The following is a 114,828-nucleotide window of genomic DNA, read 5'->3' on the forward strand; positions in this document are numbered from 1 at the left end:
CCGTTCTTTGGGGAACGTCGGGTGGTCTGCCTGGACAATCCCGTTTTTCTGACCGGCGAGACCAAGAAAAGCAAGGTCGACCACGATTTGAACAGTCTCGAGCAATACTTAACGGCGCCGATGACCAGTACCGTGTTGGTCTTTTTCGCCCCGTATGCCAAGTTAGACGGGCGCAAGAAGATCGTTAAGCAACTCAAAAAGGTGGCCACCACGGTCGAATTAGGGGACTTTGCGGAACGTGAAGTCCGCCAATTCTTTCAGGCACAGTTAAAGCAGGACGGTTACACCATGGTACCGGCCGCGCTGAACGATTTGATCCAACGAACGGATGCCGACCTGTCACTGATGATGAATGAACGCGAAAAATTGGAACTCTTTACGTTACCCGACCATGAGATCCAACCCGCTGCGGTCCAGGGTCTGGTCCGCCAAACGCTGACTCAAAACGTGTTTGACCTGGTCAACCGGGTCCTGGCCAAGAATACGGCGGGAGCCGTGGCGTTGTATCGCGAACTCCTTCAGGCCAAGGAAGAGCCCTTACGGATCAACGCGATTCTGCAGGGACAGTTTCGTCTGTTGATCCAGACCAAGGTGTTGGCCCAACAGGGGTATAGTCAAGGGAAGCTAGCCAGCACGCTCAAGGTCCATCCGTACCGCATCAAGTTAGCTTTGCAGACGCACCGCCGGTTTCACTTGGACGATCTCAACCGGGCCTACCTGGGCCTGTTCAAGGTGGAACAGCAGATGAAGTCGACATCTTTAGATCCCGAGCTGCTCTTTTCACTTTTCATGACGCAGTTTGCGGGCCAAAAAGCCACGGTCTAAAAAATCGGGAACACAAAAAGGCGCAACCAATAAATTGGTCGCGCCTTTATTACATCATCTCATGAGGTTGATGTGTGATTACTTAGCTAAACGGGCAGCCATCCGTGACTTGTCACGGGAAGCCTTGTTCCGCTTGATTAAGCCCTTGGAAGCAGCCTTGTCTACGGCAGCACTAGCTAAACGGAATAATTCTTCCGCGTTGTCAGCACCGGCAGTCTTAGCTTGTTCGAAACGCTTAACAGCAGTCCGCATCGTGCTTAATTGTGCGGAGTTACGTTCGTTAGCCTTAACGTTAGTCTTGGCCCGTTCGATAGCAGATTTGATAATTGGCATGAAAATTTCACCTCCGAATGAGAAATCCTGGTACCGGAAATCTTAATTTCAACGTATGTCATTATACAGAACCCTGAGGGGGAATGCAATAGCTACGCCAGATTATTGTAAAGCAATTTTACTTGATAGCCACTTTTGGCGAAAGCCTTGCGTTTTGGTAATTTTTCCAGTATGATAAATAACTGTGCGAAAAGCACAAACCTCTGACTTAGTTTGTCGGCGGCCACCGACGACTTACTCAGTTTGGGGCACTTATTTGAAAGGGTGGTAATTTACCATGGCTATCAGTCAAGCACAAAAGAACGAAATCATCAAGCAATACGCACGTCACGAAGGTGACACCGGTTCGACGGAAGTTCAAGTTGCCGTTTTAACCGCTGACATCAACGAAATCAACAAGCATATGCAAGCCCACCGCAAGGACTTCCATTCCCAACGTGGGTTGATGAAGAAGATCGGTCACCGTCGTAACTTATTAGCTTACTTACGGAAGACTGACGTTCAACGTTACCGTGAATTAATCAAGAGCTTGGGCCTGCGTCGTTAATTCGTCGTGGAACCTACGAGTCCATTCCCGTTTTGGGGATGGGCTTTTTTTGTTGGGCGAGCCTCGCATCATAGTTCTGTATTTGGGTAAAGTATGGTAAACTGAAAGAAGTTTAACTACGGACGAAATTCGGTACCCATACCGATAAGCAATCTGCGCAACGTTGCGGGATTGACCAAATTAAAGAAAAGATACTTGAGGTGAACTTATGAGTGCAAAAATTAAAATCATTCCGTTTGGCGGGGTCCGCGAAAACGGAAAGAACATGTACGCCGTGGACGTTAACGGCGGCATCTACATCTTAGACTGTGGGTTAAAATACCCGGAAAATGAACTCCTAGGGATCGACGTGGTGATTCCGGATTGGGATTACCTGCGGGAAAATAAGGACCGGATCGTGGCGGTCTTTCTGACCCACGGCCATGCCGATGCCATCGGCGCGTTACCCTACTTTTTGAGTGAATTTAACGTACCCGTCTTTGGGTCGGAAATGACGGTGGCCTTAGCTAAGATTAGTGTGGCCAACGAGCCGAAGGTCAAAAATTACGATGATTTTCACGTGATCGACGAAAAGACCGAAATCGACTTTGGTGACGTGGTGGTTTCCTTCTTCGCCACGACCCACTCGATTCCCGAATCCTTGGGGATCGTGCTGAAGACCGATGAAGGCCGAATCGTCTACACGGGCGATTTCAAGTTCGACCAGACGGCACAACCAGGGTACCAGACCGACTATGCGCGGCTGGGGGCCATTGGTCAGGCGGGCGTTTTAGCGTTACTCAGTGATTCCGCAAATGCCGAAAACCCTAAGATGAACGCCTCCGAACAAGAATTGGCGGAAGCCATCGAAGAGACCTTCCATTACCGGGATGGCCGTATCGTGGTGGCTTGCGTGGCGTCTAATATCTTACGGATTCAACAAATCTTCGACGCCGCCGTCAAGACGGGCCGGAAGGTTTGTTTGACGGGCCAGGATTTAGAAAAAATCGTCCACACGGCGATGGATCTAGGCAAGTTGTCCTTTGACGACGACCTGCTGATCACACCGGAACAAGTGGAAGCCTTAGACCCGACCGAGACGGTCATTTTGCAGACGGGGAAGATGGGGGAACCTATCAAGGCCCTCCAACGCATGGCTAATAAACAAGAAAAGCAATTAAACATCCAACCCGGGGACCTGGTCTACATCGTCACGACCCCATCACACGCCATGGACACCACGGTGGCCCAGACGCGGGACATGATTTATCGGGCCGGGGGCGAAGTCAAGGCAATCTCCGATGAACTCAATTCGTCGGGGCACGCTTACAAACGCGACCTGCAATTAATGCTGAACCTGATGAAGCCCCAGTACTTGATTCCTATTCAAGGGGAGTACCGGCTGTTAAACGCGCACGCACAAGCGGCGTTAGAATTAGGGATGCCGGCCGACCACATCTTTATTTTGGCTAAGGGCGACGTTTTGACCTATGCCGACGGTAAGATGGGACTCGGTGACGGCATCGACGTCAGTGATACCATGATTGACGGGATCGGTGTGGGTGACATTGGCAACATCGTCCTTCGCGACCGGAAAGTTTTGGCGGACGATGGGATCTTCATCGCCGTAGTGACGATCGATCGCAAGAAAAAGCAAATCGTCGCGGCACCGAAGATTACGTCACGGGGCTTTGTTTACGTGAAGGCGAACAAGGACCTGATGCAGGAGAGTTCGGATATCATCTGCAAGACGGTGCAAAATAATCTGGATAATAAAGAGTTTGACTGGGGCCACCTGAAACAAGATGTCCGTGAACACCTGAGTCATTACCTCTTTGACCAGACCCACCGGCGGCCCGTGATCTTACCCGTCATCATGGAAGTTAACCAGCATCACCGGCGGACGGGAAAGAGCAAAACGGCGAAGGCCGCTCAGTCGGAAGCCAAGCCCGCAACCAAGGGGCACCAGACTAAGGGCCAAAAGGCGCAAAAGGCCAAATCGGCCGATCAGGCACCGTCGGAACACCCGAAGAGTAAAAATCATCGGCGTCGGCGGCGGAACAATCACGCCACCGCAACGGATAAAAAAGATTAAGTGAATTGGGGCCAACTTTCGGTAAGAAAGGGGCCCTTTTCGTTTCCAGTATTAAGGAGGAAATCCATGGATTCAGCACAATTTCAGCGGGCGCTCGCGGCGTTTCAGCAGGAACAGTGGTCCCAGGCCAGTGCGGCGTTTACCACGCTCTATCAGGCCCACCAGACGGCAGAACTGAACCGGTATCTGGCGACTAGTCTCTACCATGATCAACAGTTCTTGGCGGCGGAACAAATTGCCGCGGAAAACGACCGGGCATATTTGATCGATCAACGGTGGTTTACCCAGCGATTGACGATTGCGTTAAAGAATCAACAATTTATCTTTGCTCGCCAGTGGTGTCACTTACCGGAAGCTCAAGCGTGGGCGCAGGCGGGATTGGCCCAGGTCGTTACGGCCGAAGACCAAGCCCGACAAACGCTGGGCGCAACGCAACGGGTCATCGCTAAGCAGTTTTACCATTTGGGGGATACCGACTTAGCCGAGCAACAGCGGCGGATTAAGCGGGCGCAGCAGCTGCCCCTGCGAGAGTTTTTGCGGGGAGTTCAGTATTTATTGGTGGATCCGTTCTTACACCCGCTGCTGCGGGCGACCCTATTAGAGGAACTTTCGCGCTTACAGCTCGATCAGCCGGTGCGGCTCCAATGGCTCGACGACCAGATTTACACCGTTGAGACGGCTAAATTGGGACCGGTGGCGGCCGGTCCGGCAGCGCAAGCCGCGTTGACCTACCTGACCACGCAATTTGCGCAAACTAATCCCGGATTAGTGGCTAACGTTCGGCAAACGCTTAATTTACAATTAATGTTGTTATACCCGTTTGCGGACAAAGTTTTAACTGCGCCGGAAGCGTGGATCGATTATTTAGCGGGTCGCCCCGTGCAAACCGCAATTTCACCGGAACAAGCTAAACAGCTAAAAACTTGGCAAAAACGCTTAGGGAAGCACTTACAGGACCTATTTGCCGCAATAAATAACGAAAAGCCCGAAAATTAGTGATTTTTTAGTTTACAAATAATTGGTGAGCAGATATACTAGTCAAGGATTCTTTTTTAGAGGGTTCCAGCTTTCCCTTTCAAAGAAGAAGTAGTATAATTTTACGCAAAGAGTTGTTAATTTTCGTCTGAAAATTAAGGATTCTTGCGATAAAATACAGGAGGGTTTCATTAATGGCTGAAAAAGAACATTATGAAAGAACTAAACCCCATGTAAATATTGGTACTATTGGCCATATTGACCATGGGAAGACGACGTTAACTGCTGCAATCACTAAGGTATTGGCTGACAAAGGTTTAGCTAAGGCCGAAGATTACGCAGATATCGATGCTGCTCCAGAAGAACGTGAACGTGGTATCACGATCAACACCGCCCACGTTGAATACGAAACGGAAAAGCGTCACTACGCCCACATCGATGCTCCAGGACATGCTGACTACATCAAGAACATGATCACTGGTGCCGCTCAAATGGATGGTGCCATCTTGGTTGTTGCCGCAACCGATGGTCCTATGCCACAAACGCGTGAACACATTCTGTTAGCTCGCCAAGTTGGTGTTAACTACATCGTGGTCTTCTTAAACAAGACCGACTTAGTTGACGACGACGAATTGGTTGACTTAGTTGAAATGGAAGTTCGTGAGTTGTTGTCCGAATACGATTACCCTGGTGATGACATTCCTGTTATCCGTGGTTCTGCCTTGAAGGCTCTTGAAGGCGACCCAGAACAAGAAAAGGTTATCTTACACTTAATGGATGTCGTTGATGACTACATCCCAACGCCAGAACGTGACAACGAAAAGCCATTCTTAATGCCTGTTGAAGACGTCTTCACGATCACTGGTCGTGGGACGGTTGCTTCCGGTCGTATCGACCGTGGGACTGTTAAGATTGGTGACGAAGTCGAAATCGTTGGTTTACACGACGACGTATTGAAGACGACCGTTACTGGTTTGGAAATGTTCCGGAAGACGTTGGACCTTGGTGAAGCCGGGGATAACGTTGGTGCTTTGTTACGTGGGATTAACCGTGAACAAGTTGTTCGTGGCCAAGTTCTGGCAAAGCCAGGTTCGATCCAAACCCACGAAAAGTTCAAGGGTGAAGTTTACATCTTGAGCAAAGAAGAAGGTGGCCGTCATACGCCATTCTTCTCCAACTACCGTCCACAATTCTACTTCCACACCACTGATATCACTGGTGTTATCGAATTGCCTGATGGCGTAGAAATGGTTATGCCTGGTGACAACGTGACGTTCACTGTTGAACTGATCCAACCAGCTGCCATTGAAAAGGGTACGAAGTTCACTGTTCGTGAAGGTGGCCACACCGTTGGTGCCGGTACCGTTACGGAAATTGACGACTAATTAAGTTTTCTTAATTAGCTGTACCGCAAAAAGGAGTGCGAAAAGCTTTGCTTTTCGGCTCCTTTTTTGTATGCAGTCATAAAATGAATAACCCCCGTTGACGATTGTTGGTCAACGGGGGTTTTGGTCGTTTACCGGGAGTCTCACGGTTGAGCCCTTAGGATTCTCGATAACTACTAGCTGAAATGAATGATATGCATTTTATTGTGCATAATCATGCTTTTTAGTATTCTTTTTATGTATATTAAATAAAACTATTGAATATTGAATAATCCGGTGCTAAGATACATTCAACGTTAATTCAAAAACAAGTGCTGGAGGTCATCATCATGAGTGAACAACAAAAAGTCGTTTTAGCCTATTCGGGTGGTTTGGATACATCGGTTGCAATTAGCTGGCTAAAGGATAAGGGATACGCCGTTATTGCCTGCGGCGTGGACGTAGGTGAAGGTAAGGACATGGCCGCCATCAAGGCCAAGGCATTACAGCTAGGGGCGGTGGCCTCGTACATGATTGATGCCAAGGAGGAATTCGCTGAGGATTACGCCTTATTAGCCTTGCAGGGGCACGCGTTGTATGAAGGGGAATATCCATTGGTATCCGCCTTATCCCGGCCCCTGATCGCCAAGAAGTTGGTGGCGATTGCCAAACAAGAACACGCCACGGCCATTGCTCACGGCTGTACCGGGAAGGGCAACGACCAGGTGCGGTTTGAAGTCGCGATTCACGCGTTGGCGCCCGATATTCAGATCGAAGCGCCCGTGCGGGATTGGCACTGGTCACGAGAAGAAGAGATCGACTACGCCAAGCAACACAACATTCCCGTCCCGATTAACCTCGACAGTCCCTATTCGATCGACGAAAATCTGTGGGGCCGGGCGAACGAATGTGGCGTGCTCGAAGATCCCTGGACGGCAGCTCCGGCCGATGCCTTTGACCGGACCAACGCCTTAGCGGATACCCCGGACCAACCCACGACCTTAGAAATCACCTTTGAAGCGGGCGTCCCGGTGGCCTTGGATGGTCAATCCTTGGATCTGGCGACGTTGATCATGAAGCTTGATAAAATTGCCGGTCAACACGGTATTGGCCGGATCGACCACATCGAAAACCGGCTGGTCGGGATCAAGTCACGGGAGGTCTACGAAGCGCCGGCTGCCACGGTGCTCCTGAAGGCCCACAAGGATCTCGAAGACCTGACCTTTGAACGGGAATTGGCACACTTCAAGCCCTTGATCGAACAGAAACTGGCCGATACCATTTATAACGGCCTTTGGTTCTCGCCCTTAATGGACGCCATGGTGGCCTTCTTGAAACAGACCCAGCAGGTGGTCAACGGCGTGGTCCGGGTCCAACTCTTTAAGGGCAACGTGATCACCGAGGGGCGGAAGTCGCCGAACTCCCTCTACAATAAGGAATTAGCGACCTACACGGCGGCCGACGAATTCGACCAACAGGCGGCCGTGGGCTTCATTAAGCTCTGGGGCTTGCCGACGCAGGTCAATGCGCAAGTTCAAGCTAAGGTGGCCGCCCACAACACCACGAAGGAGCCGATGCCATGAGTACGCAAAAGTTATGGGGCGGCCGGTTCACGGCGACCGGGGCCCAATACGTTGACGACTTCGGGGCATCCATTAGTTTCGATCAAGAATTAGCCGCTGAGGACATCGCCGGGTCGCTGGCGCACGTGAAAATGTTAAAAAAGACGGGCATCTTGCCCGCCGCCGACGTCGACCAAATCGTCGCCGGCCTAGAAACCCTCGACCAGCGCCTTCAGGCCGGAAAGTTGGAATTTTCCACGGTCAATGAAGATATCCATATGAACATCGAGGCGCTGCTGACCGCCGAGATTGGCCCGGTGGCGGGTAAACTCCACACGGCGCGCTCCCGGAACGATCAGGTGGCCACCGACTTACACCTGTACCTCAAACACCGCTTACCGCTGATCTTAACGCGGCTTCACCAGTTAGAGACGGTGTTGGTGGATAAGGCATCCCAACACGTGGAGACCGTGATGCCGGGGTACACCCACTTGCAACACGCCCAACCGATTTCTTATGCTCATTATTTATTGGCGTACTATCAAATGTTTCGGCGCGATGCCGAGCGGTTGACCTTTAACCAACAACACACCGACATCTCGCCCCTGGGCGCCGCGGCGTTGGCGGGAACGACCTTTCCCATCGACCGGGAGTACAGCGCCCAGTTACTCGGCTTTGACGCGGTTTACCATAATAGCTTGGACGCCGTGTCGGACAGAGACTTTGTGTTGGAATTTCTGAGCAACGCTGCCATCTTGATGATGCACCTGTCGCGTTTTTGCGAGGAAATCGTGAGCTGGAGTAGCTATGAATTTAACTACATTACCTTAAGCGACCAATTCTCAACGGGCAGTTCGATCATGCCCCAGAAAAAGAACCCCGACATGGCCGAATTGATTCGGGGCAAGTCCGGGCGAGTCTACGGCAACTTATTCAGCCTGCTGACCGTGATGAAGGGTTTGCCGTTGGCCTACAATAAGGACCTCCAGGAGGACAAGGAGGGCGTCTTTGACACGGTGACCACCGTGTTGACCTGCCTACACGTCTTTACGGGAATGCTCGAAACGTTGACGGTCAACGAACAACGGATGGCGCACGCCACGACCAACGATTTTTCGAACGCGACCGAACTGGCCGATTACTTGGCCAATAAGGGGATTCCCTTCCGCCAAGCGCACGCCATCGTGGGAAAGTTGGTGTTGGACGGCCTGAAGAATCACCGAACGCTTCAGGAGATTCCGCTGGCCGAGTATCAACAGATTTCACCCTTGATCCAAGCGGACGTTTACCACGACTTGGAAGCCAAGGTGGCCGTGCAACGCCGGCATTCGTTAGGTGGTACCGGCTTTGACCAGATTCGAGCCGAACTCGCTCGTGCCCGGGAGCAACTGGCGGCAGCCCCAGAAGGACCGGAAGCTTAATTGATGAAAACGCGGACGCGCGTCGTTAGGAGAAAAATCCTGGTGGCGCGCGTTTTAGGCTGCGCTGAGCAGCGTTGGCCGCACAGCTAGGCGACTTGTGGCCGGTTAAAGAAAGTGGTAACCTTTTAAGGCCGTCCAGATTCGTCCCTTGTGACTAGTCAGGGGGGACGAATCCGCGCCGTTCACGGCTTTTAGGCAAAAATCATTTTACAATTGGCAACGGTTAAGGTACACTAAGACAGTATGCAATTGCTAGAATTGTAAATAGTAATATCTTTCATTTCGGAGGGAATACAATGGCTGCAAAGTGGGAAAAAAAGGAAGCAAACAAGGGTGAATTAACCTTTGAAATTGCCCCTGACAAGATCAAGGAAGGTTTAGACAAAGCTTTCCAACGCACCAAGAAGAACCTGGCTGTGCCTGGTTTCCGTAAGGGCCGTGTGCCTCGTCAAATCTTCGACCAAATGTACGGTGAAGAAGCATTGTACCAAGATGCCTTAAACATTGTTTTACCTGATGCTTACGAAGAAGCTATCAAGGAAACGTCCATCGAACCTGTCGACCAACCCCAAGTGGATGTTGAATCCATGGACAAGGGTAAGGCTTGGGTTTTGAAGGCCGTTGTAACGGTTAAGCCAGACGTTAAATTGGGCGACTACAAGGGCCTGAGTGTGACGAAGCAAAACACGCGGGTTTACCAAAAGGACATCGACGCTGAATTAGAAAAGCAACGTCAACAACAAGCCGAATTAGTCTTGAAGGAAGACCAACCAGCCGCTAACGGCGACACGGTAGTCATCGACTTCGACGGTTACGTTGATGGCAAGCAATTCGATGGCGGTAAGGCCGACAACTACTCCTTGGAATTAGGCTCTAACTCCTTCATCCCTGGCTTTGAAGACCAATTAGTTGGTCACAAGGCTGGCGATGACGTGGACGTTAAGGTCACGTTCCCTAAGGATTACCAAGCTAAGGACTTACAAGACAAGGAAGCAACCTTCAAGGTTACGATCCACGAAGTTAAGGAAAAGCAACTTCCTGAATTAGACGACGAATTTGCTAAGGACGTTGACGAAGACGTTGACAGCCTAGATGAATTAAAGGCTAAGACTAAGGACCGTTTGAAGGAAGAAAAGACGCATGCGGCTCACGATGCGATCGAAGACGAAGCCATCAGTGAAGCTGTTGACAACGCCGAAATCGGTGACGTGCCAGCAGCCATGATCAAGGATGACGTTGATCGTCAAGTTGAACAATACCTGGCTAACATGCAACAACAAGGTATCCAGCCTAAGATGTACTTCCAGCTGACCGGGACCACGGAAGAAGACTTGCGGAAGCAATTCTCTGACGGTGCCGAAAAGCGGGTTAAGACCAACTTAGTCTTGGAAGCCGTTGTGGAAGCTGAAAAGATCGAACCAACTGAAGACCAAGTCAAGGCCGAAGTTAAGGATCTTGCCGGCCAATACGGCATGGAAGAAAGCGCCGTTCGCAGTGCTCTGTCCGACGACATGCTCAAGCATGACATCGCCATCAAGAGTGCCGTTGACCTGATTGCTGATTCCGCTAAGCAAGACAAGAAGAAGGACGCAGACAACGACTAAGCCGTTATCAGCGTGAACTAGACCGGGACGACGTTTTCGTTGTTCCGGTTTTTCTTTAGGGGTGACCTGGTCATCCCCGCCGCCAACTGGTTGAGAAGGCGAATTAATTCTCTAACGTTCATATCTGTGGTATAGTACACCAATGACGGGATAATCCGGTAGTTTAGCGGATTAACTGACCGAGAGATGGGCACTAGCCCGGATAGAAAGGGTGAGTTTATTGTTTGAAAACACCGAAACCAATGGCCCAGTGACCTGCTCTTTTTGCGGAAAGACCCAAGATCAAGTTCAAAAGATCGTTGCTGGTCCGGGTGTTTACATCTGTAATGAATGTATCGATTTATGTAAAGAAATCATCGACGAAGAATTCAGTCAAGATAACGCACAAGAAACCTTAGAAGTGCCAACGCCGGCTGAAATCGTGAAGAACCTTGACCAATACGTGATTGGCCAAACCGAAGCCAAACGGACGCTTTCCGTGGCCGTTTACAACCACTATAAGCGGGTCAACGAAATGGCCAAGGATGATGGCGGTCCAGAACTCCAGAAGAGTAACATCGCCGTAATTGGACCGACTGGGTCCGGGAAGACCTACTTAGCGCAAAGCCTCGCCAAGATGCTGAACGTGCCGTTTGCCATTGCGGACGCCACGACCTTGACCGAAGCGGGTTATGTCGGTGAAGACGTGGAAAACATTCTCTTGAAACTCCTGCAAAACGCCGATTACGACGTGGACCGGGCCGAAAAGGGGATTATCTACATCGATGAAATCGATAAGATTGCCAAGAAGGCCGAAAACGTGTCGATTACCCGGGACGTTTCCGGTGAAGGGGTCCAACAAGCCCTCTTGAAGATCTTGGAAGGGACGATTGCTAACGTGCCGCCTCAGGGTGGGCGGAAGCATCCCCAACAAGAATTTATTCAAATCGACACCACCAACATTCTATTTATCGTGGGTGGGGCCTTCGACGGCATCGACAGCATCGTTAAGCGCCGGTTAGGGGACCAAACGATTGGGTTTGGGGCCGATACCAAGGAACAAAAGGTGCTGGCATCTGGCGACAGCCTGATGCAACACGTGATTCCGGAAGACCTGCTGGAATTTGGGCTGATTCCCGAATTTATCGGGCGGCTGCCAATTCTGACGGCACTGGAAAAGCTGGACGAAAACGACTTGGTCCGGATTTTAACGGAACCCAAGAACGCGTTGGTCAAGCAATACGAAAAGCTGTTGTCCTTAGACGATGTGCAGTTGGAATTCCAGCCCGCCGCGTTACGGGAAATGGCGAAGTTAGCGATTGCGCGGAACACCGGGGCCCGGGGCTTACGGTCGATCATCGAAGACGTGATGCGCGACATCATGTTCGACTTACCGAGTCGCCATGACGTGGCCAAGGTGATCATCACGGCCGCAACAGTAACGGATCACGCCCAACCGGAACTCGTTTTACGGGACCAAAAGGCGTCATAATTTAATGTAGCGTTAGGGGACTCGGTCACTGACCGGGTCTCTTTTGCGTTCACCGTGAGTTGAGATTTTATCGGCGGGGACAAACCCGGGCGGTCCGGGGGTTCAACCGCTTACGGGAGCTTTCCAGCTAGAAAGTAACCAGTACGCCGCGCCGTTCTGTGTTAGAATGATGAAAGACAATTTTGGAGAGGATGGCACGAAGCAATGGAAGTGAATCACGTAGAACTAGTTATGAGCGCGGTGCAACCCAGTCAGTATCCCACGACGGGTTATCCGGAGATTGCCCTGGTAGGGCGCTCAAACGTTGGGAAGTCATCACTGACCAACGTGTTGATTAATCGGCGATCCTACGCGCGGACCTCTAGTCAGCCGGGGAAGACCCAGACGTTGAACTTTTACAACGTGGAAGATCAACTGTACTTCGTCGACGTGCCCGGTTACGGCTACGCGAAGGTGTCGAAGGCGGCCAGAGAAAAGTGGGGCCAAATGATTGAAACCTACCTGACACAGCGCGACCAGTTAAAGGGCGTCGTGTCGTTGATCGATGCGCGGCACGCCCCCACCGCGGCGGACGTGCAGATGTATCAGTGGTTGGCGTACTACCAACTCCCAACGCTGATCGTGGCGACCAAGAGCGATAAGATCGCACGGGGCAAGTGGAACCAGACCATCAGTCAGATCAAAAAAACGTTGGGGTTACCCAATGCCGATAACATCATCCTGTTTTCTGCCCCGCAGAAGACGGGGAAGGATGCCGTGTGGCAATGGATCGAACAACAAGCCTTTGGGGAGGAATAACCGTGGAATTTAGTGACTATCAAAAAGCAGCGAACCGGACACTTTACGGCAATGAACAGGTCTTGACCAACTGTGCGTTGGGGCTGGCCGGTGAATCCGGGCAGGTCGTCGAGTTGATCAAGAAGTATACCTTTCACGGTAAGGACCTCGATCACGACGCCTTAGTGAAGGAAATGGGCGACGTCCTGTGGTACTTAAGCCAAATTGCCCAGTGGGCCGACATCGACTTTGATGAAGTGGCACAAAGCAATATTGACCGCTTAAATGCTCGCTATCCTAACGGTTACCAAGCCGAAAAGTAAGCAAAAAGCCCTCACGGAAATGCTTCCGTGAGGGCTTTTCCCAACCTTAGCAGGTGGGATTATTGGTTGTCGTGTTCGATTTTTTCTTGGTCGGTCTTGGTGAGGCCCTTGGCGCGTTTGTTGTCCTTGTGGGCGTCTTCGCGCTTTAAGAACTTATCCCGTTTTTCGTCCTTAGGATCCATTTGGGCGAACTTGCCGAACATGGAGTCTAAATCATCTTGCCGTTTTACCTTAAGTGCCATACTGCCACCTCCTGATGTCTTTTCAGCTATCATAGCAGAACTTCTGCCGTTTGTCATTTTAGAACGCAGGTGGGGGTCGCCGGCGGGTGGATTGCTTGCGCCGAACAGGGATTCGGCTTATAATTTATTAGCAAATTTAAGAAACGGAGGGATCGTCGTGGCATCGGAATACCTCGAACATAAACTGGCCTTGCTCCCGGACCTACCCGGTTGTTATCTGATGAAGAACTTGAATAGTCAGATTATTTACGTGGGGAAGGCCAAAAACCTCAAGAACCGGGTACGCTCCTACTTTAAGAGTAGTCATACGGGCAAGACGGCGCAATTGGTCAGTGAAATCGTGGACTTCGAGACGATCATCACGTCGACCGACAAGGAAGCCTTCCTCCTAGAAATCACCTTGATTCAGAAGCATCAGCCGTACTTTAACATCAAGTTGAAGCGGGGGACCGGGTATCCCTACATCAAGATTACCCACGAACGGGACCCGCAGCTGTTGTTAGTGAACGAGATCAAAAAGGATGGTGGCTATTATTTTGGCCCCTATCCGAACGTTTACGCGGCCGAAGAAACCATCCATTTCCTCCAAAAGGTTTACCCGTTACGCCGGTGTACCGGCTATCAGGGCCGCCCGTGCCTGTACTATCACATGGGTCAGTGCTTAGGTGCGTGCTTTAAAGAGGTCCCGCAGGCCGATTACGACCGCCAGATTCGTAAGATCAAGTCGTTTCTGAACGGGAACGTTGGACGAGCCGAAAAGGAACTGCACGAACGCATGGAAGCCGCTGCGGCCGAAATGGCCTACGAGCGAGCCGCCGATTTGCGCGACCAGATTCGCTACATCGAAGCGACCGTGGAGAAACAAAAGATTATTTCCAACGACCACACGCCCCGGGACATCTTTAACTTCTACCTGGACAAGGGCTGGTTGTCGATTCAGGTCTTCTTCATCCGCCAGGCGCGGTTAATGAAGCGCGAAAAGCGGCTCTTTCCGGTGGTCAACACGGCCGAAGAGGAGTTAGCCAGCTTCATCGTGCAGTTCTACCAACGGAAGAATACGGTGCTTCCCCGCGAGATTCTGGTTCCCGCCAGTATCGATGGCGAGATGATCGAAGCGCTACTGCACGTCCCCGTGCGGACGCCGCAACGGGGAACGAAGCGCGACTTGTTGGAGATGGCCGGCAAGAACGCCCGGCTGGTCCTGGAAGAAAAGTTCCGCCTCTTGGAACTGGACGAAAGTAAGACCACCGGGGCCATGAAGGAAATCACCGACGCATTAGGCATCGCCCCGGGGCACAAGATTGAGGCCTTCGACCACTCCCACATTCAGGGGGCCGATTTGGTCTCGGCGATGGTGGTCTTCGTGGATGGTCAACCCAACAAGAAACTTTATCGGAAGTATAAATTAAAGACCGTGGACCACGCCGACGAAACGGCCAGCACCCTAGAGGTCATCCGGCGCCGCTATACGCGGCTGTTAAAGGAACACGCGCCGTTACCGGATCTGATCTTGATGGACGGGGGCGACATTCAGATGAACGCCGTCAAGGAAGTCTTAGAAGACGAATTAGACCTGCATATTCCGGTGGCCGGGATGGTCAAAAACGATCACCATAAGACCGCCGACCTGTTGTTTGGCCCGGCCGACCAACACGTCCACTTGGACCCGCAAAGCCAGGGCTTTTATCTGGTCCAACGGATTCAAGACGAGGTGCACCGGTTTGCCATCACCTTCCACCGGCAGGTCCATACTAAGCATTCGCTGAGTTCGAAGTTGGACACGATTCCGGGGGTCGGGCCCAAGACGCGTAACAAGCTGTTACGGAAGTTTGGGTCGACCAAGAAGATCGGTGAGGCGAGTGTCGAAGATTTGCAGGCCCTAAGCATCAATAAGACGGTCGCCCAAACCATCTTATTGACCTTAAAGGCCGATACCGCGGAGATCAAGAATCCGCGGACACCAACGAAACTTTGACGCCCCGCCAGTTTGCCGGTATACTGACAAGCGGGTACCGGTGCGGTCAACGTCACTGAACTGATTAAGAAAATGAGGAAATTAATATGTTTGTAGATCAAGTTAAAATTAATGTGAAGGCCGGTAATGGGGGTAACGGAATGGTTGCCTTCCGGCGAGAAAAGTTTGTGCCTAACGGTGGTCCGGCCGGTGGGGATGGCGGTCGCGGCGGTAACGTCGTGTTCGTCGTGGACCAAGGCTTACGGACGCTGATGGACTTCCGGTATCAACGGAAGTTCAAGGCGAAAAACGGGGGCAACGGTGCCATCAAGTCGATGACGGGTCGCGGGGCCGACGATTTGATCGTCCAGGTACCCCAAGGAACCACGGTCATCAACAACCTGACCGGGGCCGTGATCGGGGATCTCGTCGGTGACGACGATTCCGTGATCGTGGCGCACGGTGGCCGGGGTGGTCGGGGCAATATCCACTTTGCCTCGCCCAAGAACCCGGCGCCCGAAATTGCTGAAAACGGGGAGCCCGGTGAAGAATTCGAAGTACGCTTGGAATTAAAGGTTCTGGCCGACGTTGGGTTGGTCGGATTCCCTTCCGTGGGGAAATCGACGCTCCTGGCGACCGTGACCAGTGCCAAGCCTAAGATTGCGGAGTACCACTTTACCACGTTGGTACCGAACTTAGGCATGGTCCGGTTACCCGACGGTCAAGACTTCGTGATGGCCGATTTACCGGGGCTGATCGAAGGGGCCGCTAAGGGGATCGGGTTAGGGTTCCAATTCCTCCGGCACGTCGAACGGACGCGGGTCATCCTGCACGTCATTGATATGAGTGGCGTGGAGGGCCGTGATCCGTACGACGACTTCGAAAAGATCAACCGTGAGTTGCTGGCCTACGATCCGGACATTTTGAAACGACCACAAATCGTGGTAGCTAGCAAGATGGACATGCCGGATGCCGCCGACAACCTGGCGACGTTCAAGCAAAATCTGGCCCAAGACCAGCTGTTAGCCCAGAAACCGGAAGTCTTTGCCATCTCGACGCTCACCCATGACGGGTTAACCCCGCTGTTACAGCGGACCGCCGAGATTTTGGCCCAGACACCGAAGTTCCCGGTCAAGGACGCCACGGTCAAGACGGCCGAGTACAACTTCCAGCAGACGCCGGACTTTACCATTACTCGCGATCCGGACGGGGTCTGGATCTTGAGTGGCGACAAGCTCGAGAAGCTGTTTAAGATGACCGACGTGACCCACGACGAAAGCCTACTGCGCTTTGCCCGGCAAATGCGGGGTATGGGCGTGGACAACGCCTTACGGGATAAGGGCGCCCAAAACGGCGACACGGTTCAAATCGATGACTTTAGTTTTGAATACATGGCTTAAAAGCCAACCAAAAGAGCGCGCATCCGAATTACGGGTGCGCGCCCTTTCAGGTCACGGATTAGTTGATTTTAGTGGTGAGCCAACCGCTAGGGGCGACTACCTGCCGTTGCTTGGCGGTGTAGGCCCCGGCAAAGGCAATCTTGACCCGGTTAAAGGTTGGCGCGGTCTGCTGACTGGCTAGACCGGTCGCATAGGTGTTCAGGCTGCTGTTGGCCGGGACGGTCTTCCCGGCGCTGGCATCGCTGAGTTGCGTGGCTGCCGTCAAGAGCGGGGCCTTGGCGCTGGTGCCCAACCGAATCCCCTTGATCCCGTCGGTCGTTAAGTCCTGATGACGGTGGTTGGTAATGGTAAACTTAACTTGAAGGGTGTAGTAGGGACTCTTGACCGTGCTCAGGTTCAACGCCTGCGCCGCCATCTTCTTGGCATCGGTGGTTTCGGCCACGTTCCGGATTAGGCGGACCGTGGTGAGCCGGTAAGTAAAGGCCCCACTTTTTATCGTGGTTTGCGGGTGGTGGACCTGGGCCAGCGTTAACTTGGTGCCCACGCTGTCGTAAGTGTACTGACCCGTTTGGGTGAGGGCGCCCGTTTTGACGTAGTGGCGACTCTTGGTTTGCGCCTTAGTGGGGTGAAAATTCTGGTTGAATTGGTGAGACGACGATTGGCTGATGGCGGCATCGGGCTTTTTAGCCTGATAGTGGTGACTGGACGCACTCGAATTTTTAAAACTCGTACTGCTTTGCTGCGCTTTTTGCTGGCAGCCGCTGAGGCCGACCAGTAAACAACTGAGACCCAGGCCCATGACCAGGGCGGTTCGTGATAACGACATGGTAAGCACTCCTTTAACCCAATAACAGACATTGGGGAATTAGTCGGTAACCGTAGAGCCGTTGGGGCGGCGGTCCCGCTAAGAAGAGACTGGCGGTGGGCTTGACTTGCTGGGTGCGGGCCCGAAATTGGTCCAGGGTCAACGGCCGTCCCGTTCCCGGGATGAGGTCCAGTTGGCCGTCACGGACCCGCAGGTCGCAAATGGGCCGATTAGGGGGGCCTTCGACGTAAAGCCGCAGTTGGGGCGTTAAATCACCGGTTGACCGGTCAAAATCGATTAAGCGCACGGGGTCCACCTCCTCTTGAATACCCTAATTATACCGAATTTAGGAGGAGAACCCTAATCTTATTCTTTACCCCGGCCTGAAGACAAAAGTTGCGATTTACCCTAAAATCCCCTAAAATAGTGGACGGACTTTAAAACAATTAGATAGGAACGAAAAAAACATGGAAATTGAATTTTTAGGCACGGGTGCTGGATCGCCCGGAAAGTTTCGAAACGTCACGAGTACGGCGCTGCGCCTACTTGATGAACGGAATTCGGTCTGGTTGTTTGACGTGGGGGAAGCGACGCAACATCAAATCTTGCGGACCACGCTAAAACCCCGGAAGATTGATAAAATTTTTATTACCCACCTGCACGGTGACCACATTTTCGGGTTACCGGGACTGTTGAGCAGTCGGTCGTTCCAGGGAGGCAATTCGCCCCTGACCATTTACGGCCCCAAGGGGATTCGCGACTTCGTGGAAGTGAGCATGCGGGTCACCGAAACCAAATTAGCGTACAAGATCCATTACCAAGAAATCAACGGTGACGGGTTGGTCTTTGAAGACGATAAGTTCCAGGTCTTTGCGGCCCACCTGGATCATCGCATTGCGTGTTACGGTTACCGAGTGGTCGAAAAGGACCATCCCGGGGAATTGATGGTGGACCGGTTACGGGCCGACCAGGTCCCATCCGGGCCGCTTTACGGCCAACTCAAGGCCGGGAAGACCGTGACGCTAGACGACGGCCGGGTGATCAACGGTCAAGATTATCTGGGACCCGCGCAACCCGGGCGCATCGTGGCCATCTTGGGCGATACGCGGCAGACGCCGAACGCCGAGAAATTGGCGCGTAACGCCAACGTCTTGGTCCACGAAAGTACCTTTGCGAAGGGCGAAGGTAAGCTGGCCCGGGCGTACTACCATTCCACCAACATTCAGGCGGCGGAATTGGCCAAGCGCGCGCACGTCAAAATGTTATTGTTGAACCATATTTCTGCTCGGTATACAGGAAAGTTGGCGGCGGAATTGCAGCATCAGGCCCGAGAGGTGTTCCCGAATACCCGGGTGGTCAAGGACTTCGATGAGATTCCGGTGGCGTTTCAGAAGAAAACGGAGGCGACCAAGGTTTGAAGAATCAGTGGCGGATTATCGTGACCATCTTATTGGTCATCGTGGTAGCGGTCTTTGCAATTTTAAACGTGGAATCGGTGCCCGTGTCGTTCGGGTTCACCACGGTCCACTGGCCGTTAATCCTTTTATTGTTGGTCTCCATCCTGATTGGCGCGGTCCTGGTGATCCTTTTTTCGACGATCACGACGTTCCAGCACAACCGGGCGTATAAGGAACTGGAGAAGACCAGTCAGCAACGGATCAAGGCCCTGGATGAGGACAATCAACGCTTACAAAAACGGGTCAAGAATTCCGGGAAGCAAGCGGCTGGCCAACAGGAACAACAAATCAAGGACCTCGAGGCGCAGGTCAAGGACCTCCAGGCCAAGCTGGCAGCTAAATAGTCAGAAAAATAACGAAGAGTGGTGCGTGGTCACCACTCTTCATGTCTTTTAGAAAGGATGACAGTGGAATGATTGCGGCCCAATATCAGTGGAACAACCAACACGTGGACCAACCGTCGGCCACGGCACAAGCACTGGCCAAGGAGGCTCAGGTGTCGCCCATCGTCGCGCAGATCCTGCAAAACCGGGGAGTCGATACGGCCGCGGCCGTGCAGGCCTTCTTGAACCCGGGACCAGAACAGCTCCACGACGCCTTCTTACTGCACGACATGCAAAAGGGGATCGACCGGATTGAGGACGCGATTGCCGCGGACCAGCAGATCACGATTTACGGGGATTACGATGCCGATGGGGTGACCAGTACGTCGATCATGTACGAAACGCTCAACGAACTGGGGGCCAAGGTCAACTACTACATTCCCAACCGGTTCACCGACGGGTATGGCCCAAACGTTGCGGCGTTTCAAAAGCTGATTGCGGCGGGAACCCAGTTGTTCGTCACGGTCGATAACGGGGTCGCGGGTAACGCCGCGATTGCGGCCGCTAACGAGGCGGGAGTCGACGTGGTGGTGACCGACCACCACGACTTACCGCAGGAATTGCCGGCGGCCTACGCCATCATTCACCCGCGTTATCCCGGAGCGGAATACCCGTTTGGCGGTCTCTCCGGTGCCGGGGTGGCCTTTAAGGTGGCACAAGCGTTGCGCGAAGAAATTCCGCAAGACTTATTGGACCTGGCGGCTATCGGGACCGTGGCGGACCTAGTCCCCGTGGTCGACGAAAATCGGGTGCTGGTATACTTCGGTTTGGCGCTGCTCAAACAAGACGAACGGCCGGGGTTGCGAGCATTAATGAAAACGGCCGGCATCCAACCGGACGACCTGACCGAACAATCGATTGGGTTTGGCCTCGCGCCACGGTTGAACGCCCTGGGCCGGTTAGGCGATGCGGCTCCGGCCGTAAAGCTGTTAACGACGTTAGACGACGACCTGGCTCAGGACCTGGCAAACCAGACCGAGCAGGAAAATCGTCGGCGCCAAGAGTTGGTGGCCGAGATCAGTACGGCGGCGTTGGCCCAGGCGACCGACGCCAATCACCGCGACCGGCAGGCATTGGTGATCAGCGGGCACGATTGGCACGAGGGGGTCCTAGGAATCGTGGCCAGTAAGGTGGTCGAACGGACCGGAAAACCGACGCTGGTACTAAACGTCAACGCCGAGGGCCGTGCTAAGGGGTCTGGCCGCAGTGTCACGGCCTTTAACCTCTTCGGGGCTCTCGACCAACACCGCGACCTGATGACGGCCTTTGGGGGCCACCACATGGCGGTGGGCCTCACGGTACCGGCCGACCAACTGCCGGCACTAGCGGACGCCTTAGACGCCGCGGCGGTGGCCCAACACCTGGCCGACCAAGGACCCAGCGAGGTGACCGTGGCGGCCACACTAGCGGTCCCCGACGCCACGATGGCGTTGTACCAGGACCTGGCGCGGTTAGCACCGTTTGGGACGGATAACTCGCAACCTCTTTTTGCCTTTGAACCGGAAGCCGTTACGCAGGTCAAGGCGATTGGGAAGACCCACGACCACCTGAAGTTTCAGTTACAGACGGGGAGTAGTCGGTTGAACGCCATTCAGTTCGGCGCGGGTGACCAGGCGCCGGCCCTGGAACAAGCGCAGCGAGTTGCCGTACTCGGGACGTTGGAAGATAACGTCTGGCAGGGGCGGCATTCACTCCAGGTTATGGTCAAAGACTTACAAACTCAGGAACCGGCCGTGGTGGTCGCCCGAACGACCCGCTTGCACCAGGCCATGTTGACGGCCCCGGGGACCTACGTTTTCTTTCACCAAAACGTTTATCAACAATTAGCCGACCGATTGCCCGCCGCGGCCACGGCGGTCCTTTACACGGGCCAACCGTTAACGCCAATCACGGACGACCAACCGGTTTATTTGGTCGATTGTCCTGATTTAACGGCGGACTTAACGACCGCCCTGACCCAACTCAAGCCGACGCAGATTACGGCGTATCTCTATGAGAAAGAAAGTCTTTCGCGTTTAGGGATGCCTTCTCGCTCACAATATGCTAAACTATTTAAGTTCGTTGCAACACACCAACATGTCGACGTGGGTCATCAATTGGCGCAACTCAGCACGTTTATTCAAATCCCCCGCACCCAACTGGTCTTCATGATTCAGGTTTTCTTCGAGTGTGGGTTTATCTCGATTGCGCACGGCATCATGGATGCGGTCGCACAACCGGGACATCAGGATTTGGCGAGTGCCCCGAGTTATCAGTTACGGCAGCAACAGATGCAGACTGAACAAGACCTCTTACTTTGTTCGGATTCGGCGTTAACGCAGCGTCTCCAGAGCCTCATCGACCTAAAATAAAGGAGCTAATTTTAACATGGCCATTGATTTTACTAAATACATTGCAAGTGTTCCCGATTACCCGGAAAAGGGCGTTGTCTTCCGCGACATCTCCCCGTTGATGGCGGACGGTGAGGCGTTTCACGCGGCAACTGATCAAATCGTTCAGTACGCTAAGGATAAGGGCGTTGAAATGATTGTGGGCCCCGAAGCCCGGGGCTTTATCGTGGGTTGCCCGGTCGCCTACGAATTAGGGGTGGGCTTTGCCCCAGCCCGTAAGGAAGGTAAGCTGCCGCGGGCGACCGTCAAGGCGAGCTACGATCTGGAATACGGGACGTCGTCACTGTACCTACACAAGGACGCTATCAAACCCGGTCAACGGGTCTTGGTGACCGATGACTTATTGGCCACTGGGGGCACGATTGGCGCAACGATCAAGTTGGTTGAGGACTTGGGTGGGGTCGTGGTCGGCACGGCCTTCCTGATTGAATTAGACGCCTTACACGGCCGCGATAAGCTGAAGGGCTACGACGTCTTCAGTCTGATGAACTACTAAAATAAGCTGAAATGGGCAGCCGACACTTCGGGAAACCGGGGTGGGGGCTGTTTTTTTAGTGAGTTGAAGGGGTCTGACCCGTCAATTTGCCGGATTTATGCTATCCTCAATAGTGGAAATCATTAGGAGGAAAAACGAATGTCACAACAATATGTAGCGGCCATTCCCACCATTTGGTATTGGCTGTGGGCGGTCCCCATCGGGCTGGGGCTGATTTTCACCTGGCGGTACCAACGCGATAAGTGCCGGTTGAGCAACGGACTGTGGTTCTCGGCCACCCTGTACAGCTTTTTAGCGGTCTTAGCCATGTCGATTCTGGGAACGGAAAATCGAATTCTGATTGTTGTCAGCGTCGGGTTGTTCGTCATCGTGCTCATGGTCATTGGGCTAGTGTTCTTACTGCAGGCCTTCTTACTGCTGTGGAACGCCTGGTTGGTCTGGCGGCGAGAACAGCACACCCTAGCCAACATGTTGACGCTGTGGTTAGGGTTAGCCATCCTGTTGTTGCCCTGGGTCAACCGGCTAGCGGGGCGGTTTTTACCGGCGCAAGTTGACGAGTTCTTGGTGATTTTAGTTAATTTAGGCGTGTTCTATCTGGCGTTTTGGTTTTATAACTACTTGACCATGTTGGTGGTGTACCAATTTAACCATCCACGGTGGCGCCAAGATTTCATTATCGTTCTGGGTGCCGGTTTGTTGAACGGGGATCAGGTGTCGCCGCTGTTACGACAGCGAATCGACCGGGGATTGGCCTTTTATCACAAGCAACACCAGAAGACCGGTCATCCGGTGAAGCTGATCTTCTCGGGTGGTCAGGGCGCCGACGAGACGGTCCCGGAAGGTCAGGCCATGTTGGCCTATGCGTTGACGCAGGGCCTTTCCGCCGCGGACGGCCTTGCCGAGAAACGGTCGACCAGTACATTTGAGAATTTAAAATTTAGTCAAGCCATCATTCAAGCTAGCGGCATCGCCCGGCCGCGGGTGATCTTTGTGACCAACAATTACCATACCTTTCGGGCGGGGATGATTGCCCGGCAGGTGGGGTTAGCGGCCGACGGGATTGGGTCGCGCACGGCGGGCTTCTTTCTGCCCAACGCGGTCCTGCGCGAATACCTGGCCATCTTCGTGCGGAACCGTAAATGGCACGCGGTGGCCCTGGTCCTGATGATCCTGTTAAGCGGCCTGTTGGTCTGGTTACCTACTTTAGGGGCTTAGATAGTTCACTGGGCCTACTCGACAAGTTAATTGTGTCTGAGAGGGATTCCTGCTAGGATAGAAGAATCCAGAAGACGAGACCACTCTACCATCCGCGGGGGAGTGGTCTTTTTGTGTGGAACGGGACGAAACGGACGCTCACTTGATGGTCCGCTGTTATCAGCGAAGCCGTTCAAGATTTCACTGCGCGAGCCCTGAGAAGTTTAAAGTAAGGTTGGTCAATAAAGTTTCGTTTAATTAGTATATCCGTATTATCTTAATAAGAAAAACATGTGAGCGTTACATGATTGACTTATTAAGCGCGTATACTAAACTAGAATTAAATGAGACGAAGGGACGACCATCCGATGAGCAAAATAATTGTGAATTATCAAGACACTGATCCGTTAGCCCACTCTTTTCGTGTTCAGCTAAGCGACTGGTCGGCCGCTAGTTGGGATTTTCCCGTGTTCAGTTTTCAAGCGCAGCAACCAGACGTGGCCTTTGATAGTCGGCAGGCCCATCCACTTAAACGCCAACTCCGGCGTGAAATCAAAACTAATCAGGGCGTTTTGGTCGTGATTAGTCGCGAAACCTGGCAGTCCGAATGGGTCAATTGGGAAATTAATACAGTGGTTCAACAGGATAAGCAACTTTTAGCGGCTAAATTAGATGCCACCAATATTACGCCGCTAGCCTTATTTGAAGCGGATCCGCTGTGGATTGACCCGTTCGATCCGCGAGCCTTAGCACAGGATTGTATTTAATTTTCAATCAGGCCTTGCATTTATATTCATTATTGGTAGAATAGATTAAGTAATGGAGAGTTGGCAGAGTGGTAATGCACCGGACTCGAAATCCGGCGAACCGGCTAATACCGGCGCGCAGGTTCAAATCCTGTACTCTCCTTAGGGATTTTCACAGATAGTGACCATCAAACCGCGGTTTGGTGGTTTTTTTCTATTCATTTTTAACTTAAAACTAAAAAAGCGTACTTGTTGAGAGAATAATTCCCAACAAGTACGCTATTTCAGTTGCCTTTAAATGGTGCCGCTGTACTTCCAACCGTTCTTGACGTGCTTGTAGAAGACGGTCTTATTGCCGTGCTTAATGGTCATCCAGACCTTTAATTTGTTGGTCTTGGTGCCGTGAGGGAGAACGGCCTTGCCGGAGAACGGCGTGGTTTGAGACGTGATGGTCGTGGCGTCGAGCTTAGACGAGTTGTACGGGTAGAGGGTGCTGTAAGAGCGCCAGTATTCTTCCGTCGCCACTTTCTTTTGGTACTTGACCGCATAGGCCGTTTCGTGTTCGCCGTTGACCCCGGTCTTCTTGACCTTTAAGGGGGTTAAGCTATTCTTGATCTTGAAGGCGACTTTCTTGCTGGGCTGATTGAGCGCCTGGTTTAATTTATAAAAAGAATAATTCCACTGGCGGTTGGTCAGGTACCCCGTCCGGTAACTCTTGGTAAAGCCGGTATATTTTGCCACGCGGTAGTTTGCCTTGTGGACCTTGGCCGCAGAGGCGTTCTGCGGTGCCGCAAAGACCAAACCGGCCGACAGCGTCGCTAAGGCCACTGCCCATAATTTAGATGATGTCATGAAAATTCCCCCCGTTAAAATGTCAGCTTTTAAGGTCATCGGGTGTGGACCCCGGCAGCCAAACCGGAATAATTAGCTCCATTAAACCATGAGACTGCGGAAAATTAAAGGGGCGCGAACCCAAAAACTAGTGGATTTAGCCGGAAATTCCCGCATGATGCCATTTTTGTAGGCGAACCGCTTTCGGGCTACCCGGCCGCTTAAATCTGAGTGGATTAATCGTTGAACTATTTAGCTTGAATGTCGTAAATTTTGTGATGGCGTCGCTAAGCAACGGGCACTTGCGGTAAACTAAGGCTAAAGCTAGCTTTAATGGAGGACGCTATGGACCTAAAAGAACTGTATTCACCGATTTTTATTCGACACCTGGGGGAAGCGATACAACGAGAATATCCGTTGTTTCAACCCGATCGGCTATTAGCCGATTGTTTACGTGCTGATTGGCCAAAGCTAAAATTAATGGAACGACGTGACCGGCTAGTGAGCAGTCTCCACCGGCAATTACCGGCCGATTTTGAACAGGCGGCTCCCATTTTGCGGGCGATTGCCCCGCAATTTACGGGATTAGTGGCCGTTTGTTTGCCCCAGTATGTGGCCCAGTATGGGTTGGCGCATTGGGCCACTGCCATGGCCCTGTTGAAAGAACTAACGCGTTATTCCAGTAGTGAATTTGCGATTCGCCCGTTTTTGATTCACGCACCGCAGGCCACTGAGACCCAGATGCTGCGGTGGGCGCATGACCAGGATCCGGCCGTCCGGCGTTTGGCCAGTGAGGGGTTACGCCCCAGGCTACCGTGGGGGATTCGGCTAACGCAGTATGTGACCGACCCCGCGCCAATCTGGCCGGTTTTACGGGAACTCATGACTGATGAAAGCGAGTACGTGCAAAAGTCGGTCGCTAATAATCTCAACGATATCAGTAAAGATCATCCCCAAGCCGTGATCGACTGGGCGCAAACTTACTGGGGACAAACGCCACAAACAACTTGGATACTGACCCGGGGATTGCGGACCCTGTTTAAGCAGGGAAATCCCGCGGTCTTGGCCTTAGAAGGGTATGCTTTGAGTGCCGCTGATCACCTGACGGGTTGTTCGTTGACCCCGACCGAGCAGACGGCGAGTTTAGGAACGACAACGACGCTTCAATATACTATGACGGCCGAGACTGGCCGGTCACTACCCGTTTACTTAGGTTACCGGGTGCACTACGTTCGACAACGTCAAGGAACGACCTTTAAGGATTTCTATATTAAACGCACGACTATCCGGCCCGGCGAAACGGTAAGTGGTCAGGTGACGCGTCCTTGGTGGCAGTTAACGACCAGAAAACTATATCCGGGAGACCACGTGATTGAGTTACTCGTGAATACGCGGGTGGTGGCGACCGCTCACGTGAAATTAACGGTGGGGCAGACACGTTAAGGTCGTCTGAAGCAACGAGTGGCTGTGAATCGGTAATTGGCAACAAATGGAGCCTCTAGGTGAGCGCCAGCAGATTGCCTTCGCGGTAGCGGTACCATCCGCGGGAGAATTACGATTGGCCCGCCAATCTTTTTTGCCGGAACGGTCCCCCAGGATTGAAATTATGATAAACTTACCAAGGAGTTCATAAACTAACGCAAAGATTAGGGATGTGGGTAACTGTGAGTGGTTTTATTGGTGAATTTTTTGGAACGTTGATTTTAATTGTTTTGGGAACGGGCTCGTGCGCGAGCGTGAACCTGAAGAAGACCTACGGGACCGGCAGCGATTGGACCTTTATCTCGCTGGCCTGGGGGTTAGCGGTAACTATGGGGGTCTACGTGGCCGGTAACTTGGGATCGGATGGTCACTTGAACCCGGCCGTGACGCTTGGGTTTGCGGCGTTTGGTTTCTTCCCGTGGGACCAGGTATTGCCCTACCTATTAGGCCAATTTCTGGGGGCCTTTGTGGGCGCCGCGCTGGTCATCATCCAATTCCGGCCGCATTTTCAAGCCACGTCGGCGAAAAACGGGAACTCCGTGGGCATCTTCGCTACGCGCCCGGCGATCGCTAACCCGGTCTTTAACTTCCTATCCGAAACCATCGCGACCTGGGCGTTCATCTTCATCCTGTTGAATTTGGGTGACTTTACTCAGGGGATGAAACCCTTCATCGTGGGGACCTTGATTGCCGTAATCGGGATGGGGCTAGGGACCACCACCGGGTTTGCCATCAACCCAGCCCGGGACTGGGGCCCCCGGTTGGCCTATACCATCTTGCCGGTGCCGAACCGCGGTAGTGCCGAATGGTCGTACGCCTGGGTTCCCATGTGTGGTCCCCTGGTAGGGGGCTTATTGGCCGCCGGATTACAAGTCTTGTTGAAATAAACGCAAAACGTCTCGTTACCGCAATTTTACGGTAACGAGACGTTTTCTTTGTATTAACGAGTTAGAGTTGATTGTAGGCGGTGACCTCGGCGTGGAACCCGGCGGCGTTGTCGGCCGTTTGCAGGGTCAGCGTGGTGACACTACCGTTGCCCGGGAATACCGTCAGAGGATCGAACTGCGGCCCGAAGCGTAGCACTAGGGAGCGGATATAGGTCCCGTGGGTGACCACTAAGAGTCGCTGGCCGTCTTGGTTCTGGTCCAGTAACGTGCGGAGTCCCCGGTCGACCCGGGCTTCAAACGTTTGGCCGTCTTCGGAGAGGTGCAGGGGGTCGGCGGCGTGCATCGCGTCGCGGGCCAGCGAGAAGGAGCCGTGAGCGATGATTTCGGCCTGGGTCTTAAAGCCCAGCGGTTTAGCGGCCGTTAACCAGGAAGCGGTGTTATCGGCCCCTTCGAACGAGCCAAAGTAGACTTCGCGGACGTCCTGAAGCTGGGTGGGTTCCGCCTGACTGAATTGGTTGGGCGCAATCACGTGGTGGGCGGTGTCGATGGCCCGTTTGAGATCGGACGAATAGTAATGATCGTAGTGAACGTTTTTGAGACGTTGTCCCGTTTCATCGGCCGTCTGGAGTCCCGCGGTACTCAGCGGGGAATCGGACCACCCCTGAAGGCGGTCGAGAATGTTAAAGAGCGTTTGACCGTGGCGCACCAGGTCAACGGTAAGTGTTTTCATGCAAAAATTCCTCCTCAGCGATTATCGTTACTCATAGTATACCGGTCACCCGGTTATTTTTGAATGGGCCCGCCCAGGAATTCGCCTTAAACCGCGGCAATTCGGTAATTAAATTAAAAATGTAACTTTTTTTCAGTTTTTGGACTTGAAAAGTGTAAAACTTTTTCATATAATAATGCTTGTTTGATAAAAGGTATTAGGACTTTTCACCAAGGAAGGGAATTTAACAATGAAAATTGGATTAGTTGGATTAGGGAAAATGGGGTTAAACTTAGCCCAAAACATGATGGATCACGACCAAGAAGTTGTTGGATTTGACTTAAACCAAGACTTCGTCGACCAAGCTGCTAAGCTGGGTGCCGAAGCCGCAACGTCTTTGGAAGACCTGTTGAGCAAGTTACCATCACCTAAGATCGTTTGGTTGATGCTGCCAGCCGGCAAGCCAACCGAAAGCACGATCGCCACGTTAACGGATACCTTAGCCAAGGGTGACTACATCGTTGACGGTGGGAATTCCTTCTGGAAGAACTCCGTGGAAGACGCCGAAAAGGCCGAAGCCAAGGGCATTAACTTCTTTGACTGTGGGACTTCTGGTGGCCAATCCGGTGCCCGCCACGACGGGAACTTCATGATCGGGGGAACTTCTCAAGAAGCCTTCGACGCTGCCTTGAAGCCCGTCTTTGAAGGAATCGCCCAAAAGAACGGTTACCTGTACACCGGTGCCGCTGGTTCTGGTCACTACCTGAAGATGGTCCACAACGGGATCGAATACGGGATGATGGAAGCCATCGGTGAAGGTTTCGACGTGCTGGAACACAGCCAATTCGACTACGACAACGAAGCCGTTGCGCGTCTGTGGAATGCCGGTTCCGTGGTTCGTTCATGGCTCATGGAATTGGCCGAAGAAGCCTTTGCTAAGGACGCCAAGCTGGACGAAATCCGGGGCACGATGCACAGTTCTGGTGAAGGTAAGTGGACCTTACAAGAATCACTGGACCAACAAGTGCCAACGCCAGTCATTGCCCTTTCCTTGATGATGCGTTACCGTTCCATGGAAGACGACACCTTTACGGGTAAGGTCGTTTCCGCCCTGCGGAATGGTTTCGGTGGCCACGCGGTCGACAAGGCCTAACGCACCCACCTTTTAACTTAAATTAAGATGATTAAAAACGCGCTTAACGGTTAACTTACCGTTGGGCGCGTTTTCGTGTGGTATGCTGAAGGAACGTTGAAAGTAAAGGAGATGGCAACGATGTTAACCTATCAGGTCACACCAGAATTAGCGTTGGCGGTTCCACGGCCCGCTAAGGATGCGCCAGCGTTATTTGCGCTGATTGACCAGGACCGAGAAACCTTAGGCAGGTACTTGCCGTGGGTGGCCACGACCCGAACGGTGGCCGATGAGCTGGCCTTTCTACGGCTGGTCAATCAGCATTTAGGACAGGGCACTTCTTTGAACTTGGTCGTGTGGTTACCCCAGCAACCCGTGGGCATGATCAGCTTTAACCGGTTTGATTCCGTGAACCACAGTGCCGATATTGGCTACTGGTTGGGGGCACCCTTTCGGGGACAAGGGCTCATGACTCAGGCGGTACGGGGGATGTGCGACTTAGCGTTTCGCGACTATGACCTGAATAAGGTCATCATTCGCGCGGCCGTGGATAATCTGGCCAGTAACGCGGTCGCGCGGCGGGCCGGTTTTCAACCCGAGGGGCGGTTGCGACAAAACGAGCGGTTAGCCGACGGGTATCACGATGAGTACCAGTACGGGTTGTTGCGGGAGGAGTGGCGCTAAGATTAAAGATCTTTGGCGTAAATCAAGTCGGTCTGGGGGTCACTGCCCAGCGTAAAGGTGTGTTGGCCAACCTGGTGGAACCCCAGCCGGTGGTAAAAGTTTTGGGCGTTGAGGTTGTGTTCCCAGACGCCCAACCAAATCTGGGCCTTACGTTGGCGTTGGGCTTGTTCGAGCGCCAACTGAAAGAGGCGTTGGCCCAGGCCCTGGTGCTGAAACGCCGTACGGAGGTAGATCCGTTCAATTTCCAGGTCGTTGGGCCCCATGGCTTCCGTCTGGGCGGCCCCGGTGTTGAGTTTCAGGTACCCGGCCACCGTGGTGTCTTGGTAGAGCAGGTAAAATTGCGACTCGGGATCGGTCAGTTCTTGGGTCAGTTGAGCGGAAGAATAGGCCGTATCGAGATAGGCAGCCAGGTCGGCGGGGGTGTTCTGCGCGCCGAACGTGGCGGTGAAGGTTTCGCGACTGACGGCCTGGAGCGTCGCTAAATCATCGAGGGTGCAGGGTTTAAGTTGACTAGTCATTAAAAAGACTCCTTTAGGATTAATAGTGGCGAGTTTGGCCCCGTTGAACGGCTTCCCAGTCGGCGGCCACGTTCCGCCGAGCACGTTGCAGTAAGTGCCCCAGTTGGGCCTGTTCGGTGGGGGTGAGGTCTTGCAAGGCGACCTGCGTAGAATGGGTGTTTTCGGCGATGACCCGGGCATAAATCGGTTGAGCCTGGGGGGTCGCAAAAAGGTGACGAATTTTATGGTTGGTGGCATCGGGGCGTTTTTCGACGAGTCCCTGGGCCACCAATTTTTGTACGGCGCGAATAACGGTGGAACGTTCCACCATGATCAGTTTACCCAGGTCCTCCTGAATGATGCCGGGGTGTTCGCAGATACGTACTAGGTACAGGTACTGACCTTTGGTTAACTGGTATTGTTTGAATTCAACGTTACTAATTGAGTCTAACGCGCGAGCAATCATGCCAATCTCGCGTAAAACGTCGGGCATCGGACGCACTTCCTTTCGGGAACGGCCCCAGTGTATCATAATTTTGATGTAAATGCATCAAAAATTCTATAAAAAAACACCGCTCAGGCTCCTGAGCGGCGGTGTAAAGCGGTAATCTAAGCTGGATCGCCCATAATCATCCACAGAATCAGGTAGGCGATGAGGCCCGGAAAGGCGGGGGTGATGGCGAGCAACACGAAGATGATCCGTGCTAGCGTGGGGTTCCAGCCCCAGTGTTCGGCTAACCCGCCGATCACACCAGCGATGACCCGGTTATTGAGGGAACGGTGAATGTTTTTCATCAGGGAACACTCCTTTGAGAAAATTTAGGATTGAAAGTCGACCTTGTTGAAGAAGTCGACGTGGATGTCGTCGTCCGTGATCTCTAACTTGGTAATACTGCCGTTGATGGTGGCGACCCCTAAATCAAGGTCGGGGGCGTAGCGGTCAACGATGGAGCGAATCGTCATGCCGTGAGAGACCACCAGCACCTCATCGCCATCCTGGGAGTTGGCCCGTAATTTATCGAAGCCACGGTCTAAGCGCTTCCAAAACATGTCGTTGTTTTCCGCTTCGCCGTACAGGTCTGCCTGGTGGATCAGGTCGCGGGCCTTTTCCAACCCGTAAGTGCCCAGCACCGCGGATTCGGAGGTCAGCTTGACCTGGGCCCCAACGAATTGCCACATCTGATTGAGGTCGTTGCCTTCGAAGTAACCGTGGCATTGCTCCCGAAATTCGGGGTACTGGTAGCTGACGATGTTCATGTTGGCGGGATTCTGCCGCAGCGCAATGTGCGCCGTTTCGATGGCCCGCCCGGAGTCACTACTGTACGCGGCAACGAAGGGGATGTTTTTTAACTGTTCCCCGGCCCGTTTCGCGTCGGCGCGACCCTTTGCGGTCAATGGTGAGTCGATCCACCCCTGAACCTTGTTATAGTGGTTCAGCATGGTTTGTCCGTGACGCACAAAATAAGCAGTAATTTTTTTCATAATTGAGACTCCTCTTCATCGACATAGGTACAAGTTAAGTATAGCAACTCACCTAACAGAACGCTAAGGTTTTGGTGGCCAAAATCCGGACGTAAGACGTTTTACGAAGACAAAATAACCGCGCTAGGGGGTAAACATGTTATGGTAAACATAAAGCTAGGAGATGAGCGTATGGACTTAACACCATATCGGTATGACGGCAAGCACAACATGGATCTGACGCAGTGGCCAACGCAGGAAATCGCGGCCAACGCGGACGAGATTCGGGAAAGTGATTTGGTTACGTTACAAAAGCTGCAACGGCGACTATTCGCCCAAAAGGAAAACGGCGTCGTGGTCATTTTGCAGGGGATGGACACCGCCGGTAAAGACGGCTTGATCCGCCACGTTTTCAGCGGACTGAATCCGTCCGGAACCCGCGTAGAGAGCTTTAAGCAACCCACGTCGGTGGACCTGCAACACGATTTCTTGTGGCGGATCAACCAGGCGTTACCGGCTAGAGGGGAGATCGCCATCTTTAACCGCTCACAGTACGAAGACGTGCTGATCAGTCGGGTGCACCCCGAAATCTTGGTGGGCCAACACCTCCCCGACGTGCAGACGGCCGCCGACGTGACCGACAAATTCTTCAAGCGCCGGTATCACGACCTGCGGCATTACGAACAATACCTGCGTCATCAGGGGATTGTGACCTACAAGTTCTTTTTGCACCTGTCCTACGACGAACAGACGGCGCGCCTGGCCAAACGCTTGGCGTTACCCGAAAAAAACTGGAAGTTCGACCCCAGTGACCTGAAGAAACTAGAAGCGGGGAAACTCTAGTCGAATTGTAGCCTACAAAAAGCCATTTAATCCCGAATTAACGGGATGGTTACCGTTCTAATTGTAGCCTGCAATGATAGGAAAACTTGCCGATAATCCCCGAAAAATGGTAAGGTTAATGCCAGTAATTCATGGCTTTCAAGGAGGACAAGCAACATGACCGTAACGGTGGGAATTGATCGACTGGGGTTTTACACCCCCCAACTGTATTTAGACATGACGGCGTTGGCGTTGGCGCGGGGGGAAGACCCCGCTAAATACCACGTGGGCATTGGCCAGGACAAACAGGCGGTGATTCCGCCGACCCAAGACGTGGTCACCATGGCGGCCAACGCGGCGACCCAGATTCTCACTCCCGCTGATTTGGCGGACGTTAAAATGGTTTTGTTCGGGACCGAATCGGGGATCGACAACTCCAAGGCCACGGCGGTCTATCTGGCCCACCTGTTAGGTTTGGCGCCCGATACCCGGGCCGTCGAGCTTAAACAGGCCTGTTATGGGGCCACGGCTGGCCTACAGTTGGCGGCCGATTACGTGCGGGCCCGGCCCGCGGCGAAGGTGCTGGTGATTGGTGCCGACATCGCTCGTTACGGGTTGCGCACAGCCGGTGAGGTCACTCAGGGCGGGGGAGCCGTGGCTATGTTGGTCACAGCGGACCCACAGATTTTCGCTCTCGACCCGATCAGTACCTACCACACGGCGGACGTGATGGATTTCTGGCGGCCACTGGACCGGACCGAAGCGCTGGTGGATGGGAAATATTCGACCAACGTGTACCTGGATTTCTTCAAGGAGACCTGGACGGCTTATCAGCACCAAACGGGTCGGACGATTGCCGATTTCGCGGCAATGGTGTTCCACTTGCCGTTCACCAAGATGGGGCGTAAGGGCTTGCGTCAGGTCTTACCGGAAGCCACCGCCGCACATCAGCAGGAGTTGACCGCGGCCTTTGAGGCCAGTCAATTGGACAACCGGAATGTGGGGAACTTGTACACCGGCTCGCTGTATTTGAGCTTGTTATCCCTATTACGGCACGGCGCGTTACGGGCGGGCGATCGTCTGGGCTGCTTTAGCTACGGCTCGGGAGCGGAAGGCGAGTTCTACAGTGGTACGGTCCAACCCGATTATCGCCGGGGCTTTGATGATGCAGCTTTGACGGCCATGCTTACGAACCGGCGAGCCGTCAGCGTGGCGGAGTACGAAAGTATCTTCCAGCAACAGCTCCCGAACGACGGGCGCGACGTGCAACTACCGGTGGGGACCGATACGGCGCCCTTTTATCTGGCCGGCCGGCAGCACCAACAGCGGCAGTACCGGCGCCGGTAGGTCGATTGTTTTGGGTTACGGCCCGAACGGTGGAAAAATCGCCCGAATATAACTTGATTAATATAAAATTCCGGACAATTCGTAAAAATATATCGCTAAAAGTTAACTTTTTCGCTATAATAAACGTACTTAAGAGAAAACGAGGAGATTAACGTGACGAATATCTATTTAGCAGGACCCTTTTTTGATGACGAACAGTTGGAACGAATCGGCCGGGCCGAACAGGCCTTAGCCCAAAACCCGCAAGTGGGGCACGTTTTTAGCCCCCGGGCCCATGAAGTCCGCGACTTCGAGATGGGGACGCCGGCCTGGTGTGCCAAGACCTTCAAGATGGATACCGACCAGATTGATGCCGCCGACGTGGTAGTGGCCTTGGCCGATTACGTGGATGACCAAGTAGATTCCGGAACCGCCTTTGAAATCGGGTACGCCTACCACAGCCATACGCCCGTGATCCTGGTTCACGAAAAGGACAACATCGTCAACTTGATGTTAGCCGAAAGCTTACAAGCTTACCTGACCCACACGGACGACCTGGTGACCTACGATTTCGCGCAGTTACCGGCTAACCGGTACGAGGGCGAAGTGATTTAAAGCCCACGAAAAAAGCATTTCCCGTCGCGACGGGAAATGCTTTTTTAATGCTGATTTAGTGAACGTCGTCGCGGAACAGGCCCACGACTTTGCCCAAAATGGTGACTTGATTCAGAATAATGGGGGCCATGGTGTCGTTTTCCGGTTGGAGCCGGTAATGGTCGGCTTCCTTGAAGAACCGCTTGCACGTGGCTTCGTTGTCCTCGGTCATGGCAATCACCACGTCGCCGTTGTCGGCGTTTTGTTGCCGGCGAACGATGACCTGATCACCGTTTAAGATGCCGATGTTGATCATGCTTTCACCGCGGATGGTCAGCATGAACAGCTGATCTTCGCTGCTTTCAAATTCCGGTGGAACCGGGAAATAATCCGTGGCTTCCTGGACGGCTAAGATGGGTTCCCCGGCTGTCACGGTCCCGAGTACCGGGATCTGGGTCTGTTGTTCGTGAACGCCTAATTCTTCCAAACCGGCCGCCGTGACCTCTAAGGCCCGGGGCTTAGTCGGGTCCTTGGTCAGCAAGCCCTTTTTTTCTAGGCGGGCGATGTGGCCGTGAACCGTCGAGGTCGAAGACAGTGAAACGGCTTCCCCAATTTCCCGAACAGTCGGCGGGTAGCCCTTTTCGTTAACCCGTTCCCAGATGAAGCGTAGAACGGCAATTTGTTTACTCTCAGAAGCTTTGGTCATAATATTGCCACCTCGTTCGTCATTCGTAGTATAGTTTAACCCAATTCTAGCATAGGTAGCGAACGTTTTCAAACAGATGTTCGGGTAAATGAGTTGAATTCTGAAATTAACCCTGATATGATTAGGTGTGTTTTGAATCAACGTCATCATTAAAACTAAAAATCAATTAAGGGAGTGTCAGCAGGTTATGGCAGAAACCACGATGGATACGTTACTGGTGCGGATTAACGAATTGGCACACAAGGCCAAGCAAACGGAATTAACGGCCGCCGAAAAGGCCGAACGGGCCGACTTACGGCAACAATACCTCAAGCTCTTTCGGGAAAGCTTTAAAAGCCAGGTCGAAATGATGCAAGTCTACGACAAGAACGGTAAAGAAGTGACCCCCGAAAAGGTGCGGCAGGTCCAACGCGAGAAGGGCTTACGGAACGATTAAGTCTGGAGAGTGGGTCTTTTTGAGATTCGCTCTTTTATTTTGGGTTAAGTTTGTGTAAAATTGTCTAATGAATGCTTTTGTAAGGGAGGGAAACGTCTTGTCAACTGGAATTTGGATCCTCATCGTGATCGTCGTCGGAATTGCCTGCGCTGTCGGGGGCTTCTTCGGTGCGCGTAAATACATGGAAAACTACCTGAGAGACAATCCGCCTATTAATGAAGATCAATTACGAGCCATGATGTTACAGATGGGGCAAAAGCCATCACAACGGAAGCTTCATCAAATGATGAATGCCATGCAACAACAATCCCGTAATACTAAGAAATAACTTCGTTAACGGAAGACTCGTCGCCGATGGTTGGTGACGAGTCTTTTTGATTGCTTTTTTAAGGGCCTGCGCTAGACTAGTTAAGTCTGCTATAATTGGTTTCTAATCATATTTTAATCTAAGGAGGGATACTGGGTGAGTATCTTTAAAAAATTGGCTTGGTATTTCCGACTCGAGTGGCGGCGTTATTCGGTGGGGGTCTTAGGCCTATTACTGACCGCCATCATCGCCATCGTGCCGCCCCGCATCATTGGCAACATGGTCGATAGTATCCACGGGAGGACCATGACCGCGTCGCTACTGGCGATTGATCTGGCCATCGTGGCCGGGGCCGCGGTGGCGCAGTACCTGACGCGTTACATGTGGCGCAACGCCATCTGGGGTGGGGCCGCCCGACTCGAACAATTGTTACGCGACCGGCTGTTCCGGCACTTTATGGGGATGGACCGGACCTTCTATCAACGCTACCGGACCGGTGACCTGATGGCCCACGCGACCAACGACTTGGAAGCCGTTCAACGGGTGGCGGGGGGCGGAATTTTGCAGTTCGCCGATGCCATCATCACCGGTGGGACCACGCTGATCGCCATGATGGCGCTGATCAATTGGCGGCTGACCCTCTTGGCCGTGATCCCGTTCCCGTTTTTGGCGGGGGTCTCTTGGTTTCTAGGGCAAAAGATTCACCGGGCGTTTGGCAAGTCCCAAGCGGCCTTTTCCCGGCTGAATAACAAGGCTCAGGAAAGTATCAGCGGCATCAAGGTCATTAAGGCGTTGGGGCAGGACCAAGAAGACGTGGCCGACTATAACCAACAGATCGATCAGACCATTCGGATCAACCGGCACGTTAATCACCTGGATTCGCTATTCGATCCGGGGATCACGCTGATCATTTCCGTATCGTACGTGGCGACCATCGTGTTAGGGGGGACCTTCGTGATGCAGGGGACCATTACGATTGGGAACCTGGTTTCCTTCATTAGCTACCTGGCGATGATGGTCTGGCCGATGTTTGCCGTGGGGATGTTGTTCAATACCATGGAACGGGGCAACGCCAGCTATGACCGGGTCATGGAACTGTTGGATCAGCAAAGTAAGGTCATTGACAAAACGGACGGGCTAACGACGCGGCCGCAGGGGGCCCTGAACTACCACGTGACGCAGTTCAATTATCCCGACGACGAACAGACCAGTCTACACGACATCAACTTTGACCTGGCGGCCGGCCACACCCTGGGTATCGTGGGCCGAGTGGGTGCCGGTAAGTCGTCCATCATGAAGTTGATCTTACGCGAGTTTGACGACTATCAAGGTGAAATCAAGTTTGGGGGGCACCCCATCAAGGATTACGCGCTCGACAGTTATCTGCCGGCCATCGGCTACGTACCGCAGGAAAGCTTCCTGTTCTCCGATAGTATTCTGGAGAATATTCGCTTTGCCCGGCCCCAGGCGACGGAAGCCCAAGTGGTCGCCGCGGCGAAAAAGAGTGATCTGGCCCACCAGATCGCCCAATTACCGGCCGGGTATGCCACCCAGGTCGGCGAAGATGGCATCTCGCTGTCCGGGGGCCAACGCCAACGGTTAGCGATTGCCCGGGCGTTATTGATCAACCCGGAACTTCTGATCTTAGACGATGCGTTGTCCGCGGTCGACGCGGAAACCGAAACCGAGATTCTCGCGAACCTGCGCCAAGAACGGGCCAACAAGACCACGATCATCGCGGCGCACCGGTTGAGTTCGGTGATGAACGCCGATGAGATCATTGTGATGGATCACGGGCAAATCATCGAGCGCGGGGACCACGCCAGCTTGATGGCCACCCACGGGTGGTATTATCAGATGTTTACGCAGCAACAATTAGAAACGCGGGTCAAGGGAGGCGAGACGAATGGCCACGAATAACGCAACGGAATCGGCGTGGGCGCACAGCATGTCCACCAAGGAACAACTGACGGTCATTAAGCGACTGATCAAGTTCGCCGCCCCGTACAAATGGTTCTTTATCGGGTCGATTCTCTTCTCGGCGCTGATCAGCGGCATCAACGTTTTCTTGCCGTGGTTGCTTCAGTTATACATGGACCACTACCTACGGCGGGGGTCGGCCACGCTTAGCATCATGTGGCTGTTCGCCGGGCTTTACCTATTCGGTATGGTGGTCAAGGCGGTGACCCAGTATTGGCAGAACTACACCAGTACCATGGGTGCCGAGTACATGCTAGAGGGCGTACGCCGGCACCTATTCGCCGATTTGCACGGCAAGGGGATGCGCTACTTTGACCAGACTCCGGGGGGCTCGATTTTGTCCCGGTTGATGAACGACACCATGACCTTTTCGAACTTCTGGGCACTGTTTAACACGCTGATTTTTGCCGTGTTTGCGGTGATCACCTCGATCATTGCCATGGTGCTGACCGATTGGACGGTCGCGTTAGCCACGCTGATCCTAGTGCCGGTTTTGCTCTTTGTGATCTGGTACTATCAAAAATTTAGTTCGCGGGTCTACCGGCGCATGCGGGAACGCTTGAGCGAGCTCAACACGAAACTCAGCGAAGCGATTACCGGAATCAGCGTGATCCAGGAATTCCGGCAAGAAAAGCGGATGGCGACACGGTTTGAAAAGACCAACGAGGCGTACTACGGCACGCGGCGGGCCATGATTCGGACCAACTCGTTACTGCTGAGTCCCATGATCAACCTGCTTTACGCCTTAGGGACGGTGATCGTCCTGGGGCTATTCGGCTTACGCGGCATGCACGAAGTCGTGGCCGCCGGGGTCGTCTACGCGTTTATCACCTACCTGAACAACTTCTATAGTCCGATGAGTCAGATGATGGACAGTCTGAGCGACTTTCAAAACGGGATGGTGGCCGGTTCGCGGGTCTTGAAGATTCTAGACGACCGGACCTTAGCACCGCAACAACACCCCGTGGCCGGGGCTCAGATCACCCAGGGAAAGGTCGAATTTCGGCACGTGACGTTTGGTTACGATCCTGAACACCCGGTCTTAAAGGACGTGTCCTTCGTGGCCGAGCCGGGACAGACCGTGGCGTTGGTCGGCGAAACTGGGTCGGGGAAGACCTCGACGATCAACGTGCTAATGCGCTTTTACGAGTTTCAAAGTGGTCAAGTCCTGATCGACGGTCGCGACATTCGCGAGTATCCGGCCGCGGAACTGCGGGCGAAAATGGGGCTGGTCCTTCAGGAACCGCAACTGTTCTACGGAGATATCCAGAGTAATATTCGGATGTTCAATCCCGCGATTACCGACCAGCAGGTCCACCGGGCGGCCCAGTTCGTGCAGGCCGATGAGTTTATCGACCGGTTACCGCAGGGTTACGCGACGCCGGTCTTGGAGCGTGGGACCGAATACTCGGCTGGTCAGCGCCAGTTAATCACCTTTGCGCGGACCGTGGTGACCGACCCTAAGATCTTGATCCTAGACGAAGCCACGGCCAACGTCGATACCCAGACGGAAACCATGATTCAGAATGGCCTGTCGCGCTTACGGGCCAACCGGACCACGGTGGCCATCGCGCACCGGTTATCGACGATTCAAAACGCCGACTTGATCCTGGTCCTCCATCAAGGACACATTGTCGAGCGCGGAACCAACGATGAGCTGATGCGCCAACAAGGGTACTACTACGACATGATCCAACTGCAAAATGCGGCCCACGCTTAGGTCCTAACTCGTGCCGCATTCAGGACGTAAAAAAACGCGTCTGGGAATTTTCCCAGGCGCGTTTCGTGTTGCGTTACTTCTTTTCCAGTTTCTTTTCGGCCTTTTCCTCGGTTTGGGCGAGCTTTTCGGCTTTGGCGGCGCGTTTTTCACCCGTCACGTCCACGTAATGGAAGGTTGGATCGATTTCGCGGTCCAGTTGGTCGAAGGCTTGTTGCATCTGTTGTTCGACCTGGGCTTGTCCCGCCTCGTCGAGCTTTAACTTGCGGTCGACGGTGATCGGTTGGCCGTAAGCCACGGTGACCGGTTTGCGGGTGAGCAATTGCTTAAAGGTCAACGGCCCTTGGTAGACCGCGGGAATCAGCGGCACCTTGGCCATCTTGGCGATGACGGCCGCGCCCCCCTTGAGTTCGGCGGAATGCCGACTGCCGGACGGAAAAATGATCAGCGATAGGTCACCCTGTCGTAGGATCCGGACCGGCGTTTTGATGACCGAGGGCCCCGGATGATCACGATTTACCGGAAAAGCATTGGCATGGTTTAAAATCCATCGTAAAATTGGGTTTTGGAACAATTCTTCTTTAGCCATAAAACTAAACTTCCGGGGACTGGCGCCCAACGCAAAGTAGATGGGGTCAAACCAGGTCCGGTGGGGACCCACTAAAATGTAGGGACCGTCCGGTAAGTCTTCGCGGTGCAGGTATTTCGCGTGTCCGTTGATCAACGCCAACAAGACGCGGATGAACCCGCGTAAAAACGAATAGAACATGGGTGACGCACTCCTCTCACAGTGGAACTCTATCTGTCTAGTATGCAAAAAAAGGCGGGAGGTTGCAAGCAATCTCCCCATAATTTGAAAGGATGGGATGCCGGAATGGGGCAACCACAATTACGTCCGGGCGAACGAATCGACCAACTTTATAGTCAAGATATTCAAATTATCCAGAGTCCCGAGGTCTTTGCCTTTTCCTTAGACGCCGTGTTACTAGCGGCCTTCGCCAAGGTACCGGCCAGGGCCAAAAGTTTGACGGTGGATCTGTGCGCCGGGAACGGGGCCGTGGGTTTATTCATGAGTCCGCGGACCAGCGGGCAGATCGCCGAGGTCGAGTTACAGCCCCGGCTGGCCGACATGGCCCGCCGTAGCGTGGCGTTGAACCAATTAGACACGCAGATGACAGTTTATGAAGGAGACCTGGCCACGGTCAACCAGTGGATCCCCAAGGATTCGGCCGACGTGGTGACCTGTAACCCGCCGTATTTCGCGGACCTTCCGGATAGCCAAAAGAATCCCAACCGCTACCTGGCGATTGCGCGCCACGAGCTCACGACCACGTTAGCAACGGTGGTGGCCACCACCAGTGGGTTGCTCAAGATGAACGGGAAAGCCTACTTCGTGCACCGGCCCGACCGGCTACTGGAACTCTTGACGCTGATGCAGGCCCAGCGGCTGGTCCCCAAGCGGATTCGGTTGGTCTACCCCAAGCCCGGCAAGGAAGCCAACATGGTCTTGGTGGAAGCGATTAAGGATGGTAAGCCCGGCGGTCAACGTTTCTTGGCGCCACTAACGGTCTACGACGCCACCGGCCACTACACTGCGGAAGTGGGGCGGCTCTTGTATGGCTAAGACCTATTACTTTTACGTGTTACTCTGCGCGGATAACTCGTTATACGGCGGGTTTACCACCGACGTTGCCCGGCGATTTGCGACTCATCTGGCGGGGAAGGGCGCGAAGTACACCCGCACCCACCACCCCGTGCGGGTTCTGTATCAGGAGGCCTTTACCACCAAGCACGACGCCTTACACGCCGAATGGGCCTTCAAGCATCAGTCCCGGCAAAAGAAACTCCGATTTCTCGCTAATCAGGGAGTTACGCTTACTCGGTGAACTTTCCGAAAGCGTTCTCGTGAAGATTTAAAACGTTTCATGATAAGATGGGGACGTAGCTTAATGATGTGACTCAGCAACGACTTAAGGAGGAACTGACCGTGAAGATTATTGCTTATGGAATTCGAGACGACGAACGACCGTACTTAGAACAATGGTCACAGGCCCAGGGAATTGACGTGAAAGCCGTGGGTGACCTGTTGGACGAAACAACGGTGGACCTGGCGAAGGGGTATGACGGCGCCGTGGTTTACCAGCAAAAGCCGTACACGGCGGCTGTTTTGGATAAACTGGCCGCTAACGGCATCACCAACCTGTCGTTACGTAACGTGGGGGTCGATAACGTCGACGCCGACGCCGTTAAACGTAACGGGTTTAAGGTGACCAACGTGCCGGCATATTCTCCCGCAGCCATTGCCGAGTTTACGGTGACCGAATTGATGCGGTTACTGCGGCGGACGCCGACCTTTGACCGCAAACAGGCTCAAGGAGATTTGCGGTGGGCCCCCGACATTGCCGACGAACTGAATTCGATGACCGTGGGGGTCGTGGCCACCGGCCGGATTGGCCGGGCGGCGTTGAAGATCTACCAAGGCTTCGGGGCGAAGGTCATCGCCTACGACGTCTTCCACAACCCGGAACTGGAAAAGCAGGGACTCTACGTGGACACCTTGGATGAACTTTACGCGCAGGCCGACGTCATCTCCCTGCACGCGCCCGCCACCAAGGATAACCACAACATGTTAAACGACGCGGCCTTTGCCAAGATGAAGGACGGCGTGTGGATCTTGAATCCGGCGCGGGGTGCCTTAGTGGACACCGACGCGTTGATTCGCGCCCTGGACAGCGGTAAGGTCGCCGGCGCGGCGTTAGACGTTTACGAAAACGAAGTGGGCATCTTCAACACCGACTTCGGCAGTTTCGATGCGGTTCCGGACGAACGGTTGAAGAACCTGATGCGCCGCGATAACGTCCTGATTAGTCCGCACATCGCCTTTTACACCAAGACGGCCGTGAAGAACATGGTCCAATACGCGTTGAATAACAACAAACAACTGATCGAAACGGGTCAGGCAGAAAACGAAGTTCAATTCTAATGATACGCAAAAATCCCATCTCCGGGATATTCCGGGGATGGGATTTTGTGTGTGGCCGGTTAAAGTTGCATGACGCCACTGAGGGCGAGTAAGAGGTTCTGCAACTCGGTGGGGTCCTCGACGGTTTGGTCGGGGGTCCAGTCACCATCCGGCATTTCGAAGTTGCGATGGTTAAACCAAAAGGCTTGCCAGCCGGCTTTTTTAGCCGCACGAATGTCGAGACTGTAGCAATCACCAACGTACACGGTTTCGCTGGCCCGAAGATTCAACCGCCGATTCATCATGGTGAAAATCTGCGGGTCAGGTTTGGCCACCCCGGCTTCTTCGGACGTCAAAATGGTGTCGCGCTCGATCCAGCGGTGCATTTGTAGGCGCATGACCTTGGCCAACTGATAATCCGTTTTACCGTTGGTAATAATGCCCAGCTGGTACTGATCTTTAAGTTGATCGAGGGCCGTGGCCAGACCGGGAAAAAGCTTGATGTCCTGGAGACCTTGGGCGTAAGCGTCCTGAAAGGCCAGGGCAGCTTCCGGGGTCACCGGGGGCAAGTCTTGGGCGTGTAAGGCGGTATTTAGCCGGGTCACCGTCCACTCTTCTGCCGTCCGTCGGCTCATAAATTGCTTAGCCAGTTGGCCACTTTGTCGCCGGTAAGCCTGAAACGTCCGGGTCAGATCAAAGCTGGTCGGCACCTGAATAATCGGCGCTAAGGCCGCCACGAACGGCGCCTTTTGGTCATAGAGCGTGTCATCAACATCGAAGACGACCGCTTTTATCATGTGCATGTCCTCCTGTCTAAGTTCCCTAGCAGTTTATCATACCTCCGGGCAATTGCCAATTTTTTCTAAAGTTTTTCCGGTTTTGCCTTGTGTTTAGCCGGGGGCTTTTGTATAATAACTGTCGGTGCGTATGCGCCAATTCACACCTTGCGTGATGGGTGCGGGGGTGCTCGTGAAGAGTTCCGCGACCAATTGAGCGCAGGGGAGGAAATCAAAAACTATTTGGAGGCATTTTATCATGGCTGTTATTTCAATGAAACAACTGCTCGAAGCCGGTGTCCACTTTGGTCACCAAACGCGTCGTTGGAACCCAAAGATGAAGCAATACATCTTTACGGAACGGAACGGCATCTACATCATCGACTTACAAAAGACGGTGAAGTTGATCGACGCTGCTTACAACTACATGAAGGACGAAGCATCTAAGGGTGCCGTTGTTCTGTTTGTCGGGACTAAGAAGCAAGCTCAAGACTCCATCGAAGAAGAAGCTACCCGTGCGGGTCAATTCTACGTTAACCACCGTTGGTTAGGTGGGACTTTGACCAACTGGGAAACCATTCAAACGCGGATCAAGCGTCTGAAGAGCTTGAAGAAGATGGCAACTGACGGGACGTTCGACGTCTTACCTAAGAAGGAAGTTTCCTTGTTGAAGAAGTCTCAAGACAAGTTGGAACGGTTCTTAGGCGGGATCGAAGACATGCCTAAATTGCCTGACGTGATGTTCATCGTTGACCCACGTAAGGAACAAATTGCGGTTCATGAAGCACAAAAGTTGAACATCCCGATCGTTGCCATGGTTGATACCAACACCGATCCAGATGACATCGACGTTGTGATTCCTTCTAACGATGATGCTATCCGGGCCGTTCGCCTGATCACTTCCAAGATGGCTGATGCCATTGTTGAAGGTCGTCAGGGGGAAGACCAAGTTGACGAAAAGACTTTCGAAGGTAAGAAGGATGACGCTGCCAAGGATGGCCAAGCGAAGTCTGACAACTCGATGGAAGACATCGTTAACGCCGTTGAAGGCGACAACAAGTAATTAAATGCAAGGTTCCCCGTTCGGGAACTTTCCAAATACACGCTTTAAAGCACCTTAGGCTGGCTTAATAAGGACCGTTAATGGCCTGAGATTAGGTCAGCCTTTTTTAGGCGCAAACGTTATTGATTATAAAAGGAGGCCATTACACATGGCAAGCAAGATTACTGCGGCACAAGTTAAAGAATTACGGGACAAGACCCAAGTTGGGATGATGGACGCCAAGAAGGCCTTAGTTGCCTCCGAAGGTGACATGGACAAGGCCATCGACTTCCTGCGTGAAAAGGGAATCGCTAAGGCCAAGAAGAAGAGTGGTAACGTGGCCGCTAACGGGTTGGCTAAGGTCGTGGTGAACGGCAACGATGCCGCCATCATCGAAGTGAACTCCGAAACCGACTTCGTGGCCACTAACGACACGTTCAACGGTTTAGTTGATACGATCGGTGACACGATTGCCAAGCAAGAACCCGCTGACTTGGACGCTGCTTTGGCCTTGAAGACGGCCGATGGCGAAACCATCCAAGAAGCCATCATTAAGACCACGCAAGTGACTAGCGAAAACGTTCAATTACGGCGTTTCGCTGTCGTTAAGAAGACCGACAACCAAGTCTTCGGTGCCTACTTACACCAAGGCGGTCAAATCGCCGCTGTGGTGGTCTTAGACGGTGCTGATGAAGCAACGGCTAAGGATGTTGCGATGCACGTTGCGGCCATCAACCCAGAATTCGTTTCTAAGGACGACATTCCAGCCGACCGCTTAGCTCACGAACGCGAAGTCTTGAAGCAAGAAGCCTTGAACGAAGGTAAGCCGGAAAAAATCGTCGAAAAGATGGTTGAAGGCCGGTTGCACAAGTTCTTGTCCGAAATCAGCTTAGCCGACCAACCATTCGTTAAGGATGGCGACCAAACGGTGAGCCAATTCGTGGCCAGCAAGGGTGGCAAGTTAGTGACCTTTGTCCGTTACGAAGTTGGTGAAGGTATCGAAAAGCCAACGGTTGACCTGGCCAAGGAAGTTCAAGACCAAATCAACGGTTAATTTTTGAGCAAAAAGCGTAGCCGCAGCTCGCGGTCTACGCTTTTCTTATGAGCAGATTTTAGGAACAGGGTGATTTCGTGGGCCCTGACTATCACTAATTCGGGGAATATGATAGAATTGTTCTCAGAATACAATAGGAGGAAACGCAATGGCGGACGTAAAGTATCAGCGAATCATGTTAAAGCTCAGCGGTGAGGCTCTCGCCGGGGATAAGGGATTTGGAATTAATCCTCCCGTCATTAAGACGGTGGCCCAAGAAATTCGGGACGTCTACAACTTAGGCGTTCAAATTGCCATCGTGGTCGGTGGCGGTAATATGTGGCGGGGTGTGGCCGGTTCCCAAATGGGAATGGAACGCGCTCAGGCCGATTACATCGGCATGTTAGCCACCATCATGAACGCTTTGGCCCTGCAAGACAACTTGGAATCCATTGGGGTCCCAACGCGCGTGCAGACCTCAATCGAGATGCGGCAAATCGCTGAACCCTATATTCGGCGGAAAGCGATTCGGCACCTGGAAAAGGAACGCGTCGTGATCTTCGCCGGGGGAACGGGTAGTCCCTACTTCTCCACGGATACCACGGCGGCATTGCGGGCGGCTGAAATCAACGCGGATGCCATCTTGATGGCGAAGAACGGCGTTGACGGCATTTACTCGGCAGATCCGAAAAAGGACCCCAACGCGGTGAAGTTCGACCAATTAACGCAGTTGGACATCATCAACAAGGGCCTGCACGTCATGGATACCACGGCAAGCTCATTCTCCATGGATAATGATATCCCAGTGGTGGTCTTTAACCTCAACAAGAGTGGCAACATTCGTAAGGTGGTTGAAGGCGCCAACATCGGGACGACAGTTTATAGTAAGGGGTAAGACAGATGGCAGATCAGATCATTACCACAGCAGCAAGTAAGATGAAAAAAGCGGAAGACGCCTTAAAGCGCGAATTGGGAACGATTCGGGCTGGGCGGGCCAACGCTAGTATTTTAACCCGGGTCATGGTGGACTACTACGGTCAACCAACGCCGCTGAACCAGGTGGCCTCGATCACGATTCCCGAACCCCGGGTCTTAATGGTGACGCCCTTTGACAAGTCGGCGTTAGACGACGTGGAAAAGGGAATTCTGGAATCCGACGTCGGCATTACGCCGGCCAACGATGGGACCGCCATTCGGTTGGTCGTGCCCCAGTTGACCGAGGAACGCCGGAAGGAAATCGCTAAGCAGGTCAAGGCCACGGCCGAAGAAGGTAAGGTAGCGGTACGTAACGTGCGGCGCGAAGCCATGGACGGCCTGAAGAAGGGTCACAAGGCCGGCGATTACACCGACGACCAACTCCACAACCTAGAAGACCAAGTCCAAAAGGAAACGGACAAGGCCATCAAGGGTGTGGACGCCATTGCGGCGGACAAGGAAAAGGAAGTCTTGACGGACTAGGCATTAAGTAAGGAGTGTTGAATGATGGCAGAAGATAACCAACAAGATGACATTGAAATTACCCCGGGTTCTAAGGAATTTGGGAAGATGGTTTTCCGTTTAAACAACCCGGTAAACGCGGAAAATGTTTCGGTTTTAAACTATAACGGGGCAGAATTGGAACAGATTCAAGACGGTGTTTACGCGCAACCGGCTTTCGTGAGTGATGACTTCAACTTGTTCTTCATCGTGACCCAGTTAATCGGGGACGACTGGATCGTGGCTTTTTCGAAGGCTAAAATCGAAAACGACAACGAGATTACCGACCTCTCCGACCCAATCCCGACCGGGGAAGGGTTGAACATGTTAGGGCAAGTCAGTGCGGACGACGCCAACAACCTGCTGAGCTATTTTGGCACGTTGGTCGATGCGAAACGCGGTGAATGGCGGTTAATCGAGTAGTCGACTAAAAGCTAAAGTTTTCGCTCAATTTGGGGGCTAGGATAGTATCCTGGCCCTTTTTTTGTTAAGATGAGAGGTTGTAAGAAGAGCAATGGAGGTGCACTGTGTTTTCATTTTTAAATAAGGATCAACAGACCGGTGAGGTGGCCGAATTACAGCTCGACGAGCAAAACATTCCCGCCCACATCGCCATTATCATGGATGGTAACGGTCGCTGGGCGCAACAACGCCACTTACCGCGCATTGCGGGCCATAAGCAGGGCATGAATACGGTCAAGACGGTCGCCATGGCGGCCAGTCATTTGGGTGTCAAGGTGTTGACCCTCTATGCGTTTTCTACCGAAAACTGGAAGCGGCCCACCGCGGAAGTCAACTATTTAATGAAGTTACCCGTCGACTTTTTTGGGACGTTCGTGCCCGACCTGGTCAAGAACAACATTCGAGTCAAGGTCATGGGCTACACGGACCAACTGCCGGCGGCAACCCAAAAGGCCGTGCACGATGCCATCGAAGATACCAAGGACTGCACCGGCATGGTGTTGAACTTTGCCTTGAACTACGGGGGGCGCGCCGAAATCGTGACGGCCGTTCAATCCCTTGCTCAGCAGGTTCAGGCGGGTCAATTAGCGCCAGCGGCCATTGACGAAGACCGGTTGAGCCAACAACTCATGACCGGCGACTTGGGTGAGCTCCGGGATCCGGACTTGTTGATCCGGACCAGTGGTGAGGAACGCTTGTCGAACTTCATGTTGTGGCAGGTCGCTTACAGCGAGTTTGTCTTTATGGACTTACACTGGCCCGACTTCGACCAGACGACCTTGGAACAAGCCATCTATCAATATCAACAACGGCACCGTCGCTTTGGCGGGCTGACTAATTAAATTTTTGTGATTGAGGAGCGTAAGATATGAAACAGCGGGTTATTACGGCAGTGGTTGCGTTAATTATTTTTATTCCCATCATCATTGCCGGTGGTATTTGGGTCGACATTGCGGCCTTCGCCTTGGGGTTAGTCGCGTTATCGGAAATTCTAGTGATGCGCAAGAAACTCTTGGTGAGTCCGGAAGCCATCATTTCCGGTCTGGGCATCTTGGCGGTCATTGCGCCCGGCACGTGGTGGGGGAATCTGCCCGGCCATTTGAGTCCCTGGTACATCGTTTACTTGTTCGTCTTATTACTGCTGTTACGGACGGTGGTGTCACGCAACCGCTTTTCCTTCGACGACGCCGGGGTCATTACCCTGAGCATGTTGTACGTGGGGATCGGGTTTCACTTCTTCATTGCCGCACGAGCCATTAGTTTAGTGGCGTTACTCTACGCATTATTTATCGTGTGGGTGACCGATTCTGGGGCCTACATGATCGGCCGGAAATTGGGCCGGCATAAATTGGCACCGCACATCAGCCCGAATAAGACCTGGGAAGGGTCCGTCGGGGGCACCGTGGTGGCGACCATCCTGGTATCCATTTTCTGGTACTTCTTCCCGTTTGGGCACTACAGCCTGCTGACGATGGTGGTGTTAACGCTGATTTTCTCCATCGTGGGTCAGTTTGGGGACTTAGTCGAATCGGCGCTCAAACGCTACTACGGCGTCAAGGACTCCGGCCGAATCTTACCGGGTCACGGGGGCATTTTGGACCGGTTTGATAGTTTACTGTTAGTACTGCCCGTGATTCACCTCTTTGGCCTGATTTAATCTTAGGGCGTTCGCTTGCGCCGGTCACGGGGCTAGGGTATGCTAGGACACAGCGAATTATGCGTTGTGGGACCCTGGCCCCGCACGACTAAGACCACGAACTGAGGAAGGGACGAAACCTGTGATTAAAACGATTATTACCTTTATCATTGTCTTCGGCATCCTGGTGATTGTGCACGAATTCGGTCACTTTTACTTTGCCAAACGCGGTGGCATTTTAGTCCGCGAATTTTCCATCGGGATGGGCCCCAAGTTGGTCTACCACCGGGGGAAAGATGGCACGACCTACACCTTGCGGCTCTTACCCGTGGGGGGCTATGTGCGCATGGCCGGGGCCGAAGACGATGAGGAAGAATTAAAACCCGGCACGCCGGTGAGTCTATTCATCGGGGAACACGATCGGGTGGAACGGATCAACACCAGTAAGAAGTCGACGCTGTTCAACGGGATTCCGCTGGAGGTCACGGCGACGGACCTGGAAAATGAACTGTGGATCGAAGGGTACGAAAACGGCGATGAGTCCGCGGTCAAACGGTACGCGGTCGATCACGATGCGACGATTATTGAGTCGGACGGGACCGAATTGCGCATTGCACCGAAGGACGTACAGTTTCCGTCGGCGTCGTTAGGGCGGCGGCTGATGACCAACTTTGCCGGACCCATGAACAACGTTTTGTTGGCGATCGTGACCTTTATGTTGATGTCCGTCGCCCAAGGCGGGGTCGCCACGGGGACCAATCAGGTTCAAGTGGCGAGTTCACCGGTCTCGGTCGCTCAGACGGCCGGGGTGAAGACCAACGATAAGATCGTGGCCGTTAACGGTAAGGCAACTAAGGACTGGACGGCATTGAGCCAGGCCATCCAACCGTTGGCCAACAAGCAGACCACGTTGACCATCCAACGTGACGGTAAGACGCAAAAGTTGACGGTCACGCCTAAGGGCGAAAAGTCCAACGGGAAGACGGTCGGCATGATCGGGATTACCCAGGCCAAGGATAAAAACGTGGGGGCCATCCTGCTGTCCGGCTTTACCCAGACCTGGACCATGACCAAATTACTCTTTGGGGCGTTGTGGCACATGGTTTCCGGGCACTTTAGCCTCAACGATTTGGGGGGGCCGGTGGCCATCTTTGCCACGACCTCGCAGGCTACCCAGTTCGGGTTAGTCGGGATTTTAAACTTCCTGGCCTTCCTGTCCTTGAACCTGGCCATCGTCAATTTATTGCCAATTCCAGCCTTGGATGGTGGTAAAATATTATTAAACCTAATTGAAGCCGTTCGCCGTAAGCCATTGTCGGAAAACGTGGAAGCGGGGATTACCTTGGTGGGGGTGGCCTTCTTGGTCCTCCTAATGCTCCTGGTAACCTGGAACGATATCGAACGCTACTTTATTCGGTAATTACGTTACGAGAAGGGAATATTGGATTATGAAGCAATCGAAACTACTCATTCCAACCTTGAAAGAGGTACCGAATGATGCCGAAGCTCTCAGCCATCAGATGATGTTGCGGGCCGGTTATATTCGTCAGGTCACCGCGGGGATGTACGCCTATCTGCCGCTGGCCTTTCGGGTCTTGACCAACATTGAAACGATCATCCGCGAGGAAATGGACAAGATCGACGCCGTGGAAACGTTGATGCCGGCGGTCTTGCCCGCTTCTTTGTGGAAGGAATCTGGGCGCTACGACACTTACGGGGCCAACCTGTTTAAGTTTAAGAACCGCCACGATAGCGACTTTATCTTAGGCCCCACCCATGAAGAAACCTACACCATGCTGGTGCGCGATGCCGTGAAGTCGTACAAACGGTTGCCACTGGTCATGTACCAAATCCAGGCCAAGTATCGCGACGAAGATCGGCCACGTTACGGTTTGCTACGGGGCCGGGAATTCATCATGAAGGACGCGTACTCCTTCACGTTAAACGACGAAGACCTCGACCGTATTTACGGGCAAATGGAAGCCGCTTACGAACGGATCTTTGACCGGATCGGCTTGAACTACCGGGCCATCGTGGGTGACGGTGGGGCCATGGGCGGGAGCGATTCCAAGGAATTCTCCGCCATCGCGCCCGTGGGAGAAGACACCATCGTCTACTCCGACGCCTCCGACTACGCCGCTAACCTGGAAATGGCCAAGAGCCTGTTCATCAGTAAGAAGTCCCACGCGCCGTTAGCGGATCTGCAAAAGATTGAAACGCCAGGGGTGCACAGCATCGAAGAACTGGCCGACTTCTTAAAGGTCAAGTCTAGTGAGCTGGTCAAGACCATGTTCTACATGGCCGACAAGGACCAACCCGTCTTAGTCCTGGTCCGGGGTGATCACGAGGTCAACGAAGTCAAGCTGAAGAATTACCTGAATGCCGACTTCTTGGACCCGGCCACGGCCGAGGACGCGCAAAAATACCTGGGGGCTAACTTTGGTTCCCTCGGACCGGTGGGGGTTGGTGAGGACGTGAAAATCTTGGCCGACCAATACGTGGGCGACATGACCAACGTGGCCGTGGGCGCTAACGAAGACGGCCACCATTATCTGAACGCCAACGTTGACCGGGACTTCCGGGTCGACGACTACGCGGACTTGCGGAACGTTCAGGCCGGCGACCTGTCACCGGATGGTGCGGGCGTCTTGAAGTTCACCAAGGGAATTGAAATCGGCCATATCTTTAAGTTGGGGACGCGGTATTCCGACGCGCTGGGCGCCACGGTCCTCGACGAAAATGGTCGTCAAAAGCCAGTCGTCATGGGCTGTTACGGTATCGGGGTCAGCCGGTTGCTGTCCGCGGTCGCCGAACAAAACGCCGACGAACACGGCTTGGTTTGGCCGCGGAACATTGCGCCGTACGACATTCACCTGATTCCGGTCAACCTGAAGAAGGCCGAACAGGCGGACTTGACGGCCGAATTAGAACAACAGTTAACCGCTGCTGGGTACCGCGTCTTGACCGACGACCGGAAGGAACGACCGGGTGTGAAGTTTGCGGATTCCGATTTGATCGGGATTCCGGCCCGGATCACGGTCGGCAAGAAGGCCGGCGAAGGCATCGTTGAAATCAAGATTCGGAAAACCGGTGAAACGGTCGAAGTCATTAAGGACGAGGTGGCCAGCACCATCGAAATCTTATTTAAGGACAACGACTAGTTTGCGCCACGAAAAGACCAGCGCTTGGGGCTGGTCTTTTTTCGACGAGAAGTAGATGAGAAAGGGGATTCCTCGTGGACGAAGATCGTCATAGCTTATTTGAAAAGCTGTTACAACAGTTAGATCTCAGCCAACTCGCTGACCAAGAGAATTTTAAGACGGCCACCCTCGAACGGTTGACCGTACACGAACAATCGCGCCGGTGGCATTTCCAGCTCCAATTGCCGAAGATCCTACCGTATCAAACGTTTGCCACCTTCCAGCAACACTTACAGTTAGCTTTTCACGAGATTGCCACGGTTTCGGCGTCGTTTCAGACCACGCAACCGGAACTGACGAACCGCCTGTTAGGGGATTACTGGTTGTGGGTGGTCCAGAATAGTGGGCTGACCAACAACCTGGTCCAAGAATTACGGCAATCACAGGTGCCGGAACTCGATACCGACCAACGGGTATTGCTGTACGCGCAAAACGAAGTCATTAAGGACTTCTTGCAAAATCAGGCCTTAGGCCCGTTGGAGGACGCTTACCGGCAGGCCGGGTTCCCGAAGTTCAACATTCAGGTCATGGTCGACGAATCTAAGTCGCAGGCCAAGATCGACGAATTTAAGGCGCAACGGGAAAAGACCGACGCGCAGCTCGCGCAACAGGCCGCCGCGGCGATCGAAAAGGCCAACCAGAAGCGCCAAAGCCAACAGGCCAGTGGCGAGGTCCAACCCGCTAGCGGGCCGACCCAGATTGGGAAGACCATCAAGGGTGACCAACCGATCACCCGGATGGTCGACATCACCCAAGAGGAGCGTTCGGTCGTGGTCGAAGGGTACGTTTTCGACAAGGAAATTCGGAAGCTCCGGTCGGGCCGGCAACTGCTGACCTTAAAGATCACCGATTACACGTCCTCCATCGTGGTCAAGAAATTCTCCCGGGGAGCCGAAGACGAGGCCCAGTTTGCCGGGGTAGAAGAGGGCAGTTGGGTCAAGGTCCGTGGGAGCGTCCAGGAAGACAGCTTCATGCGTGATCTGGCCCTCAACGCCTACGATATCAACCAGGTCAAGCACGCCACCCGCCAGGATACGGCGCCGGCCGACCAGAAACGGGTCGAACTTCACCTGCACACCACCATGAGTCAGATGGACGCGACTAACCCGATCGGCGACTTTGTGTCCCAGGCCAAGAAATGGGGCATGCCGGCGTTAGCCATCACGGACCACGCCGACGTCCAGGGCTTTCCCGCGGCCTTTAACGCGGGGGCCAAGGCCGGTGTGAAGATGCTTTACGGGGTCGAAGCCAACCTGGTGGACGACGGTGTGCCGATTGGCTACAACAGTGCGCACGTGCCCCTAGACGGTGCGACCTACGTGGTCTTTGACGTGGAAACCACCGGACTGTCGGCCATCTACGATAAGGTGATCGAACTGTCCGCGGTCAAGATGGAACACAAGAACGTGATCGACCAATTCGAGGAATTTATCGATCCCGGCTTCCCGTTATCCGAACAGACCACGAACCTGACCAGCATCACCGATGACATGGTGGCCGGGTCCAAGAGTGAAGAGGAGGTCTTCAAGGCCTTCCGTGAGTTCTGCGGCGACGCCATCATCGTGGGGCACAACGTCACGTTTGACGTGGGCTTCATGAACACCGGTTATCAGCGCCATGGCATGGACGAGATCGCCAACCCGATCATCGATACCCTGACGCTGGCACGGTGGCTGTACCCGACGCTGAAGAGCTACCGGTTGAACACGTTAGCCAAGCGCTTCCACGTCAGCCTGGAACACCATCACCGGGCCGTCTACGATGCCGAATCGACCGGTCATTTGAATTATCTGTTCTTAAAGGACGCCGAGGAGCGCTACCACGTGCAGTTCCACGACCAGTTGAACGATCACATGACCGATAACGACGCCTATAAGCACGCCCGGCCGAATCACGCGATTATCCTGGCGCAGACCCAAGCCGGGTTAAAGAACATGTTTAAGCTGGTGTCCGAATCCAACGTGAAGTACTTCTACCGGGTACCCCGGGTGCCCCGCAGCGTCTTAGAGGAGTATCGGGAGGGCCTGATCGTGGGCTCCGCCTGTTCGTCGGGGGAAGTCTTTACCGCGATGATGCAAAAGGGGAAGGTCGAAGCCGAGGCCAAGGCCAAGTACTACGACTACCTGGAAGTCCAACCGCCGCAAGCCTACCAGCCGCTGCTGGACTCGGGCTTGATCGCCGACGAGGAACACTTACACGAAATCATCAAGAACATCGTGGATTTGGGGCATGACCTGAATAAACCGGTCGTGGCGACCGGGGACGTGCACTACCTCAATCCCAACGATGCCATTTACCGCAAGATTTTGATCCATTCGCAGGGGGGCGCGAACCCGCTGAACCGGCAGGAATTGCCGCCCGTCCCGTTCCTGACCACTAACGAGATGTTAGACCAGTTTGCCTTTCTGGGACCGGAGACGGCCCAGGAGATCGTGGTCACCAACACTCACAAGATTGCCGACGAGATTGACGAGATCCATCCGTTGAAGGACAAGCTCTATACGCCGCGGATGGAAGGGGCCGAAGACGAAATTCGCGAACGGACCATGGCGACCGCGCACGCGTGGTACGGTGATCCGTTGCCCGAACTGGTTCAACACCGGGTCGACCGGGAACTGAAATCAATTATCGGTAACGGGTTCTCCGTGATTTACTTGATCGCCCAACGGCTGGTAGCCAAGTCCAACAAGGATGGGTACTTAGTTGGGTCCCGGGGGTCCGTTGGGTCCAGTGTGGTGGCGACTCTGACCGGAATCACCGAGGTCAATCCCTTACCGCCGCACTACCGCTGCCCGAACTGTCAGTACTCACATTTCTACACCAAAGGGGAATACAGTTCTGGTTACGATTTACCCGAAAAGAAGTGTCCGCAATGTGGCACGTTGATGATCGGCGACGGGCATAACATTCCGTTTGAAACCTTCTTAGGGTTCAAGGGAAACAAGGTGCCCGATATCGATTTGAACTTCTCCGGGGACTACCAACCGATTGCCCACAACTACACCAAGGTGTTGTTCGGCGAGAAGAACGTGTACCGGGCCGGAACGATCGGGACCGTGGCCGACAAGACGGCTTACGGGTACGTCAAGGCCTACGAACGGGATACCGAGCAGACCTTTCGGGGCGCCGAGATCGACCGGTTAGCCAAGGGCGCGACCGGGGTCAAGCGAACCACCGGCCAACACCCGGCGGGGATCATCGTTGTGCCGGACTACATGGACATCTACGACTTTACGCCGATCCAGTATCCGGCCGACGACCAGAACGCCGCTTGGCAAACCACCCACTTTGATTTCCATTCGATCCACGATAACATTTTAAAAATCGATATCCTGGGTCACGATGACCCGACCATGATCCGGACGCTCCAAGATTTGTCCGGGGTCGACCCGACCACCATTCCGATGGACGATCCGGGCGTCATGAAGTTGTTCTCCGGGACCGACTCGCTGGGCGTTACGCCGGAACAGATTCAGTCCAAGACCGGGACGTTGGGCGTGCCCGAATTCGGGACCCGCTTCGTGCGGGGGATGCTCGAACAGACCCACCCGCAAAACTACTCCCAGTTGCTTCAAATTTCCGGACTGTCTCACGGGACCGACGTGTGGTTAGGCAACGCCGACGAATTGATTAAGAACGGGACCGCCACCATCGCCAACGTGATTGGGTGTCGGGATAACATCATGACCGACTTGATCAACTACGGCCTGGATTCCGAAACCTCGTTCCAAATCATGGAACAGGTGCGGCACGGCCGGGGAATCAAGGACGAGTGGCAGGATAAGATGCGCGAGACCAACGTGCCCCAGTGGTACATCGACTCTTGTTTAAAGATCAAGTACATGTTCCCCCGGGCCCACGCGGCGGCTTACGTCCTGATGGCCTTGCGGGTCGCGTACTTCAAGGTCTACTTCCCAATCATTTACTACGCCGCTTACTTCTCCGTGCGGGCCGACGATTTCGACGTCGTGGCCATGGCGCAGGGGAAGACGGCGGTTAAGGCCGCGATGAAAGCCATCAACGACCAGGGAATGGACGCCTCGGCTAAGGACAAGAACCTGTTAACGGTCTTGGAACTGGCCAACGAAATGTTGGAACGGGGCTATGACTTTAAGATGATTGACCTGGAAAAGTCCGATGCGGCCGACTGGATCATCGACGGTAATACGCTGATTGCGCCGTTTAGAGCGGCTCCCGGGCTGGGCTTGAACGTGGCGAAGCAAATCGTCGCCGCCCGAAACGACCGACCGTTTATCTCTAAGGAAGATCTGGCCAAGCGGGGGAAGGTCTCAAAGACGCTGATCGACTTCATGACCGAAAACGGTGTGTTGAACGGCTTGCCCGACGAAAATCAACTGAGTTTGTTCGATGATCTGATGTAACCCCCGATTTGCGGGATTTACCCCATAGGAAGCGCTTACAAAATCCGTTAAACGTGCTATACTGAGATTGAGGAAATTAAGTACTTAATCACAGACAATCACGAAAGCGGGTGCTTCCCATGTTACGACAATTCGTTCGGTTACCAGACGGCTGGTTGTTCTTCGCGGGGTATTGCTTGATTGCGTTAGGGTACGTGTTCTGTGGCCTGATGGCAAGTGTCGTCGCGACGCCATTTTTAGCCCTGGTGATTGCATACTTTTTCATCGCCTTTCTGCTCACCTTGATCAAGGTGTTGGGGTTACGGCGACTCGAGTTGGCTCAGTTAAATTTCCTGGTTTTTGAATTTATTACCATTGCGGGCTTCATCATTGTGCTGGCAACCTGCGAGTAAGTTGCAATTACGGCGCAGTTGTAGTAAAGTTAAGAATGTAATTAAACTCGTTTTTAAATGAGTGAGCAGCCATGCTCACTCTTTTTAATGGATAAATATAGGAGGCGGAATATAGTTGAGTACAGTTGTCGAGACCGTGACGAACTTGGTCCAACCGATCATGGCCCGTCACCAATTCGAACTGGTCGATGTGGAATTCGTAAAGGAAGGTAAGGGTTGGTACCTGCGCGTCTATATTGACAAGCCTGGTGGAATCAACATTGAAGAGTGTGCGTTGGTCAGCGATGAGTTGTCCGAACAATTAGACGCTTTGGATCCTGATCCGATTCCGCAAGCCTACTTCTTAGAAGTGTCTTCCCCCGGTGCCGAACGGCCACTGAAGAAGCCGGAAGACTTCGAAAAGGCCGTGGGCCAGTACATTCACGTGTCCCTTTACCAAAAGATTGGTCAGAGTAAGGTGTACGAAGGCACGTTGGAAAAGTTGACCGCTGAACAGTTGGACTTGAAGGTGAACCTGAAGGGGCGTTTTAAGACCTTCGAAATTCCCCGCTCGGCCATTGCTCAAGCGCGGTTAGCCATCAAGTTCTAAAGTTAAGGAGCGAAAGACAACATGAGTAAAGAATTACTGGGCGCCTTAGACGTCCTCGAAACGGAAAAGGGTATCAAAAAAGAAGTTGTGATTGAAGCCCTCGAAGCCGCCTTGGTTTCGGCCTACAAGCGCAACTACGACCAAGCCCAAAACGTTGAAGTCAACTTTGACCAACGCAAGGGTGACATTCACGTGTTCGCCGTGAAAAAAGTGGTGGACCAGGTGTACGATTCTCGGCTGGAAGTCAGCTTAGACGACGCTTTGGCCATCAACAAGGGCTACGAACTCGGTGACGACATCAAGTTTGAAGTCACGCCCAAAAACTTTGGCCGAATCGCCGCCCAAACGGCTAAGCAGGTCATCATGCAACGGGTTCGGGAAGCCGAACGGAACATCATTTACGACCAATACAGCCAATACGAAAACGAAATCGTGACCGGGGAAGTCGAACGGCAGGATTCCCGCTTCGTTTACGTGAACTTAGGGAAGGTCGAAGCCGTGATGGGGCGGCAGGACCAGATGCCAAACGAAACCTACCGCATTCACGACCGGATCAAGGTTTACGTGACCCGGGTGGAAAATGCTACCAAGGGGCCACAGGTCTTTGTCAGCCGGACGGCTTCGGATCTCTTGAAGCGCTTGTTCGAACAAGAAGTTCCCGAAATTTATGACGGGACCGTGGAAATCATGGCCATCGCCCGTGAAGCCGGTGACCGGGCCAAGGTTGCCGTACGGTCGAACAACCCCGACATCGACCCCGTGGGGACCAGTGTGGGTCCGCGGGGCCAACGAGTCCAAACCATCGTCAACGAACTGGGTGGCGAAAACATGGACATCGTGGAATGGACCGACGACGAAGCTAAGTTCATTGCCAACGCGTTGAACCCCGCCGAAGTGTTGGACGTCATTTTTGACCCCAACAACGAACGGGCTTGTGAAGTCGTCGTGCCGGATTATCAATTGTCCTTGGCCATCGGGAAACGGGGCCAAAACGCGCGGTTAGCCGCAAAGTTAACGGGCTACAAGATTGATATTAAATCAGAATCCGAAGCATCTGCTATAATGGAAGCGGAACAAAACGAAGCACCAGCCGCGGACACGCCAGCAGAGTCAGCTGACGCGGATGAGTCGACCGACACAACGCCGGATACGAGTGACGATGCTCCAACTGCCGCTGACCAAGACGACGCGGCAGACGCATCCGTGGACGACACGCCGGACGACGATCAACCAACGGCATAGGCCACGGCTAAAGGAGGTTTTGGAGCCATGAAACAACGAAAGATCCCGATGCGTAAAGACATCGTTACGGGAGAAATGGCACCCAAGAAACAACTGGTTCGCGTGGTTCGTAATCAAGCCCAAGAAGTCAGTCTTGATCCGACGGGGAAACAATCCGGTCGGGGCGCCTACATTAGTTTAGACGTCGACGTGGCGAAACGGGCCAAGAAGGAACGGACCTTTGATCACGTGTTTGGCGTGAAGATCGACGACCAATTTTACGACGATTTGATCGCTTACGTGGATCATCAACAGGCGCGGCGGGAACTTTTCGACCATGACTAATTCCCAGCGAGCGCTACAATTATTGGGCCTAGTACGGCGCGCCGGTAAATTGATTACCGGCGAAACCTTCGTGTTAGCGGCGGTCAGGGACGGTTCGGCGAAGTTGGTCTTACTCGCGAGTGATGCGGGGGCCAGCAGTCAAAAGCAGTTCCGCGATAAAACCACCAGTTATCACGTGGCCTTAAATGAAACGTTTACGAAGGACCAGTTGAGCACGGCCATCGGGTCGGCGCGCACGGTCCTTGCCATCACCGATCCGGGATTTGTCCGGAAGTTACAACAATTACTTGCTGACTAATCCGTGACGTTCTCGTGATCGGATTTATTAAGGAGAGTGATGATATGGGGAAAAAGCGCATTTATGAACTTGCCAAAGAAATTAATGTCTCCAGTAAACAACTTATCGCGACAGCTGAGGAAAAGGGCTTTCCGGTAAAAAACCATATGTCAACGCTCGGCGAGAACGAAGAACGTCAATTACGGGCTGCTTTTCGGCCTAAGGCTCAGCAGAAGCCGGCACCTAAGCCGCGGTCAGCCGCTCGGCAAACGGCAGCGCAACCGCGGCAGCATGCTGCTCAGTCAGCAGGTCATTCGTCACACGCAGCACAGTCACCGCGGTCTACGGACCGTCGTCAGTCCCCAGCAGCCCCAGCGGCCAACCATTCTGCTCAGCAGAAGACGCGGCCAGCAACGGGTCAGCAACACAATAAAAATAACGGCCAGACCGGAAAGCAACACGGGACGTCTAACTCCGGTACCGGCAGATTTGGTGGAAGCTTGAATAATAATACAAATAATAATGGACGCCGTGGCGGGAACAACAGCCGTGGCGGGCGGAATAACCGCAATAACCGGAACAATCGTCGGCGCAACAATAACAATAACCGTTACAAGAAGAACCAACGGATTAAAGATGTGAACCAACATAAGGGTGCCCCAGAACGGAAGAACAAGGCGTTACCAGATGTTTTGCTCTACAGCGACGGGATGAACGCCCAAGACTTGGCGAAATTATTACACCGGTCTTCGGCCGAAATCGTCAAGAAGCTCTTCATGTTGGGTGTGATGGTCAACCAGAACCAATCCCTGGATAAGGACACCATCGAAATCCTGGCTTCCGATTACGGCATTGAAGCGAAGGAAAAGGTCCAAGTGGACGTTTCCGATATCGACAAGTTCTTCGATGCTGAAATGGCCAACACGGACCATCAAGTCACGCGGGCACCCGTTGTGACCATCATGGGGCACGTTGACCACGGGAAGACCACGTTACTGGACCACTTACGGCACTCCCACATTACGGCGGGAGAAGCTGGGGGGATCACGCAGGCCATTGGGGCGTACCAAGTCCACTACAATGACAAGTTGATCACCTTCTTGGATACGCCAGGACACGCGGCCTTTACCGAAATGCGGGCCCGTGGGGCGGAAATCACCGACATTACCATCTTGGTCGTAGCGGCCGACGATGGGGTCATGCCGCAAACCATCGAAGCCATTCACCATGCCAAGGCAGCCGGTACGCCGATCATCGTGGCGGTCAACAAGATCGATAAGCCAGGGGCTAACCCGAACCACGTCATGGAACAATTGACGGAATACGAATTGATTCCAGAAGACTGGGGTGGCGACACCATCTTCGTCAACATCTCGGCGAAGTTTGGCAAGAACATCGACGAATTACTCGACATGATCCTCTTACAAGCGGACGTGATGGAATTAAAGGCGAACCCGGATCAAAACGGGGCCGGTTCCGTGATCGAAGCCCGGTTGGACCAAGGGAAGGGCTCCGTAGCCACCCTGCTGGTTCAACAAGGGACCTTACACGTCGGGGATCCAATCGTGGTCGGCAATACCTTTGGCCGGGTCCGGACCATGACCAACGAACGTGGTCGGGCCATCAAGGATGCCGTGCCATCGACGCCAGTGGAAATCACCGGGTTAAGCGACGTGCCAGAAGCCGGGGACCGCTTCGTGGTCTTCAACGACGAAAAGACGGCGCGGGCTGCCGGTGAAGAACGGGCGAAGGATGCCTTAGTAAAGGAACGGCAAAACACCAGCCACGTCACGCTGGACAACCTGTTCGATTCCTTAAAGGAAGGCGAAATGAAGGAAGTCGACGTGATCATTAAGGCCGACGTCCAAGGTTCCGTCGAAGCCTTAGTCGGGAGTTTGCAAAAGATTGATGTTTCCGGTGTCCGGGTCAACATCATCCACTCCGCCGTGGGGGCCATTAACGAAAGTGATGTGACCTTAGCGGAAGCCTCAAATGCCATCATTATCGGGTTCAACGTGCGGCCAACGCCACAGGCACGGTCGCAAGCCGATAGCGATAAGGTCGACATTCGCCTGCACAACGTCATCTACAACGCCATCGATGAAATCGAAGCGGCGATGAAGGGGATGCTGGAACCGGTCTACGAAGAACAAGTGATCGGGCAAGTTGAAATTCGGCAAATTTACCACGCCTCTAAGGTCGGCACGATTGCCGGTGGGATGGTCACTGACGGAAAGATTACGTCCGACAGTGACGTCCGCTTGATTAGAGACGGTGTCGTGATTTATGAAGGTAAGTTGGGTAGCTTGAAGCGGTTCAAGGACGACGCTAAGGAAGTTAAGCAAGGCTTTGAACTCGGGTTAACCATCGAAAACTACAACGACATTAAGGTCGATGATGTGATCGAAGCTTACGTCATGAAAGAAGTTCCGGTTAAATAAAGAACGGAGGCACAACGTTAATGGCACAATATCGAGTTGGTCGCTTAGAACAAGAGATCCAGCGTGAAGTCACGGACATCCTGTTAAAACGGGTCCGCGACCCCCGCGTCGAAGGCGTTACCGTTACGGGTGTGGAAGTTACGGGTGACTTGCAAGAAGCCACGATTTATTACAGCATTTTATCGGACAAAGCCTCGTCCGCCGAAAAGACGGCCCAGGGCTTGAAGAAGGCCACGGGACTGATTCGGTCCGAACTAGGGTCACGGTTGAGTATCTACAAGACACCGGAACTCTTCTTCGAACAGGATAAGTCGGTGCAATACGGTAGCCGGATCGATGAACTGTTAAATGATCTCCACCACCAAGACCACGCCTAAACGCGGTCGTTAAGAGCGTGAGGACGCTGATCAGCACAGATCAGCGTCCTTTTTTGAAATGGAGGACTAGAAGTGAACGGAATTATCCCCCTGTACAAGGAACGGGGCCTCACGAGTTTTGACTGTGTCGCCAAGCTCCGCCACATTTTGCATACCAAGAAGGTCGGCCATAGCGGGACATTAGATCCCGGCGTGGACGGCGTCTTACCCATTTGCATCGGGTCGGCGACCAAGGTCGTGCCGTACCTGATGGCGTCGGGAAAGGTCTACCGGGGCCAGGTAACACTGGGCTTTGCGACCACCACCGAGGACCTGGACGGCGACGAGGTGGCCCGGCAGGCCCTCACCCGGCCGTTTACGGCGGCCGAGTTACAGGCCGCCGCGGCGCACCTTACCGGAACGATTCAACAGACGCCCCCCATGTACTCGGCGGTCAAGGTTCACGGCCGGAAACTTTACGAGTACGCCCGGGCGGGTGAGACCGTAGAACGGCCCACTCGGACCATTACGGTGACGGCCTTTACGTTAAAGGACGCGGGGAGTTTCGACGCGGCCACGGGGACCCAGACGATTGATTTTGAGGTCAGTTGTTCGAAGGGCACCTACGTTCGCACCTTGGCGGTCGACCTGGGACGTCAGTTGCAGGTGCCGGCCGTGATGGCCTCGTTGACCCGCTTGAAGAGCGGGGGCTTCACCCTAGATCAAGCCGTGACGTTAGACCAAGTGGCCGCGGCGATGGCCGACGACGACCTGACGACGGTCTTGCGGCCCATCGACTACGCCCTGCAGGATTACCCGCACGTAGCGTTGTCCGAGAAGCTCTGGGGTCTGGTTAAAAACGGGGTGTTTTTAAGCCCCGCGGAGCTCAGTGTGGACCCCAATACCGTGGCCACGGTAGCGCTGAGCTACCAAGGCGAGACCAAGTGTCTGTATCAATGGTCGACAGAAAAACAACAGTATAAACCGCTAAAAATGTTCGCGGTGGATTAAAGCGAAGGAGAGAACAGCCGTTTATGGAAGTTATTCGAATACATCATCCCCTGGATCCCCGGAAGATTCCCGCAGATCCGGTGGTCTTAGCCATGGGGTTCTTTGACGGGGTCCATTTGGGGCACCAAGCCGTGATCAACCGGGCGAAGGTGCTGGCCCAAAAGCGGGGCGTCAAGTTAGCCGTGCTAACGTACGATCACCATCCGGCGTTAGTTTACCGGGCGCTGACGAACGACGACCGGAAGTATCTGAGTCCGGAACCCCGGAAGTTACGCCAGCTAGAACGGCTGGGGGTCGACCGGGTCTTCTGGGTGAACTATACCGGTGAATTTGCGGCCCAGACGCCCCAGGAGTTCGTCGACCACTACCTGGTCCCGTTTCACACGGTCGTGGCGGTCGCGGGCTTTGACCACACTTACGGCCCCAAGGACGTGGCGACCATGGCGCGCCTGCCCGAATACGCCCAGGGGCGCTTTGACGTGGAAACGGTCCCGGCCGAAACGCTGGCGAACGGGAAGGTCAGTTCGTCCCGGATTCGAGCAGCGCTAACGGCCGGCGACATTGACCTGGTGAACCAACTGTTAGGCTACACCTATCGCACCACCGGCTTAGTGGTCCACGGGGAAGCGCGCGGCCGGACCATCGGGTACCCGACGGCTAACGTCCTGGTCCCGGAGAATCAATGGATTCCGGGAATCGGCGTGTACACGGCCCGGTTGAAGGTCGGGGCCATCTGGTATCCCGGGATGGTCTCGGTCGGGCGCAACGTGACCTTCGGGGACAACCGACCGATCACGGTGGAAATGAATTTACTGGACTTTCACGGCAACCTTTACGGTGAATCCGTGGCCGTCGAGTGGCACCACCGGTTGCGGGGCGAGGTAAAATTTGCCGACGCGGCCGGGCTAGTGGCGCAATTAAACCAAGATGAGGCGGAGACGCGCGCGTACTTTGCGCAAGTTGCCCGCCACGAATAGCGAAGTGGGTCAACCCTGATAAATGATTAGGGTTGGCCATTTTGCTGTGCTAAACTAACGGTCTACTGAGCTGAGAACGGGTTAAACTTGGCAGTATGCGACCGATTTGTGCGGGTCAACCGGCGAAATTAGCACTTAACTAAAGAGATTGCTAAATTTCTTGCTGGATTTCTTGACTTAAAAACGCGATTTTGCTACATTATATATGTGTCTTAGCACTTGAAAGATTGAGTGCTAAAAAAGGGGTGATTGTGATGCTGTCAGAAAGACAGATGATGATTCTGCGAGCCGTTGTCCGTGATTTCACCAACAGTGGTGTTCCGGTGGGGTCCAAGGCACTAGCTAAGCAGTTACCCATCCACGTCAGTTCGGCGACGATTCGTAACGAAATGGCGGCACTCGAAGACCAGGGGTTGATTCGCAAGACCCATTCGTCTTCCGGGCGGATTCCGTCCGTGGAAGGTTATCGCTATTACGTGGACCATTTGGTTAAGCCGGACCCGTTGCGGCCCAACGACTTAAATATGATCCAATCGTCATTGGGCGGGGACTTCCATAAGATTGACGAGATTATCTCGCAATCGGCCACCATTTTATCGAATCTAACCAGCTACACGGCCTTTACCTTAAAGCCAGAGTTAAAGGACAGCCGCTTAAGCGGTTTTCGGTTGGTCCCCTTGGGCCACCGGCAGGTCATGGCGATTCTGGTGACCGATAGTGGGGACGTGGAGAATCAAACGTTTGATGTGACCGAAGCGGTGACGGGTGAGCAACTGGAAGCCGTCGTTCGCTTGATTAACGATCAGTTAGTCGGGTTGACCTTACCAGAAGTCTTACAGAAGTTACGGACCGATATTCCCGCCAAAATCACGCACTACCTGCAAAGCCCCCAAGGGTTCTTGGACATCTTTGGCGATGTCTTGACCAGAGCGGCGCAGGAGCGCTTCTACGTCGGCGGTCGGTTGAACCTGTTGAACTTCTCGCAAGACAGTGACGTTGATTCCTTAAAGGCGTTGTATTCGTTGATCGATAAGACGGATGACATCGCCAACGTCTTGGGTCAGCCACGGGATAACATTTCCGTGCAGATTGGTAACGAAATGACTAACGACGCGTTGCGTAATTATAGTTTGATTACGGCAACCTACGACGTTAATCAGCACGGTCGCGGAATGATCGCCATTTTAGGCCCCACGCGGATGCCGTATTCGCGGATGTTGGGGCTAGTTGGCGCGTTTCGGGAAGAGCTCGCGAAAAAACTACTCGATTATTATCGTTATTACGACGAGTAACAGAAAGGAAGGGGTTCATTCGTGGCTGATAAGCAACCAGAATCTACTGAAGCCAAACAAGCTCAGCAGGCAACACCAGATCAACCAGCGGACGGGAAGACCCAAGCGTCGAACGCCGCCGAACAACCAACCACTAAGGCTGAAAAGCAGGCCACTAAGCCGGATCCACAAGCAGCCGAGTTAGCGGAATTGAAGCAGAAGTCTTCTGCCATGGAGGACAAGTACCTTCGGGCCGAAGCCGAGATTCAAAACATGCAAACCCGGTTCCAAAAGGAACAAGCTACGTTGATCAAGTACGACGGTCAACAACTGGCGAAGGACATCTTACCGGTGATCGATAACCTCGAACGGGCCCTGGCCGTTGAAGCCAAGGACGAGGCGGCAGCGGGTCTGAAGAAGGGTGTTCAGATGACCTACGATCACTTGGAAGACGCCTTAAAGCGCAACCACGTGACCGAAGTGGCGGCGTTGGGTCAAAAGTTTGACCCGACCTTACACCAGGCCGTACAGACGGTTCCGGCCAGCGATGACCAACCGGCTGAAACGGTGGTTCAGGTGCTCCAAAAGGGGTACCAATTAAAGGACCGGGTGTTACGGCCAGCCATGGTCGTTGTGGCACAATAACTAAAAAAATCTAACAATAAAAGAGGGAATTTTTGATGGCAAGCAACAAAATTATTGGGATTGACTTAGGGACGACGAACTCCGCCGTTGCCGTTTTGGAAGGTAGTACACCAAAGATTATTGCCAACAAGGAAGGTGCCCGGACGACGCCATCCGTTGTGGCCTTTAAGGACGGGGAAACCCAAGTTGGTGAAGTGGCCAAGCGTCAAGCCATTACCAACCCGAACACGATTTCATCCATTAAGAGTCACATGGGTGAAGCCGGCTACAAGGTCAGCGTTGACGGCAAGGACTACACGCCAGAACAAATCTCCGCGATGATTTTGCAACACTTGAAGTCGTTTGCTGAAGACTACATTGGCGATACGGTTTCTCAAGCCGTTATCACGGTGCCAGCCTACTTCAACGATGCCCAACGGCAAGCCACGAAGGATGCTGGGAAGATCGCGGGCTTGGACGTTAAGCGGATCATCAACGAACCAACCGCTGCGGCCTTAGCTTACGGCTTGGACAAGCAAGATAAAGACGAAAAGATCATGGTCTACGACTTAGGTGGTGGGACGTTTGATGTTTCCATCCTGGACTTAGGGGACGGCGTCTTTGACGTTCTGTCCACTAACGGGGATACCCATTTAGGTGGGGATGACTTTGACCAAAAGATCATGGACTGGTTGATCGCCGGCTTCAAGGAAGAAAACGGTGTTGACTTGTCTAAGGACAAGATGGCCTTACAACGGTTGAAGGATGCGGCTGAAAAGGCTAAGAAGGACCTCTCCGGGGTTACCGAAGCGTCCATCAGCTTGCCATTTATTTCCGCCGGTGCCAACGGTCCATTGCACTTGGAAAAGTCCTTATCCCGGGCTAAGTTCAACGAATTGACCGCTGACTTGGTTGAAAAGACGCGGATTCCAGTGGAAAACGCCTTGAAGGATGCCGATTTACAAGCCTCCGACGTTGACGTGGTCATCTTAAACGGTGGGTCCACCCGGATTCCAGCCGTGCAAGAAGCCGTTCAAAAGTGGACCGGTAAGGAACCAAGTCACTCCATCAACCCGGACGAAGCCGTGGCCTTAGGGGCCGCCGTTCAAGGTGGGGTCATCACCGGTGACGTGAAGGACGTTGTCTTGTTGGATGTCACCCCATTGTCCTTAGGGATTGAAACCATGGGTGGCGTCTTCACCAAGTTGATTGATCGCAACACGACCATTCCAACGAGCAAGTCGCAAGTCTTCTCCACGGCGGCCGATAACCAACCCGCCGTTGATATCCACGTCTTACAAGGTGAACGGCCAATGGCTGCTGACAACAAGACGTTGGGGAACTTCCAACTGACGGACATCCCAGCCGCACCACGTGGGGTTCCTCAAATCCAAGTGACCTTCGATATCGATAAGAACGGGATCGTCAACGTTTCGGCTAAGGACATGGGGACCAACAAGGAACAAAAGATCACCATCAAGAGTTCCGACGGTCTGTCCGACGACGAAATCGAAAAGATGATGAAGGAAGCCAAGGAAAACGAAGCGGCCGATAAGCAACGGAAGGAAGAAGTCGACACCAAGAACGAAGTCGACCAACTCCTCTTCCAGACCGACAAGACCTTAAAGGAAGTTAAGGGCAAGGTTTCCGACGACGAAATCAAGAAGGCTGAAGACGCACGGGATGCTTTAAAGAAGGCCCAAGAAGCCAACAACCTGGACGATATGAAGACCAAGAAGGATGACTTAACTAAGATTATCCAAGACCTCTCCGTGAAGTTATACCAACAAGCCCAAAACGCTCAAGGTGGCGCTAACGGAGCCGCTGGTGCGGCCGGTGCTGCTGGGGCCCAAGGGACTCAAGGCAACGACACGAACAACGGTGGTAAGGATGACAATACCGTTGACGGGGACTTCCACGAGGTTCACGATGACGATAACAAGTAAGCCAAGCCAACTTTGAGAATAAGTTAGGGCAAAAAGTCAGAGTCCGCGGGGCTTTGGCTTTTTGTTTCGAGGTATGCTATTCTTACTAGTAGTTTTTTAATATCGGGATTTGATTGGGAGGAAAACGATGGCGCAAAAGGACTTATATGGTGTACTTGGTGTCTCTAAGGACGCCAGTCAAGACGAAATCAAGAAGGCCTACCGGAAATTATCCAAGAAGTATCACCCAGACCTTAATAAGGCCCCTGATGCGGCGGAAAAGTTCAAGGAAGTCCAGGACGCTTACGACGTCTTGGGCGATAAGCAAAAACGGCAAAACTACGACCAATACGGGTCAGCAGACGGTGCGCAAGGCGGCTTCGGTGGCTTTGGCGGCGGTCAAGCTGGCGGTTTTGGTGGCGGCGGCTTCGGCGGCGGTGGCGGTTTCGACGACATCTTCAACCAATTCTTTGGTGGAGGCGGTCAACGGAACCCGAACGCCCCACGGCCGGGTCGGGACCTGCAGTACCAGATGAACTTGACCTTTGAAGAAGCCATCTTTGGGAAGAAGACCAAGATCACCTACACCCGTGAGGCACAATGTCACACCTGTGGGGGCAACGGGGCCAAACCCGGCACCTCACCGGTCACCTGTCACCAATGTGGTGGTTCCGGTTACGTGACTACGGTCACCAACACGCCGTTAGGCCGGATGCAAAGTCAACAGCCTTGCCCGGTTTGTCACGGAACGGGTCAAGAAATCAAGGAAAAGTGCCCAACCTGTGGTGGGTCGGGTCACGAAGAACAACGGCACGAAGTGGAAGTCACCATTCCCGCTGGGGTGGACGACGGCCAACAAATGCGGTTGCAGGGTCAAGGTGAGTCCGGCACCAATGGTGGTGGCTACGGGGATCTCTTCATCATCTTCCAAGTCACGCCTAGCAAGGACTTCCGGCGCGATGGCACCGAAATTTACTTTGACCAACCAATTTCGTTCATTCAAGCAGCCTTGGGTGACGACGTTCAGGTCAAGACCGTCCACGGCGACGTCAAGTTGAAGGTGCCCGCCGGCACGCAGGGCGGCACCACGTTCCGGTTACGGGGCAAGGGGGCGCCACGGTTGCGTGGTAACGGCAACGGGGACGAACACGTCACCGTGAAGGTCGTGACCCCGAAGAACCTGAACAAGGGGCAACGGGACGCCTTACGGGCCTTCGCTAAGGCCAGTGGCGAGAACGTCTCCGGCACCGGCAAGGGCAACTTGTTTGACAAGATGCGCGACAAATTCAACGAATAAATAGTAATTGAGACAGGGACTGGTGTGGGTTTTAACCAGTCAAGGCTACTGAAAGTGTTCAGTAGCCTTTTTTTGGTCACTCAATTAACTAAAGATTCCAAAATGAAAAGAAACTATTAAGGTTGAGCGGTGTTATTTGCAATCCGGTTTTGGCAATGATAACCTCAGACTATAAGCAATGACCGGAAACTTCGGGATTGCCTGCGCGCCTCTTGCTTCTCGGGAGAACCAAGAGCGACGTATTTGATCGACACCGACTACGGGGACGTTAGGAATGTTAAGTCGGGAAATTTGGGGGTGAAAACTCATGCGCACAAAGTGGCTGGCAATTTGGCATCAGCCAGTGGTCGCCTTCATTGGCTGGACCGTTTTCTACTTTGCGATTTTAATGGCGTTAGTTTATTTGTACGGCTATAGTGGCCTGAACAGTACGACATTTATCTATAATGAGTTTTAAACGGAGTAATTGAAAATTGAATTCTTTGGGGGGATAAAGATTGATTGAGAACATGATCACGACAATCGACCGAATTGCAACACAAGATCCAGATCGACTGGTTTACGATGATTTGGGTCACACGAACACGTACGGGGAATTGAAACAGTATTCCGATGCTTTGGCGGCGCATTTGGACGCCATGCAATTACCACGTGAAGCCCCCATCTTAGTCTACGGGGGTCAAACTTTTAACATGATGGCGACGTTTCTGGGCATCGTCAAGAGTGGGCACGCCTACGCGCCGATTGATACCCACTCACCACTAGAACGGATTACCACGATTAACGACATTGCCCATCCGGCAGCCGCCATCGCGGTAGCGGCCTTACCGACCGACCTACCGGGTACCGCGGTAATCACGCCAGACAATTTACAAACGATTTTTGAAAAACCCGTAACGGACTACCGCGTGGATCACGCGGTCAGTGGGGATGAGACCTACTACATCATCTTCACGTCCGGGACCACGGGGAAGCCTAAAGGGGTCCAAATTTCACACACCAACTTATTAAGTTACGTGAATTGGATGCTGAGTGACGATTTCGACCTGCCACAGCGACCACGGACCTTGTCCCAAGCCCCATACTCGTTTGACCTGTCCGTGATGGACTGGGGACCGACCTTAGCGGGTGGCGGGACGCTGGTGGCGTTGCCGAAAAAGGTGACGGATAACTTTAAGGAACTGTTTGAAACGTTACCGCAGATGAACTTGAACGTCTGGGTCTCCACCCCGTCATTCATGGATATCTGCTTACTGGAACCGACGTTTGACGCCGCACACTATCCGGACCTGCAACGGTTCCTGTTCTGTGGTGAAGAGTTAACCCACGCCACGGCGCAGGCCCTGCATCAACGGTTCCCGCAAGCGCGAATCTTTAACACTTACGGCCCGACGGAAACCACGGTGGCGGTCACCCAAGTCGAAATCACGGGTCAAATCCTCGCCGATTATCCGCGGTTACCGATTGGGTACGCCAAGGACGACACCACCATTAAGGTCGTGGACGACCAACTCAACGAGGTGCCCGCCGGTACGGAAGGCGAGATCCTGATCAGTGGTCCGTCGATGTCGAAGGGTTACCTGAACAACCCCGAAAAGACGGCTAAGGCGTTTATCACCTGGCACGGCCAACAAGTTTACCGCGCGGGTGACTTAGGGGTACAACTGGAAAACGGCTTGATTATGTACCGTGGGCGAACGGACTTTCAAATCAAGCTCCACGGCTACCGAATCGAATTGGAAGAGGTGAACCACTACCTGTCCCAAGAAGAACACATCCAAGTGGGGGTCGCGGTACCGAAGTATAACCGCGACCACAAGGTTAGCCAGTTGGTCGCCTGGGTCGTTCCGGCCGCTCAAGAGTTGAGTGGCTTGGCGTTGACCAAGGCCATCAAGGAAAATCTGCAGGGTGGCGACATGATGGAATACATGATTCCACAACGGTTCGTCTACAAAGAAAGCTTACCGATGACCCCCAACGGCAAGGTTGACATTAAATCTATTATTGCCGAGGTTAATCAGTAATGCTGTCATTTGAACCATACGGGAACCCCACTTACTTCGCCTTACTAGGGGTGGCCCTGTTGCCATTGATGATCGGCTTGTTATACGGCAAACGCTCACGACTATACGAAACGTTGATTTCAATCTTCTTTCTGGTCTTGACCTTTGGGGGACCGAAGTGGACGCAGGGAATTGCCCTGATTATCTACATTTTGTATGAAGTGATGTTGACCTGGGGGTACGCCGTTTACCGTAAACAAAAGAATTCGGGACCAGTCTTCTACCTGATGGTGATCCTGGCGATCCTGCCGCTGACCGTGGTCAAGGTCACGCCGGCCGTGGAAAACGGCCAAGCGTCGTTAATTGGGTTCTTAGGAATCAGTTACCTGACGTTTAGAGCGGTCCAGACCATGATGGAAACGCGGGATGGCACGTTAAAGGATTACCAAGTCATGACGTTCTTGCAATTTATGCTCTTCTTCCCCACCATTTCATCCGGGCCAATTGACCGTTACCGGCGCTTCGAAAAGGATTACCGGTCGGTGCCGGACCGGGCGACCTATCTGGGGATGGTGCAAAAAGGGGTCCGTTACATCTTCGTGGGCTTCCTGTACAAGTTCTTATTGGCGTACTACTTCGGGTCCATTCTGATGCCGAAACTGCAGGTCATGGCAATGCATTCTCGCGGTGGGTTTATGGACCTGTCGTGGCCGGTACTGGGGTACATGTATGCGTACAGTGCCGATTTGTTCTTTGACTTCGCCGGGTACAGTTTGTTTGCCGTCGGGACCTCGTATCTGATGGGGATCGCGACGCCGATGAACTTCAAGCAACCTTGGCGTTCGCCGAACATCAAGGACTTCTGGAACCGGTGGCACATTACCTTGTCCTTCTGGTTCCGGGACTTCATCTATATGCGGTTGGTCTTCTGGTTCATGAAGCACCGGGTGTTCAAGAGTCCACGGACCACGGCCAACGTGACCTACATTATTAACATGTTGGTCATGGGATTCTGGCACGGGGTCACGTGGTACTACATCACCTACGGGCTCTTCCACGGGGTAGCGCTGGTCATCAACGATGCCTGGCTACGCTACAAGAAGAAGCACCGGCAAAGTGTGCCGCACAACCGCTTTACGCAGCTGTTTGCCATTTTCTTAACGGCGAACTTGGTCTGCTTTAGTTTCCTGATCTTCTCAGGATTCTTAAATACACTCTGGTTTACCAAATAATAAAAATATGGAGTATTCAATTTCATTTAGGGGGAAATTATCATGGATGTAAAAGAAACTGTTTTGTCAATCTTATCAGATTTAACGGGGAACGATGTTAGTGGTGCCATGGACGATAACCTGTTCGATAGCGGGTTATTAGACTCCATGGGTTCCGTGCAACTCTTATTGCAATTACAAAGCCAACTGGGCGTTAGCGTGCCAGTTTCCGAATTTGAGCGGTCAGAGTGGGACACGCCCAACAAGATCGTTAAGAAAGTCGAAAGTCTGGCTTAATCAATGGCGAAGCGACTGCTACGGATCTTTGGTCCGTTAATTCTCGCGGCGATTCTGGTTCTTGCGATTTTAGTATCACCGGTGACTTTCGGTTTTAAACACGTCAGTGCGGGTGAGGAACGACAAGCTGCCGTTTCGTTATCACCCAACGTTTTAAAGGGGAAACGCATCAAGGAAGCGGCCTTAAAGGAAAACTATGTCCCGTTCTTCGGGTCTTCCGAATGGTCCCGAATTGATCCCATGCACCCCTCGGTTCTAGCCCAAAAGTATCATCGGGATTACCGTCCATTTCTCTTGGGGGCGCGGGGGACGCAATCGTTAACGCAATTCTTCGTCATGCAAAACATTCAGGGCGAATTGCGTAACAAGAAAGCGGTCTTCGTGGTTTCTCCGCAATGGTTTGTGAAGGACGGGACCCGGAAGGATGCTTTTGCCTTCTACTATTCTCAACTGCAGACGGCAGAATGGTTATCCCATTACCGCCACGATGCGATTGACCAGTACGCGGCGCAACGGCTGTTACAGATGCCGGTTGCCAAGTCTGATCACTTCATCTATGCGGCGCTGCAACGCGTGGCCTCCGGGAAGTCGTTGACCGATTATCAACGCTTCTATCTGCGGACGAAGATGAACATGCTGACGCAAGAAGATCAATTCTTCTCCGGAATCAACCTCCCATCGCAGAATTGGAACAAGGTTAACCAGCAAGCAAAGAAGTTACCCACTCAATATTCTTATGCCAAGCTGGATAAACTAGCCGGTCAGATTGGTCAGGAACAGACGGGGAATAACCGGTTCCGGATTAGTGATACCTTCTACAACCAAGGTCTGAAGCAAGAACTGAAGACCGGTAAGTTGCAAGGCTTCCAACGGAACTTAAGTTACACGCAGTCGCCGGAATTTGGCGACTTCCAGTTAGTCCTTGATCAGTTTGCGCGTTTGAACACCAACGTGATGTTCATCATTCCGCCGGTTAACGACCGGTGGGCGAAGTACACGGGCTTGTCGCAGAAAATGCTGCGGCAGTTCGACCAAAAGATTCGTTACCAACTGCAGTCACAAGGGTTTAACAACATTTGTGACCTCAGCAGTAAGGGCAACGTGCCGTACTTCATGACGGATACCATTCACTTGGGTTGGCGGGGCTGGTTAGCGGTTGACCAAAAGGTTGATCCGTTCTTAACTAAGACCCAGGCACAACCGAAGTATCGGATTAATGATAAATTCTACTCGCAGAAGTGGCAGCAACTGGATCCAACGCAGTTAGCGGCTTACGAAGCGACGACGAAGTAACGTGAAGAGAGTTTGGCGGTGGCCAGACTCTCTTTTGCTGTCTCGGGCGCGGCGTTTGTACTTCCCGACCAGGGTTGGTATAATTATCGAGATATGGTGTTTAGGAAAGTAGGAAAATAAATGGACCTGGAAAAATTAAAGCAACATCAAAAATACATTCGGAACTTTTCCATCGTGGCCCACATCGACCACGGGAAATCGACCCTGGCGGACCGGATTCTGGAAATGACGGATACGGTCTCGAAGCGCGATATGCAGGATCAGATCCTGGATAACATGGACCTGGAACGCGAACGGGGCATTACGATTAAATTAAACGCGGTCGAATTGACTTACCACGCCAAAGACGGGCACGACTACGAGTTTCACCTGATTGACACCCCGGGACACGTGGACTTCTCCTACGAGGTCTCCCGGAGTTTAGCGGCCTGTGAAGGCGCCGTTTTGGTGGTGGACGCCGCCCAAGGGGTCGAAGCCCAGACGCTCGCCAACGTGTATCTGGCGTTAGACGACAACCTAGAAATCGTGCCGGTCATCAATAAGATTGATTTACCATCGGCGGACCCGGACAAGGTCAAAAAAGAAATCGAAGACGTGATCGGGTTAGATGCGTCCGACGCCGTCTTGGCCAGTGCCAAGCAGGGCATCGGCATCGAAGACCTCTTGGAACAAATCGTGGCCAAGGTTCCGGCGCCGAGTGGCGACCTGGACGCGCCGTTAAAGGCGTTGGTTTTCGATTCGGTTTACGATGATTACCGCGGGGTCGTGTTAAGTGTGCGGGTCTATGACGGGACCGTCCAACCGGGTGACAAGATTCGGATGATGAACAGTGAGACCGAATACGAAGTGACTGAGGTGGGCGTCAACTCGCCCAATCCGCTCAGCCGCGATTACCTGATTGCCGGTGACGTGGGTTACATCACGGCCAGCATCAAGGACATTACGGAGACCCGAGTCGGGGATACCGTGACCAACGCGGAAGACCCGGCGGCTAAGGCGTTACCGGGTTACCGGGAAATGAACCCGATGGTCTACGCCGGGTTGTACCCCACGGACAACGCCAAGCTAAACGATTTACGGGAAGCCTTGGAGAAATTGAAGCTCAACGATGCGGCGCTGGAATTTGAACCAGAATCCTCGCAGGCCTTGGGCTTCGGGTTTCGATGTGGCTTCTTGGGCATGTTGCACATGGATGTGGTGCAGGAACGGTTGGAACGGGAGTTTAACCTCGACCTGATCACCACGGCGCCGTCCGTGACGTACCACGCTTATTTGACCGATGGGACCATGAAAGAGGTCGAAAACCCGGCGGAAATGCCGGAAGCCTCGGCCATCAAGAAGATTGAGGAACCCATCGTGAAGGCGACCATCATGGCACCTAACGAGTACGTGGGGGCGGTCATGGAACTCTGCCAACACCGGCGGGGCCAATTCTTGACCATGGAATACCTGGACGATTACCGGGTCAACATCATCTACAACATGCCGTTATCCGAAATCATTTTCGACTTTTTCGATAAGTTGAAGTCCAGTACGCGGGGTTACGCCTCTCTGGACTACGAAATGAACGGGTATCAGGAAAGTGACCTGGTTAAGATTGACTTACTGCTAAACGGCGACAAGGTCGATGCGTTGAGCTTTATCGCGCACCGCACGTTCGCGGCGCAACGGGGTCGAGAAATCGCCAGTCGTTTGAAGGGCATCATTCCACGGCAAAACTTCGAAATTCCGATTCAGGCGGCCATTGGGGCGAAAATCATCGCGCGAACGACCATCAAGGCCTACCGGAAGGACGTCACGGCGCACCTGTATGGTGGGGACCGTACGCGGCGGATGAAGCTGTTGGAGAAACAGAAAGCCGGGAAGAAACGCATGAAGGCCGTGGGCCGCGTGGATATTCCGCAAGAAGCCTTCATGGCAGTTTTGAAGACGGACGAGGACGAAACGAAATAAGAAACACTATTGTATTAATGTTAAGATCCGGATTCTGATGGTAACTTACCATCAGAATCCGGATCTTTTTATCTATTCTCCCACATTCTTCCCACGGAAGCTTGTGGGAAAAATAAAGTTCCTTCCTAATTCAAACTTGTATAACTCTGAATTCTCTATTTGAGTCAAAGATGGCATGGCCTTTGATAATCTTTTGTTCTCTAATTGGACCGAGATAAGTCACCAGACTGAAGTTATTAGTATTAGTCACCAACGTATTCAGTTGAAATTTTGTGCCAAGAACCGTTTTTGTACCGGTATTCGGTCAAGTAATCATGATGAATCCAATCCCATTCGTGTCTTGTAGGGATTAAATGACTGCCATATTCAAAAATAACTTTAGATTTTTGAGTGGGACGGTAGTCAGATAGCGTCGAGTGATATTTTTTATCATAGTTTGTGTTCTCGGTGTAGATATTTTTCCGTGCCTCGATACGGTATCCATGGAAGGAATTATACTTTTTAGTATTGTGTGTACCAACTTTAAACCAATTAGATCCCTTAGCGCTCACTACGTAGGTGTAGTAACTATTGGAATTGAAACGTCCTGATTGTAGAACCCATGAAAAATCAGTTCCCCAATTCTCCAATTTGTAATGGCTTCCCTTAGGCGCTGTATAGGTTGCTACTGAGTAACTGTATGCTCTAGGCACAACATTTTTAATTTTTAAGATTTTTACATCACGAGTCATGGTAACCCAATGACCATATCTCCAAAATGGAGCACTAGCTTGTGCAGTTTTACTAATTGTAGTAACACCACTAAATGAGAACACTATAAGTGTAAATATTAATAATTTATGTTTTTTCATAATCTACCTCTATGAATCAATAGCCGCCGTTAGCGTATCGGTAATAGTGGGATTTAGTAACTTTATGGACGGTTGCCATTCCGACTAAACGAATTTTATGGTATCCCACCTTTTTTAACTTCAAAGTGGGATAAATAGTATCTCCTAGAGTAAAGGTAGTGTGGAATCGATATGTTTTGCCACTCTTTGAAATACTCCTGATATGGTATGAATAAACGTCGGCCTGTGGAGCTCCCTCGTGTAGCGTATGCTTCGTTAACCATAGAAGATGATTATCACCAATGTAGTATCCACGCATACTGTGTGGCGTGGTAGTAGATGCGGAAGCAATTTGAGAGAGACCGGTGACCGTCCCAAAAGAGGCCACTGCTAAAGCAGCCGCAAAGACTTTACTATTTTTCATTATTTCCTCCCACGGAATATGTACTCAGCTTTTAACGTCTTCGGGTGTGGACAAAGTGAAGGTGCGTTTTGTAATTGTATTTATTTAAGTAAATGGAATAATTAAAATGTTATCAATAAAGCAGAGAAATGTGATCCGATTAGTGACAAATTAATTTGAAAATATGATTGTTGTCTATTCGATAGCCTTATGGTGGCTAGTGAAGGTTATATAACCCTTTATTCTAAGCGTATTTTTAGTTCTTTTAAAAGTATCAATGTGATAGTGAATGCCGCCCATGTCTGTTGTTGTGTGGACCTTATAAATTCCATGTCCTTTACTTACGACATATCGCACCTTTTCAGGGCATGTATCCTGTTGAGTTCTTCCCGTCCAAAAGCTGTGTTTGGCTCCATGATAAATATCGGCATTTTCGTAAGCAAAACTACCATGAATATATACCCAGCTGCGGTGGCGCTTCCAATTTCCCCGAAGGGCCTTGGGCAATGTTGAATAGACCTTTGCATTTGCGGTAACTGGTGTGGTTACTAGGATTAAACTAAGTGAGAGCATTCCTAAACCGATTGTCAAAATTTTTTTCATGTTAGTACCTCCAAGTTATGTACAGTTAAAATATTATCACTACCGGAAATGATATAGTAGATTTAACATTTAAAAAATTGTTTATATTCAGAATTATAAGTTTGACTAGTGGTTCATCAGATCCCCCGGATTATACTTGAAGTTTTTAAAACAGATAAGAAATCTATTTAACATAACAAAAATTATATCAAGTTAAAATTGAATTTGCTCAGGATAGAGTTCAAGCTTGCAAGCGTTAGGCGAGCTTAGTAAACTGTACTTAAAAGCGTTGCTCTGATCAAGTTCATGTAAAACCGAGAATTGTGAATTTTGAAATGCCGGTATGATGGGATTTCTTTAGTATTCCCCACATGTGTGGGGGTGATTCCACCTCTATGAAGTGATCTGCGGGTGTGCATACGTATTCCCCACACGTGTGGGGGTGATTCCGGCCATGAACGCTTCCTGTGGAATATCCACGCGTATTCCCCACACATGTGGGGGGAAACCCTAATTGTTATTATCATCCTGCTCGACGCAGATGGTTTCAGATAATTGAGTGACTGAACCCTCCGAACGGGTTGAGTGTCTAACCATGGCCCACCTTAACTAAGCTCGTTATAATGATCCTAATGTAACGGCGAACTTAGATTAGGGGGGAGAGCCTATGCTGGGGTATGTTCTAGGTCGTGATGGGGATATTCACGACTTTATTGAAACCTTAAAACGGGTGCACGGTGAGCTAGAGTACGATGAGATTCGACTAATGCGCGAGTTGATCGAGCTAACGGCCCATCCGGGAAACGTTGTTAACATGGCCGAGAAGCTCAATCTAACCTCCGTCGAGTTGAGTGACTATCTGCAACATCTCCGAGCCTGTGGGTTAATTGACTATTGGTCCGAAAAGTCTTCCAAACCGTTAAGTAAGTCTGTTATCTGAATAGAAAAAGGGCCGCCGTTCGCGTGAACAGCGGCCCTTTGTGGCCTTTCAATGTCGATGAATTTCTAGTGTTAACGACCGAGGAGCGTGCCCGCGGACTTTGTAGGTAGCGAGATTTTCGGTGTCCGCCTGAGCCAACTGTTTGGCAAAATCCTTGGCTTGATCGTCCTCGATGCCTTCCAAACTATAAGTCCGGGTCCAGCGAGCCGAAATTTGACGGACTTTGGTTAAGACAGGTTGAATTAAATTATCCATTAATTAAGCCTCCTGAGTACCCTTTAAGAATAATATGCTAGGGACTAACCCTCGCGGTTGGCGTCTTCTTCCAGTTCCAGCCAGATGGTCAGCGGGGACGGAATGTAGTCGGGCCACGCCTCCATTTTTTTCGCGCAACGGTCCAAAATATGACTTTGACCGTCGGCGTCCATGTCGGCAAAGACCGCTAAGGCGACCGGATTATCACTAAGATCGGTCATTAACGTTGGGACAGCATGCTTCCATTCCTCGAGGAGGTCTTGGTAAATGACGATACGGCGCGCTTGTGCGATAGCGGCATCCACCCCGGCGAGGTGTAATTGCTTGATCAGCCGGTCGTATTCGTTAAAAACGGCCGTTTGGGCCCGTTGCCAATCGGTTTTGGTGAAGGTTACTTTCTCTTCTCTCATGGTCGAATTCCCTCTTTAACAGTTATGTAGCGTTTTGGTAAAACCCGTAAAGTTCCAAGTCCTACAATAGTATAGCATTTTAGCGCGAAATAGATAGCGTTGATTGGGAGTGGCCGTGCGGGGTGTTGTCGACTAGTGCTCGTCTTTCTTTAGCAGGTCGACGATTTCCTTGAGGTACTTTTCTTCGGCAGAAGGTTCATCGGCCGCCTCGTCGTCCTTGGGAGCGGGCAACAAGTGGTTCAAGAACTTGACCAGTAAAAATACCACGAAGGCGATGATCAGGAAGTTGATCACGGAGTTAATGAAGGCCCCGTAACGAAAATGCGCGTCACCGACCGTGAAGACCAGGTTGGAAAAGTCGATACTGCCCACGAAGATTCCCAACAGCGGGTTGATCAGGTTCTTGACCAGCGAATTCACGATGGCGGTGAAGGCAGCCCCGACGATAACCCCGACGGCTAAGTCCATCACGTTACCCCGGGCGATAAATTCTTTAAATTCTTTGAGCATAAAGTGAAACCTCCCTTATTAATAACTTAATTCTTAACGATTTAGCGCGAAAATGCAACCTAAACGCAAGGAAGATGGGGATTGGTGCTTAGAAATTGGGCGGTCGAACGGTGACAAGCGACGATCATTTAACGTGGCAATGACTAAACGATTAGGTACGAAAAGACTAGAGAGCCACGAGACGTTCCCGTATAGTAAAGGTAACCTTTCAAAACAGGAGTGACCAACTATGGCAGTGGATAAATGGCCCATTGATCCCGAACTGATTGACGACGACTTGGAAAATATTTTAGACTTTGAGGCGCGCCTATTGTGCATCATCGGCAGCCCCTTGACCGACCAGGAGATTGCGGAAGCCGCTACGATTCCGGTGGCCATCATTACGGCCATTCGGCAGCAGGAAGTGGATTACCACGACATGAAATTGACCGATGCGCTGGCCCTAGACGAAGTGTACGAACTGGCCCAGGAAGCCTACGATGAACCGACGTCTTAATGAAAGAAAATAGTCGTCAGCTTGCGAAGTAAAAGCTTAGCCTAAACCGGGTCGCTACGATTAATTTCATAGCGACCCGGTTTCATCGACGCTGCTCACGTCATATTTTTAGTTTCTTGCAGTCACGGTATTTTGAGTAATTATGGATTCCTAATTTCATCCAACGGTGGTATAATGTAAGTGGTTTCACAAACTGAAATTAACGGTAAAACTCGCTTTCAGCGGGGCTACTGGGGAATCTCTAGTCAGATTGCTTGCATTTTAGGGTGAAATCTATTATTATAGTGAATTGATACATTTTCAAGCGGTTAGACAACCGAAACGGCACTCACCGTTAACCAAACCGAGTAGATTGTCATTAGGAGGTGATTACCATGCTGAGTCGAACTAAGGAATATTTACGGCAACATAATTATCGTTATGAAAAGTCGTACATTCGGCCATTGATGGCGCCAGAGAGCGTCTACGTCTTTAAATTTGGCCGTCATTCGCTCAATAATCGGGTAATCATTCGCTATGGTCATACGTGGACTGGGCGTCAGCGAATTAACGAGATTGATTTGCGACTGCACAAACAAAAGCATCCCCGGGTGTTCCAAAATGAAGCGGATATGCTCGATTATTTAGAGACGCATCTTGCCCGCCGGGAGCAAAAACAGGCTGACCATCCGACCGATACCGAAAAGGTCTAAGGTTGGTTCCATTAATTTTAAGGGCTAATGGGAAGCCGGCGACAACGTTACATTGTCGCTGGCTTTTTTCAGTTTAAGGAGGAAATTTTACGATGCAATGGACAGAAGTGAGCGTCATTACCACCAACGAAGCGGTGGAAGCCGTCAGCAACATCCTACAAGAGGCGGGGGCCAGCGGCGTTAAGATCGACGACGCGGCCGATTACGAACACCTGAAGCCGGGCAAATACGGTGAAATCGTGGACCTGAAAACGATCCCACACCGGACCAGTGGGGCGGAGATTACCGCCTACTATCCGGAAACCGTCTTTATCCCCGAGATCTTGCCGACCATTAAGCAGCGGGTCAGTGGGCTGAGCCAATTCGGCTTGGACCCGTCGCCGGCCACGGTCACCTCGCAGGCGGTCGCTGATGAAAGTTGGGCTACGGCCTGGCAGAAATACTACCATCCGGTCCGGGTCACCCGCTATCTGACGGTGACGCCCAGCTGGGAAAACTACCAACCGGTACAGGCCGACGAACACGTGATTCGTTTGGATCCGGGGATGGCCTTCGGGACCGGGACACACCCGACCACGGTCTTATCGTTGACCGAACTGGAAATGGTGGTTCGCGGTGGCGAGAGCATGTACGACGTGGGGACCGGTTCCGGTGTCCTGAGCATCGCGGCTAAGTATCTGGGGGTCGATCAAATCAAGGCTTTTGACCTCGACGACGTGGCGGTCCGGTCGGCGAAGACCAACCTGGATCTCAACCCCATCGCCCAAGACGTGGTGGCCGCACCGAACGATCTGTTGAACGGGATTCACCAACCGGTCGATTTAGTGGTGGCCAACATTTTAGCGGAAATCATCGTGCCGCTGGTACCGCAAGCCTGGGAGAACCTCCAACCCGGGGGCCACTTCCTAACGTCGGGCATCATCGCCGACAAATTAGACACGGTGGTTGCCGCCCAAGAAAAGCAGGGCTTCATCATCGATAACGTCTTACAGATGAAGGATTGGCGCGGCGTCATTGCCCACAAGCCCACGGAGGACGAATAAGCCATGCAACGATATTTCTTAGACGTCACCGGGCAAGACGGCCAAACGGTGACCCTGCCGGAAACCGTCACGCACCACTGGGTCACGGTGTTACGCGCGCAGGTCGGGGACACGGCCGAGTTCGTGGATCACACGGCACACCTGTTTCACGGTCAGCTGCTGGCCGTAACCGACCGGCAAGCCACGGTGCAACTCACGGCCGTGGCCACGCCCGCCGTGGAGCTCCCGGTCCATACGGTGATTGCCTGTGGCTTACCAAAACAGGAAAAAGCGGAATGGATCACCCAGAAGGCCACCGAAATGGGCGTCGATCAGATCATCTTCTACGCGGGAGATTGGTCGGTCGCCAAGTGGCAGGGCAACAAGGTCGCTAAAAAGTTGGCCCGGTTGACTAAGGTGGCAAACGGGGCGGCCGAACAGTCGCACCGGTTAGTGCGGCCCACGGTCAGTTACCTGCCTAACTTAGCGGCGGTCTTAAAGACCTCGAACGACTGTCCGTTACTGGCCTACGAGGAATCCGCCAAGCAGGGCGAACACAGTGCGTTAACACAGCGATTAACGGCCATGACGCCCGGACAGACGGTTTTGGCCATCTTCGGGCCCGAGGGCGGCATCAGTCCGGCCGAGGTCCAGACCGCCCAGGCGGCTGGGGCCACATTGGTGGGGTTGGGGCCCCGCATTTTACGGACCGAAACGGCACCGTTGTACTTTTTGGCAGCCGCATCGACCCTTTGGGAGTTGTAACCCGCGCGGAGCAGATGAAATCCCCGTGAAAACATGCTAAAATGGTTGCAATCATAAAGAGAGTAAAGGTGAAGGTTGGATGGCATTTTTGGAAAAGATGGGTTGGCGCTACTGGCTCACGGGGCTGATCATGGGCATCGTGTTGCCGGCACTGGCGACCCTGCTGAATATTAGTACGGTCATGCGGTTTGGGGGCCTGCTGTTAGTGATTAACGGGGGCGTCGCCATTGCCGTGGGCCGGTTGGTCGCGTTAAAGGCGCGGCCAATGTGGCTGTTATTAGTGCTCCCCGCGTTGTACTTAGTGGGGGCGTACGGCTTTTTACCCGCGTATACGCGGTACTTTGCGTTAGTCTACCTGTGTGTGTCCTATCTGGCGTACGGCTTGACAGCAACCACGCAAACAACACAATCAGAATCTAAAAATTAAGGGTGGTGGCGTCCAATATGACCAAAGAACGTGTCTGGACGGCTGAAGAAGTAATTGCCAGAGTCGGTAAATATATGAACGCGCAACACGTCGAAATGGTGGTCAAGGCCTGTCATTTCGCGACGGTCGCGCACCGCGATCAAACGCGGCAATCTGGCGAACCCTACATTATGCACCCGATTCAGGTGGCCGGCATTTTGGCCGACCTCAATATGGATCCCGAAACCGTTTCGGCGGGGTTTTTGCACGATATCGTGGAAGACACGGGGGTGACGCTAAGTGATGTCCAAGAACTGTTCGGGGACGACGTGGCGCTCATCGTGGATGGGGTCACTAAGTTAGGGAAAATCAAATACAAATCTAATAAAGAACAGTTAGCGGAAAATCACCGGAAGCTTTTATTAGCCATGTCCAAGGACATTCGGGTCATGATTGTGAAGTTAGCCGATCGCCTGCACAACATGCGGACCTTACAGCACTTACGGCCGGACAAGCAACGGCGCATCGCCAATGAAACGTTGGAAATCTACGCGCCGTTAGCCGACCGGTTGGGGATCAGTACCATCAAGTGGGAACTGGAAGACATTTCGCTGCGGTATTTGAACCCCCAACAGTATTACCGGATCGTCCACCTGATGAATTCACGGCGCGATCAACGGGAACAGTACATTGCGGCGGCCATCAAGGTCATCCAAAGTTCCATCAAGGACTTGCATCTACACCCCGAAATCTACGGCCGGCCGAAGCACATCTACTCGGTCTACCGGAAGATGAAGGACCAACACAAGCAATTTAGTCAAATTTACGACCTGTTGGCCATTCGGGTCATCGTGGATACCATTAAGGACTGTTACGCGGTCTTAGGCGCCATTCATTCACAGTGGAAGCCAATGCCCGGGCGGTTCAAAGACTACATCGCGATGCCGAAAGCCAACATGTACCAATCCCTGCACACCACGGTGATTGGTCCCGAGGGCAAGCCGTTGGAGGTGCAGATTCGGACCAAGGAAATGCACGCCGTGGCTGAATACGGGGTCGCGGCCCACTGGGCGTACAAGGAAGGCGTCAAGGACAAGGTTCAGGCCACCAATACCGGTGAAAAATTGAACCTCTTCAAGCACATCATTGAACTGCAAGAAGACACCGACGATGCCGCCGACTTCATGGACAGCGTCAAGGGGGAACTTTTTGGCGACCACGTTTACGCATTTACGCCTAAGGGCGACGTCCTCGAACTGCCTAAGGGGGCTGGGCCGTTGGATATGGCCTACGCCATCCACACGGAGGTCGGCCACCACACCACCGGAGCCACCATCAACGGGAAAATCGTGCCATTGAACTATGAAATCAAGAACGGGGACATCGTCGATATCCGGACGTCCAGTAGTTCGGCCGGCCCGAGTCGTGACTGGTTAAAGCTGGTCTCGACGCGGCGGGCGCGCAACAAGATCAAGCAGTTCTTCCGGCTTCGCGACCGGGAACAAAACATCACCCAGGGGCAAGAAATGGTGGAGCGCTTGATTCGCGATGCCGGTTACGACCCGAAGGCCATCATGACCAAGGAAAACGTCGACAAGGTCACGGCCAAGTTGCACTACCAACACGTCGATGATTTGTTGGCGGCCATCGGGTTTGGGGACCTCCAACCCCAAGGCGTGGTCAACCGCTTGACCGACGACGTGCGGCAGGCCGCCGAAGACAAGCGGCGCCGGCAAGAGGAACGCGAGATCTTGGAGGAACACCAATCCATCAAGAACGATTCCGACACCGATAAGAAGGACCGCAAGAAGCAACCCGACGGCGTGGTCATCGAGGGTGTCGACAATCTCCTGGTCCGGTTGAGCCACTGTTGCGCACCGGTGCCCGGTGACCAGATCACCGGCTACATCACCAAGGGCCGCGGGGTGTCCGTCCACCGGGTAGATTGCCCGAACGTGCGGCACGCCGAGGAAAGTGGCGAACGGATCGTCCCAGTGCGCTGGGGTGACGAGCACGGCGACCGAACCAACTATCACGCCGATATCGAGGTCCAAGGCTACAACCGCAACGGGCTGTTGAACGACGTGTTGCGGACGATTAATAATTCGACGAAGGACTTAACGTCCATTAACGGAAAGGTCGACCACAACAAGATGGTCATCATTTCGGTGAGCCTGGGTATTCGTAACCGCTGGGAACTGCAACGAATCGTGGACAACATCAAGAACATTCCCGACGTTTACGTGGTCAAGCGGCCGTTCCGCTAGAAAGGAAGTTAACGCATATGCGTGTTTTGTTACAACGGGTCCAGCAGGCCAGCGTCGTCATTGACAAACGGGTCGTGGGCGCCATTGCGCAGGGCTACTGCCTATTGGTGGCGGCCGAAGATAGCGACACCAGTGAACAGGTCGATTACTTGGTCCACAAGATCAGTCACCTGCGGGTCTTTAGCGATGAGGCCGGTAAGATGAACTTGAGCATTGCCGACGTGGGGGGCAGTATCTTGTCCGTGTCGCAGTTCACCCTGTACGCCAACACCAAGAAGGGTAACCGGCCGAGCTTCGTGGCGGCCGGCGATCCCGCTCACGCGCGGGCATTGTATGAGGAGTTCAACCAAAAACTAGCGGCGACGGGCATCCCGGTGGAGACCGGTGAATTCGGCGCCGACATGCACGTGGCGCTGATCAACGACGGGCCGTGCACGATTTGGTTCGATACCGACGATTAAATTGAGAAAACGAAGGAGTCGGGATCGGTTTCCCGGCTCTTTTTTAGGAGGACGATGGGATGCGTTATCAGCAATTATTTTGGGATTTTGACGGCACGTTAGTCGACACCTACCCGGGGATGGTGGCGGCCTTTGCCACGGCGCTGACCCAGTTGGGCGTCAACGACTTTGAAATCGACCAGTCGGCCATCTATAAGGCCATGCGCCAACACAGTTTGGGCACGGCCCTGCAACAGTTTAGCGCCGAATACACGCTGAACCGCGACAGTTTAAATGACCGGTACCAACGGTTGGCGGCGCCTAAATTAGATCAGGCGGTGGCCTTCGCCGGGGCGGCCGAACTTCTCGCTACCGTGACCAGCGCGGGTGGCCGTAACTTTCTTTTGACGCACCGGGATGCCCGGGCATTAGACCGGTTAGCGGCGCTGGGACTGAAGGGCTACTTCAGTGGGGCCATAACGGCCGCGGACGATTATCCGCGTAAACCGGATCCCGCCAGCCTGAACGCCCTGTGTCGGCAGTACCAAGTGGACCCGCACACCGCCATCATGATTGGCGACCGGAACTTGGACGTCCAGGCGGGCCACCGAGCGGGGATGGCCGGCGCGTTGTTCGACCCGGAACACCTGATCGTCGAGGAGAGTCAACCGGAAGTCCGGGTGACCCGCTTAGCCGAGTTACAAGACTGGTTGACCAGTGAAGATTAATCACAAAAAACGCGTTGAACGAGTACTCCTAGGGTTTAGGAGCAATCGTTCAACGCGTTTTTGCTGAGTTGGGTTAAGGGTGGTTAAGTGGTCAGCCCCGGGCGAGCAGGTCGTCGACGGCCCCGCCGTAGGTCTCCCCGAAAAGGTTCAGGTGGGCTAACAGGTAATAAAGCTGATAGTGGGGCAAGCGCTGTGCGTAACCGGCCGTTAACGGATAGGCCGCGTTGTAGCCCTTGTAGAAGTCCTGGGTAAACCCACCGAAGATGGTGGTCATGGCCAGGTCGAACTCGCGGTCCCCGTAGAGGGTGTCCGGGTCGATCAGCGTCGGGGTGCCGTCAGCGGTGAACAGGTAGTTGCCCGCCCACAGATCGCCGTGTAATAGTGACGGGGTGATCTGGCGGCCGCGGTTCTCGGCTACGATGTGTTGGCGGACCCGGGCGTAACCGGTCGCCCGTTGGTCATTCCAGAGACCGTGTTGTTGGGCGCGCTGGACCAGTGGGTCGAGTCGTTGCTGCAGGTAAAAGGTGGTCCAATCGCTTTGCCAGTGGTTGTTTTTGGGTAATTTGGCCACCAGGTTATCCTGGTCAAAACCGAACTGTGGTGCGGTCACCCGGTGGACCCGGGCGACGGCCTGGCCCAGGTCATATTGACTGCCGTGACCGGTCGCGAGAAATTCTAATAACAGGTAGGCGTCGCCAGCGATGTTGCCGGTCCCAAACACCTCCGGAACGTTGACGGCCTGACTGAGGGCCCGTAAGCCGGCGACCTCGTGGCTGTAAAAACTGGCCGGGGTCTGCGGTTGCACCAATAAGAAGTAGGGCCCCTCGTCAGTTTCTAGACGGTAGGCCTGATTGATATCGCCACCGGAGACTGGCGTGGCGGTCGTGACTGGGGGAATGGGTAACTGCGCCAGCCAAGTTGTTGATAATGCCATTAAAATCGCGCTTCTTTCGTTAATGTTGCGTCTTAAAATATTGGGATAAGCCCTTGACCACCCGGTTAGCCACGGCCTGTTGGTACCCGGCGCTACGAATGTCGTTGAAATCCTTCTTGGTGTTGATGTAGCCCATTTCGAGTAGTAAGGCGGGGCGACTATTGTCCCGAATGACCTCGAAGTTACCGAAACGAATTCCCCGGTTGGTCAAGGGCAGGTCGTTCATCTCCCCGTTGACGGCCTGGGCCAAGGCGTAGGAGGACTTACGGTGGTAATAGTAGGTCGTGGCCCCCGAAGCCAGGTTGTCCGTGGGGGAGGAATCAAAGTGAAAACTGATAAAGGCGTCGGCCTGGTGGTCATTGGCGAGTGCCGGACGATCGGCCAGGCTGACGGTCTTATCAGTTGATCGGGTCATGATCACGTGGGTTCCTTTGGCGCGTAACGCCTTGGCTACGCGCTGGGCTAACGCTAAGGTGTAGGTCTTTTCGTCGTGTTTCTGATCGATGGACAGGGCACCGGAGTCGCTGCCCCCGTGGCCCGGATCCAGCACGATGGTGGCTTCCGCCAGGTTCGTCGCCGTCTTGAGGTTGCCGGGATGGTCCACTAACCAACTGGCGACCCAACCAAAGTGGTTTTGACTGTCCCGCACGTGGTACCAGTTGTCCTTCTCGCCTAAGATGGTCAGGCGACTGTTCTTTTTGACCTTGTGGGTCGCGGTGTAATTCAGCCCCGGGCCCTGCCGTAAGTTCAGATTGCTAACGGTCGCGGTAACGGCATTGCGTTGCGTGAAGGTCCAAAGTAGACTTCCGGCGATCAACAGGATGATGAGGCCGGCAACGAGACCGGTCCAGTTCTTGGGTTTAAGCTGCATGGGCGTTACTCCTTGTGTCAAATTGGGTCAATTATACCACGTTAGTAGACCCCGGAGAACTTCCGGGCGAGTCCTTGACTTTTACGGGGCGATTCAGTATTCTAAAGAAGACTATTATATAGAAGCCGATGAGAAAGAATAGTAGCTAAATACCCGTTTTTAGAGAGGTCGCGTGGCTGGGAGCGGCTAACTCGGTATTGGCGAAGACACTTTTGAGGCTAATGGCGGTCATCGTCATTCGTTTGCAACGTTATCCTGCTGAGAAAAAATAAAAGGTGGTACCGTGCATACCTGCGCCCTTGTCAATTTGACAGGGGCGTTTTTTATTTTGCAGCGGTAGAGGAAGGGAAGACTGTTTATGCGCTACCAACGACCTAAAGGCACGGCGGACATCTTACCAGGCACGTCTGAGACCTGGCAGTTCGTGGAACAAACGGCGCGGGACTTATTTGCCCGTTACCGGTTCGACGAAATCCGCACGCCGATGTTTGAAAACTTCGAGGTATTCTCCCGCACATCTGGGGATACTTCCGATATTGTGACCAAGGAAATGTACGACTTCAAGGATAAGGGCGATCGGCACCTCTCCTTGCGGCCAGAAGGCACGGCCGGAGTAGTTCGGGCCTTCGTCGAAAACAAGTTGTACGGTCCGGAAACGCAAAAGCCGTACAAGGTCTACTACATGGGCCCGATGTTCCGGTACGAACGGCCCCAATCCGGCCGGCAACGGGAATTTCACCAGATCGGGGTGGAAGCCTTCGGCAGTAATGCGCCCGAATTAGACGTCGAAGTCATTGCGCTGGGGATGAACCTGCTGAGCAAGTTAGGCTTAAAGCACCTGCGGTTAGCCCTCAACACGTTGGGCGACCAAGAGACGCGAGCGGCTTACCGACAAGCGCTGATCGACTTTTTGGAACCGCACTTTGACGAATTAAGTGACGATTCCAAGGTCCGGTTACACAAGAACCCGCTGCGGGTCTTAGATAGTAAGGACGCCCACGACCAAGAAATCGTGGCCAACGCACCGTCGATTCTCGACTTCTTGACGCCCGACGCCACGACCCACTTTAACCAGGTCAAGGCCAGCTTAGACGCCTTAGGGATTGATTATGACGTCGATGCCACCATGGTGCGGGGGTTGGATTACTACAACCACACGATTTTCGAGATCATGGCCGATTCACCGGCACTGGGTGAAGGCTACACCACGGTCTTGGCCGGAGGGCGTTACAACGGCCTGGTCGAAGAACTCGGCGGTCCCGAAATGCCCGGTGTGGGCTTCGGCATGGGCGTGGAACGGTTGGTCCTGTTGATGCAGGCCGAACAAGTTCCCGTGCCGAACGATCACCCGTTAGACGTTTACGTCGTGGGCATCGGGGACGACACCTCAATTGAAACGCTTAAGCTGGTTCAGGCCATCCGCCGTGCCGGTTTAACGGCCGACCGCGACTACCTGGGGCGCAAACCGAAGGCCCAGTTCAAGACGGCTAACCGCCTAGACGCCCACTACACGTTGACCATTGGGGACCAGGAACTGGCAAACCAAACGGCCAACCTGAAGGCCATGGCAACGGGAGAAGAAGTCAGTGTCCCGTTAGCCGACATTTATCAAGATTTCCAAGCTGTGGTGGCCCAAAAGTTCACCACGAAATAAGAGGGGATAGTTAGATGGAAAAGAATTTGAAACGCACCACGTACGCCGGCTTAGTCGACGAACAATATCTCGACCAAACCGTCGTGTTAAAGGGTTGGGTGCAAAAGCGCCGGAACCTCGGGGGCTTGATCTTCGTTGATCTGCGGGACCGCGAAGGACTAGTTCAATTAGTCTTCAGTGAAGAATACGGCAAAGACGCCTTGGCTGTGGCGGAACAACTCCGGAGCGAATACGTCATTGAGATCCAAGGGAAGGTCGTCGCGCGGGTCGCTAAGGAAATCAACCCCGACATGCGGACCGGGAAGGTCGAAGTCCGGGTCACGGGCATCAACCTGTTGAACAAGGCTAAGACGCCACCGTTCGACATCAAGGATGGGATCACGGCTTCCGACGACCTGCGGTTACAGTACCGCTACCTCGACTTACGCCGGCCAGAAATGCAACAAGGTATCATGTTGCGTAACCGGATCATCCAATCCGTGCACAGCTACTTTGACAACAACGGCTTCGTCGATATCGAAACGCCGGATCTGACCAAGTCTACGCCGGAAGGGGCCCGCGATTACCTGGTGCCTTCACGGATCTACCACGGCCACTTCTACGCGTTACCGCAGTCGCCGCAACTGTTCAAGCAGTTACTGATGGGCGCCGGGTTCGACCGGTACTACCAAATCGCACGTTGTTTCCGGGATGAAGACTTGCGGGGCGACCGGCAACCAGAATTCACCCAGATCGACTTGGAAACGTCCTTCTTGACGGCCGAAGAGATCCAAGACATTACCGAAGGCTTAATCGCTAAGGTCATGAAGGATACCTTAAACGTCGACGTGCCGTTACCGTTCCCTCGCATGGACTGGGACGACTCCATGGCCCGTTTCGGGACCGACCAACCAGACGTGCGGTTTGGTATGGAATTAAAGGACTTGTCGGCGATTATGAAGGATACCGACTTCAAGGTCTTCTCCGGTGCCGTGGCGAACGGCGGGCAAGTCAAGGCCATCGCCGTACCAGGTGGGGCCGACCTGTACAGCCGTAAGGACCTCGACAAGTACGCCAAGTACATCGAACGCTTCGGGGCTAAGGGCTTAGCCTGGATGAAGGTCACCGACGACGGCTTTAGCGGACCAATCGCCAAGTTCTTCAAGGAAGGCGACTATTTCGACCAGATCACCAAGGCCACTGGCGCCAAGACCGGCGACCTGTTGCTGTTCGCGGCCGACTCCAAGCGCGTAGTGGCCCAGACGTTGGGTTACCTGCGGGTGGCCATCGCTAAGGAACAGGACATGATCGACCAGAACAAGTGGGCCTTCTTATGGATCGTTAACTGGCCACTGTTCGATTACGACGTGGACTTGAAGCGGTGGGTTCCCGCCCATCACCCGTTCACCATGCCAGCCGAAGGCGATGCGCACTACTTGAACGACGGCGAAGACCCACACAAGGCCTACGCCCAGAGTTACGACATCATCTTAAACGGGTTGGAACTCGGGGGCGGCTCCATCCGGATTCACACCCGCGAGTTACAGATGAAGATGCTCAAGGCCTTGGGCTTCACGCCAGAACGGGCCGAAAAGCAATTTGGCTTCCTGTTGAAGGCCTTAGATTACGGGTTCCCGCCTCACGGTGGTCTGGCCATCGGGCTCGACCGGTTTGCCCGCTTGTTAGCTAAGCGCGACAACATTCGTGACGTGATCGCCTTCCCGAAGAACTCGAAGGCCACGGAACCGATGACCCAAGCCCCAAGTACCGTTGCCCAAAAGCAACTGGACGACTTGGACTTAGCGGTCACCGAACTCGACGACGATCCGGCCCAGAAATAGGCGCGGCGTTTTCAAATAAAATAGTGTTTTGGAGTCTGGGACAAGGGTCTCAGGCTCTTTTCGTCTCCGAATATCTAGTGTCGAAACGTGCGCCAAAAGGCAGCTGGTTCCGCTTAACCCCGTAAACCAGCTAATCCAAACCCAGGATTATCCGCCTTACGAACCGTCGTTCATGCTCACCAGCTAACCGCCTTTTGGCCCACTCTTTGATGCAAGGGCCTTGAAGTTGCGAGCCAAAAGTCGTTTAATTAAAATTAAATGAGAATTACGGGGCGCCAAGCGTGGCGCCAGAAAGTGGGGATGTTGATGACTTTAGAGACCGCAACGTTTGCTGGTGGCTGTTTTTGGTGCATGGTGCAACCATTTGAAGAGCACCCAGGAATTCAGAAGGTTTTATCGGGCTACACCGGCGGGACCGTGCCGAACCCGACCTATGAGCAGGTTAAAGCGCACACGACGGGCCATACCGAGGCCGTGAAAATTTGGTTCGACCCGGCGGTGGTCAGTTACGCGCAGCTAGTCGAGTTGTACTGGCAACAGACCGACCCTACCGATGCGGGCGGGCAGTTTCAGGACCGCGGGGACAATTACCGGCCGGTGATCTTTGTGGCCGATGCCACCCAGCGCAAGATTGCCGAAGCTTCGAAGCAAGCCTTGCAAGCCAGAGAACAGTTTGACCGGCCCATCGTCACGCAGATTCAACCCGTCCAGCCGTTTTATTCGGCCGAAGAGCGCCACCAACAGTTCTATAAGAAGAACCCGCGGCGCATGGCGGAACAGGAAGCCGGCGGGCGGGCTGCTTTCGTGGCGCAACATTGGACTAAGGAAACTAATCATTAGAACTCCCGAAAAGATGGCCATTTCCATGGTCGCTGCGGCCGATAAATGCTATACTAAGCGAGCGCTATAGCAATGAAAAGTGAGGTCAATTTTTAAATCATGGATGATGTGCAGCAGCTTTTTAAACGGCATACCTATACCGCCAAGTTTTCCGTGGCCTTTTTCTACGGGGTCTTAGTGTCCATCGCGGTGAACTTCTTCTGGACGCCCGGACACATTTACTCGTCTGGGGCCACCGGGTTGGCACAGCTGATTAACACGTTAACGGGACGCTACGCCCCGTTTCAAATCACAACGGCCCTGGGGCTGTTTCTGATCAACGTTCCGCTGTTCGTCCTGGCCTGGAAGCAAATTGGGAAATCCTTTACCGTCTTTACCTTTATCTGTGTATTGTTTGCATCGATCATGATCCGGGTGATCCAACCCGTGCATTTGACCACCGATCCGATCATCTGTGCGATCTTTGGGGGCGCGGTCAACGGGTACGGGACCGGGTTTGCGTTGAAGAACAGTATCTCGACCGGGGGCTTAGACATCATCGGCATCGTGGTGCGGCGCAAGACCGGCCGGAGCATGGGGTCGATCAACATGGCCTTCAACAGCCTGATCGTCATCAGTGCCGGTTTCGTTTACGGGTGGCCGTACGCGTTTTATTCCGCGTTAGGGCTCTTCGTGAACGCTAAGGTCATCGACATGACGTTCACCCGCCAGCAGCGGATGCAGGTCATGGTGATCACCAACCGGCCCAAGACCGTGATCGACAGTATCCAAAACCACATGCGTCGGGGCATTACCATCGTCCACGGGGCCGAGGGCGCGTACCATCACGACGAAAAGACGATTCTGTTCACCGTGATCACGCGCTACGAAATGGACGCCTTAGAGGTGGCCATGAACGAGGCCGATCCCAAGGCCTTCGTGAGCATCTCCGATACCGTCAAGGTGCTGGGGCACTTCTACGAACCCAAGTGGTGAAGCGACAGCGAGACCGGCAACGGCTCGCTGTTTTTTCGAGGTTTCTTAAAGCTTCCTAAATTTCTCTGGGTTCTGAAGGGGAATGTGGTATAATTTTCGATGTTGTGGGCTGTAAAAACAAGACAGATTGGTGATGAACGTGAAAGAAATCTATCTCTGGTTAGTCCGTCTGATGTCGCGGCTGTGCGGCCATCGGCGTTTGACCGACGTGGTGTACCTGATGAGCTTTGGGGACAATCTGCCCTTCATTCGAGCAGTGGCCCAAGCGCTGCGGCCCACCCAGCGGCTGACCGTATTTTACCGACCGCAGCAAGCCGCTGCGGCCGCTCAGCTCGCGCAACAAGGGATTGACGTCGTGCCGTTTCGGGATGATCTTCGGTTTGTGGCAACCGGGATTCCCCGAATCATGCGCGCACAGATCCTGTATTGCGACAACTACTACGCCTTTCTGGGCGGTTTAGCGCACCCTCGAGGCATGCGGATCGTCCAGCTCTGGCACGCGGCCGGGGCCATCAAGGCCTTCGGGTGGGATGATCCCACCACGGCCCAACGGTCGGCCAGTGACCAACGGCGGTTTCAGGCCGTCTACGATCACTTCGACGAGTACGTGGTCGGGGCTCCGGCGATGGGCGACGTGTTTGCCCACGCTTATCGGGTTCCCGTAAGTCGCATGCAACTCTTAGGGTACCCGCGTTCGGATCGGTTACGAAACGCGGATTGGGTGACCCAAACGCGGGCCAAGGTCGCGCGGTTAGCGCCGGCATTGACCGGTCACCGGGTGATCTTATACGCGCCGACCTACCGCGAGGGCGTGACTTTCACGCCGCCTAAGGGCCTAGCCGAAGCGTTAACGGCCGACCCGACTGCGCGCGTGGTGGTCAAGCTCCACCCCGTCTTGGCCGAACAGGCCACGGCGTTGCAACGTCAGTTGGGCGACCAAGTTGTGGTGGCCCAACAACTGAGTACCACGGAATTGCTGACGGTGACGGAAACGTTGGTGACGGACTATTCGTCGGTCGCCTTCGATTACAGTCTGTTGCCCAACGCACACAGTTTATTGTTCTACCTGTTTGATCTGCCGACCTATCAACAAGAACCCGGGTTGCAGGCGGACTTTTTGGACTGGCTGCCCGATCGTGCCTTACGGGATAGCCAAGACTTGGCAGCGGCCATCGTGGCCGACCGGTCGACCGATTTGACCCAGTTCAATCAGCGGTGGAACACGTTTAACGACGGCTTGGCCACACAACGGGTCGTCGCACGTTATCACGGGACAACCGGGACTAACGATTAAAATTTAAAGGAGTGCAGTGCCTTGAAAGAGGTCATGACCTTATTCAAAGAACAGGTCTCAAGTCTGGGAATTATTTTCCGGATCTCCCGTTACGAAGATCAAGCGAGTTACCAAAGCCATTATTTAGGGCTGATGTGGGAGTACCTGTATCCATTGATTCAAATCGCCATTTATTGGTTAGTGTTCGGGGTTGGCTTGAAACACGGTCAACCGTTGAACGGCGTGAGTTATCTGCCGTGGATGGTGATTGGGATTTCACCGTGGTTCTTCATGAACCGCTCGACGCTAGATGCCTCGAAGAGTATCTACCAGCGTGTCAACATGGTCGCCAAGATGAAGTTTCCGGTCTCGGCGTTGCCCACGATTAAAGTGGTCAGCAACTTAAGTTCGTTTTGGACCATGATGGTATTCTCCATCTTTATCGGGTTACTCAACGGGGTCTACCCTAAGGTGGCCTGGTTCCAGTGGCTCTACTATTTCTTTGCCATGATCTGTTTGTTGGTGGCGTTAGGGATCTTTAATTCGTGTATCAGTGTGTTGGTGCGGGATTACCACATTCTGTTACAATCCGTGATGCGGATGTTGTTCTACGTGTCCGGCGTGCTGTTTAACTTTGTGACCCCGTCGTTCCCGGCACCGTTCGTGCACTTGTTGGAACTCAACCCGTACTACTACATCGTCAACGGTTTTCGGGAATCCTTCCTGGGGACCGGGTGGTTCTGGCAACACCCACTGTTGACCCTGGAATTCTGGGCGTTCGTGTTCTTTGTCCTGTTACTGGGTTCCCACCTGCACTACAAGTTCCGGTCACGGTTTGTGGATTTAATCTAATTGAAAGGAGCAACTCAAATGACGAACAGTCGACAACGCCTTGTCCAGTCATTGAAGCTGGTTGCTCGCTATGGGCTCATCGTGTTGAACGGTGGGCTTATTTGTTTACCAATCAAGCGACGACAAGTGCTATTTGAAAGTTTTAACGGTAAGGACGTCAACGATAACCCGGCGGCCATCTACCGGGCGTTGGTCCAAGCCGACCCCCGTTACCAAAAGACGGCCTACTTTAGCGTGAAGCCCAGCGAGTACGCCACTTTGCACCAGGCCTACCCGGAGATTCAGCTGGTCAAACGCTTCACGCCCCGGTGGGTCCGATTAATGGCTCGCGCCGAGTTTTGGGTCTTAAACTCCCGGTTGCCCAACTGGTGGCACGCTAACCGGCACACCACGACCATCCAGACCTGGCACGGCACGCCCCTCAAGAAGTTGGGGGCCGACATCGCCCACGTGGCGATGAAGGGGACCACGACCGCCAAGTACCATGCCGACTTCGTGACGGCGGCCAATCGTTGGGACTACCTGATTGCGCCCAACCAGTATTCGCAGGATATTTTTCGCCGGGCGTTTGGCTACCAGGGAAAGTTTTTGCCCATTGGTTATCCCCGTAACGATGTGCTGTATACGGCCAATCAGCCGGCCCAGGTGGCCGCCATTAAGCGCCGGCTACTGGGGGCGGTGACGGGACCGGTGGTGACCTACGCGCCGACCTGGCGAGACGACACCGCCGTGCGCCCCGGGGTCTACCAATTCGACCTGCCGTTTAAGTTAGCCGAGTTCTTTCGCCACGTGCCAGCGGACACCCACCTGGTGATTCGGCCCCACTATCTGGTGAAAGATCAGATCGACATTCGTGGCTACGAGGACCGGGTGACCATTCTGGCCGAGGCCGACATTGCCGAGATTTATCTCATCACCGATCTGCTGATCACGGACTATTCGTCGGTGATGTTTGATTTTGCCAACTTGCGGCGACCCCAGTTGTTTTTTGCGTACGACTTGGCGCACTACCGCGACCAGCTTCGGGGCTTTTACTTCGACTACACGGCCAAGGATTTACCGGGACCGCTCGTCACCGATGCCCCGGCGTTTTACGCGCAACTGACTGCCTGGTCGCAAGCCGGGGATTTCCCGGCTTACGCCCAACAACAAGCCGCCTTTTACCGGCGGTTCTGTGACTGGGAGACCGGGACGGCCAGCCAACAGGTCGCGCAGCTGATTATCACGGGAGAGGAGCAGACGAAATGACGGAATTATTGATTGGGTCTCACGTCAGTATGAAGGGCAAGGCCATGTTACTGGGTTCCGCACAGGAGGCGGCCCAAGACGGCGAGAACGTCTTCATGGTCTACACGGGGGCCCCGCAAAACACGCGGCGGAAACCCATCGCAGAATTGAACGCGGCGGCCGGTAAGGCCTTCATGGCCGCTCACGACCAGCGCGCCGTGGTGGTTCACGCGCCCTACGTGGTCAACCTGGGCAACACGAAGAAACCGGAAAACTTTGACTTTGCCGTGCAGTTTTTGACGGCCGAGGTCACCCGGGCGGCCGCAATCGGGGCTCACCAGATTGTGTTGCATCCGGGGGCTCACGTGGGGGCCGGCGCGCCAGCCGCCATTACCCAGATTGCCAAGGGGCTGGACCAGATTTTGGCCGCAACGCCGGATGCGCCCGTGCAGATTGCCCTGGAAACCATGGCGGGCAAGGGCACCGAAGTTGGCCGGACCTTCGAGGAACTGGCCAGTATCATGGCGCAAACGGCGCACAACGACCGTCTGTCGGTCTGCTTTGACACCTGTCATACCAGTGATGCCGGTTACGCCATCGCCGACGACTTCGACGGGGTGTTGCGGGAATTCGAGCAGGTCATTGGGCTCGACCGGCTTAAGGTGGTGCACTTGAACGATTCTAAGAATCCCCAAGGCAGTCACAAGGACCGGCACACCAACATCGGGTTCGGGACCCTGGGCTTTGACGCCCTCAACGCGGTGGCCCATCACCCGCTGCTGACGGCCGTACCGAAGATCATGGAGACGCCGCCGGTCGGTCCCGACCGCAAGACCGGCGCCGACCCACACGGCTACGAGGTCGCCATGCTCCAACATCAGCAATTTAATCCCGACTTGACGGCCGATGCGTTGGCGGGCCAGCCGGTCGATGCGTACTTAACGCGCTAAAACCACGGGTGACTTTCCGCCTGCGCCGACTAAAAAAATAAAAACGGCCCCACCAGAAAAATTCCGGTGGGGCCGTTAAGTTTAGATTTTAATCTTCCAGGGGATGCGGAATCAAATCGTAATCCACGCTCTCCATGATCAAGGTTGCCGTTTCTTCGATGGACTTGTTGGAAACGTCGATGACCAAGCAGCCAATTTTCTTGTAGATCTTTTGGGCGTAGTCCAGTTCCTCTTGAATCTTACGGGTATCCGAGTAGGCACTGTCGGCGGGTAAGCCGTAGGAGATCATGCGTTCCTGACGAATCTTACGCAGAATCTCGGGTCGGTTGGTCAGACCGAAAATGCGCTTGGGGTCGACCTGCCAGAGCTGGTCGGGCAACTGGGTCTTGGGTGAGAGGGGCAGGTTAGCCACCCGTAGATTCCGGTTGGCTAAGAAAAGGGACAGCGGTGTCTTGGAGGTCCGGGAGACCCCCAGGATCACGATGTCGGCCTTGAGCAGGCCGGTGGGGTCCTTACCATCGTCGTAGGCCACGGCAAATTCCATGGCGGCGATACGGTCGAAGTAGGTGTCGGTCAGGTTGTGGACCAGCCCGGGAACCCCTTCTGGTTTGAGACCGGTAGCGGATTCCATCACGCGCATGGCGGGTTGGATGCAATCAAAGTGCTGTAAATTATTTTTTTGAGCAAATTCCCGAACGTGCTGACTGAGCTGCGGATTAACTAACGTGTGAAACAACATGGCTTTTTGCTTCTTGGCCAGGTTTAAGATCCCCTCTAAAATGGAATCGGTCTGGATGAACGGGAAGCGTTGGTAACTGACGTGAACGGACGGGAACTGCGACACGGCGGTCTGGGCCACGGTTAACGCGGTTTCGCCGGAGGAATCGGAAATGACAAAAATTGTGATCGGTGACATCGGCTTAGCTCCTCTACGGTTTTTCTTTAGTTTACTCCCTGCCGGAAAACGGTTCAAATTTTATTTAAAAGCATTATTGACGCCGTTTGGGTGTTTATGTATAATGGTTAAGAACCGTAACGCTGGTAGGAAGATTCCAACCGGCGTCATTACTTGTGCTCGGAGGGAGGGAATTTCAAATGGCAAAGACAGTCGTTCGCAAAAACGAGTCTTTTGACGACGCTCTTCGGCGCTTCAAACGTACGGTTTCCCGTAACGGTACTTTACAAGAATACCGGAAACGTGAATTTTACGAAAAACCAAGTGTGAAGAAAAAGTTAAAGTCAGAAGCAGCGCGTAAGCGTAAAGCTAAGAAGCGTCGTTTCTAATAAAAAATCTCTGATGTTTAGGCATCAGGGATTTTTTTGTACGCTATTTTTGTAAAACGACCTTGCCCATCATGTGATGACTGCCGACTAACTTATGCGCGGCCATCAGGTTTTCGGCGTTAATGGGTTGAATGGTTTGGGTCAGGGTGGACCGTAACGTCCCGTCGTCGAGCAGTTGCCGGATCTCCTCGAGAATCTGGTGTTGACTGATCATGTCCGGCGTCTCGAAGTACGATTTGGTGTACATCCACTCCCAGGCAAACGTGGCCCGCTTGTCCTTTAACGCCCGTAAGTCGATGGGGGTGTCGCTGCCCGTGATCGACACGATATGGCCGCTGGGTTTGATCAGGTCGACGATTTCGTCCCAATGCTGGTTGAGGTTACTGAGTTCTAAGACGTAGTCGACGTATTGGTGGCCCAATTCCCGAACCTGGGGCACCAGGTCCTCACGGTGGTTGACCACGGCGTCGCTACCGTGGTCTTGGGTCCACGCGCTGGTTTCCGGCCGGGACGCCGTGGCGATAACGGTCAGCCCCGCCCAATGAGCCAGCTGGGTGGCCACGGAGCCGACGCCCCCGGCCCCGTTGATCACCAATAACGTTTGGCCGTGGTTGTCGGCGTGCGGGTCGATGCCCAGTTGTTCAAACAGCGCCTCCCAAGCGGTCAATGAGGTAAGGGGCATGGCCGCACTCTGCGCCGGCGTCAACTTGGTGGGAGCGTGCCCCACGAGCCGTTCGTCGACCAGTTGGTACTCGCTGTTACTGCCGGGGCGTTTGAACGATCCGGCGTAAAAAACGAGATCGCCGGGGTGAAACAGCGTGACGGCGTTGCCCACGGCCGCGACGGTCCCGTAAGCGTCCCAGCCAATCACGGTGGGGTGCTGCGGGTCTAAGGGGTCGTGGTTGCCCCGGACGGCCAGGTCCACGGGATTGACGGAAACGGCCGTGACCTGAACCAGCAGGTCATGGGCGTGCGGGGTGGGCTGGGGTAACTCGAAGTCCACCAAGCCGTGCGGATCGTCTAACGGTAAATGTTGCGTATAACCAATTGCGTGCATACCAAGTAAGTCCTTTCTATTTGTAAGGATACCGAACCGTTTTTAGCGTACTCAGTTTACGGGGAAAACGCAAGTCTCGCGGGTCGAAACCTGACGGACTGGGGAATAAGTAGTAAACTAATAAAGTAACTTAATTTAGGAGGAATTCAACATGAGTTTAGAAGCCCAACTGAACACGGATTTAAAGACGGCCATGAAGGCCCACGATAAATTGACCTTAAACGTGGTCCGGATGATGAAGGCGGCCCTGACCAACGAAAAGATCAAGCAGGGCCACGACTTGACCCCCGACGAGGAATTAACGGTGGTTTCCCGGGAACTCAAGCAACGCAAGGAATCCCTGGACGAATTCCAAAAGGGCAACCGGGACGACTTGGTCGCCGGTGTCAAGGCCGAAATCGCCATCGTGGAAAAGTACGCGCCTAAGCAATTGAGCGCTGACGAAATCACAAAGATCGTCACCGACAGTATTGCCAAGGTCGGGGCGACCGGCATGGGCGACTTCGGGAAGGTCATGGGCGCCGTGATGCCGCAAGTTAAGGGCAAGGCCGACGGTAGCCTGGTCAACCAGACCGTTAAGGCACAACTTAACAAATAAATCGTGAAGCCACTGCCGGGCCCGTTGCCCGGGGTGGCTTTTCTGGTGAGGAGGGTGACGAATGGCGTTACAGTACGAACGTTTTCAGACGGTCAGCCCGGCGATTCGGGCCCTGCTCTTGCAGGCCGACCCCGAGTGGGACCAGGTGATGACCTATTTGCCCCAAAGTACCGGGTTGACCCTATTTTGGCAGCGAGAACTTGTCGGCGTGTTGGTCCTCACGGTGCGGGCCCACCGCGTCTTAGAAATCACCAATCTGTCCGTGGTACCCGCGAAACAACGGCGCGGGATCGGCCAAGCCGCCATCCGGTTTGCCCAACAATGGGGCAGCGAACACGGGCAAACCACGTTACGGGTGGCGACCGGCAGTACCAGCCTGGGGCAACTCTACCTGTACCAAAAGTGTGGCCTGCGGATCGTGACCGTCGAACCGGATTACTTTACCCGCCATTATGCACTGCCCATCTGGGAGAACGGGTTACGCCTCCGCAACCGGCTCATTTTAACGCAAGCGTTGTCCCCGGAGAATCAGGGCAGCTAACTCCCGGCGGATTTTAACGGTCAATCCTTTTACAATCCCCGGTGGTATGCTAAAATTCAAGTATCAGTACACTTAATTTTTTAAGACAAAGGAGCAACTGTATTTGACTGAAAACGCGATGATTGAAAAAGAATATATCTTGGAGCATCCGGCCGACGAAGCGGCCCTGTTGGGTGCACAAGATCAATTTGTCACTTTACTAGAAGAGGGGCTCGCCGTCACGATTCGGCCCTTCGGCAATTCAATCAAAGTTGCGGGTGACGCCACCGCGGTTGACCGCACGCTCAACATCTTACGGAACATGAGCGCGCTTTTGGCCAAGGGCATTCGGTTGAACAGTGCCGATGTCGTGAGTGCCATGAAGATGGCCGAACGGGGGACGCTGGAGTACTTCCAGGATCTGTACACCGAAACCTTGATTCACGATGCGAAGGGCCGCCCGGTGCGGGTCAAGAACTTCGGGCAACGGCAGTACATCGACGCCATCAAGCACAACGACATCACCTTTGGCATCGGCCCAGCCGGGACCGGGAAGACCTATCTGGCCGTGGTCATGGCGATTGCGGCGCTCAAACACGGTGACGTCGAAAAAATCATTTTGACGCGGCCCGCCGTGGAAGCCGGCGAGAGCCTGGGTTTCTTACCGGGGGACCTAAAGGAAAAGGTCGATCCGTACTTGCGGCCCATCTACGATGCGTTATACGCCATCCTCGGCGCCGAACACACCACCCGGTTGATGGACCGTGGGGTGATCGAGATCGCGCCGCTAGCCTACATGCGGGGGCGGACGTTAGAATCGGCCTTCGTCATCTTGGATGAAGCGCAAAACACAACGAATTCCCAGATGAAGATGTTCCTGACGCGGTTGGGCTTCGGTTCGAAGATGATCGTGAACGGGGACATCTCGCAGATCGACTTGCCCCACAACGCCCAGTCCGGGTTGGTGCAAGCCCAACACATTTTACAAAACGTGGGTCACATCTCGTTTGTGACCTTCAGTGCCGATGATGTGGTCCGGCATCCCGTCGTGGCCAGCATCATTAACGCTTACGAAGCCAACGATACTAAACCAAATGGAGCTAAGAAATAATGGATTTAGAGATTTACGACAAGACCCAAGCCGGCGTACCGGCCAAGCACGTGCAGATGATTCAAGACGTGTTACAGTTTGCGGGGGATTACCTGAAACTGGCGGACAATACCGAAATGTCGGTCACGCTGATGAATAACGAAGACATCCACCGGATCAATAAGCAGTACCGGGGCGTCGACCGGGCGACCGACGTGATCAGTTTTGCCATTGAAGACGACGAGGCCGCCGATGACGACTTCCCGTTGGTCATGGACGACGAACTGGCGGCCGAGATCCCCGAAAACATCGGCGACATCTTCGTGTCGATGGACAAGGTCAGTGAGCAGGCCGAGTACCTGGGCCACTCCTACGAACGGGAGCTCGGGTTCTTAGTGGTCCACGGGTTCTTACACCTGAACGGCTACGATCACATGGAACCGGCGGACGAAAAGGTCATGTTCAAGCTGCAAGCGGACATCTTAGATGCCTATGGCCTCAAGCGATAAGCCGACCCGTCAGACGGGCAAGAACCGGGCATTTCGCCAATCCCTCGGGCACGCCGTTGACGGGTTAAAAGCCCTGTACCGTTACGAACGCAATTTTCGGAAGCACCTGCTGGTGGGGAGCCTGGCCATCGTTGCCGGGGTCATTTTACGGTTGACGCTCAACGAATGGCTGTGGTTGACGCTGGCCATCTTCTTGGTGCTGATTGCCGAGACGCTCAACACCATCGTGGAGGCCGTGGTCGACCTCGTGGTGGGCCAGACCTACCACGACCTGGCTAAACGGGCCAAGGACGTGGCGGCGGGTGGCGTCTTACTGGCGGCACTATTTGCCGTGGTCGTCGGCTGCTTAGTGATGTTACCGGCGCTCAGTCGCTGGTTTTAAGGAGAAAAAGTTATGGATAATCCAAATTACAAATCGGGCTTCGTGGCCATCGTGGGTCGGCCTAACGTGGGGAAGTCCACGTTTTTAAACCGGGTCATCGGCCAAAAGATCGCCATCATGTCGAATACGGCGCAGACCACCCGGAACAAGATCCAGGGGATCTACACCACCGATGATGCGCAGATCGTGTTCATCGATACGCCGGGGGTCCACAAGCCCAAGACGGAGCTGGGCGATTACATGGTCAAGTCGGCGCTGTCCGCGTTGAACGAAGTCGACGCCATTTTGTTCATGATCAACGCCGCCGAAAAGCGCGGGGCCGGGGATAACTTCATCATCGACCGTTTGAAGAACGCTAAGGCGCCGGTCTACCTGTTGATCAACAAGATTGACCAGATCCACCCCGACGACTTATTAAAGGTCATGGACCAATACAAAAAGGCCTTGCCTTGGAAGGCCGTTTACCCGATCTCGGCGCTGGAAGGCAATAACGTCGACGAATTTCTGGGTGACTTGGTGGACCAGATGCCACACGGCCCCCAGTATTACCCCGAAGACCAACTGACGGACCACCCCGAACGGTTCGTGGTCAGTGAACTGATTCGCGAAAAGATCTTCATGTTGACCAGAGAAGAAGTGCCACACTCTGTGGCCGTTGAAATCGAAAGCATGAAGACCCAAAAGAACGACCAGGTCCGCATCGAAGCCACGATCATCGTGGAACGGCCGACCCAAAAGGGCATCATGATCGGTAAGGGGGGCAGCATGCTCAAGAAGATTGGGACGCTGGCCCGGCAAGACATCGAACACCTGTTGGGGAGTTCGGTCTACCTGCAACTGTTCGTGAAGGTCCAACCCGGTTGGCGCGACAAGTCCAGCCTGTTGAAGTCTTACGGTTACCGCAAGAGTGATATTTAAAACTAATCGTTAAAAAACGGTGCTCGCGGGTCTGACCGGTGAGCACCGTTTCGTTTGAGGGAGGGATTCCATGGCCCATCACGTCGCCGATTTTCACGGCATCCTGCTGTTTCGGCGAGATTACGCCGAACGGGACTACCTGGTTAAATTTTTGACCCAGGAGTTTGGCAAAAAGATGTTTTTGGTCCGCGGGGCCAAGAAACGCGGGTTCAAGATGACCGCCGATATCCTGCCGTTTACCGTGGGCAGTTACATGGGCGACATTGCCGACACGGGGTTGTCCTACATCCGCACGCCCCGGGAAACCAGCCAGTTTCAGGGCATCGGCGAAGACATCTTTAAGAACGCCTACGCCACCTACATCATGAGTCTGGTGGACGTGGCCTTTCCGGATAGCCAACCGCTACCGGACTGGTACCACCGGGTGTACCGGGCACTGGAACTGATCGACGAGGGCCAGAACCCGGCCATCGTGACCAACATCATGGAGATTCAATTGATGCCCGCCTTTGGGGTGGCGCCGCAGTTACAGGGCTGTGCCATTTGCGGTCGCACGGACCTGCCGTTCGATTATTCGGAAAGCTACGGGGGCCTGTTATGTCAACAGCACTGGGCAGCCGACCCGCACCGGTTACACCTGAGTCCGCGCACGGTCTACTACCTGCGCCAATTCTCGGTGATCGACCTGGATAAGGTCCACCAGATCAAGGTCAAGCCCAGCACCGAACACGCCCTACGGCAGCTGATGGATGAAATCTACGCGAGTCAAATCGGGGTGCACCCTAAGAGTAAACGCTTCTTGGACCAGATGCAGTCCTGGGCGCCACGGTTACAAAAGCCATCGGTCAATGATGATTGACAAGACTGGTTGAGACGCTTATGATTAATCACAGTTAAATAAGTCGGCAAAGATGAATGAATAAGTGTCAGAATTAACGACCTAGCGACTTCGGGACGGTGCAAGCCGAAGCGTGATTCTGAGACGTTGGCGCATTCGGAGTCGTTTCCAAGTAAGCTGCTAGTCGGTGACTAGAAGTAGGGTGGAACCGCGAAATTAATTCGTCCCTACGTGAATCTTTTTAGTGTAGATTCGCGTGGGGACTTTTTTGTGTGCTTATTTAGATCAATAAGGAGGAACGCATCCATGACAGAAAAACTGTCCATGCAAGCGATTATTTTAAAGTTACAGCAGTACTGGTCCGCACAGGGCTGCATGCTGATGCAAGCTTACGATACCGAAAAAGGGGCCGGAACCATGAGTCCGTACACGTTCTTACGGGCCATTGGACCAGAACCCTGGAACGCGGCGTACGTGGAACCTTCTCGGCGGCCTGCCGATGGCCGTTACGGGGAAAACCCTAACCGGTTATACCAACACCACCAGTTCCAAGTGGTCATGAAGCCGTCTCCCGATAACATTCAGGAACTCTACCTGAACAGTTTGAAGGAACTGGGCATCAACCCCCTCGAACACGATATTCGGTTCGTCGAAGATAACTGGGAAAACCCATCCATGGGTTGTGCCGGGGTTGGTTGGGAAGTCTGGCTCGACGGGATGGAAGTCACCCAGTTCACCTACTTCCAAGTCGTTGGGGGCCAAACGGTGGATCCCGTGACCTCCGAAGTCACCTACGGGTTGGAACGGTTAGCGTCCTACATTCAAGACGTGAACTCCGTGTTCGACCTGGAATGGGGCGACGGGGTGAAGTACGGGGACATCTTCAAGGAACCCGAATACGAACACTCTAAGTACAGTTTTGAAGAAAGCGACCAAGCCATGTTATCGCGGCACTTCGACGAATACGAAGCGGAAGCCAAGAAGCAAATCGCTAACGGTCTGGTGCACCCGGCCTACGATTACGTGCTCAAGTGTAGCCACACCTTTAACCTGTTGGACGCTCGCGGCGCCGTTTCCGTAACGGAACGGGCCGGCTACCTGTCCCGGATTCGGAACATGGCCCGGTCAATCGCCAAGGCGTTCGTGGCCGAACGGAAGAAGCGCGGCTTCCCGTTGATCAAGGACGACGCCTTACGGCAAAAATTATTAGCGGATTCTGAGGAGGCAAAATAATGGCACACACATTTTTACTAGAAATTGGGTTAGAAGAAATGCCAGCCCACGTGGTAACGCCAGCCATCCGGCAACTTCAGAAGCGCGTTGCCGATTACTTGAAGGACGAACGGATCAGCTATGACACCATCAAGCCGTTCTCGACGCCCCGGCGGTTAGCGTTAGAAATCACGGGCTTGGCCGACAAGCAAGACGACATCAGCGAATCCGTTAAGGGTCCGGCCAAGAAGATTGCCCAGGACGCCGACGGTAACTGGACGAAACCGGCCATCGGGTTTACCCGCGGTCAGGGCCTGACGCCCGACGACATCGTCTTCAAGGAATTTAAGGGGACCGAATACGTTTACGTCGATAAGTTTATCGCCGGTAAGCCGGTCGCCGAAGTCTTGGCCGGCTTACGCGAGATCATCATGGCGATGACCTTCCCGACCATGATGAAGTGGGGGACTCACCACTTCGAATACATCCGGCCGATTCGTTGGCTGGTGGCGTTACTGGATAGCGACGTGATTCCGTTTAGCATCTTAGACGTTACGACCGACCGCTTGACGCGCGGCCACCGGTTCTTGGGTAAGGAAATCTCCTTAGCCACGGCGGCCGATTATGAAGAAGCGTTGACCAGTGAATTCGTGATCGCCGACGCGGACAAGCGTAAGGAACTCATCAAGAAGCAGATTGCGAAGATCGCGGCGGACCACGACTGGACCATTAACGTTGACGCCGGTCTTCTCGAAGAAGTCAACAACTTAGTCGAATGGCCGACCGCCTTTGCCGGCAGCTTCGACGAAAAGTACCTGACGATCCCCGAAGAAGTCCTGATCACGTCCATGCGGGACCACCAACGGTTCTTCTACGCCCGGAACCAGGCCGGCAAGTTGTTGCCGAACTTCATCTCCGTGCGGAACGGCACCGACCACGACCTCCAAAACGTGGTGGCGGGGAACGAAAAGGTCTTAACGGCCCGCCTGGAAGACGCGATGTTCTTCTACAAGGAAGACCAGAAGAAGACCATTGCCGACTACGTGGAACGGCTGAAGAGTGTCAGCTTCCACGATAAGATCAGTACCATGGCCGAAAAGATGACCCGCGTTGAGGCCATCGTGACCGTCTTAGCCACCCGGTTAGGCTTGAACGACGCGCAGACCAAGGCCGCCGTTCGGGCTAGTCAAATCTATAAGTTTGACTTAGTTACCGGGATGGTCGGTGAATTTGCCGAACTCCAAGGGGTCATGGGTGAAAAGTACGCCTTACTGAACGGCGAGGATCCCGCGGTGGCCCAGGCCATTCGCGAACACTACGAACCAATCTCGGCCGACGGGGCCTTACCGACTTCCGTGCCGGGCGCGGTCTTAGCCTTGGCCGACAAGTTCGACAGCATCCTGACGTTCTTTGCGGCGGGGATGATCCCGAGTGGGTCCAACGACCCGTATGCCTTACGGCGGCAAGCCACGGGGATCGTGCGGATTGCAACGGACCAGAACTGGTCCTTACCGGTGGCCAACCTGGCCACGGCCTTCATTGCGGCGGAAGAAACGGCTCACGTGGCTCCACAACTGGACCAAGCCAGCCAGATCGACGCGGTCGTGGACTTCATCAAGGAACGGGTGCGGAAGATGCTGCGTGGTACCAAGGTGCGTCACGACATCATCGACGCCGTCTTAGGTGGTAGTAGCAGTGACATTACCGACCTCTTCACCGCAGCGGACATTTTGACGACCCACGCGGCTGACGAAAACTTCAAGGCGGTCATCGAATCGTTGACGCGGGTCATCCGGTTGTCACAAAAGGCACCGAAGGACATCGCCAGCGTGACGATCGACGCGAACAAGTTCGAAAACGCCAGTGAAGGGGCCTTACACCAAGGGATTGACGACGTGGCTCAGGCAGCGCCGCAAGGCTTAACGGCCCTGTATGCCGCCTTAGTCGCCGTTCAACCGGCCATCGCGGACTACTTCGAAGCCACGATGGTCATGGCCGACGACGAGGCCGTGCGGAACAACCGCTTGGCCGAATTGACGCGTTTAGCTCAATTGGCCTTAGAATTAGGCGATTTGGACCAATTAGTGGTGAAGTAAGTTAAACTGAATGCAGTTAAAAATCGGACCGTGACCCGGCTAGACTGGGTCACGGTCCGATTTTTGTGTTGAGATTAAGGTTGTGTTGGGAGTTGCGGCAGTTCTCGCAGCAAAGTTTGGGCGACCGTGGCGGGCGGTTCGGGCGTTGCTTGGGCCAGCCACGTGTTGAGGGTGGTCCACAGCCCCCCGATGAGAAAATTGGTGAGGTAGGGAGTTGCCGCCGGGTTTAGCCCCAAGTCCTGCGGGGTTAGAGTGACCCGTGACTGGGTCAAAAGCCCCATAAAGAGATTTTGCTGGATGAGTAAACGCAACCGGTGGCGTTCGGGCCACCAGAATTGGAAGAAAAAGGTCATGGCGGTCTGGAGATCGGCGGTGGCGGTGAGCTTTTCTCGGCGGACAACTTGGTACCGGCGCAGACTTCGGTTGCCGTAGAAGGCCAACAAGTCATCCTTATTGGCGAAGGACCGGTAAAAGGTGCGCCGGGCGAGTTGGGCCTGGGTGGTCAAATCCGTGACCGTGATTTCACCGTAATGGTTGTCGGCAAGCAAGGTAAATAACGCCTCGACCAGTAGCTGACGCGATTGTTCGGCTAAACGTTCTTGTCCGTTCATGAGGGGACCTCCTGTCACAGGTGTTACCTGTTAGCGTTTAAGATTAGTATACCCGAAAAGCTGGCAAGTGTCACAGATGCGTCACGAGGACGCATTTGTGACCGGTTAACGGTAGCTCGTCACGTGATCAATGATGGAATGGTTAAAATATTAATTATTAAATAAAATACTTTAACTAAAAAATTAATATCAACCCAGTGGTTCAAGGGCCACCAAGCGAAAAAAGCGCCCCCCAACGAGGGTGAGCGCTCCGAATTTAGCGGGTCAGTTGCTTGAGGGCGACGACTTTGAAGGCGGGTTTCGTCACGTATTTGGCATAGCCCTTGTAGAAGTGTAGCTGGTGCTTGGAGACGACCTTGACTTGGTAGGTCAGCCGTTGACCGTCGAATTGGACCGTAGATCCCTTAGGCGAATATTGGATGCCACTTAACCGGTAAACGTGATGACCCAGGGCTTGGTACTTTAACTTTTTTAAGCCGTACCCCGGTAGTTTGGCGTAGGTGGCTTTAGCGTTAGTGGCCTGTAATAAGTTCCCCGTACTCTTAGTCGCCGAATAAGTGATGTAGGCCTTGTTGTCGCCGGCCCCGTTATGGTACCAAGTTTTGCGTAGACTCTTGGGCGTCCCCGCATGCCAGGTCAGCGTCTTCGCGTTGGCTTGTAGCGTGGTTCCCGTCCACACGGCAGTGCCGAGCAGGAGGGTTACCCCTAGTCCGTTGATTAATTTCATGATGAAAAACTCCCCGTAGATTAGCAGCTTTTTCGGTCGTCAGGATTTGGACCCCGTTAAGTATACCAGGAATACCGACCACGCGATAGGCGCTAACTAGCGGGCTGACGGGGGACCGACCGAAAACTGAAAAAAGATTTAAGGTTAGGTGGGTGACTTTGCAAACCACATGCCCCGTGCTAACCTTAGAAAGGGAATTCGCCTAGGACCGATAACCGTGAGATGTGGGGGAACGGGGACCTGGGCACGAGGGGGAGTTAGCAAGTTGAAGCAATTACAAAGCAAGCTAGTCGCGACCAAATCAGGGGGGCGGGACTAATGGGTAAACGATTACTACAGGTTCTGGGTCCCGTCTTATTGGCGGGAATTTTAGTGTTGGTCGTGCTATTTTCACCGGGAAACTTTGGCCTCAAACACGTGGGGGCGGGCACCGAAAAACGAGCGGCGGTATCGTTGTCCGCCAACGTTTTAAAGGGCGAGCACATCAAGCAGGCCGCCTTTCAGGGAAACTACGTGCCCTTCATGGGGTCGTCCGAATGGTCGCGGTTTGAACCGACCCACCCGGCGGTCTTGGCCCAGAAGTATCACCGCAACTACCGGCCCTTTTTACTCGGGGCGCGGGGCACGCAGTCGTTGACCCAGTTTTTGGTGATGCAAAACCTGCAGGGCACCCTGAAAAATGGCCGGGCGGTCTTCGTAATCTCGCCGCAGTGGTTCGTCAAGGACGGGATGCGCCCGGACGCCTTTGCCTTCTACTACTCTCAGCTGCAGACCGTGGAATGGTTACTCAAGGACCGGCACAGCGCCATGGACCGCTACGCCGCCCAACGGCTGTTACACCTACCGGGAGCCAAATCAGATCAGCTGTTAAAGGCGGCGCTCCACCGTACGGCGACCGGCCGGGCACTGACGGCACATCAGTTATTCTACTTAAAACTTAAACGGCAGTTACTGACGCGTGAAGACCAGTTCTTCTCGAGCGTCAACCTCCCGTCGCTTAACTCGGCGCACGTGGCGCAGCAGGCGGCGTTGTTACCCCGTCACGAGTCGTATCGGGCCTTGGATCGGTTGAGTGTGCGCTTGGGGCGCGAACAGACTAGCAATAACCGGTTTGGGATTCGGAATCAATTCTATAATCAAGGGTTGAAGAAGCCGGTTCGGCAGGGCAAATTGCGCGGTTTTCAACGCGACCTCGACTACACGCGTTCGCCCGAGTTTGCGGATTTTCAGTTAGTCTTGGATCAGTTTGCCCGCTTACACACTAATGTTTTATTCGTGATCCCGCCGGTCAACGCCAAGTGGGCCCGTTACACGGGGCTTTCGACGACGATGCTCCGGCAGTTTGACCGCAAGATTCGGTACCAGTTGCAATCGCAGGGGTTCACCCACGTCTGTGACCTGAGTCGTCAAGGCAACGTGCCGTACTTCATGGCCGACACGATTCATTTGGGCTGGCGGGGGTGGCTGGCCATGGACCAACGGGTGAAGCCGTTTTTGACCCAACCGCAGGCGCGCCCGCACTACCAACTGAATGATCAATTCTACACGCAGGCGTGGCAACAGCTACCACCGAACCGACTAACCCAATACGCAACACAACGTTAATTAGTGAGGCACCCGGATCGTTTAGCCGGATGCCTTTTTAGGTGGATAAGAGTCGCGGAATCTGGCACTCTTTTGATAGAGTGAGCCTTAGGAGATGAAGCGAATGTCACTAGGAGCAACGCTAAAAATGGTACGACAACAGCACGGCTGGACCCAAAAGCGGGTCGCTACGGGCCTATGTTCCCAGTCGCTATTGTCGGCCATCGAACACGACCACTACCGACCCAACGCCCAACTGTTCATGGCCTTGTGCCGTCGGTTGGAGATTTCGCTGGACCAGGTGAGTTTGGCCCAAGGAGTTACGGTGAGTCCGACAGCGGCGGTCGATCAGCGCTTGGAACAACTATGTAACCGCCACGAATACGCGGCGCTGAAGGCTGATTTACTCGCGCCGACAACCGTGGCACAGGTGGTCACCGACGCGCAAACCCAGGCCTACTATTATTACCTGGGCGTGGCGGAGTTTCAGATAGACCCCTCATTGACGGCGGCCGGGGATCATCTCAGACTGGCGGTTAATTTGGGGCGTCAATACCACCCCCTAACGACGATGACACGGTTGAGTTGGGCGGCGTTTGCCTTGGTGACGCGGCGTCAGGGCCGCCCGCAAGCCGCTAAGCGGGCGTTGAGGCAGGCAATCACGGGGATTGAACGCGCCGCTTACGAAAAAAATTTAAACATTGTGTTTTACCTGGCGGCACTGATGACTTGCGACCAGCCCGTTACGGCGACGCAGTGGCTCCAACGGGGCATCGCCTTTGCGACCCAGCACGATACGCACTATTTGTTGGCGAATGATTATTACTTATTGGCACAGTTAGCGGCCCGTCAGTCTGATCCAACCGGTCAACGGGATGCCCAGCAAAAGTCCCAATTTTTGACCGACCTGTTTCACGAAAAAGTCTATCGGCCGACCGGATTATCAGAATTCTGATTTTGATTGGCGCGGCGTGACGCGTAGAGTGGAGCCATCATTAAAGGAGGTTGCTTTCAATGACAAATCGTTTATTCCGTCTGACAATCATGGTGCCCGCGACAGTGACACAGGTGCGTCAGCTATTACTCACGCCTGAACGACTACCACAATGGAATCCGGGGATTGGGACCCTGACGGTGCGCCCCAACGGGTGGGCAATTACGCGTTCGGTTCCCGCCCTGAACCGGTACGAAATTCTGACCGTAACCGCTACGACGCGGCAGGTCGTGTACCACAGCACCGCAGGCCGCTTGACCTACCAACTGCGGTTCGATTTAACCCCACGGGGGACCCGGACGCAAATCACCGAAGAACTAGTGCCAACGACTTCGGCCGTCAGGGGATTACCTCTGACGCTCTTAATGGCCAACGCTAGATCCGCTTTTCAGGCAAACCTGCAGAATTTAGCGGCGTTGATGACCAGGACGGCGCGCTAATGAAGTTAACGTTAACGTCTCTTTTGCGCGTCATGGTTAGCTTGTGGGTGCTGGGCTGGGGATTACGGGTCCTGCTGCTAATGATTGGCTTGGGGATGGGCTACTGGTGGTGGCATCGCCGGTAACCGGAGAAATTTTGGCGAGACCGCATCGTTGATTAATCACCGAGACTTGAAATTATCGATGAATTATGAAATGATTAAAAATAAATGAGAATTCATTTAGAGGGGAAGTCATTAGATGAAGATTCAAGAAGGCTACATGCCGTTCCACGGATTTAAGACGTACTACCGGATTGTGGGGGAACCCAATCCCGATAAGGCGCCACTATTACTGCTTCACGGTGGGCCGGGGTCGTCGCACAACTACTTCGAACTGCTGGACGATTACGCCAACACCGGTCGCCAATTGATTATGTACGATCAAGTTGGTTGCGGAAAATCCTCATTGCCAGAGGATGAGGGCGTCTACGTCAAGGAAACCTGGGCCGAAGAGTTAGTGGCGTTACGCCAATACCTGCATCTGGACCAGGTTCACATGTTGGGCCAGTCCTGGGGCGGGATGCTCGAAATGCTCTATCTGACCAACTACAGCCAGGCGGGGGTCAAGAGCGTCATGATCGACGGCTCGCCCGCGTCCATCAAGTTGTGGACCCAAGAACAACACCGGTTGATTTCCTACCTGAGTTACGAAGACCGCGAAGCCATCGCTGAGGCCGAACGGACCGGCCACTTCGACGGGCCCAAGTATTTAGCGGCCAACGACCGTTACATGGAACGGTACTGTTGGGACGATCCCGATGAAAACTCACCGGAACCCCTCCGGCGGCCGACGAACGGTCAGCGGGCCAGTCGCATTGCCGAGGGTCCCAACGAGTTTACCGAAAACGGAACTATCAGCGACTTCGAACTGACCGACCAGCTGCATAAGATTCACGTGCCGGTGCTGGTGACCAACGGGACCGACGACCTGTGCACGCCGCTGATTGCCAAGTCCGTGTATGACCACATTCCGGGCGCCAAGTGGCACCTTTTTGCCAACAGTCGGCACCTGGCGTTACTGGACCAACACGACGAATTTATTCAAGTTTTGGACCAGTGGCTGACCGCTAACGATTAACGTTAAAGCTGGGACTAGCGACTGGCTAGCCCCGGCTTTTTTGACGGGAAGCAACTTAATTGCAATTTAGCGACGAGCGATTATAATGAGTAATCCATCAATTTAACAGGAACCAAGTGAAAAGTTAAGCGTTTTGCTTGGCCGATTTTCGGCTTCGTGGTATTATATATTATGTATTTCTACGCACGAATTCCAATCAAAGAGTCGCACTTTTCGGGTTTCCGGGGTGCGACTTTTCAAGGCTAGGGTGCGGGACTGAATGCGGAAGGGGGCTAACGATGGCGAAGATTCCGGAAGACGTGATCGAAACCGTCCGCACAGCGACCAATATCGCCGATGTG

The 114,828-nt window shown here is 53.6% G+C and carries 120 protein-coding genes and 1 tRNA gene (2 of these 121 running past the window's edge); 96 read left to right on the forward strand and 25 right to left on the reverse strand.

Annotated features, from left to right (window positions below):
• On the forward strand, positions 1-825 hold the 3' portion of the coding sequence (gene holA, locus FD38_RS01860; RefSeq protein WP_057730624.1) for a DNA polymerase III subunit delta. It extends 210 nt beyond the left edge of the window; 825 of the gene's 1,035 nt are visible here — the last part of the coding sequence; its start codon lies beyond the left edge, outside the window; it ends in the stop codon at positions 823-825.
• Positions 826-903: 78 nt separating this feature from the next.
• Here the strand turns inward: holA and rpsT are convergent, their stop codons facing one another.
• Positions 904-1,158 carry a 30S ribosomal protein S20 gene (gene rpsT, locus FD38_RS01865; protein ID WP_045807966.1) on the reverse strand — a complete coding sequence of 85 codons (255 nt, stop codon included), beginning with the start codon at positions 1,156-1,158 and terminating at the stop codon, positions 904-906.
• Positions 1,159-1,435: 277 nt separating this feature from the next.
• Between rpsT and rpsO the strand changes: the two genes are divergently transcribed.
• From rpsO to FD38_RS01915, 10 genes are all read left to right on the forward strand, one after another.
• A complete protein-coding gene (gene rpsO, locus FD38_RS01870; RefSeq protein WP_057730626.1) occupies positions 1,436-1,705 on the forward strand; it encodes a 30S ribosomal protein S15 in 270 nt (89 codons plus the stop codon).
• Positions 1,706-1,913: 208 nt separating this feature from the next.
• Positions 1,914-3,779 carry a ribonuclease J gene (locus tag FD38_RS01875; protein WP_083485245.1) on the forward strand — a complete coding sequence of 622 codons (1,866 nt, stop codon included), beginning with the start codon at positions 1,914-1,916 and terminating at the stop codon, positions 3,777-3,779.
• Positions 3,780-3,845: 66 nt separating this feature from the next.
• Positions 3,846-4,775 carry a hypothetical protein gene (locus FD38_RS01880; protein ID WP_057730627.1) on the forward strand — a complete coding sequence of 310 codons (930 nt, stop codon included), beginning with the start codon at positions 3,846-3,848 and terminating at the stop codon, positions 4,773-4,775.
• Between the two features lie 173 nt (positions 4,776-4,948).
• The gene (gene tuf / locus FD38_RS01885) at positions 4,949-6,139 is read left to right on the forward strand and encodes an elongation factor Tu (protein ID WP_057730629.1); all 1,191 of its coding nucleotides are present in this window, start codon (positions 4,949-4,951) and stop codon (positions 6,137-6,139) included.
• Between the two features lie 329 nt (positions 6,140-6,468).
• On the forward strand, positions 6,469-7,701 hold the full coding sequence (locus FD38_RS01890) for an argininosuccinate synthase (RefSeq protein WP_057730631.1): 1,233 nt from the start codon (positions 6,469-6,471) through the stop codon (positions 7,699-7,701).
• Positions 7,698-9,101 (forward strand): argininosuccinate lyase, encoded by a 1,404-nt coding sequence (argH, locus tag FD38_RS01895; RefSeq protein ID WP_057730632.1) that lies wholly within the window; start codon positions 7,698-7,700, stop codon positions 9,099-9,101. The genes FD38_RS01890 and argH overlap by 4 nt, the downstream gene beginning before the upstream one ends.
• Before the next feature lie 296 nt (positions 9,102-9,397).
• On the forward strand, positions 9,398-10,705 hold the full coding sequence (gene tig, locus FD38_RS01900) for a trigger factor (protein WP_057730634.1): 1,308 nt from the start codon (positions 9,398-9,400) through the stop codon (positions 10,703-10,705).
• 220 nt (positions 10,706-10,925) lie between these two features.
• Complete coding sequence (clpX, locus tag FD38_RS01905) at positions 10,926-12,176, forward strand: ATP-dependent Clp protease ATP-binding subunit ClpX (RefSeq protein WP_087741883.1); 1,251 nt, start codon at positions 10,926-10,928, stop codon at positions 12,174-12,176.
• Between the two features lie 204 nt (positions 12,177-12,380).
• A complete protein-coding gene (gene yihA, locus FD38_RS01910) occupies positions 12,381-12,974 on the forward strand; it encodes a ribosome biogenesis GTP-binding protein YihA/YsxC (RefSeq protein ID WP_057730637.1) in 594 nt (197 codons plus the stop codon).
• Positions 12,975-12,976: 2 nt separating this feature from the next.
• On the forward strand, positions 12,977-13,276 hold the full coding sequence (locus FD38_RS01915; RefSeq protein ID WP_057730639.1) for a nucleoside triphosphate pyrophosphohydrolase family protein: 300 nt from the start codon (positions 12,977-12,979) through the stop codon (positions 13,274-13,276).
• 59 nt (positions 13,277-13,335) lie between these two features.
• On the opposite strand, the gene FD38_RS01920 is transcribed toward FD38_RS01915, so the two are convergent.
• Positions 13,336-13,518 carry an SPJ_0845 family protein gene (locus tag FD38_RS01920; RefSeq protein WP_057730641.1) on the reverse strand — a complete coding sequence of 61 codons (183 nt, stop codon included), beginning with the start codon at positions 13,516-13,518 and terminating at the stop codon, positions 13,336-13,338.
• A 157-nt stretch (positions 13,519-13,675) separates the two neighbouring features.
• Here FD38_RS01920 and uvrC point away from each other — a divergent pair, with 157 nt between their 5' ends.
• A complete protein-coding gene (uvrC, locus tag FD38_RS01925) occupies positions 13,676-15,493 on the forward strand; it encodes an excinuclease ABC subunit UvrC (protein WP_057730643.1) in 1,818 nt (605 codons plus the stop codon).
• Positions 15,494-15,579: 86 nt separating this feature from the next.
• Positions 15,580-16,872 carry a GTPase ObgE gene (gene obgE / locus FD38_RS01930; protein ID WP_057730645.1) on the forward strand — a complete coding sequence of 431 codons (1,293 nt, stop codon included), beginning with the start codon at positions 15,580-15,582 and terminating at the stop codon, positions 16,870-16,872.
• Positions 16,873-16,930: 58 nt separating this feature from the next.
• On the opposite strand, the gene FD38_RS01935 is transcribed toward obgE, so the two are convergent.
• On the reverse strand, positions 16,931-17,698 hold the full coding sequence (locus FD38_RS01935) for a hypothetical protein (RefSeq protein WP_057730647.1): 768 nt from the start codon (positions 17,696-17,698) through the stop codon (positions 16,931-16,933).
• 13 nt (positions 17,699-17,711) lie between these two features.
• The gene (locus tag FD38_RS01940; RefSeq protein WP_057730648.1) at positions 17,712-17,984 is read right to left on the reverse strand and encodes a hypothetical protein; all 273 of its coding nucleotides are present in this window, start codon (positions 17,982-17,984) and stop codon (positions 17,712-17,714) included.
• Positions 17,985-18,144: 160 nt separating this feature from the next.
• Between FD38_RS01940 and rnz the strand changes: the two genes are divergently transcribed.
• The 7 genes from rnz (at position 18,145) to FD38_RS01975 (ending at position 24,506) form a co-directional block, all read left to right on the forward strand.
• Positions 18,145-19,095, forward strand: coding sequence for a ribonuclease Z (gene rnz, locus FD38_RS01945; RefSeq protein ID WP_057730650.1), 951 nt, complete (start codon positions 18,145-18,147; stop codon positions 19,093-19,095).
• Positions 19,092-19,478: a LapA family protein gene (locus FD38_RS01950; RefSeq protein ID WP_057730652.1), complete on the forward strand. Its 387-nt coding sequence runs from the start codon at positions 19,092-19,094 to the stop codon at positions 19,476-19,478. Before rnz ends, FD38_RS01950 begins: the two co-directional genes overlap by 4 nt.
• 68 nt (positions 19,479-19,546) lie before the next feature.
• Complete coding sequence (gene recJ, locus FD38_RS01955; protein WP_057730655.1) at positions 19,547-21,868, forward strand: single-stranded-DNA-specific exonuclease RecJ; 2,322 nt, start codon at positions 19,547-19,549, stop codon at positions 21,866-21,868.
• Positions 21,869-21,884: 16 nt separating this feature from the next.
• Complete coding sequence (locus FD38_RS01960) at positions 21,885-22,403, forward strand: adenine phosphoribosyltransferase (protein WP_057730657.1); 519 nt, start codon at positions 21,885-21,887, stop codon at positions 22,401-22,403.
• A gap of 138 nt (positions 22,404-22,541) precedes the next feature.
• Positions 22,542-23,618: a YdcF family protein gene (locus FD38_RS01965; protein WP_057730659.1), complete on the forward strand. Its 1,077-nt coding sequence runs from the start codon at positions 22,542-22,544 to the stop codon at positions 23,616-23,618.
• A gap of 347 nt (positions 23,619-23,965) precedes the next feature.
• A complete protein-coding gene (locus tag FD38_RS01970) occupies positions 23,966-24,364 on the forward strand; it encodes a TIR domain-containing protein (protein ID WP_057730661.1) in 399 nt (132 codons plus the stop codon).
• 54 nt (positions 24,365-24,418) lie between these two features.
• Positions 24,419-24,506 (forward strand) — tRNA-Ser (locus FD38_RS01975).
• A 131-nt stretch (positions 24,507-24,637) separates the two neighbouring features.
• Here FD38_RS01975 and FD38_RS01980 read toward each other — a convergent pair.
• Entirely contained in the window at positions 24,638-25,195 is a 558-nt protein-coding gene (locus FD38_RS01980) for a hypothetical protein (protein WP_147007807.1), read from the reverse strand.
• Positions 25,196-25,654: 459 nt separating this feature from the next.
• Here FD38_RS01980 and FD38_RS01985 point away from each other — a divergent pair, with 459 nt between their 5' ends.
• Positions 25,655-26,617, forward strand: a complete 963-nt coding sequence (locus FD38_RS01985; RefSeq protein ID WP_225430752.1) for a DNA alkylation repair protein — start codon at positions 25,655-25,657, stop codon at positions 26,615-26,617.
• 221 nt (positions 26,618-26,838) lie between these two features.
• A complete protein-coding gene (locus FD38_RS01990) occupies positions 26,839-27,543 on the forward strand; it encodes an MIP/aquaporin family protein (RefSeq protein ID WP_057730667.1) in 705 nt (234 codons plus the stop codon).
• A gap of 61 nt (positions 27,544-27,604) precedes the next feature.
• Here the strand turns inward: FD38_RS01990 and FD38_RS01995 are convergent, their stop codons facing one another.
• On the reverse strand, positions 27,605-28,273 hold the full coding sequence (locus tag FD38_RS01995) for a histidine phosphatase family protein (RefSeq protein WP_057730669.1): 669 nt from the start codon (positions 28,271-28,273) through the stop codon (positions 27,605-27,607).
• Positions 28,274-28,502: 229 nt separating this feature from the next.
• On the opposite strand from FD38_RS01995, the gene gnd reads away from it, so the two are divergent.
• On the forward strand, positions 28,503-29,405 hold the full coding sequence (gene gnd, locus FD38_RS02000; RefSeq protein WP_057730671.1) for a phosphogluconate dehydrogenase (NAD(+)-dependent, decarboxylating): 903 nt from the start codon (positions 28,503-28,505) through the stop codon (positions 29,403-29,405).
• 120 nt (positions 29,406-29,525) lie between these two features.
• Complete coding sequence (locus FD38_RS02005; RefSeq protein WP_057730673.1) at positions 29,526-30,068, forward strand: GNAT family N-acetyltransferase; 543 nt, start codon at positions 29,526-29,528, stop codon at positions 30,066-30,068.
• 2 nt (positions 30,069-30,070) lie between these two features.
• Here the strand turns inward: FD38_RS02005 and FD38_RS02010 are convergent, their stop codons facing one another.
• The 4 genes from FD38_RS02010 to FD38_RS02025 form a co-directional block, all read right to left on the reverse strand.
• On the reverse strand, positions 30,071-30,586 hold the full coding sequence (locus FD38_RS02010; protein ID WP_057730675.1) for a GNAT family N-acetyltransferase: 516 nt from the start codon (positions 30,584-30,586) through the stop codon (positions 30,071-30,073).
• A 19-nt stretch (positions 30,587-30,605) separates the two neighbouring features.
• Positions 30,606-31,058 carry a MarR family winged helix-turn-helix transcriptional regulator gene (locus FD38_RS02015; RefSeq protein WP_057730676.1) on the reverse strand — a complete coding sequence of 151 codons (453 nt, stop codon included), beginning with the start codon at positions 31,056-31,058 and terminating at the stop codon, positions 30,606-30,608.
• Between the two features lie 116 nt (positions 31,059-31,174).
• Positions 31,175-31,360: a PspC domain-containing protein gene (locus FD38_RS02020; RefSeq protein WP_057730678.1), complete on the reverse strand. Its 186-nt coding sequence runs from the start codon at positions 31,358-31,360 to the stop codon at positions 31,175-31,177.
• Positions 31,361-31,384: 24 nt separating this feature from the next.
• Positions 31,385-32,047 (reverse strand): histidine phosphatase family protein, encoded by a 663-nt coding sequence (locus FD38_RS02025; RefSeq protein ID WP_057730680.1) that lies wholly within the window; start codon positions 32,045-32,047, stop codon positions 31,385-31,387.
• A gap of 171 nt (positions 32,048-32,218) precedes the next feature.
• Here FD38_RS02025 and FD38_RS02030 point away from each other — a divergent pair, with 171 nt between their 5' ends.
• The 3 genes from FD38_RS02030 (at position 32,219) to FD38_RS02040 (ending at position 34,789) form a co-directional block, all read left to right on the forward strand.
• Positions 32,219-32,869 (forward strand): polyphosphate kinase 2 family protein, encoded by a 651-nt coding sequence (locus FD38_RS02030; protein WP_057730682.1) that lies wholly within the window; start codon positions 32,219-32,221, stop codon positions 32,867-32,869.
• Positions 32,870-33,025: 156 nt separating this feature from the next.
• Positions 33,026-34,195 (forward strand): hydroxymethylglutaryl-CoA synthase, encoded by a 1,170-nt coding sequence (locus FD38_RS02035; RefSeq protein ID WP_057730684.1) that lies wholly within the window; start codon positions 33,026-33,028, stop codon positions 34,193-34,195.
• A 153-nt stretch (positions 34,196-34,348) separates the two neighbouring features.
• Positions 34,349-34,789: a nucleoside 2-deoxyribosyltransferase gene (locus FD38_RS02040; protein WP_057730686.1), complete on the forward strand. Its 441-nt coding sequence runs from the start codon at positions 34,349-34,351 to the stop codon at positions 34,787-34,789.
• 55 nt (positions 34,790-34,844) lie between these two features.
• Here the strand turns inward: FD38_RS02040 and lexA are convergent, their stop codons facing one another.
• Positions 34,845-35,474 carry a transcriptional repressor LexA gene (gene lexA, locus FD38_RS02045; RefSeq protein WP_057730688.1) on the reverse strand — a complete coding sequence of 210 codons (630 nt, stop codon included), beginning with the start codon at positions 35,472-35,474 and terminating at the stop codon, positions 34,845-34,847.
• 187 nt (positions 35,475-35,661) lie between these two features.
• On the opposite strand from lexA, the gene FD38_RS02050 reads away from it, so the two are divergent.
• The 4 genes from FD38_RS02050 (at position 35,662) to FD38_RS02065 (ending at position 39,917) form a co-directional block, all read left to right on the forward strand.
• Positions 35,662-35,910 carry a DUF896 domain-containing protein gene (locus FD38_RS02050; RefSeq protein WP_057730690.1) on the forward strand — a complete coding sequence of 83 codons (249 nt, stop codon included), beginning with the start codon at positions 35,662-35,664 and terminating at the stop codon, positions 35,908-35,910.
• Positions 35,911-36,007: 97 nt separating this feature from the next.
• Positions 36,008-36,238 (forward strand): YneF family protein, encoded by a 231-nt coding sequence (locus tag FD38_RS02055; protein WP_057730691.1) that lies wholly within the window; start codon positions 36,008-36,010, stop codon positions 36,236-36,238.
• Between the two features lie 135 nt (positions 36,239-36,373).
• Complete coding sequence (locus FD38_RS02060; protein ID WP_057730693.1) at positions 36,374-38,137, forward strand: ABC transporter ATP-binding protein; 1,764 nt, start codon at positions 36,374-36,376, stop codon at positions 38,135-38,137.
• Positions 38,124-39,917, forward strand: a complete 1,794-nt coding sequence (locus tag FD38_RS02065; protein ID WP_057730695.1) for an ABC transporter ATP-binding protein — start codon at positions 38,124-38,126, stop codon at positions 39,915-39,917. Before FD38_RS02060 ends, FD38_RS02065 begins: the two co-directional genes overlap by 14 nt.
• A gap of 73 nt (positions 39,918-39,990) precedes the next feature.
• Here FD38_RS02065 and FD38_RS02070 read toward each other — a convergent pair whose 3' ends face one another.
• Positions 39,991-40,683, reverse strand: coding sequence for a lysophospholipid acyltransferase family protein (locus FD38_RS02070; RefSeq protein ID WP_057730697.1), 693 nt, complete (start codon positions 40,681-40,683; stop codon positions 39,991-39,993).
• Between the two features lie 105 nt (positions 40,684-40,788).
• Here FD38_RS02070 and FD38_RS02075 point away from each other — a divergent pair, with 105 nt between their 5' ends.
• The 3 genes from FD38_RS02075 (at position 40,789) to FD38_RS02085 (ending at position 42,897) form a co-directional block, all read left to right on the forward strand.
• Positions 40,789-41,538, forward strand: coding sequence for a tRNA1(Val) (adenine(37)-N6)-methyltransferase (locus tag FD38_RS02075; RefSeq protein ID WP_057730699.1), 750 nt, complete (start codon positions 40,789-40,791; stop codon positions 41,536-41,538).
• Entirely contained in the window at positions 41,531-41,800 is a 270-nt protein-coding gene (locus FD38_RS02080) for a GIY-YIG nuclease family protein (RefSeq protein ID WP_057730700.1), read from the forward strand. Before FD38_RS02075 ends, FD38_RS02080 begins: the two co-directional genes overlap by 8 nt.
• A gap of 101 nt (positions 41,801-41,901) precedes the next feature.
• Positions 41,902-42,897, forward strand: a complete 996-nt coding sequence (locus tag FD38_RS02085) for a D-2-hydroxyacid dehydrogenase (RefSeq protein WP_057730702.1) — start codon at positions 41,902-41,904, stop codon at positions 42,895-42,897.
• Between the two features lie 59 nt (positions 42,898-42,956).
• On the opposite strand, the gene FD38_RS02090 is transcribed toward FD38_RS02085, so the two are convergent.
• Positions 42,957-43,673 (reverse strand): HAD family hydrolase, encoded by a 717-nt coding sequence (locus FD38_RS02090; protein ID WP_057730704.1) that lies wholly within the window; start codon positions 43,671-43,673, stop codon positions 42,957-42,959.
• 238 nt (positions 43,674-43,911) lie between these two features.
• On the opposite strand from FD38_RS02090, the gene rpsB reads away from it, so the two are divergent.
• The 29 genes from rpsB to lepA all read left to right on the forward strand — a co-directional run bounded on the left by rpsB (position 43,912) and on the right by lepA (position 76,366).
• Positions 43,912-44,715, forward strand: a complete 804-nt coding sequence (gene rpsB, locus FD38_RS02095) for a 30S ribosomal protein S2 (protein ID WP_057730706.1) — start codon at positions 43,912-43,914, stop codon at positions 44,713-44,715.
• 148 nt (positions 44,716-44,863) lie between these two features.
• Positions 44,864-45,748 carry a translation elongation factor Ts gene (tsf, locus tag FD38_RS02100; RefSeq protein ID WP_057730707.1) on the forward strand — a complete coding sequence of 295 codons (885 nt, stop codon included), beginning with the start codon at positions 44,864-44,866 and terminating at the stop codon, positions 45,746-45,748.
• A 148-nt stretch (positions 45,749-45,896) separates the two neighbouring features.
• Positions 45,897-46,622 (forward strand): UMP kinase, encoded by a 726-nt coding sequence (gene pyrH, locus FD38_RS02105; RefSeq protein ID WP_057730709.1) that lies wholly within the window; start codon positions 45,897-45,899, stop codon positions 46,620-46,622.
• A gap of 5 nt (positions 46,623-46,627) precedes the next feature.
• Positions 46,628-47,185, forward strand: a complete 558-nt coding sequence (frr, locus tag FD38_RS02110; protein WP_057730712.1) for a ribosome recycling factor — start codon at positions 46,628-46,630, stop codon at positions 47,183-47,185.
• Between the two features lie 24 nt (positions 47,186-47,209).
• Positions 47,210-47,626 carry a hypothetical protein gene (locus FD38_RS02115; protein ID WP_057730714.1) on the forward strand — a complete coding sequence of 139 codons (417 nt, stop codon included), beginning with the start codon at positions 47,210-47,212 and terminating at the stop codon, positions 47,624-47,626.
• A 104-nt stretch (positions 47,627-47,730) separates the two neighbouring features.
• Complete coding sequence (locus tag FD38_RS02120; protein ID WP_057730715.1) at positions 47,731-48,507, forward strand: isoprenyl transferase; 777 nt, start codon at positions 47,731-47,733, stop codon at positions 48,505-48,507.
• Positions 48,508-48,533: 26 nt separating this feature from the next.
• Positions 48,534-49,322: a phosphatidate cytidylyltransferase gene (locus tag FD38_RS02125; protein WP_057730717.1), complete on the forward strand. Its 789-nt coding sequence runs from the start codon at positions 48,534-48,536 to the stop codon at positions 49,320-49,322.
• 121 nt (positions 49,323-49,443) lie between these two features.
• Positions 49,444-50,721 (forward strand): RIP metalloprotease RseP, encoded by a 1,278-nt coding sequence (gene rseP / locus FD38_RS02130; RefSeq protein ID WP_057730719.1) that lies wholly within the window; start codon positions 49,444-49,446, stop codon positions 50,719-50,721.
• A gap of 28 nt (positions 50,722-50,749) precedes the next feature.
• Positions 50,750-52,462 (forward strand): proline--tRNA ligase, encoded by a 1,713-nt coding sequence (locus tag FD38_RS02135; RefSeq protein WP_057730721.1) that lies wholly within the window; start codon positions 50,750-50,752, stop codon positions 52,460-52,462.
• A gap of 74 nt (positions 52,463-52,536) precedes the next feature.
• Positions 52,537-56,883 (forward strand): PolC-type DNA polymerase III, encoded by a 4,347-nt coding sequence (locus FD38_RS02140; protein WP_057730722.1) that lies wholly within the window; start codon positions 52,537-52,539, stop codon positions 56,881-56,883.
• A gap of 119 nt (positions 56,884-57,002) precedes the next feature.
• Positions 57,003-57,275, forward strand: coding sequence for a hypothetical protein (locus tag FD38_RS02145; protein ID WP_057730724.1), 273 nt, complete (start codon positions 57,003-57,005; stop codon positions 57,273-57,275).
• A gap of 115 nt (positions 57,276-57,390) precedes the next feature.
• Positions 57,391-57,864: a ribosome maturation factor RimP gene (gene rimP / locus FD38_RS02150; RefSeq protein WP_057730726.1), complete on the forward strand. Its 474-nt coding sequence runs from the start codon at positions 57,391-57,393 to the stop codon at positions 57,862-57,864.
• Between the two features lie 21 nt (positions 57,865-57,885).
• Positions 57,886-59,106: a transcription termination factor NusA gene (nusA, locus tag FD38_RS02155; RefSeq protein WP_057730728.1), complete on the forward strand. Its 1,221-nt coding sequence runs from the start codon at positions 57,886-57,888 to the stop codon at positions 59,104-59,106.
• Positions 59,107-59,133: 27 nt separating this feature from the next.
• A complete protein-coding gene (gene rnpM, locus FD38_RS02160; RefSeq protein WP_057730730.1) occupies positions 59,134-59,430 on the forward strand; it encodes an RNase P modulator RnpM in 297 nt (98 codons plus the stop codon).
• Complete coding sequence (locus FD38_RS02165; RefSeq protein ID WP_057730732.1) at positions 59,423-59,728, forward strand: L7Ae/L30e/S12e/Gadd45 family ribosomal protein; 306 nt, start codon at positions 59,423-59,425, stop codon at positions 59,726-59,728. Before rnpM ends, FD38_RS02165 begins: the two co-directional genes overlap by 8 nt.
• 44 nt (positions 59,729-59,772) lie before the next feature.
• A complete protein-coding gene (gene infB, locus FD38_RS02170; RefSeq protein WP_057730734.1) occupies positions 59,773-62,148 on the forward strand; it encodes a translation initiation factor IF-2 in 2,376 nt (791 codons plus the stop codon).
• 20 nt (positions 62,149-62,168) lie between these two features.
• Entirely contained in the window at positions 62,169-62,525 is a 357-nt protein-coding gene (gene rbfA, locus FD38_RS02175; protein ID WP_057730736.1) for a 30S ribosome-binding factor RbfA, read from the forward strand.
• A 72-nt stretch (positions 62,526-62,597) separates the two neighbouring features.
• Entirely contained in the window at positions 62,598-63,515 is a 918-nt protein-coding gene (gene truB / locus FD38_RS02180; protein WP_057730738.1) for a tRNA pseudouridine(55) synthase TruB, read from the forward strand.
• Between the two features lie 23 nt (positions 63,516-63,538).
• The gene (gene ribF / locus FD38_RS02185) at positions 63,539-64,492 is read left to right on the forward strand and encodes a riboflavin biosynthesis protein RibF (protein WP_057730740.1); all 954 of its coding nucleotides are present in this window, start codon (positions 63,539-63,541) and stop codon (positions 64,490-64,492) included.
• Positions 64,493-64,746: 254 nt separating this feature from the next.
• Entirely contained in the window at positions 64,747-65,784 is a 1,038-nt protein-coding gene (hrcA, locus tag FD38_RS02190; RefSeq protein WP_057730742.1) for a heat-inducible transcriptional repressor HrcA, read from the forward strand.
• Between the two features lie 21 nt (positions 65,785-65,805).
• Positions 65,806-66,408 carry a nucleotide exchange factor GrpE gene (gene grpE / locus FD38_RS02195; protein ID WP_057730743.1) on the forward strand — a complete coding sequence of 201 codons (603 nt, stop codon included), beginning with the start codon at positions 65,806-65,808 and terminating at the stop codon, positions 66,406-66,408.
• Positions 66,409-66,443: 35 nt separating this feature from the next.
• Entirely contained in the window at positions 66,444-68,333 is a 1,890-nt protein-coding gene (gene dnaK, locus FD38_RS02200; RefSeq protein WP_057730745.1) for a molecular chaperone DnaK, read from the forward strand.
• A gap of 127 nt (positions 68,334-68,460) precedes the next feature.
• Positions 68,461-69,609: a molecular chaperone DnaJ gene (gene dnaJ, locus FD38_RS02205; RefSeq protein ID WP_057730747.1), complete on the forward strand. Its 1,149-nt coding sequence runs from the start codon at positions 68,461-68,463 to the stop codon at positions 69,607-69,609.
• A 307-nt stretch (positions 69,610-69,916) separates the two neighbouring features.
• Complete coding sequence (locus tag FD38_RS02210) at positions 69,917-70,066, forward strand: teichoic acid D-Ala incorporation-associated protein DltX (RefSeq protein WP_057730749.1); 150 nt, start codon at positions 69,917-69,919, stop codon at positions 70,064-70,066.
• A 40-nt stretch (positions 70,067-70,106) separates the two neighbouring features.
• Complete coding sequence (gene dltA, locus FD38_RS02215) at positions 70,107-71,633, forward strand: D-alanine--poly(phosphoribitol) ligase subunit DltA (RefSeq protein WP_057730751.1); 1,527 nt, start codon at positions 70,107-70,109, stop codon at positions 71,631-71,633.
• The gene (gene dltB, locus FD38_RS02220) at positions 71,633-72,844 is read left to right on the forward strand and encodes a D-alanyl-lipoteichoic acid biosynthesis protein DltB (RefSeq protein ID WP_057730752.1); all 1,212 of its coding nucleotides are present in this window, start codon (positions 71,633-71,635) and stop codon (positions 72,842-72,844) included. Before dltA ends, dltB begins: the two co-directional genes overlap by 1 nt.
• A gap of 42 nt (positions 72,845-72,886) precedes the next feature.
• Positions 72,887-73,120: a D-alanine--poly(phosphoribitol) ligase subunit DltC gene (gene dltC, locus FD38_RS02225; protein WP_057730754.1), complete on the forward strand. Its 234-nt coding sequence runs from the start codon at positions 72,887-72,889 to the stop codon at positions 73,118-73,120.
• Between the two features lie 3 nt (positions 73,121-73,123).
• A complete protein-coding gene (dltD, locus tag FD38_RS02230; RefSeq protein ID WP_057730755.1) occupies positions 73,124-74,413 on the forward strand; it encodes a D-alanyl-lipoteichoic acid biosynthesis protein DltD in 1,290 nt (429 codons plus the stop codon).
• A gap of 120 nt (positions 74,414-74,533) precedes the next feature.
• On the forward strand, positions 74,534-76,366 hold the full coding sequence (gene lepA, locus FD38_RS02235) for a translation elongation factor 4 (protein WP_057730757.1): 1,833 nt from the start codon (positions 74,534-74,536) through the stop codon (positions 76,364-76,366).
• A gap of 242 nt (positions 76,367-76,608) precedes the next feature.
• On the opposite strand, the gene FD38_RS12725 is transcribed toward lepA, so the two are convergent.
• From FD38_RS12725 to FD38_RS02240, 3 genes are all read right to left on the reverse strand, one after another.
• Positions 76,609-77,217: a hypothetical protein gene (locus FD38_RS12725; protein WP_147007806.1), complete on the reverse strand. Its 609-nt coding sequence runs from the start codon at positions 77,215-77,217 to the stop codon at positions 76,609-76,611.
• Between the two features lie 16 nt (positions 77,218-77,233).
• Complete coding sequence (locus FD38_RS12730) at positions 77,234-77,620, reverse strand: hypothetical protein (RefSeq protein ID WP_147007805.1); 387 nt, start codon at positions 77,618-77,620, stop codon at positions 77,234-77,236.
• Between the two features lie 174 nt (positions 77,621-77,794).
• Positions 77,795-78,202 (reverse strand): hypothetical protein, encoded by a 408-nt coding sequence (locus FD38_RS02240; protein WP_057730760.1) that lies wholly within the window; start codon positions 78,200-78,202, stop codon positions 77,795-77,797.
• A 646-nt stretch (positions 78,203-78,848) separates the two neighbouring features.
• Between FD38_RS02240 and FD38_RS02245 the strand changes: the two genes are divergently transcribed.
• Entirely contained in the window at positions 78,849-79,121 is a 273-nt protein-coding gene (locus tag FD38_RS02245) for a hypothetical protein (RefSeq protein WP_057730762.1), read from the forward strand.
• A gap of 48 nt (positions 79,122-79,169) precedes the next feature.
• Here the strand turns inward: FD38_RS02245 and FD38_RS02250 are convergent, their stop codons facing one another.
• The 3 genes from FD38_RS02250 to mscL all read right to left on the reverse strand — a co-directional run bounded on the left by FD38_RS02250 (position 79,170) and on the right by mscL (position 80,296).
• Entirely contained in the window at positions 79,170-79,376 is a 207-nt protein-coding gene (locus tag FD38_RS02250) for a hypothetical protein (protein ID WP_057730764.1), read from the reverse strand.
• 44 nt (positions 79,377-79,420) lie between these two features.
• Positions 79,421-79,786, reverse strand: a complete 366-nt coding sequence (locus tag FD38_RS02255) for a hypothetical protein (RefSeq protein WP_057730766.1) — start codon at positions 79,784-79,786, stop codon at positions 79,421-79,423.
• Between the two features lie 132 nt (positions 79,787-79,918).
• Entirely contained in the window at positions 79,919-80,296 is a 378-nt protein-coding gene (gene mscL, locus FD38_RS02260; protein WP_057730767.1) for a large-conductance mechanosensitive channel protein MscL, read from the reverse strand.
• A gap of 229 nt (positions 80,297-80,525) precedes the next feature.
• Here mscL and FD38_RS02265 point away from each other — a divergent pair, with 229 nt between their 5' ends.
• The 8 genes from FD38_RS02265 to FD38_RS02300 all read left to right on the forward strand — a co-directional run bounded on the left by FD38_RS02265 (position 80,526) and on the right by FD38_RS02300 (position 87,112).
• Positions 80,526-80,792 (forward strand): hypothetical protein, encoded by a 267-nt coding sequence (locus FD38_RS02265; protein ID WP_057730769.1) that lies wholly within the window; start codon positions 80,526-80,528, stop codon positions 80,790-80,792.
• A 374-nt stretch (positions 80,793-81,166) separates the two neighbouring features.
• On the forward strand, positions 81,167-81,484 hold the full coding sequence (locus tag FD38_RS02270) for a hypothetical protein (protein ID WP_087741920.1): 318 nt from the start codon (positions 81,167-81,169) through the stop codon (positions 81,482-81,484).
• Between the two features lie 92 nt (positions 81,485-81,576).
• Positions 81,577-82,527, forward strand: a complete 951-nt coding sequence (gene prmA / locus FD38_RS02275) for a 50S ribosomal protein L11 methyltransferase (protein ID WP_057730773.1) — start codon at positions 81,577-81,579, stop codon at positions 82,525-82,527.
• A 3-nt stretch (positions 82,528-82,530) separates the two neighbouring features.
• Positions 82,531-83,271: an RsmE family RNA methyltransferase gene (locus tag FD38_RS02280; protein WP_057730775.1), complete on the forward strand. Its 741-nt coding sequence runs from the start codon at positions 82,531-82,533 to the stop codon at positions 83,269-83,271.
• Positions 83,272-83,350: 79 nt separating this feature from the next.
• Complete coding sequence (locus FD38_RS02285; RefSeq protein WP_057730777.1) at positions 83,351-83,698, forward strand: hypothetical protein; 348 nt, start codon at positions 83,351-83,353, stop codon at positions 83,696-83,698.
• A 17-nt stretch (positions 83,699-83,715) separates the two neighbouring features.
• The gene (locus FD38_RS02290) at positions 83,716-85,944 is read left to right on the forward strand and encodes a RelA/SpoT family protein (RefSeq protein WP_057730779.1); all 2,229 of its coding nucleotides are present in this window, start codon (positions 83,716-83,718) and stop codon (positions 85,942-85,944) included.
• A 17-nt stretch (positions 85,945-85,961) separates the two neighbouring features.
• A complete protein-coding gene (gene dtd, locus FD38_RS02295; protein WP_057730781.1) occupies positions 85,962-86,405 on the forward strand; it encodes a D-aminoacyl-tRNA deacylase in 444 nt (147 codons plus the stop codon).
• 59 nt (positions 86,406-86,464) lie between these two features.
• Positions 86,465-87,112: an HAD-IA family hydrolase gene (locus FD38_RS02300; RefSeq protein WP_057730784.1), complete on the forward strand. Its 648-nt coding sequence runs from the start codon at positions 86,465-86,467 to the stop codon at positions 87,110-87,112.
• Positions 87,113-87,203: 91 nt separating this feature from the next.
• Here the strand turns inward: FD38_RS02300 and FD38_RS02305 are convergent, their stop codons facing one another.
• A complete protein-coding gene (locus FD38_RS02305) occupies positions 87,204-88,046 on the reverse strand; it encodes a fructosamine kinase family protein (protein WP_057730785.1) in 843 nt (280 codons plus the stop codon).
• A gap of 19 nt (positions 88,047-88,065) precedes the next feature.
• Entirely contained in the window at positions 88,066-88,917 is an 852-nt protein-coding gene (locus FD38_RS02310) for an N-acetylmuramoyl-L-alanine amidase family protein (RefSeq protein ID WP_057730786.1), read from the reverse strand.
• Positions 88,918-89,275: 358 nt separating this feature from the next.
• On the opposite strand from FD38_RS02310, the gene hisS reads away from it, so the two are divergent.
• From hisS to FD38_RS02350, 8 genes are all read left to right on the forward strand, one after another.
• Positions 89,276-90,571: a histidine--tRNA ligase gene (hisS, locus tag FD38_RS02315; protein ID WP_057730787.1), complete on the forward strand. Its 1,296-nt coding sequence runs from the start codon at positions 89,276-89,278 to the stop codon at positions 90,569-90,571.
• Positions 90,572-90,597: 26 nt separating this feature from the next.
• The gene (aspS, locus tag FD38_RS02320; protein WP_057731042.1) at positions 90,598-92,391 is read left to right on the forward strand and encodes an aspartate--tRNA ligase; all 1,794 of its coding nucleotides are present in this window, start codon (positions 90,598-90,600) and stop codon (positions 92,389-92,391) included.
• Positions 92,392-92,697: 306 nt separating this feature from the next.
• On the forward strand, positions 92,698-93,231 hold the full coding sequence (gene msrA, locus FD38_RS02325) for a peptide-methionine (S)-S-oxide reductase MsrA (RefSeq protein ID WP_057731044.1): 534 nt from the start codon (positions 92,698-92,700) through the stop codon (positions 93,229-93,231).
• A 99-nt stretch (positions 93,232-93,330) separates the two neighbouring features.
• Complete coding sequence (locus FD38_RS02330; protein ID WP_057730788.1) at positions 93,331-94,206, forward strand: YitT family protein; 876 nt, start codon at positions 93,331-93,333, stop codon at positions 94,204-94,206.
• A 133-nt stretch (positions 94,207-94,339) separates the two neighbouring features.
• Positions 94,340-95,500: a CDP-glycerol glycerophosphotransferase family protein gene (locus FD38_RS02335; RefSeq protein WP_057730790.1), complete on the forward strand. Its 1,161-nt coding sequence runs from the start codon at positions 94,340-94,342 to the stop codon at positions 95,498-95,500.
• 21 nt (positions 95,501-95,521) lie between these two features.
• The gene (locus tag FD38_RS02340) at positions 95,522-96,331 is read left to right on the forward strand and encodes an ABC transporter permease (protein WP_057730791.1); all 810 of its coding nucleotides are present in this window, start codon (positions 95,522-95,524) and stop codon (positions 96,329-96,331) included.
• Positions 96,332-96,349: 18 nt separating this feature from the next.
• Positions 96,350-97,579, forward strand: coding sequence for a CDP-glycerol glycerophosphotransferase family protein (locus FD38_RS02345; RefSeq protein WP_057730793.1), 1,230 nt, complete (start codon positions 96,350-96,352; stop codon positions 97,577-97,579).
• On the forward strand, positions 97,576-98,508 hold the full coding sequence (locus FD38_RS02350; RefSeq protein WP_057730794.1) for a deoxyribonuclease IV: 933 nt from the start codon (positions 97,576-97,578) through the stop codon (positions 98,506-98,508). The genes FD38_RS02345 and FD38_RS02350 overlap by 4 nt, the downstream gene beginning before the upstream one ends.
• A gap of 88 nt (positions 98,509-98,596) precedes the next feature.
• Here the strand turns inward: FD38_RS02350 and FD38_RS02355 are convergent, their stop codons facing one another.
• On the reverse strand, positions 98,597-99,424 hold the full coding sequence (locus FD38_RS02355) for a pyruvate, water dikinase regulatory protein (protein WP_057730796.1): 828 nt from the start codon (positions 99,422-99,424) through the stop codon (positions 98,597-98,599).
• Positions 99,425-99,603: 179 nt separating this feature from the next.
• Between FD38_RS02355 and rpsU the strand changes: the two genes are divergently transcribed.
• A complete protein-coding gene (gene rpsU, locus FD38_RS02360) occupies positions 99,604-99,792 on the forward strand; it encodes a 30S ribosomal protein S21 (RefSeq protein ID WP_057730797.1) in 189 nt (62 codons plus the stop codon).
• 43 nt (positions 99,793-99,835) lie between these two features.
• On the opposite strand, the gene FD38_RS02365 is transcribed toward rpsU, so the two are convergent.
• Positions 99,836-100,849, reverse strand: coding sequence for a zinc-binding alcohol dehydrogenase family protein (locus FD38_RS02365; RefSeq protein WP_057730799.1), 1,014 nt, complete (start codon positions 100,847-100,849; stop codon positions 99,836-99,838).
• 151 nt (positions 100,850-101,000) lie between these two features.
• Here FD38_RS02365 and FD38_RS02370 point away from each other — a divergent pair, with 151 nt between their 5' ends.
• The 9 genes from FD38_RS02370 to glyS all read left to right on the forward strand — a co-directional run bounded on the left by FD38_RS02370 (position 101,001) and on the right by glyS (position 109,012).
• Positions 101,001-101,447 (forward strand): GatB/YqeY domain-containing protein, encoded by a 447-nt coding sequence (locus FD38_RS02370; RefSeq protein WP_057730800.1) that lies wholly within the window; start codon positions 101,001-101,003, stop codon positions 101,445-101,447.
• A 61-nt stretch (positions 101,448-101,508) separates the two neighbouring features.
• Complete coding sequence (locus FD38_RS02375) at positions 101,509-101,988, forward strand: GNAT family N-acetyltransferase (protein WP_057730801.1); 480 nt, start codon at positions 101,509-101,511, stop codon at positions 101,986-101,988.
• 103 nt (positions 101,989-102,091) lie between these two features.
• Entirely contained in the window at positions 102,092-103,078 is a 987-nt protein-coding gene (locus FD38_RS02380; RefSeq protein ID WP_057730803.1) for a PhoH family protein, read from the forward strand.
• Entirely contained in the window at positions 103,078-103,566 is a 489-nt protein-coding gene (gene ybeY, locus FD38_RS02385) for an rRNA maturation RNase YbeY (protein WP_057730804.1), read from the forward strand. Before FD38_RS02380 ends, ybeY begins: the two co-directional genes overlap by 1 nt.
• Positions 103,544-103,948 carry a diacylglycerol kinase family protein gene (locus tag FD38_RS02390; protein WP_057730806.1) on the forward strand — a complete coding sequence of 135 codons (405 nt, stop codon included), beginning with the start codon at positions 103,544-103,546 and terminating at the stop codon, positions 103,946-103,948. The genes ybeY and FD38_RS02390 overlap by 23 nt, the downstream gene beginning before the upstream one ends.
• A 12-nt stretch (positions 103,949-103,960) precedes the next feature.
• Entirely contained in the window at positions 103,961-104,866 is a 906-nt protein-coding gene (gene era / locus FD38_RS02395; protein ID WP_057730807.1) for a GTPase Era, read from the forward strand.
• Between the two features lie 70 nt (positions 104,867-104,936).
• Positions 104,937-105,725, forward strand: coding sequence for a DNA repair protein RecO (gene recO / locus FD38_RS02400; RefSeq protein ID WP_057730809.1), 789 nt, complete (start codon positions 104,937-104,939; stop codon positions 105,723-105,725).
• Between the two features lie 285 nt (positions 105,726-106,010).
• Positions 106,011-106,937, forward strand: coding sequence for a glycine--tRNA ligase subunit alpha (gene glyQ, locus FD38_RS02405; RefSeq protein WP_057730811.1), 927 nt, complete (start codon positions 106,011-106,013; stop codon positions 106,935-106,937).
• Positions 106,937-109,012 (forward strand): glycine--tRNA ligase subunit beta, encoded by a 2,076-nt coding sequence (glyS, locus tag FD38_RS02410; protein ID WP_057730812.1) that lies wholly within the window; start codon positions 106,937-106,939, stop codon positions 109,010-109,012. The genes glyQ and glyS overlap by 1 nt, the downstream gene beginning before the upstream one ends.
• Before the next feature lie 74 nt (positions 109,013-109,086).
• On the opposite strand, the gene FD38_RS02415 is transcribed toward glyS, so the two are convergent.
• Both FD38_RS02415 and FD38_RS02420 read right to left on the reverse strand, forming a co-directional pair.
• The gene (locus tag FD38_RS02415) at positions 109,087-109,623 is read right to left on the reverse strand and encodes a TetR/AcrR family transcriptional regulator (protein ID WP_057730814.1); all 537 of its coding nucleotides are present in this window, start codon (positions 109,621-109,623) and stop codon (positions 109,087-109,089) included.
• Positions 109,624-109,879: 256 nt separating this feature from the next.
• The gene (locus FD38_RS02420; protein ID WP_057730815.1) at positions 109,880-110,350 is read right to left on the reverse strand and encodes a hypothetical protein; all 471 of its coding nucleotides are present in this window, start codon (positions 110,348-110,350) and stop codon (positions 109,880-109,882) included.
• Between the two features lie 318 nt (positions 110,351-110,668).
• Between FD38_RS02420 and dltD (FD38_RS02425) the strand changes: the two genes are divergently transcribed.
• From dltD (FD38_RS02425) to dnaG, 6 genes are all read left to right on the forward strand, one after another.
• Positions 110,669-111,955 (forward strand): D-alanyl-lipoteichoic acid biosynthesis protein DltD, encoded by a 1,287-nt coding sequence (gene dltD, locus FD38_RS02425; RefSeq protein ID WP_057730817.1) that lies wholly within the window; start codon positions 110,669-110,671, stop codon positions 111,953-111,955.
• A gap of 103 nt (positions 111,956-112,058) precedes the next feature.
• The gene (locus tag FD38_RS02430) at positions 112,059-112,889 is read left to right on the forward strand and encodes a helix-turn-helix domain-containing protein (RefSeq protein WP_057730819.1); all 831 of its coding nucleotides are present in this window, start codon (positions 112,059-112,061) and stop codon (positions 112,887-112,889) included.
• A 59-nt stretch (positions 112,890-112,948) separates the two neighbouring features.
• Positions 112,949-113,368 (forward strand): SRPBCC family protein, encoded by a 420-nt coding sequence (locus tag FD38_RS02435; protein WP_057730820.1) that lies wholly within the window; start codon positions 112,949-112,951, stop codon positions 113,366-113,368.
• Positions 113,368-113,493: a hypothetical protein gene (locus FD38_RS13065; protein ID WP_263862342.1), complete on the forward strand. Its 126-nt coding sequence runs from the start codon at positions 113,368-113,370 to the stop codon at positions 113,491-113,493. The genes FD38_RS02435 and FD38_RS13065 overlap by 1 nt, the downstream gene beginning before the upstream one ends.
• 115 nt (positions 113,494-113,608) lie before the next feature.
• A complete protein-coding gene (pepI, locus tag FD38_RS02440; protein ID WP_057730822.1) occupies positions 113,609-114,487 on the forward strand; it encodes a proline iminopeptidase in 879 nt (292 codons plus the stop codon).
• A gap of 278 nt (positions 114,488-114,765) precedes the next feature.
• Positions 114,766-114,828, forward strand: partial view of a DNA primase gene (gene dnaG / locus FD38_RS02445; protein WP_057730823.1) — the 5' portion only. It continues 1,782 nt past the right edge of the window; 63 of the gene's 1,845 nt are visible here — the first part of the coding sequence; the start codon lies at positions 114,766-114,768; its stop codon lies off the right edge, out of view.

It is taken from the genome of Levilactobacillus zymae DSM 19395, from assembly GCF_001434115.1.
GTDB classification, from domain to species: Bacteria; Bacillota; Bacilli; order Lactobacillales; family Lactobacillaceae; genus Levilactobacillus; species Levilactobacillus zymae.

What these genes read in the sequence shown, in the direction of transcription:
- rpsT (WP_045807966.1), bottom strand. Translation starts at nt 1,158, where the DNA reads ATGCCAATTATCAAATCTGCTATCGAACGGGCCAAGACTAACGTTAAG.
- rpsO (WP_057730626.1), top strand. Translation starts at nt 1,436, where the DNA reads ATGGCTATCAGTCAAGCACAAAAGAACGAAATCATCAAGCAATACGCA.
- FD38_RS01875 (WP_083485245.1), top strand. Translation starts at nt 1,914, where the DNA reads ATGAGTGCAAAAATTAAAATCATTCCGTTTGGCGGGGTCCGCGAAAAC.
- FD38_RS01880 (WP_057730627.1), top strand. Translation starts at nt 3,846, where the DNA reads ATGGATTCAGCACAATTTCAGCGGGCGCTCGCGGCGTTTCAGCAGGAA.
- tuf (WP_057730629.1), top strand. Translation starts at nt 4,949, where the DNA reads ATGGCTGAAAAAGAACATTATGAAAGAACTAAACCCCATGTAAATATT.
- FD38_RS01890 (WP_057730631.1), top strand. Translation starts at nt 6,469, where the DNA reads ATGAGTGAACAACAAAAAGTCGTTTTAGCCTATTCGGGTGGTTTGGAT.
- argH (WP_057730632.1), top strand. Translation starts at nt 7,698, where the DNA reads ATGAGTACGCAAAAGTTATGGGGCGGCCGGTTCACGGCGACCGGGGCC.
- tig (WP_057730634.1), top strand. Translation starts at nt 9,398, where the DNA reads ATGGCTGCAAAGTGGGAAAAAAAGGAAGCAAACAAGGGTGAATTAACC.
- yihA (WP_057730637.1), top strand. Translation starts at nt 12,381, where the DNA reads ATGGAAGTGAATCACGTAGAACTAGTTATGAGCGCGGTGCAACCCAGT.
- FD38_RS01920 (WP_057730641.1), bottom strand. Translation starts at nt 13,518, where the DNA reads ATGGCACTTAAGGTAAAACGGCAAGATGATTTAGACTCCATGTTCGGC.
- obgE (WP_057730645.1), top strand. Translation starts at nt 15,580, where the DNA reads ATGTTTGTAGATCAAGTTAAAATTAATGTGAAGGCCGGTAATGGGGGT.
- FD38_RS01935 (WP_057730647.1), bottom strand. Translation starts at nt 17,698, where the DNA reads ATGTCGTTATCACGAACCGCCCTGGTCATGGGCCTGGGTCTCAGTTGT.
- rnz (WP_057730650.1), top strand. Translation starts at nt 18,145, where the DNA reads ATGGAAATTGAATTTTTAGGCACGGGTGCTGGATCGCCCGGAAAGTTT.
- recJ (WP_057730655.1), top strand. Translation starts at nt 19,547, where the DNA reads ATGATTGCGGCCCAATATCAGTGGAACAACCAACACGTGGACCAACCG.
- FD38_RS01960 (WP_057730657.1), top strand. Translation starts at nt 21,885, where the DNA reads ATGGCCATTGATTTTACTAAATACATTGCAAGTGTTCCCGATTACCCG.
- FD38_RS01965 (WP_057730659.1), top strand. Translation starts at nt 22,542, where the DNA reads ATGTCACAACAATATGTAGCGGCCATTCCCACCATTTGGTATTGGCTG.
- FD38_RS01970 (WP_057730661.1), top strand. Translation starts at nt 23,966, where the DNA reads ATGAGCAAAATAATTGTGAATTATCAAGACACTGATCCGTTAGCCCAC.
- FD38_RS01980 (WP_147007807.1), bottom strand. Translation starts at nt 25,195, where the DNA reads ATGACATCATCTAAATTATGGGCAGTGGCCTTAGCGACGCTGTCGGCC.
- FD38_RS01985 (WP_225430752.1), top strand. Translation starts at nt 25,655, where the DNA reads ATGGAACGACGTGACCGGCTAGTGAGCAGTCTCCACCGGCAATTACCG.
- FD38_RS01995 (WP_057730669.1), bottom strand. Translation starts at nt 28,273, where the DNA reads ATGAAAACACTTACCGTTGACCTGGTGCGCCACGGTCAAACGCTCTTT.
- gnd (WP_057730671.1), top strand. Translation starts at nt 28,503, where the DNA reads ATGAAAATTGGATTAGTTGGATTAGGGAAAATGGGGTTAAACTTAGCC.
- FD38_RS02005 (WP_057730673.1), top strand. Translation starts at nt 29,526, where the DNA reads ATGTTAACCTATCAGGTCACACCAGAATTAGCGTTGGCGGTTCCACGG.
- FD38_RS02010 (WP_057730675.1), bottom strand. Translation starts at nt 30,586, where the DNA reads ATGACTAGTCAACTTAAACCCTGCACCCTCGATGATTTAGCGACGCTC.
- FD38_RS02015 (WP_057730676.1), bottom strand. Translation starts at nt 31,058, where the DNA reads ATGCCCGACGTTTTACGCGAGATTGGCATGATTGCTCGCGCGTTAGAC.
- FD38_RS02020 (WP_057730678.1), bottom strand. Translation starts at nt 31,360, where the DNA reads ATGAAAAACATTCACCGTTCCCTCAATAACCGGGTCATCGCTGGTGTG.
- FD38_RS02025 (WP_057730680.1), bottom strand. Translation starts at nt 32,047, where the DNA reads ATGAAAAAAATTACTGCTTATTTTGTGCGTCACGGACAAACCATGCTG.
- FD38_RS02030 (WP_057730682.1), top strand. Translation starts at nt 32,219, where the DNA reads ATGGACTTAACACCATATCGGTATGACGGCAAGCACAACATGGATCTG.
- FD38_RS02035 (WP_057730684.1), top strand. Translation starts at nt 33,026, where the DNA reads ATGACCGTAACGGTGGGAATTGATCGACTGGGGTTTTACACCCCCCAA.
- lexA (WP_057730688.1), bottom strand. Translation starts at nt 35,474, where the DNA reads ATGACCAAAGCTTCTGAGAGTAAACAAATTGCCGTTCTACGCTTCATC.
- FD38_RS02050 (WP_057730690.1), top strand. Translation starts at nt 35,662, where the DNA reads ATGGCAGAAACCACGATGGATACGTTACTGGTGCGGATTAACGAATTG.
- FD38_RS02065 (WP_057730695.1), top strand. Translation starts at nt 38,124, where the DNA reads ATGGCCACGAATAACGCAACGGAATCGGCGTGGGCGCACAGCATGTCC.
- FD38_RS02070 (WP_057730697.1), bottom strand. Translation starts at nt 40,683, where the DNA reads ATGTTCTATTCGTTTTTACGCGGGTTCATCCGCGTCTTGTTGGCGTTG.
- FD38_RS02075 (WP_057730699.1), top strand. Translation starts at nt 40,789, where the DNA reads ATGGGGCAACCACAATTACGTCCGGGCGAACGAATCGACCAACTTTAT.
- FD38_RS02080 (WP_057730700.1), top strand. Translation starts at nt 41,531, where the DNA reads ATGGCTAAGACCTATTACTTTTACGTGTTACTCTGCGCGGATAACTCG.
- FD38_RS02090 (WP_057730704.1), bottom strand. Translation starts at nt 43,673, where the DNA reads ATGATAAAAGCGGTCGTCTTCGATGTTGATGACACGCTCTATGACCAA.
- rpsB (WP_057730706.1), top strand. Translation starts at nt 43,912, where the DNA reads ATGGCTGTTATTTCAATGAAACAACTGCTCGAAGCCGGTGTCCACTTT.
- tsf (WP_057730707.1), top strand. Translation starts at nt 44,864, where the DNA reads ATGGCAAGCAAGATTACTGCGGCACAAGTTAAAGAATTACGGGACAAG.
- pyrH (WP_057730709.1), top strand. Translation starts at nt 45,897, where the DNA reads ATGGCGGACGTAAAGTATCAGCGAATCATGTTAAAGCTCAGCGGTGAG.
- frr (WP_057730712.1), top strand. Translation starts at nt 46,628, where the DNA reads ATGGCAGATCAGATCATTACCACAGCAGCAAGTAAGATGAAAAAAGCG.
- FD38_RS02115 (WP_057730714.1), top strand. Translation starts at nt 47,210, where the DNA reads ATGGCAGAAGATAACCAACAAGATGACATTGAAATTACCCCGGGTTCT.
- FD38_RS02125 (WP_057730717.1), top strand. Translation starts at nt 48,534, where the DNA reads ATGAAACAGCGGGTTATTACGGCAGTGGTTGCGTTAATTATTTTTATT.
- FD38_RS02135 (WP_057730721.1), top strand. Translation starts at nt 50,750, where the DNA reads ATGAAGCAATCGAAACTACTCATTCCAACCTTGAAAGAGGTACCGAAT.
- FD38_RS02145 (WP_057730724.1), top strand. Translation starts at nt 57,003, where the DNA reads ATGTTACGACAATTCGTTCGGTTACCAGACGGCTGGTTGTTCTTCGCG.
- nusA (WP_057730728.1), top strand. Translation starts at nt 57,886, where the DNA reads ATGAGTAAAGAATTACTGGGCGCCTTAGACGTCCTCGAAACGGAAAAG.
- rnpM (WP_057730730.1), top strand. Translation starts at nt 59,134, where the DNA reads ATGAAACAACGAAAGATCCCGATGCGTAAAGACATCGTTACGGGAGAA.
- FD38_RS02165 (WP_057730732.1), top strand. Translation starts at nt 59,423, where the DNA reads ATGACTAATTCCCAGCGAGCGCTACAATTATTGGGCCTAGTACGGCGC.
- infB (WP_057730734.1), top strand. Translation starts at nt 59,773, where the DNA reads ATGGGGAAAAAGCGCATTTATGAACTTGCCAAAGAAATTAATGTCTCC.
- rbfA (WP_057730736.1), top strand. Translation starts at nt 62,169, where the DNA reads ATGGCACAATATCGAGTTGGTCGCTTAGAACAAGAGATCCAGCGTGAA.
- ribF (WP_057730740.1), top strand. Translation starts at nt 63,539, where the DNA reads ATGGAAGTTATTCGAATACATCATCCCCTGGATCCCCGGAAGATTCCC.
- hrcA (WP_057730742.1), top strand. Translation starts at nt 64,747, where the DNA reads ATGCTGTCAGAAAGACAGATGATGATTCTGCGAGCCGTTGTCCGTGAT.
- dnaK (WP_057730745.1), top strand. Translation starts at nt 66,444, where the DNA reads ATGGCAAGCAACAAAATTATTGGGATTGACTTAGGGACGACGAACTCC.
- dnaJ (WP_057730747.1), top strand. Translation starts at nt 68,461, where the DNA reads ATGGCGCAAAAGGACTTATATGGTGTACTTGGTGTCTCTAAGGACGCC.
- FD38_RS02210 (WP_057730749.1), top strand. Translation starts at nt 69,917, where the DNA reads ATGCGCACAAAGTGGCTGGCAATTTGGCATCAGCCAGTGGTCGCCTTC.
- dltB (WP_057730752.1), top strand. Translation starts at nt 71,633, where the DNA reads ATGCTGTCATTTGAACCATACGGGAACCCCACTTACTTCGCCTTACTA.
- dltC (WP_057730754.1), top strand. Translation starts at nt 72,887, where the DNA reads ATGGATGTAAAAGAAACTGTTTTGTCAATCTTATCAGATTTAACGGGG.
- dltD (WP_057730755.1), top strand. Translation starts at nt 73,124, where the DNA reads ATGGCGAAGCGACTGCTACGGATCTTTGGTCCGTTAATTCTCGCGGCG.
- lepA (WP_057730757.1), top strand. Translation starts at nt 74,534, where the DNA reads ATGGACCTGGAAAAATTAAAGCAACATCAAAAATACATTCGGAACTTT.
- FD38_RS12725 (WP_147007806.1), bottom strand. Translation starts at nt 77,217, where the DNA reads ATGAAAAAACATAAATTATTAATATTTACACTTATAGTGTTCTCATTT.
- FD38_RS12730 (WP_147007805.1), bottom strand. Translation starts at nt 77,620, where the DNA reads ATGAAAAATAGTAAAGTCTTTGCGGCTGCTTTAGCAGTGGCCTCTTTT.
- FD38_RS02240 (WP_057730760.1), bottom strand. Translation starts at nt 78,202, where the DNA reads ATGAAAAAAATTTTGACAATCGGTTTAGGAATGCTCTCACTTAGTTTA.
- FD38_RS02245 (WP_057730762.1), top strand. Translation starts at nt 78,849, where the DNA reads ATGCTGGGGTATGTTCTAGGTCGTGATGGGGATATTCACGACTTTATT.
- FD38_RS02250 (WP_057730764.1), bottom strand. Translation starts at nt 79,376, where the DNA reads ATGGATAATTTAATTCAACCTGTCTTAACCAAAGTCCGTCAAATTTCG.
- FD38_RS02255 (WP_057730766.1), bottom strand. Translation starts at nt 79,786, where the DNA reads ATGAGAGAAGAGAAAGTAACCTTCACCAAAACCGATTGGCAACGGGCC.
- mscL (WP_057730767.1), bottom strand. Translation starts at nt 80,296, where the DNA reads ATGCTCAAAGAATTTAAAGAATTTATCGCCCGGGGTAACGTGATGGAC.
- FD38_RS02265 (WP_057730769.1), top strand. Translation starts at nt 80,526, where the DNA reads ATGGCAGTGGATAAATGGCCCATTGATCCCGAACTGATTGACGACGAC.
- FD38_RS02270 (WP_087741920.1), top strand. Translation starts at nt 81,167, where the DNA reads ATGCTGAGTCGAACTAAGGAATATTTACGGCAACATAATTATCGTTAT.
- prmA (WP_057730773.1), top strand. Translation starts at nt 81,577, where the DNA reads ATGCAATGGACAGAAGTGAGCGTCATTACCACCAACGAAGCGGTGGAA.
- FD38_RS02280 (WP_057730775.1), top strand. Translation starts at nt 82,531, where the DNA reads ATGCAACGATATTTCTTAGACGTCACCGGGCAAGACGGCCAAACGGTG.
- FD38_RS02285 (WP_057730777.1), top strand. Translation starts at nt 83,351, where the DNA reads ATGGCATTTTTGGAAAAGATGGGTTGGCGCTACTGGCTCACGGGGCTG.
- FD38_RS02290 (WP_057730779.1), top strand. Translation starts at nt 83,716, where the DNA reads ATGACCAAAGAACGTGTCTGGACGGCTGAAGAAGTAATTGCCAGAGTC.
- dtd (WP_057730781.1), top strand. Translation starts at nt 85,962, where the DNA reads ATGCGTGTTTTGTTACAACGGGTCCAGCAGGCCAGCGTCGTCATTGAC.
- FD38_RS02300 (WP_057730784.1), top strand. Translation starts at nt 86,465, where the DNA reads ATGCGTTATCAGCAATTATTTTGGGATTTTGACGGCACGTTAGTCGAC.
- FD38_RS02305 (WP_057730785.1), bottom strand. Translation starts at nt 88,046, where the DNA reads ATGGCATTATCAACAACTTGGCTGGCGCAGTTACCCATTCCCCCAGTC.
- FD38_RS02310 (WP_057730786.1), bottom strand. Translation starts at nt 88,917, where the DNA reads ATGCAGCTTAAACCCAAGAACTGGACCGGTCTCGTTGCCGGCCTCATC.
- hisS (WP_057730787.1), top strand. Translation starts at nt 89,276, where the DNA reads ATGCGCTACCAACGACCTAAAGGCACGGCGGACATCTTACCAGGCACG.
- msrA (WP_057731044.1), top strand. Translation starts at nt 92,698, where the DNA reads ATGACTTTAGAGACCGCAACGTTTGCTGGTGGCTGTTTTTGGTGCATG.
- FD38_RS02330 (WP_057730788.1), top strand. Translation starts at nt 93,331, where the DNA reads ATGGATGATGTGCAGCAGCTTTTTAAACGGCATACCTATACCGCCAAG.
- FD38_RS02335 (WP_057730790.1), top strand. Translation starts at nt 94,340, where the DNA reads ATGAACGTGAAAGAAATCTATCTCTGGTTAGTCCGTCTGATGTCGCGG.
- FD38_RS02345 (WP_057730793.1), top strand. Translation starts at nt 96,350, where the DNA reads ATGACGAACAGTCGACAACGCCTTGTCCAGTCATTGAAGCTGGTTGCT.
- FD38_RS02350 (WP_057730794.1), top strand. Translation starts at nt 97,576, where the DNA reads ATGACGGAATTATTGATTGGGTCTCACGTCAGTATGAAGGGCAAGGCC.
- FD38_RS02355 (WP_057730796.1), bottom strand. Translation starts at nt 99,424, where the DNA reads ATGTCACCGATCACAATTTTTGTCATTTCCGATTCCTCCGGCGAAACC.
- rpsU (WP_057730797.1), top strand. Translation starts at nt 99,604, where the DNA reads ATGGCAAAGACAGTCGTTCGCAAAAACGAGTCTTTTGACGACGCTCTT.
- FD38_RS02365 (WP_057730799.1), bottom strand. Translation starts at nt 100,849, where the DNA reads ATGCACGCAATTGGTTATACGCAACATTTACCGTTAGACGATCCGCAC.
- FD38_RS02370 (WP_057730800.1), top strand. Translation starts at nt 101,001, where the DNA reads ATGAGTTTAGAAGCCCAACTGAACACGGATTTAAAGACGGCCATGAAG.
- FD38_RS02375 (WP_057730801.1), top strand. Translation starts at nt 101,509, where the DNA reads ATGGCGTTACAGTACGAACGTTTTCAGACGGTCAGCCCGGCGATTCGG.
- ybeY (WP_057730804.1), top strand. Translation starts at nt 103,078, where the DNA reads ATGGATTTAGAGATTTACGACAAGACCCAAGCCGGCGTACCGGCCAAG.
- FD38_RS02390 (WP_057730806.1), top strand. Translation starts at nt 103,544, where the DNA reads ATGCCTATGGCCTCAAGCGATAAGCCGACCCGTCAGACGGGCAAGAAC.
- era (WP_057730807.1), top strand. Translation starts at nt 103,961, where the DNA reads ATGGATAATCCAAATTACAAATCGGGCTTCGTGGCCATCGTGGGTCGG.
- recO (WP_057730809.1), top strand. Translation starts at nt 104,937, where the DNA reads ATGGCCCATCACGTCGCCGATTTTCACGGCATCCTGCTGTTTCGGCGA.
- glyQ (WP_057730811.1), top strand. Translation starts at nt 106,011, where the DNA reads ATGACAGAAAAACTGTCCATGCAAGCGATTATTTTAAAGTTACAGCAG.
- glyS (WP_057730812.1), top strand. Translation starts at nt 106,937, where the DNA reads ATGGCACACACATTTTTACTAGAAATTGGGTTAGAAGAAATGCCAGCC.
- FD38_RS02415 (WP_057730814.1), bottom strand. Translation starts at nt 109,623, where the DNA reads ATGAACGGACAAGAACGTTTAGCCGAACAATCGCGTCAGCTACTGGTC.
- FD38_RS02420 (WP_057730815.1), bottom strand. Translation starts at nt 110,350, where the DNA reads ATGAAATTAATCAACGGACTAGGGGTAACCCTCCTGCTCGGCACTGCC.
- dltD (WP_057730817.1), top strand. Translation starts at nt 110,669, where the DNA reads ATGGGTAAACGATTACTACAGGTTCTGGGTCCCGTCTTATTGGCGGGA.
- FD38_RS02430 (WP_057730819.1), top strand. Translation starts at nt 112,059, where the DNA reads ATGTCACTAGGAGCAACGCTAAAAATGGTACGACAACAGCACGGCTGG.
- FD38_RS02435 (WP_057730820.1), top strand. Translation starts at nt 112,949, where the DNA reads ATGACAAATCGTTTATTCCGTCTGACAATCATGGTGCCCGCGACAGTG.
- FD38_RS13065 (WP_263862342.1), top strand. Translation starts at nt 113,368, where the DNA reads ATGAAGTTAACGTTAACGTCTCTTTTGCGCGTCATGGTTAGCTTGTGG.
- pepI (WP_057730822.1), top strand. Translation starts at nt 113,609, where the DNA reads ATGAAGATTCAAGAAGGCTACATGCCGTTCCACGGATTTAAGACGTAC.